This is a genomic window from Sphingomonas sp. PL-96 (assembly GCF_020707215.1).
Taxonomy (GTDB): domain Bacteria; phylum Pseudomonadota; class Alphaproteobacteria; order Sphingomonadales; family Sphingomonadaceae; genus Sphingomonas.
Genome location: NZ_JAJFET010000008.1, coordinates 1 through 115,343, shown reverse-complemented (window position 1 = coordinate 115,343; position 115,343 = coordinate 1). Strand labels below are relative to the sequence as shown.

Genomic DNA, 115,343 nt, shown 5'->3' with positions numbered 1-115,343 from the left:
TCGGGCTTGTCATACAGCGATTTGCGCAGGAACTCGGTTGATGCGTTCATGTCGCGGCCGCTCGCCATCTCGCCGGGGAACATGGCGGCAAACCAGCCCGGCTCGGCGCCGATCAGCGCATAGGCGGCGATGGCGCTCAGGATCGTGAGCAGCGTCGCGACCAGGATCTCGGGCCACAGCGCGCGCACCGCCTGCGGCAGGCCGGACGCAAAGAAGCCCGCGATCTGCCGCCCCCAGGGTGCCCGGCAGCCATAAAGGACGAAGTAGGCGCGGGTGGACAGCCGCTCCAGATAGGCGACCAGCGATGCGTCGAGCGAGGTTTCGCGCGCCACCGACAGCGCCGACAGCGTCGCGCGGTACAGCCGCGGCAGCTCGATCAGATCGTCCTCGGACAGGCGGCGCGGGCTCTTGCTCTCGACCAGGTCGAGCAGCGCTTCCAGCCGCGCCCAGTCCGCCTCGCGCTCGGCACGAAAATGGCGGCTGGCGAACAGCGGCGCGTTCATGCCGCCCGCTCCCGGTGGCGCAGGTAGCGCTCGACCAGGCTGAGCGCCATTGCGTCTGCCGGCGCCTCGATCACGTCCACCCCCATCCTCCGCAGCCGCTCGATCACGATCCGGCGCTCGCGCAGCAGCGTATGCGCGACGGTCGCGCGTACCAGGTCGTCGGCTTGGGCGGGCTCGGCATCCTGGATCCCCTCCAGTTCGGCATCGCGGAACAGCACGAACAGCAGCCGGTGGCGCTTCAACATGCGCTGCGCCGCCGCCAGCATCAGCTCGGCACTGGTCGGGTCGGTGAACTCGGTGAAGATCACCACCAGCGAGCGCCGCTCCAGCCGTCCATCGAGCGTCACCAGCGACAGCGTATAGTTGCTCTCGTCGGTGCCGTAATCGATGTCGGCGGCGGCATGGTGCAGCCGCGCAAAGCCGCGGGTGCCCGACAGCGTGCCGGAATCCACCTGTGGCCGTGCCGCGAACGAGAAGAGCCGCACCCGGTCACCGGACTTGAGGGCCACGAACGCCGCCAGCAGCGCGGCGGACACGGCCCGGTCGACGCGCGGCACGCCGCCGACCGGGTCGCTCATCGCGCGGCCCGCGTCGACCGCGAACACCACCGCATTGTCGCGCTCGGTCTGGTACTCGCGGGCGAGCAGCGAGGCGTGCTTGGCCGAAGCCTTCCAGTCGATCGCGCGCCGTTCCATGCCGGGTTGGAAGTCGGTGAGCACCTGGAATTCCTGGCCGTCGCCGCTGTCCCGGCGCATGCGCAGGCCCGTATGCTGGCTGTTGAGATACTGGCGCATCCCCTCGTCGCGAACCGCGCGGATGTCGGGCAGGACCGCGATCGCTTGCCCGCCCGGCCGCCGGGTCTGGCGCCAGGCGAGCCCCATCGGCCCCGCATGACGCGCCCACAGCGCCTCCACCACCGCACGCCCGCGGCGAACCGCACGAAAGCGCGTGCTGGTGCGCGAACCCACCCGCTCGAACGGTCCCGTGATCTCGGCGGCAAAGGCGGCGGGCAGCACGCGTTCGCCCTGTTCCAGCCGGGGGGCGAGGTCGATCGTCTCGCCGACGTGGACCGCCGCCGGGGTCGCGACCGAAAGCCGCGCAGCGCCCAGCGGTGGTGCCAGCAGCGCGTCGACCGCCACCAGCACCACCATCAACACCACCCAGCCGAGTGCCGCCACCCAGGCGCCGGGCGCGACGATGCCGACGGCAAGCGCCACCGGCGCCGCCGCGGCGACCAGCCACACCGCGCGCTGGGTGGGATAGATCAACGCGGCGCCTCGGTCGCGTCGATCAGCCAGGCGACCACATCGTCGATCCGCCGCCCGTCGATCTCGGCCGCAGGCGACAGGATCAGCCGGTGGCGCAGCAGCGCAGGCGCGAGCAGCTTCACGTCGTCGGGAATGACATAGTCGCGCCCCTCCAGCACCGCCGCCGCGCGCGCCGCCGCCGCCATGGCCGATGCGGCGCGCGGGGAGGCGCCGCTCGCGATATCCGGATGCTCGCGGGTCGCGCGCACCAGCCGCACGATATAGTCGATCACCGGGTCGACCAGCCGCACCTGCGACACCGCGGCGATGGCGGCGGCGATCTCGGCCGCGCCCGCGACTGCTTGTACGCCCGAATCCTCCGGCCGCGGCGTGCCCGTGCGGTTGCCGTATTGCGCCACGATCGCGCGCTCGGCCTCTTCCGAAGGCCAGCCGATCGACAGCTTGAACAGGAAGCGGTCGAGCTGCGCCTCGGGCAGCGGATAGACACCCTGCTGCTCGATCGGGTTCTGGGTCGCGACCACGGTGAAGCGGTCCGACAGCCGCTCGGTGCGCCCGTCGGTGGTGATCGCGCGCTCCTGCATCGCCTCCAGCAGTGCGGCCTGGGTCTTGGGCGGGGTGCGGTTGATCTCGTCCGCCAGCAGCAGCTCGCAGAACACCGGCCCCTTGGTGAGCGCGAAGCTCGACGTCTGGAAGTTGAACAGGTTGGCACCGATGATGTCGCCGGGCATCAGGTCGGGCGTGAACTGGATGCGGCCGAAGTCGAGGCTCAGCGAACGGGCGAAGCTCTGCGCCAGCAGCGTCTTGGCGGTGCCCGGCGGGCCTTCGAGCAGCACATGCCCGGCCGAAAACAGCGCGATCGCCAGGAAGCGCACCACCGGCCCCTGGTCGACCACGGCCTTTGCGATCTCGCGGTCGATCGCCTGTCCGAGCGACCGGACCTCTTCGAGCGTCATGCCAGTGCGTTCCTCATGCGAGTGCTTCCTTCCATGCGTGGAGTTGTCGGGCCGCCGCCACCAGCTCCGCTTCGGTGCGGGCGGTGCGCAGGCGGTGGTCGATCTGCGAATAGCGCGCCGGGCGCTCGCCCAGCCGGTCGAGCCGTTCGAGCAGCGCGGCTTCGTCCAGCCCGCGCGGCAGGTCCAGGCTCCGCACCAGTCCCTCGCGTGCCATGTCGGCATAGCGGGGGCCGGCCGACAGCGTCCGGCCGGACAGGCGGGTGAGGGCTGCGATATTGTCGATCAGCGCCGCCTTGCCCAGCGCCACCGCCCGCCGCTCGCGCAGCACCGGCCCGAACCGCACCGCCGTCGCCAGCCCCGCGAGCACGGCGGCGGCGATCATCGCCAGCGTCGCGGCCAGGAACGGCGGCGTGAACAACAGCTTCACCAGGTTGCGGTCGCCCGGGCCATAATGAAGCGAGGCGTCGAACACCGCCGCACCCGAATACTGCGGGTCGAGCGCCGCGAGCATGGTGATCGCCGCCTGCGCATTTTCGGGATGCTTCAGCGCCGCGTTGTTGATGAGATCCGGGTCGGCGAGCACATAGGTGTTCGTCTCCGGCAGCCGCGCCAGCACCGCCGCGCCATCGACATCGCGCAGGATCGGCACCAGCGAGCCGCCCTCGAGCGCGCGCAATAGCGAGGGTGTGCGGAACGGGCGGAGCCGCCAGCCTGGCGCGCTGCGGATGTGGCGACCGGGGGCATAGCTGATCCGGACTTCCTTGGCGGGCACCAGTGCTGCTGCCTTGTCGTCGCTCACCATGCCGACACGCTCCACCCGATGCGGGCGCAGCGGCAGCGGCGCGACCTGCCACTTCGGCAGCACGATCAACGTCGGAAAGGCGCCGGTCTCGTCGTCGTCGGCCAGGGCGCGGGCCTGCCGTCCTTGGACGATCTTGGCCACCTCCTCGGGCTGCGTCTCCAGCGTCGGCGTCAGCACGGCGAGTTCGGGCATCGCCATCAGGTCGTCGGCATCCACCACCATCGACCCGCCGCCGCTGGTCCGGTCGACCAGCTGGCGCAGCGCATAATAGCCGGCCCCATTCTTCTCGTCCGCCGCCGGGGCCGTTCCCAGCTGCCGCGACAGCACGTCGGAAAAACCGCTCAGCAGGATCGCCGCCAGCGCCAGCAGCGTGCCCGCCACCACCAGCACGATCGCGGTGCGCCGCGCAAAGGGCTGGGCCGCCTCGCTCATGCGGCTTTCAGCGCGAAACGGACATAGTCGGCGCGCGCGGCGTCCCAATCCGCAGGTCCCAGCGCCTGTCCGCCGAACCAGCTGCGCTCGACCGCCGCCACGATCCGGGCGAACACGCCACGCGCCTCGCCGGGCAGGCCTTCGGCGCGGGCGATGTCGCGGCTGGTGGAGGAGGGGCGTACCAGCTCGCCCCGCCAGCCTGCGATGTCGTCGATGCTACGGAACAGGATCAGGTGCACCGCCTCGTCATAGCGCCCGCCGGCCGCCAGCGCGTCCGCCTCTTCCAGCAGCGCGCGGGCCTGAACCTCGGTCGGCGCCCAGGACGCGGCCTCGTCCGTCGTGCCACGACGTCCGCGTTGCAGCAGCGCCTGCGCCCATTCGCGCAAGGACGGCACCAGCGCGAACAGCAGCACCACCACGACGACCGCCACCGCAATCCAGCCGATCACCGTCCAGCCGTCGCCCACCCAACGGACGAAACGCCCGATCGCGTTGCCCAGCGACTTGAGCCACTCGGGTGCATCGCGCGTCTCGACATGACGGGTCGGCAGGTCGAACTGGATGGTCTTGTCGGCCAGGATCGCGCGATGCGCCTCTGCGACCCGCGCGGGGTCGGGCGGCGCTGCTGCCGCCGCAGCCTCCATCGATGCGCGTGCCGTCATGGATCCCCCTGACGGCTGTTGGAGCAAATCGTCGATTTACACGCAACGCTTTTCGCCCCAGGCTTGGAATATCCGGTGGGGCGGATGGGGGATCCATGGCAGTGATATTGATGCTGGTGGCGTTGCTTGCGCTGCCCTTCCTGTTGATCGCGCTGCTGATCTTCGCCGCCCGCCACGAGGCGCGGCGCCATTCCTGGGAGTTTCGCATCAGCGACATCGTCTCGCTGGCGTTCACCACCCTCGGCCGGGCGCGTACGCCCATCCTGCTCACCGGCCTTGTCCTCGCCCTGCCGAGCCTCGCCTTGCAGCTGGTGCTCGGCGTCGATTTGAGCCGGTCGATGTTTCAGATGGAGAGCGAGCAGCTGGTGGCCTTGATCGGCTTTGGGGGGCTGCTCGGGCTGGTGTTCGGCACGCTGGGCGAAGTGATCATGACCGCGCTTGCGCTGGACGCGCTCGCCGGCCGCCCGGCCGACTTCCGCGTGGCGTTTGCCAAGGGGCTGCGCCTGCTGCTGCCGGCCGTCCTGATCCGCATCCTGTGGTGGCTGGGGGTAATCTTCGGCACGATGCTGTTGTTCATCCCTGGCCTCATCCTGATGCTCACCTGGCTGATCGTGCTGCCGGTGCTGGTCGCAGAGGGCACCGGCGTTTTCGCGAGCTTCGGCCGCAGCGGCGCGCTGGTGCGCGGTGCCCGCTGGCGGCTGCTCTTGCTGGTCGCGATCGTGGCGGTGGCGTTCTCGATGGTGAGCGGCATGGGGCAGGGCTTCATGCTGGCAAGCGCGACCGAAGCGGCGCGGATCACCGGCGCCGTGATCCAGTCGCTGCTCACCATGGTGTCGAGCGCGCTCACCGTCACCGGACTTTCGGCCGTCTACCACCAGCTCAAGTCCCAGCGCGAAGGGCTGGTGGGCGAGGATCTGGAAGCGGTCTTCGCATGACCGCACCCCTTGGACTTAAACGGAGAACCAGCTTGCTACGAACGTTGCTGATGCTCGCCGCAGCGGGTGGCCTTGCCGCCTGCGCAGCCGACGGATCCCGGGCGCATGCCGCCGGCGACCGTCCGGCCAAGGACAAGAAGGGCGATCCGGCGCCCGGCGCGGGAAAGGGGTATAACCACGACCCGTACCCCTCCACCTATCACGCCTATCCCGGCCGGCCGACGCTGGTCACCAACGTCACCATCTATGATGGCGAGGGCGGGCGCATCGACGGGGGCGCCGTGCTGTTCCGCGACGGCAAGATCGTCGAGGTCGCCCAGTCGATCGCCCCGGCCGAGGGCGTGACGGTGATCGACGGCACGGGCAAATGGGTGACGCCGGGCGTGATCGACGTCCACAGCCATCTTGGCGACTATCCCTCGCCGAGCGTCGAGGCGCTGTCCGACGGCAACGAGATGAGCTCGCCGGTCACCGCAGAGGTCTGGGCCGAACACAGCGTCTGGCCGCAGGACCCGGGCTTCGGCCGCGCGCTCACCAACGGCGGCGTGACCACGCTGCAGATCCTGCCGGGCTCCGCCAACCTGTTCGGCGGCCGTTCGGTGACGATCAAGAACGTCTATGCCCGTACGATGCAGGGGATGAAGTTCCCCGGCGCGCCCTATGGCCTCAAGATGGCGTGCGGCGAGAACCCCAAGCGCGTCTATGGCAGCAAGGGCCGGATGCCGACGACCCGCATGGGCAATGTCGCGGTCGATCGCGCCACCTGGGCCAAGGCCCGCGCCTACGATCGCAAATGGGACAAGTACGAGGAGGATGGCGGCGACGCGCCTGACCGCGACCTGGCGATGGACACGCTGCGCGGCGTGCTGGACGGCGAGATCCTGGTCCACAACCACTGCTATCGCGCCGACGAGATGGGCGTCGTGCTCGATATGGCCAAGGAGTTCGGCTACAAGGTCACCGCCTTCCACCACGCGACCGAAGCCTACAAGATCGCCGACCTGCTGAAGGCGAACGGCACCTGTGCCGCGGTCTGGGCCGACTGGTGGGGCTTCAAGATGGAGGCCTATGACGCGGTCGGCGAGAATCTCGCCATCCTCGACCGCGCCGGCGCCTGTGCGATGATCCATTCGGACGACGAGAACGGCATTCAGCGGCTGAACCAGGAAGTCGCCAAGGTGATGGCCTCGGCCCGCCGCGCCGGCATCCCCGTCTCCCCCGAGCATGCCTGGACCTGGCTCGCGATCGGTCCGGCGCGCGCGCTCGGCGTCGACAAGGTCACCGGCAGCCTGAAGCCCGGCAAGATGGCGGATGTGGTGCTGTGGAACGGTGATCCGTTCAGCGTCTACACCCGGCCCGAGAAGGTGTGGGTCGACGGCGCACTGCTGTTCGACGCGAACGACCGGCGCCTGCGCCCGGTTTCCGATTTCGAGCTCGGCCAGCCGGGCGAGGGGGATGTGAAGTGAAGCGCCTGATCCTTTCCACGGCCGCCGTGCTGCTCGGCACGGCCGCGGCGCTGCCTGCCACCGCGCAGACGGTCGCGATCACCAATGCGAAGCTCGTCGTCGGCACGGGCGCCGGCCCGGTCGAAGGCGGCACCGTGGTGGTGCGCGACGGCCGCGTCGTCGCCGCCGGCCCCGGCGTCGCGGTGCCCGCCGGCATGCGCACGGTCGATGCCGGCGGGAAATGGGTGACGCCCGGCATCTTCGCCGGCTTCACCCGCATGGGCATCGTCGAGGTCGATGCGGTGAGCGGCAGCAACGACGCGAGTGCCGATGAGTCGGTGTTCCACGCCGCGCTCGACATCGCACCCGCGGTCAATCCGCGCACCACCGCGATCGCGCTCAACCGGGCCGAGGGCGTGACCCGCGCCGTGGTCGCGCCGGAGACCGGCGGCTCGATCTTTGCCGGCCAGGGCGCGGTGATCGACCTTGCCGCCGACATGGATGCGGTCAGCCGCCCGCGCGCCTTCCAGTTCATGGAATGGGGTGAGACGGGCGCGGGCGCCGCTGGCGGCAGCCGCCCCGCCGCTTTCGCCATGCTGCGCAATGCTTTGTTCGAAGCACGCGAATATGCCCGCAACCCGGCGAGCTTTGCCGATCGCGGCAAGGAGGCGCTGCTCACGCGGCTGGATGCACAGGCGCTGGTGCCGGTGGTCGAGGGGCGCATGCCGCTCCTCGCCCATGTCGAACGCGCGTCCGACATCCGCGCGCTGCTCGACCTGAAGCGCGAGCTCGGCACCGTGAAGCTGGTCCTCGTCGGCGCCACCGAGGCGTGGACGGTGGCCGGCGACATTGCGGCGGCTGGCGTGCCGGTGATTGCCAGCGCGCTTGCCGACCTGCCGTCGTCGTTCGAGCAGCTTGCCGCCACCCAGTCGAACATCGGCCGTCTGAAGGCGGCGGGCGTCACCGTCGCGATCGGCATGATCAACAATGACGAGGCGCGGCAGGCGCGGCTGGTGAAGCAGTACGCCGGTAACCTGGTGGCGCTCAGCCGAATCCCGGGGGCCGCCGGGCTGGATTGGGGCAGTGCCTTTGCCACGATCAGCTCAAAGCCGGCGGAGGCGCTCGGGATGGGCGGCGAGTTCGGCTCGCTCCAGCCCGGCCGCCGCGGCGATGTGGTGATCTGGGACGGCGATCCGCTGGAGATCGGCTCCATGCCGACGCAGGTCTTCGTCGACGGCGTCGAACAGCCGCTGGTCACTCGCCAGCAGCGGCTGCGCGACCGCTATCTCGATCCGACCGAGGGCGCGCTGCCCAAGGCCTATCAATATTGACCGGCGCCGGCCCGGCCGCGCGGGGGAACCCTGCGGCCGGGCCGGGCTTTGTTCAGGCGAGCCGCCGTCTGCGGCGCAAGAGGAGGTTGATCTGATGCGCTTTGTGACCCTGACCGTCCCTGCACTCGCGCTGGCGCTCGCCGCATGCGGCGGCAACAAGGCGCCGCAGCCGACCGCGGCCGACAATGCCGCAACGGCCGAGCAGACGCAGCAGCTGGACGCCAAGGTCGCAGCCCTTTCGGAAGGCCAGCGCAACGGCGTGTTCATCCGCGCGATCCGCGATGCGGGTCTCCCGTGCCAGGGCGTCACCGCATCCGAGCGCTCGGGCGATGCCCAGGCGACCTGGACCGCGACCTGCACCGACGGGTCCAAGCACATCATCGCCTTCACCCCCGACGGCATGGCCAAGGTCACCAGCATGACGCGCAAGTAAGCGCGTCGCGTCCTTGGGTGACTTGGGCATGCGGCGCGGCTAGGGGCCGACCCCATGGCCCCGCCGCCGCCCCGCCCCGAAGACTCGCCGAGCCTGGTCGCCCGGGCACTCGCTGCCGCCCGCGCCAGGCGGGGAAGGACGGCAGGAAGCGCTACGCCAGCGACGCCAAACGACGCGCTTGCAGCGCCGGGCAACGAAGCGCAGCGCGTGCGACCCTGGGCTCCTGCCTCCGCAGGAGCACCGGATTTCGGGCAAGCCCCGGAACCCAACCCAAGCGGTACTCCTGCGCAGGCAGGAGTCCAGGGCGGCGGGGCGCAACGCTCGCGGCTCTGGGTTCCTGCTTCCGCAGGAGCGCTCGAGGACGCAGAGGCAGACGTCGCCGCTTTGGACCGCGCCACGCCGTCCCCCTTGCGCTGGTTCGCCGCGCTCGCGCTGTTGCTCGCCGCCGGCCCGGCGCTCACCTGGATCGGCGCGACTCTCCTGGTACAGCGCACCCGGGCCGACATCGCGGCGCTCGCGCCCCGAGCCACGCCGCTGCTCGCGCGTGCCCATGCCGATGCCGCCAGCCGCGCCGCGCTCGCGCCGCTGCTCGATCGCGCGCCGCTCGCCACGACGCTGGACCGGCTGGCCGCGACGTTGCCGGCCGATGACCGGCTCGCAAGCGTCGCCAGCGACCGGGACGGCACGCTGCGCGTGGTCGTCCTCACCGCGGACCCCGACGCACTGCGCGATGCGCTGCGTCGGGAGCCGGTGCTTTCGCAATTGAGGGGAGCGGGGCAGCAGCGCGACGAGGCGAGCCTGCGCGTGACCCTGGTGGGGCGGCCGCAATGACCGCGCGCCTCTGGGCAGCGGCCGTCGTTGCCGGGCTGTTGCTCGCCGCCGCGCTGGCGCTGCCGATGGCCGGCGCCCTCGATCGGCTGGCGGACGCGCGCGAAACACGCGACCGCTACGCGGCTGCGGTCCGCACTCCGCAACGATCCGCGCCGGTCGCCCCCGAATTGGCGCTTGCCGCACCCGATCGCGCAGCCGCCACCCGCCAGCTCGGCGGCCGGCTGCGCGCCGCGGCGACCGCCGACGGCCTGCTGGTCGAGACGATCAAGCCCGCCAACCCCGGCGCACCTGGCCTGGTCGCGCTCGACCTGCGCCTCTCGGGCCCTGAAAAGGCCGTGCTTGCCTTCGCCGATCGCGCCGAACGCGGACGCCCGATCGCCCGCTTCGCGCGCTGGCAGGTGGCGGCCGGGGAGGGCGGCAGCATCCGCCTGGACGCTCGGCTGGTGGCACCATGGCGCGATTGAGCCCGCGCTGGCTGCTGCTGCCGGCGGCCCTGATCGCAGCGGCGACGCCGGCGCTGCTCCTGCGCCCCTCGCCCCGGCGTCCGGCCGCGGCGCCCGCGCAGCCGCCGCTCGCCGCCCCGCCCGAGGCGCCGCCGCTCGCCGCTGCCTTTACCCGTCCGCTGTTCGCGACAAGTGCCGGCGACACCACCGCCGCCCCGGACGCCCCGGCGCTGGCAGGCGTCGTCGGGCGGCTCAACCAGGACGCGGTGGCGCTGGTGCGCACCGCCGACGGCAGCACCCGTACGCTCGCCCCCGGGGAAAGCGTCGACGGCTGGCGCCTGGAGTCGCTCGCCGCCGATGCCGGCTATTTCACCCGCGGCAACCAGCGCGCGCGCGTGCCGATGCCCGGCGAAGAGCCGCCTCAGTAGATCCCGTCGATTTCCACCGACAGCCGCGGCCGCGGCGGGTTGAGCAACAGGCTGCGCTTCTCGCCCAGCTGCGCCTCGTCGCCGCGCAGCCGGTCGTAGCGCGTCTGCGTCTCGGCCGCCGCCGTCGCGCTGTCGCGCAAAATGGTGGGCTTCAGGAAGATGAACAGCGTGCGCTTGGTGCGCGATTCCTGTCGGCTCTTGAACAGCTCGCCCAGCACCGGGATGTCGCCCAGGATCGGCACCTGGCTCTTCAGCCGGTTATAGTCGTCCGCCGTCAGGCCGCCCAGCACGATGGTCTGGCCGTTCTCGGCCAGCACGGTCGTGTTGATGCTGCGCTTGTTGGTGATGATGTCGGCTGCGGCGGCGACCTGCGTCGGCGAAATCGACGAGGCCTCCTGCGCCACCTCCAGCCGGATCGTGTCGCCGGCATTGATCCGCGGCAGCACGCGCAGGGTGATGCCGACGTCGCGCCGCTCGATCGAGGTATAGGGATTGGCGTTGGTCGTGTCGGTCAGGATCGATCCGGTGATGAACGGCACTTCCTGCGCCACCACGATCTCGCCCATCTTGTTGTCGAGCGTGGTGATCTGCGGCGTCGAGAGCAGGTTCGCCTTGGAGGAGGTGCCCAGCGCCTGCACCAGGATCGAGAAGTCGTTGCCGATGCCGATGTTGGCGGTCAGGCCCTCGCCCAGGATCCCGCCAGCCGGAACGCCCAGCGTCTGCAGGATGGTGGAGAGCGGCGTGACGCCGCTGGGCGAACTGAACGAAGTGCCGGCACCCGTCACCGATGTGAGGGCAGCGCCGCTGGTGCCCAGCTGCACCGCCAGCCGCTCGGCATCGTCGCCGACGATCTCTGCGATCGCCGCCTCGATCAGCACCTGCGGACGCCGCACGTCCAGGTCGGGGATCAGCCGCTCGATCTGCGCCACTGCTGCCGGGGTGCCGCGCACCACCAGCGCATTGATGTCCGGCGCGGGCTGCACCGTCACGTCGGGCGTGGCAAAGCCCTGCGGCGTCGGCGTCTGCTCGCCCATGGTGGCTGCACCGCCGCTGCCCGAGAGCCCCTGGGTGGTGCTGCCCGCAGCCGCCGCCTGCGCCGCGGTGTTGCCGCTGATGAGGTTCGACAGGGCGGAGGTCGGGCTGCTGGCACCGCTGCCGGCGCGCCCGCGGGTGGACAGGCTGCGCGCGACCGGATTGGCGGCGCTCGCCTCCTGGCCCAGCACGCCGCGCAGCACCTCGGTCACGGCCTCCGCATCGGCGTGGTTGAGGCGGAAAACGCGCGTGACCGGGGTGGCGCCGCCTGGCGCGTCCAGGGCCTGGGCGATGCGCCGGGCTTCCGCGACCGCCGCCGGGGTGCCGCGCACCACCACCGTGTTGCTGCGCGCGTCTGCCGCGACCCGCGCGCCGGTGCCGCTGGCCGCGTCGCCCAGCACGCCCTGCATCGCCTGCGCCACGTCGTTCGCATTGCCGTGCTGCAACGGGATGGTCGCAAAGCTCGAACCGCCGCCGCCGTCGAGCGACCGGGCCAGCGCCTCGATCCGCGCGACATTGTCGGCATAGTCGGTGACGACGATCGCGTTCGGGCTGGACAGCGGCTCGACGCTGCCGAAGCTTGCGACCAGCGGCCGCACGATCCGTGCCGCATCGGCTGCGGGTACGTTCGACAGCCGCACCATCCGCGTCGTCAGCGCCTGCCCGCCGCCGCGGGCGCCGCCGTCGCGCACTGCATTGGCGGCCGGCACGATCCGCCACGCGCTGCCCGAACGCACCGCGGCGAAGCCGTTGGCACGCAGCACCGACTGGAACAGCTCCCACACGCCCGCCGAGGACAGCGGCTCGGCGGAGGTGACGGTGACCTGGCCTTTGACCGTCGGGTCCAGGATCAGCGTGCGCCCGGTCAGGCGGCTGATCTGCTCCGCCACGTCGGCGATCTCGATGCCGCGCATGTTGACGACGATGTCACCCGCCGGCGCCGTCTGCGCCAGGACCGGCTGGAGCGCGCTCGCCCCGAGGCAGAGCGCAAGAAGGGAGGTGCGTACTGGATGCGGCACGGTGATGAGCCCTAACGGATCGGGATGGTGACGGTCGTCGATTTACCGTCGCGAAGGATAGTGATCTGCGCCGGACCGTTGCCGGCGTTCGCCAGCGCTGCGTTGGCGGCGGCCGGATCGGTGAGAGCGATGCCGTTGATCGACTGGACCACGTCCCCCGCCTGCATGCCGGGCGGTGCGTTGTCGCCGATCGCATAGCCGCCCGGAACCGGTGTGGCGCCAAGCCGGTCGATCAGGGTATTGGCGGATGGCGGCGGCGGGGCTGCGTTCGGGGCCGCCATCGGGCTGGATCCGCCCGTGCTCGGCGCAGCCGTTGCGGTCGTGGTGTTCCGGCCGGTCAGGACATCGGGATCGGGAAAGGCCAGATATTCGATGCGCCCGCCGTTGTTGAGCAGGATGCGGTCGCGCTGGATGCCCTCGATCTTCAGCCCCGCCAGCATCTCGCCGACGTGATAGGCGCGCGCCGGCTCCGTCCCCGTCGCGATAAAGGCGACTGCCTGCTCCACCGGAAGCGCGAAGACCAGCCCCTTGAGCTGGGCCTGGATACCGGTCTTCTGCGTGGCTTCGCCGACCGCTGCCTGCCCGAACGGCTGCCAGCCGAGCAGCGGCGTCAGATCGGTTGCAGCGGCGGCATGGATGCGGCGGTCGCTCGGCACCGTCACGGCACCCGTGCCGGCATGCCCGGCCATGCGCCACACCAGCCCGGCGAGCGCAAAGGCGACCGACACGATCGCCAGCGCAACCGCCAGGTCGAGCGTACGGCGCTTCTGGCGCGGGGTAAGCGCGGACATCCTCATGATCCGCGTCCTTCCAGGAAGCCGTCGAGCTGCGCAAGCGGCGTTTCTTCGCCGGCCGCCGCGACCGCGATCCGCACCCGGTCGAGCGCCGGATCGTCGGTGCCGCGCCGCGTCGTCCGCACCTGCCAGTGGCGGCCCAGCATCTCGACATCGCGCGCGTCTGCCTCCGGCGCGCCGATCTCCAGCTCGGCCAGGCGATTCTCAGCGATCAGCATCGCGACCGTGCGGCGCTCGATGGCGCGGGTCGAATCGATGTGCTGCTCGACCGCGCCGATCAGTCCTACGGTGGCGATCGCCAGCACGGCGAGCGCCACCAGCGCCTCGATCAGCGAAAAGCCCTCTTCGGACGCCCGCCGGGTCATGCCGCGGGTGCCGTCGCGCGGGCAGGGGGGGCGTGCACGGCCTGGGCGGTCATGCCGTCATAGGTGACGACCCAGCGGTCGTCTCCGGACCCGATCTCGGCCGTCAGCGGCTGGCCGGTGCCGTCGACGCCCATCAGCACGGGCGGGCGCGCCGACAGCGTCATGACCATGCCGCCGGGCAGCGTGTGGAACGCCATGCCCGCACTCTCCTGCGGGCTCCAGCCGCCGTTGGCGTTCAGCGTCGCAAAGCCATAGCCGTGCTCACCGGCGGTAAAGGCGACTGCCCGGTCGCCCAGCATCGCGTCGTCGGCGGCCGCCTGCAGCTGCGTCGCGAGTCGCCGTGCCTCCGTCTCGACCGTCGGCGCGCGCGTGGCGGAGCCGATGCCCAGCGTGACGGCACCCGCCGCCACGCCGATGATCGCGAGCACCACCAGCATCTCCACCAGCGTCATGCCGGCTTGTGCGGCACTTGGGCCTCTCGCCCTCTCCCGTTTGTCTCGAGTAGGGATCGAGCTTGTCGAGAGCCCGTATCGAGAGAGCCGCCACCAATCTCTCGACACGCCATCTCGACAAGCTCGATGGCTGCTCGAGACGAACGGCAGAAATACGTGCGCGGGATGTTCGGGACGGCCTGCCGGGCCTGTGTTTCCGCCCGCGAGAGAATCCCCGCGGGATGCCGCCGGCACAATACCCGCAAGGCGAGCGGGTGCCTGCATGTCAGGGGCGCTTGCCGTCGATGTCCGCGTCCAGGTCTTCGCCGCCGGGCTTGCCGTCCTTGCCCAGCGACTTGAGCTCGAAGCTGCCGTTGCCGGTGGAGCTATAGGCGTAGGGATTACCCCAGGGATCGACCGGCATGTCCGACAGATAACCGCCCGACGCCCAGCTGCTCGGCACCGGCGGGGTGCTCGGCCTCTCGACCAGCGCCTTCAGCCCCTGTTGCGTCGTCGGATAGTCACCATTGTCGAGGCGATACATCTTGAGCGCGGCCGAAATGCTCTTGATGTCGGTGCCTGCGGTCGTGACGCGCGCCTGGTCCGGGCGGCTGATGACATTGGGCACGATCAGCGCGGCGACGATGGCGATGATCGCCAGCACCACGATCATCTCGACCAGCGTCAGGCCGGCCTGCGCGGCCGGCACGGCGCGCACGCGCCGCTTGCGGCTTTGGGCCCGGACTGCCACGGTGTCGCTCACGCTGTCATGAAACTGTTGTGAAAAGATGCGCATCCCGGCCCCATGCGTTCGCCTGATGACTCAAATATGACCGTCGCTGCGGCCGACTCCGGCGCTGGCGTCTGGACGCTCGAGCGCGAACGTCGGATCATAGCCGATGCGGACGGGCCCGCAACCTTGCTGGTGCCGTCCGAGCGGCTGCTGCTGCTTGCCGTCGACCTGCCGCTTCCCAGCCGGTCGCAGCGGCTGGCGGCGCTGCCCTTCGCGATCGAGGACCGCATCGCCGATCCGCTCGACTCGGTGCATCTGGCGATCGGCGAGACGCTGGGACCGCAGCAGTATCTCGTCGCCGTCGTGCGCCACAGCGTCATGGCCGAATGGGTGGCGCTGGCAGAGGCGAACGGCCTCGGCAACGCCGCCCTGGTGCCGGACGCGCTCGCGCTGCCGCGTCCGGGGGAGGGCGCATGGAATGTCGCACAGCGCAACGGCCGCGCGGTGGTGCGTGCCGGCGACGGCACCGGCTTTGCCGTGCCCGCAGCACTGCTGCCCGCCGCCTGGGACGCTGCGGGCCGCCCCCTCGTCACCAGCTTCGGCGACGCGCTGCCCGACGCCTTTGCCGCTGAGCCTGCCGTGCCGCAGCCGCTCGGGATGACGCTGGCCGTGCCGGCGCTCGACCTGCGGCAGGGACCCTATGCGCGCCGCAGCGTCGGCTCGACCTTTGCGCGCAAGCTCGCGATGGTGGGGCTCGCCGCATTGGTCGCGCATGGTGTGATCGCTGCTGCCGACACGCTGATGCTGCGCGCCATCGCCGATCGGCGGGAGGCGGAGACGCGCACCCTGCTCGCCACGGCCGCCCCCGATCTCGCCCAGGCCGAGGATCTGCAGACCAGCATCGCCGACCGCCTGCCACGCGCCACCGGCGACAACCGCTTCGTGCCCGCGCTCGGGCGCGTTTCCGCTGCGCTCGCGCCGCTCGCGCCTGCCATCGCTGTCCGCTCGATCCAGTGGAGCGGCAGCCAGCTCGCGATCGACCTGGACGCTGGCGATGCGGGAGCCGCGGAACGGCTGCGCACCGCACTTTCGGGCGCGCGCATCGACGCGACGGTCACCCCCGATCCGGCCGGCGGCATCCGCGTGACGGCAGCCGGCGCATGATCATCCGCATCCCTGGACGCTCCCGCCTGGAAGCGAGCCTCGCCCGGTTCGACCGCTGGTGGAGCGGGCTCAGCCACCGCGAGCGCGTGCTGGTCGGTACGCTCGGCGGGCTGCTGGTGCTGCTGGTCGCGGTCTACGCCGTGGTGAAGCCGATCCAGGCTGCCCGCGCCGATGCGCGCGCCGACATCCGCCAATATGAGACGCTGAACGCCCGTATCCGCGCCGCCGGTACGCTGCGGGCCGCCCAGCCGCCGCTCGCCACCGGCAGCCCCGACGCGGTGATCGCCGCCGCCGCCGGTCGCGCCGGGCTCACCGTCCAGACGGCGCCGCTCGCCGCGGGCGGCTATCGCGCGAGCGTTGCCGACGGAACCTATGACGGCGTGATCCGCTGGGTCGACGAGGTCGCGCGCACCTCCACGCTCGGCATCCGCCAGGTGTCGATCGTACGCGGCGCGACTGCCGGCCGGGTTTCGGCCACCGTGGAGTTCGGCGCATGACCGACACGCTGCTTCTGGTCGAGGACGCACCGGCGGAGCGCCTGCCCTATGGCTATGCCCGCCGCGCCGGCGTGCTGCTGCGCCCGGGCGCCGCTGGCATGGAATGCCTTCACCGCACCAACGCGCCGCTGGACGCGCTGCTCGAAGTGCAGCGCATCGCGCCTGGCATCGCTTTTGTAAGCGTCGCCGACGACGCGTTCGAGACGGCGCTCGCCCAGGCTTATGGCGGCAGCAGCGCCACTACCGCCGCCGGCATCGAGCTGGCCGAACAGGACCTCGCCGCGCTCGCCGACAGTGCCGCCTCGGTGGACGACCTGCTCGACAGCCGCGACGATTCCCCGGTGATCCGCCTCATCAACGCGCTGCTCCTGGAGGCGGTGAAGGAACGCGCGTCGGACGTGCATATCGAGACGCAGGAAAAGCGCCTCGTCGTCCGCTTCCGTGTCGACGGCGTGCTGCGCGATATTGTCGAGCCGCAGCGTGCGCTCGCGCCGCTGCTGGTCAGCCGCATCAAGGTGATGGCGAAGCTCGACATCGCCGAAAAGCGCGTGCCGCAGGACGGCCGCGTGACGCTGCGCATCGGCGGCCATGACGTCGACGCGCGCGTCTCCACCATCCCGACCCAGCATGGCGAACGGGTAGTGCTGCGCCTGCTGGAGCGCGGCGGGCTCCGGCTTGACCTGCCGAGCCTGGGCATGTCGGAGCGCGACGTCAGCGTCTTTGCGCGATTGCTCGAACGCCCGCATGGCATGCTGCTGGTCACCGGCCCCACCGGTTCGGGCAAGACCACCACGCTCTATACCGCGCTCACCCGGCTGAACGATCGCCGCCGCAACATCATGACGGTCGAGGATCCGATCGAATATGAGCTGCCCGGCATCGGCCAGACTCAGGTCAATCCGCGCACCGACCTGACCTTCGCCCGCGGCCTGCGCGCCATCCTGCGCCAGGACCCCGACGTCATCATGGTGGGCGAGATCCGCGACCAGGAAACGGCGCAGGTCGCGGTGCGCTCGTCCATGACCGGCCACTTCGTGCTGTCGACGCTGCACACTAACTCCGCGGTCGGATCGGTTACGCGCCTGATCGACATGGGGGTCGAGCGCTATCTGCTCGCACCGATGGTGGTGGGCCTGGTCGCGCAGCGGCTCGTCCGCCGCCTCTGCCCCGATTGCCGGCGCGAGGACGTGGCGGGAGAGGGCGATGTGACGCTGATGGGCGGCGCGATCCGCGCGGGCGAGCCGCTGTGGCGTGCGAACGGCTGTGACGCCTGCCACGACGACGGCTACACCGGCCGCGCGGGTCTGTACGAAGTGGTCGCGGTCGACGACGCATTCCAGGCGCTGATCCACGACGGCGCGTCGGAGGCCGAGCTCGAACGCGCCGCCCGCCGCGACAACCCCTCGATGCTCGACGACGGCGCCGCCAAGGTCCGCGCCGGCATCACCACCGTCGAGGAAGTCGCTCGCGTGGTACGAGACGAGGGCTGATTTCCCTCGTGCTCCTGCGAAGGCAGGAGCCCAGAGCCAAGCAGCGCATCGTCCGTAACCCTGGGCTCCTGCCGGCGCAGGAGCCCGGTACCTATCGACGTTCCGTCATGCTGACGAAGGTCAACATCCGGACACGCAACGCTCGCGGGGCCAGCCGCAGCGGCAATGGATCCCGACCTTCGTCAGGATGACGCGAGGGCAGTGGTCTCACCGCACCACCGCCTCCCGCTCCAGTCTCGGCAGCGTCGGCGCGCCGCTGGCGTCGAAGCTCACCCGCTGGATGTGCGGCGCGCGCTTGCCCGTGCAGCCCATCCCGGCCGCGGTGTTGGCGTGATAGACCATCCACGTCGCTCCGCTCGCGGCCGTGAAGAACCCGTTGTGCCCCGGTGCGAACACGCCGGCCGAGGGCGTGGTCTTGAGGATCGGCGTCGCCGCCTTCTTCCAAGACGCGGCCTTCATCGGATCGGCATCTGCGCGCGCGCGCAGCAACCCCACCGCATAGCCGTCCGACCAGCAGGCGCTCCCCGAATAGCTCAGGAACAGGGCGCCCTTCGGCCCCTTCAGGAACGCCGGCCCCTCCAGGATCTGCCGCCCGCCCTGGCGCTCCCAGGCGCGGTCCGGCCGGGCGAGGATCGTCTCCGGCCCGGTCACCGTCCAGGGATTGGCCATGGCGACGATCGCCAGGTCGCTCTCGCTCCCGACATAGGGCGAATAGACGAAGTAGCGCTTCCCGCGGTGTTCAAAGGTCGTGCCGTCGATCCCCGGCCGCGCGGTCGCCACTCGGCCGCGGTCGACCCATGCGCCCTTCAGCGGATCGGTGGCGGCATTCTCCAGCACGAACACGCCGCGATGCGCGTCGTCGTCATGGCCCGCGGCGGCCGCGGTATAGTAGATGTACCATTTGCCGTCGATGCGATGCAGCTCGGGCGCCCAGATCGACTGCGCATTGGGGCCGCTCGCCTGCGGCCGCCACACCACCGTCTCCTTTGCCTCCGCCAACCGCGCCAGGTCGCGCGTCGCGCGGATCGCCAGCCGGTCGCCGAGCGTCGCCATATAGTAGAAGGTGTCGCCCTCCCGCACGATCCACGGGTCCGGCCCGCCGGGCAACAATGGGTTGGTCGCCGTTGTCGGCGCCGCCAATGCTGCCGCGCCGGGCGCCACCTTCGCCGCCAGCAACAGGACCGGCAGGATCATCCCGCGCAGCTTGCCCATCGCATCTCTCCTGTGTTTTGTTTTCGCGCAGCGTCATGCCGGAGCGACCGGGGTCCCTCAACCCGTCCCGCCGTCATCCTGACGAAACTACCCTTCGCCAACTGCTTCTCCGTGCTTCGGCGCCGGCAGGAGCACGAGCGAGGGCGAAGCGCCGCCGAAACCGCCCTTCCGAACGAAACCACGACACACCCGTCGCGTGCGCCTCTGTCCTACCGGCCCTGCTTGTGCTTTCGTCGGATCCGCCATGACTCGCCGCCTCGCACCCCTCGTTCATCTCGCCTGTCACAGTGCCGACACGGCTGGCGCTCAAGCGGTTGCGAGCCTCAACTTCCTCAACTTCCGCGCCTCCGAAAGCCTCGCATGACCGCCTATGCCTATCGCGCCGCCGACCGCGCCGGTGCCACCCGCAAGGGGATCATCGAGGCATCGAGCCCCGCCGCCGCCCGCGCGCTGCTGCGCGACCAGGCGCTGCTGCCGCTCTCTGTCGACATCGCGGGGGAGAAGCGCGCCTCGCTCGGATCGCTGCGGCTGCCGTCGCTGCGCAGGCGGGGCATCACCCCGCGCCAACTCGCCACCATCACCCGCCAGATCGCGACCCTGGTCGGCTCGGACGTCGCGATCGAGGAATCGCTGCGGCTCGTGGCGGCCCAGTCGGAACAGGCGGCGGTCAGCGCGCTGCTGCTCGACGTGCGCGCCGCGATCCTCGACGGGCGCAGCTTTGCCGCGGCCCTGTCGCGTCATCCACGCGCCTTTCCCGGCTTCTACACCGCCTCGGTCGCGGCCGGCGAACAGTCCGGCCGGCTGACGGATGTGCTCAACCACTTGGCGGCCTTCGTGGAAAATCGCCACGCCAACGGGCAGAAGCTTCAGCTGGCGCTGCTCTATCCCGCGCTGCTCGCCGCCGTCTCCTTTGGGATGATGGTGCTGCTGATGGTCTATGTCGTGCCCGACATTGTCCGTGTGTTCGTGTCGCGCGGCGCCGAGCTGCCATTCCTCACCCGTGCGCTGATCGCGCTGTCGGCATTCATCCAGAACTACGGTCTCTATGTCGCGGTGGGCGCGCTGGTGCTGGGGCTCATCGCCGGCCGCTGGGCAAAGGTGCCCGCCAACCGGCTGCGCGTCGACCGCTTCCTGTCCGAACGCCGCCCGTTCCGCCGCTTCAGCCGCCAGCACAATGCCGCGCGCTTCGCTGGCAGTCTTGCCACGCTCGTCGGCAGCGCGGTGCCGCTGGTCGAAGCGCTGCAGGCCGCCGCGGCCGTCACCCCCAACCGCTGGGTGCGGGACAAGGCGCTGGGCGTCGCCCACCGCGTGCGCGAGGGGCTAAGTCTCCGCGCCGCCATGGCCGAGTCGGAGGCGTTCCCGTCGATGCTGGTGGCGATCGTCGCCTCGGGCGAGTCGAGCGGCCGCCTGGCCCCCGCGCTAGACCGCGCCGCGACCGAGCTGGAACGCGAGCTCGACGCGCTGGCGGCGACGCTGGTCGCGCTGGTGGAGCCGCTGGTGCTGCTGCTGATGGGCGGCCTCGTGCTGCTGATGGTGCTGGCCATCCTGCTGCCGATCATCAACCTCAACAACCTGGTGACGATCTGAGGGAGGAGGGCACGACACTCCCCGTCATGCTGACGTTAGTCCGCGTCCAGACACGCACCGCTCACCCCTCCGGCCGGAGCGGCAGCGGATCCCTATAATTCACTCTCCACCGTCACCCCGGCGGGCAGGCCCGTGAACGGCAGCTTGGCCGCGCCGTCACGCGTCAGCGTCACCCGGTACCGACCATCCTCCGCCAGCACCGCGTCTACCAGCGTCTGGCGGCGCTGCGCCTGGGGGGCGAGGCGGATGCGCGTCTCGCGTCCGACATGCTCGGCGGTCAGGATCATCGCGGGTACCGCACTGGCGCTACCCGCCGGACGCGCGCTGCAGCTGCCGGAGTCGGACAGGATCGTCGCCTGCGCCTGCTGGCTGCCACCGCCCACTTCCAGCCGCGGCAGTTCGACCTGCATGGTCAGGTCGCAGGTAAAGGGCAGGTCCGGCGCGACCGCTTGCAGCAGCGTCGCATCCGCCGATCCGCTCACCCGGTCGAGCCGCACCGCGCCCGGCCACAGCAGCGCCTGGCCGCCCAGATCGGTATCCGGCCCGGTCGCCTGCCAGTCGACTGCGAACCCCAGGCTGGTCAGCGAGCGCAGCGGCGCCCAGTGCCACTCCACCTTGCTGCCGCCGGCCACGCCCACTTCGCCGTTCCAGATCGTCCCGGCGACACCGCTTCGCCAAGGGCGCTCGGCCAGTACCGCGCTTGCCGGCAGCGTGGCGATCATGGCGATGGCGAACGAGGCTATTCCCAAGCCCGCGAACGCGATAGACCGCCGCCGTGCCTGAGCTCGTGCCCCTTCCGGAAGTATCGCGGCGGCAGACGCTTCGCCTGCTGCGATCGACCCTCGTGCTATCGTCTGCGGCATGGGCCGCTGCTCCCTTGCTGGCGGCGCGGAAGGAAACCCGCCCCGTGGCCTTGCTGGTACCGCTGACCGGTGCCCATGCGGCGCTGGGCCTTAGCATGCAGCAAGCGGCGATGCTTCCGCAATCCGGCGCGGCCGGGGACAAGCCGATGCTGCGCGTGTTCGACACCGCCGGCACGCCCGCGGGTGCTGCCGCGGCGGCACGACAGGCGCTCAAGGCAAAGGCGGGATTGGTGCTAGGCCCCCTTACCGCCGCCGAAGTCCCCGCGGTCGTGCAGGCGGTGGGCGGGCGGGTGCCGGTGCTCTCCTTCTCCAACGACATGGCCCTGCGCAACAGCGGCGCGTTCCTGTTCGGCATCACCGCGTCACAAAGCACCCAGGCGGTGCTGCGCTATGCCCGCTCGCGTGGCGTGCGGAACCTCCTGGTCATCGGCGACGGAGGCGCCTGGTCGGTCGCCTCGATCGACGCGGCAAAGGCGATGGAGGCGGAACTCGGCATCACCGTACGCACCGTAACCGTCGCCCCGGGCACGCCGCTGCCCTCGGTCGGCGATCCGCCGGACGCGGTGCTGGTGCCGGGTGGCGGTGCGGTGCTGCTTGCCGCCGCCCGCGCGTTGCGCGACGCCGGCGTTCAGCTGCTCGCGACCTTTCAGGGTGTCGATTATCGGCCAGAGGCGCTGGCGGCGCTTGAAGGGGCGTGGATCGCCAGCCCGGATCCCGAAAGCTTCGAGAGTTTCGCGGGCGCCTATGCCGCGCGCAATGGCGGGCGGCCCGGTACCATCGCCGCGCTCGCCTATGACGCGGCCGGCATCGCCCGCCAGCTGCGCACGGCCGACCGGCTGAACCGCGAGGGGGTGCTGGGGGAGCAGGGCTTCGAATGCGCCACGGGCGCCGTGCGCTTTCGCACCGATGGCAGCTGTGCGCGCAGCTTCGCAATCCTGCTCGCCGGCCGCGACGGCTACTCCAAGGTGGCGGTGAGCCAGGGCGCGTGACTCAGCCCGTCCGGCACGGGGAGGGCGGCTTTACCCTCATCGAGCTGATGATCTCGCTGGGGCTGTTCGCGCTGATCGCGGTCGCGGGCGTGACGCTGGTGGACAGCATCCTTTCGGTCCAGGGCCGCACAGAGAAGCGGCTCGACCGCATTGCAGAGGTGCAGCGCGCGATGTTCGTGGTGGCCAGCGACTTTGACCAGCTTGCCGACGGACGGGTGCAGGGCAATGGCGGTCAGGTCGCCTTTCAGCGTGCCGCCCCGGGCTTCGGCGGCCCTCCGGTCGGTGTGACCTACAGCCTGGCCGGCGGCGTGCTGGTCCGCACTGTCGATGGCCGGGCACAGCGGGTGCTGGACGGCGTGCAGAACGCGCGCTGGCGCTATTTCGACGGCGGCTGGCTCGACGCCTGGCCGCCGGACGAGCCGCGTACCGATGCCTGGCCGCGCGCCGTCGCGGTCGAGCTCGCCGTATCGGCACCAAGCGGCATGGCTGGCACCGTGCGCCGGGTCGCGACGCTGCCGATCCGCCCGAGCGAACCGAAATGATACGGCGACCGCCGCCCGGCGAAGAGGGCATGATCCTCGTCAACGTGCTGATGTTCGTCGCGATCGCCAGCGGCATCGTGCTGTTGCTCATCAGTCGGGAGGAAATCGCGCTCGATCGCGCGATCCGCTCGCGGGAAGCGGCACGCGCGCTGGCGGTCGTGCGCGGCGGCGAGGCCTCCGCGCTTGTCGCCCTGCGTCGCGATGCTCGCGATGCGCCGGACGCCGACTATGCGACCGAACCCTGGGGCGCGATCGCCGACAGCGACGTGCCGATCGAGGGCGGCCGCTTCGACCTGGCGATCGCCGATGCGGAGGGGCGCTTCAACGTCAATCTGGTGCGCGGCGACGACCTGTCCGCGCAGCTGCTGTTCGCCAAGATCGCGCGCGCCGCAGGACTGGAGGACGCGCAGATCGCGATGGCGGTGGGGTTGATCGACCAATATGGTCCGATCAGCGATCTGCGTCCGCTGCGCTATTCGGGAGTCCCGCCGGAGATGGCGGACCGGCTGGAACGGCTGGCCACGGCGTTGCCGGGAAAGACGACCGTCAATCTGAACGCAGCATCTCCCGAACTCATGGCCGTCCTGTTCGGCGATCAGACGGTGGCCGACCGCCTTGCCGCGACTCGCGCGCGCCAAGGGTTCCTGTCGCTAGAGGATCTTGCCAGCGAGGGTGTGACGATGCCGCCGGGTGCGGCCCTGCGCTCCAACACCTTCTGGGTGCGCACCCGTGCGACGATCGGCGGCACCAGCCAGCAGGGCGCCACGCTGATCCAGCGGCTGCGCGGCGAAGATGGTCCCGTCGTCGTGCCCGTCGCGCGCTGGCGCAACGCGTCGATCCCGCCCGGCGCGCCCGTCTTTCCGCCGCCGAAGCCTGGGCGTTAGAACTTCGCGATCAGCGCGACGCCGCCGATCATCAGCACCGCGCCCGCCATGCGCCCGATCCCGGCCTGGTGGACGTCGAACCCCATCCAGCCGAAATGGTCGAGCACCAGGGCTGCCACTGTCGAGGCGGTGACGATCAGCGCCACGAACAGCCCCGCACCCAGCTTGGGCGAAGCATAGACGGTCGCCAGCACGAACACGATGCCGAGCACGCCGCCGGTCCACGCCCACCACGGGGTCTGCGCGATCGCCTGTCCGCTGGGCAGGCGTTCGCCGGACGCCAGTGACAGCACCAGCGACACGGAAAGGGTTACGACCGAGACGATCGACACCGTCCACAGCTGCGTGCCGAGCGCCTTTTGCAGCGCGTTGTTGGTTCCCGACTGGAGCGCGCTGGTGATCCCGGCACCGGCCGCGAACAGGACGAAGAGCAGGTACATGCCCTTAGCCCCGTACGGATCGGGCGAGGGATGGGGCGGCGCTGGATGCAGACAATCGGCTTCTCCCTCGGATCGTCCGCCAGCAACCACCGGCGCGGGCAAATGATCCGAGGGAGCAGGCGCTTAGTGAATCGCCTCGCCCAGCATCAGCGCGCGGACATAGCGGACCGGCGGCGATCCATGCGCCAGCACCGCATCATTGTAGCGCTTCAGGTCGAACGCCGCGCCTTCGCGCGCCTCCACCGCGGCCCGCAGTTCCTGGTGCTCCGAATAGCCGACGAAATAGCTCAGGAGCTGGGTGGAGGAGAGGCGCGCCCGCGTCCACTTGCCCGCGGCCTCGCGCTCCTGCTGGAACGCGCCCTGCATCATCAGCTGCATCGCCTGCGCCTCGGTCATCCCCTCGGTATGGATGCCGATGTCGAGCAGCGTGTTGGTGATCGAGCGCAGCCGCATCTTGAGGACGGTGAGCTTGAACAGCGGATCGCCATTCAGATAGCCTTGGTCGGCCATCATCCCCTCGGCATACACCGCCCAGCCCTCGATGAACGGCCCGGAGGCGAGCACCGCGCGCAGCATCGAGGGATATTCGTTGGCGTGCGCGATTTGGAGATAGTGACCCGGCATCGCCTCATGCACGCTCAGGTCGTGGATCATATAGTCGTTGTATTCGCGCAGGAACGAGTTCGCCTGTTCCTCGCTCCACCCAGCCGGGATCGGCGACACGGCAAAGAAGGTGCCGAGCTGCTTTTCGAACGGCCCGGGGCTGTCGCAATAGGCGACGGCCACGCCCTGGCGGAACTTGGGCATCTCGATGATCTGCACCGGCGTGTCGGGCACGGAGACCAGGTTCTTCGCGCGTGTGAACTCGGTCGCCTGGCGCAGCGTCTTCGTCGCTTCCGCGATCACCCCGTCACGCGTGGGGTGCCTGGCATAGGTCAGCTCCAGCGCCGCCTCGATCGCCTGTTGCTGCTGGTCCGCGGTGGGCGAGGCGGGAAGCGCCGGCGCGTTCGGCTTGCCGGCCAGCACGGTGCGCGCGATCGCGTACATCTCGCCACGGGCATCCGCCTTTGCCTTCAGCGCCCGGGCCTTGATGTCGGCGCGCGTAAGATCCGTCACCAGCGCGAAGCGGAGCTTCTGGTCGTAGCGTTCCGCGCCCAGGCGGAAGTCGCCCTTGGCCTGCGGCACCAGCACCGTGTCGAGCCATTTCTGCTGGTCGGCCACTGCCGTCTTCAGCGTCGCGAGCGCGGCGTCGAACCGCTGCTGGTCGGCCGCCGGCAATTCGCCCTTGTGCGGCGCCAGCATGGCCTCGGCGATCTGCAGCACGCCCGAATTCTGCTGCGACACCGTCTTTGCGAACACCTCCGGCACGCGTGCGGGCACCAGGCTGGCGCGCATCTGCCGGTAGAGCGCGGGGACCTTCTCCATCCGTGCGGTCGCGGCGCGCAGCCGCTGCGGCCATGGCGCGAAGTCGCGCGCGGCCAGCAGGTAGAGCCCGCCCGAGACGGACTCGTTGGCACCCTGCGGATCCCATTCGTGCGGCTTGAGCGTCTCGATCGTCCAAAGCTGATAGGCGAGTTCGTTGGCGAGCAGCGCCGCATCGACCTGGTTCTCGCGGCTGAGCTTGCTGCGGTCGATCCGGGTCAGGTCTGCCTGGGTGCGCTTGAGCGCCGCCACTTCGCGTGCACGACCTGCGGCGGACAGATCGTCGACTTCCGCATCGAAGCGATGGTCGCCCAGAAAGGTCGCATAGGTCGGACGCAGGCGCGCGATCTCGTCCAGGAACCGCTTGCCCAGTGCCTCGAACGCAGCGTCCTGCGCCGGTGCGGCAGCGGGCGCTGCAGGCGTGGCGACAAGGGCGCTGCCGGGCAGCGTTGCCCCGGCCAGGAGCAACAGGGCAAACAGACCAGAGCGCATCGGCGACCTTCCACAAGCTTGAGACGGCCCGGTCTATGCAGCGGGCGCGGTCGCGGCAAGCGAAGCGGAGGGTCAGGCGGGCCTGGTGCGGCCGCTCAGCTCGTCCCCGGCCTCACGGTCGAAGCGCAGATTGACCAGCAGCGCTGCGAACGAGATCGTGGTAACCGTCCAGAAGGCCGCGGAAAAATCCGCAAAGGCGGGGCTCGCATGGCCAGTCACGCCCATCGACACGTGCAGCGCGACGCTGGCGGTACAGATGCCCAGCGACAGCATCAGCTGCTGAAAGGTCGAATAGAAGCTGGTGGCAGTACTCATCCGCTCCTTGCCGATCTCGTCATAGGCGATGGTGTTGTAGGCAGTGAACTGGAACGACATCAGAAAGCCCGAAAGCACCAGCACCGCAAAGATCGCCGGTAGCGGCCAATCGGGCCGGAACAGCCCGCAGGCCGCATAGGCAGCCGTGCCCAATACCCCCATCACCACCAGGCTGGAGCGGAAGCCGAAGCGGTGCAGCAGCCGCCGCGCCACGCCCTTCATTCCGAACGAGCCAATCGCGGTGGCAACCGTCATCCCGCCGCTCTGCGCGGCGGTCAGGCCGAAGCCAAGCTGCATCATCAGTGGCAGCAGGAACGGCTGCGCGCCTTGCGTGATGCGGGTGAGCGAGCCGCCGAGCACCGACAACCGAAAGGTGGGCACCCGCATCAGCGACAGATCCAGGATCGGGTGCTCGGCTTTCCGCGCGTGCAGCACGTAGAACAGCCCGGATACGGCGCCGATGGCGATCAGCGGCGCCGCGATGTCCGCGCCTTCCGACCGGCTCGTCATCTCGAACCCCAGCAGCAGGCAGCCGAGCGCCGCGGCCGACAGCAGGAAGCCTCTGGTGTCGAACGGCTGCCGTTCTCCCTCCCGAATGTCGGCGATGAACTTGCCGACCAGCAGGAAACCCGTGATCCCGATCGGCAGGTTGAGCCAGAAGATCCAGCGCCAGTCGGCGTAGGTGACGATGAAGCCGCCTACCGGTGGCCCCAGGATCGGACCGATCAGGGCGGGCATGATCAGCCATGACATCGCCGACACCATGTCGCGCTTGGCGACCGATCGCAGCAGCACCAGGCGCCCGACCGGCATCATCATCGCGCCGCCGACGCCCTGGAAGAATCGCGCAATGGCCATGATGGGCAGATTGGGCGCCAGCCCGCAGGCGAGCGAGCCGAGCACGAACACCGCGATGGCGGCGCGAAACACCCGGCGGGCACCGAACCGGTCGGCCACAAAGCCCGAGGCGGGGATGAACATGGCAAGCGCGAGCAGGTACGAGGTGAGGGCGATGCTCATTTCCGGCGCACGCACGCCGAAGTCGCGCGCCATGGTTGGCAGCGCAGTCGCCAGCACGGTCGCATCTAGATTTTCCATGAACATCGCGCAGGCGATGATCAGCGCGACCGTACGGTAGTTGGCACCCGGTGTCTCACCGCCCTGCTGGTCGGTGGTCTGCGCAATCCGGTCGCCGGCAGGCACGATGCCGTCGCGCACTTCGGAGTTGACGGAAGCGATGCCGCGACGCCGCGGACGAAGAAGGTGCCGCGGATCGAGCCCGTGCGGGAGGTGCAAAGACATGAGGCTGCTATCTGGCGTCTCGCACCCGGGATGCAATGCTGCGCATGCGAAAAGGGGCATGCGTTGGAGCCCTTGACCTCGCCCTGGACGGCAGCACTATGCTGCGAGAAGGGCGGGAACCAAGGAAGGGAATTGATGCGTCACGCGATCGTTGCGGTGGCTTGCGGAGCCGGTCTGGTAGCGTCCGGGTTTGCGCAGGGACGACCGGCGGGTCGGGACGCACGGGCTTCGGCTCCCATGGATGCGCTCGCCGAGACTCTTCTGGCGCTGGCGCCGGCGGCAGATGCCAACGCTACGCCGACGATCGAAACGCTCCGTGCGCAAGCCTCTCCGATTCGGTGGAAGGAGGTGCGTTCTTCCGCGGAGGAGCCGCTCCGGAATCTAGGCACGCTGGCGGGCGGCACCGTGCTGGCGCCCACGTCTGCACAACCGCCGGAACTCGTCTTCGACTGGGATGGTCCGCCCGGACATCCGTTCGGCTTCAACCCCGTCGAGGCGCTGCGGAACAAGGGCTTCACGGTGCGGGCGCTATACTGCGCGCCGATGGTATCCGAAGGAACGAATTACTTCCTGGTCGCGGCACCGGGCAAGCGGCCGGGCTTCCTCTCGGTCTACGCGTTCGATGCGCCCATGGCGATCTCGATCGCGAGCTGGTCGATCCGCTACCGGTTTGATGGCCACATTCCCTCACTCGCCGAGGTGCAGGCGGAGGGCGATACCGAGGCGAGCACGGATTGTTCGACGGAGACGTTCGGGCCGGTCGAGCAGATCAGCCATTCTGCCGCGCAAGCGCTCGCGGGGAGCAGGGCGCCCGCGCTCAGATGACATGACGGAAGCCCGGCGCGGTACGCGTCAGGCCGCATGCTCCCCAGAGGGGGATGATCTCATCGATGTCTTGGAAGAAAATGGTCGGGGAAAGAGGATTCGAACCTCCGGCCCCTGCGTCCCGAACACAGTGCTCTACCAGGCTGAGCTATTCCCCGACCGATGCCGTCCCAGTCGCTGACCGGGGGGCAGGCGGCGGCTTATATCAGCGATTTCGCAGGTGGCAAGCGCCTGTTTTGCGCTTTTCTGGCGTTCGCGCGCCGGTGATCGCGCGCGCCCTCTTCGCATCGACCCGGTCGGGTGCTAACCGCGCGCAATCATGGCGACAGAACTCAGCAAGATCCGCAATTTCTCGATCATCGCGCACATCGACCACGGCAAGTCGACGCTTGCGGACCGGCTGATCCAGCGCACCGGGGGCCTCTCCGAGCGGGAGATGTCCGCGCAGGTGCTCGACAACATGGAGATCGAGAAGGAGCGCGGCATCACCATCAAGGCGCAGACCGTGCGCCTGGAGTGGAAGGGCCATGTCCTCAACCTGATGGACACGCCCGGCCACGTCGACTTCGCCTACGAAGTGTCGCGCAGCCTGGCGGCATGCGAAGGCGCGCTGCTGGTGGTGGACGCCGCCCAGGGCGTGGAGGCGCAGACGCTCGCCAACGTCTACCAGTCGATCGAGCACGATCACGAAATCATCCCGGTCATCAACAAGATCGACCTGCCTGCCGCCGAGCCCGAGCGCGTGAAGGTGGAGATCGAGGACCTGATCGGCCTCGACACCTCCCACGCGGTGCTCGCCTCCGCAAAGGCCGGGATCGGTATCGAGGAAATCCTCGACACGGTGGTCGAGCGTATCCCTGCGCCCAAGGGCGATGCGGATGCCCCGCTCAAGGCGATGCTCGTCGACAGCTGGTACGACCCGTATCTGGGCGTGGTCATCCTGGTCCGCGTGATCGACGGGACGCTGAAGAAGGGCCAGCAGATCAAGTTCATGAACGCGGGCACCACCCATCTGGTGGACCGCGTCGGCTGCTTCCGGCCGAAGATCGAGCAGTTGACCGACCTGGGGCCGGGCGAAATCGGCTTCATCACCGCGCAGATCAAGGAAGTCGCGCAGACCGCGGTCGGCGATACCATCACCGATGCCAAGCGCCCTGCCGCCGAAGCCGTCCCGGGGTTCAAGGAAGTGCAGCCGGTGGTGTTCTGCGGGCTGTTCCCGGTCGACGCCAACGACTTCGAGAAGCTGCGCGAATCGATCAGCAAGCTGCGGCTCAACGACGCGAGCTTCAGCTTCGAGATGGAGACCAGCGCGGCACTGGGCTTCGGCTTCCGCTGCGGTTTCCTGGGGCTGCTCCACCTGGAGATCATCCAGGAGCGGCTGACTCGTGAGTACGACCTCGACCTGATCACCACCGCGCCGTCGGTCGTGTACGAGATCGAGCTGACCCATCCCGATCCCGCGGGCGTGACCAAGATCGACCTCCACAACCCGGCCGACATGCCGGATCCCAACAAGATCGCGAGCATCAGCGAGCCGTGGATCGAGGCGACGATCTATGTCCCCGACGAATATCTCGGCTCGATCCTGAAGCTTTGCCAGGATCGGCGCGGCATCCAGAAGAACCTGACTTATGTCAGCGGCCGTGCGCAGGCCACCTACGAGCTGCCGCTCAACGAAGTGGTGTTCGACTTCTACGATCGGCTGAAATCGCTGTCGAAGGGCTATGCGAGCTTCGACTACCAGCAGATCGGCTATCGCGAGGGCGACCTCGTCAAGATGAGCATCCTGGTCAACGAAGAGCCGGTTGATGCACTGAGCATGATCGTTCACCGCGGCACCGCCGAAGTGCGCGGCCGCGGCATGGTCGAGCGGCTGAAGGAGCTTATCCCGCGCCACCTGTTCAAGATCCCGATCCAGGCGGCGATCGGCGGCAAGGTGATCGCGCGTGAGACGATCAGCGCGATGCGCAAGGACGTGACCGCCAAATGCTACGGCGGCGACGCGACCCGCAAGCGCAAGCTTCTGGAGAAGCAGAAGAAGGGCAAGGCGAAGATGCGCGAGTACGGCTCGGTGCAGATTCCGCAGGAAGCCTTCATCGCGGCGCTCCGCATGGGCGACGAGCAATAGCCTCGCCGTCCTGCTGACGGCGACAGGCGCGGCTTAAGCGGCGTGAAGCGTTGGTTCGGCGTGGTGCGCCCGGTCGCGGCCGGCGTGCTTGGCGGCGAACAGCGCCCCGTCCGCTTCATGGTATAGCTGCTGCCAGTCGGTCTCGTCGCCAAGCGGGCCGATGCAGCTGCCGATGCTGGCGGTGACCTCAAGCGCATAGGGCATGGGTGACAATCGCACTGCAGTCAGCAGTGCGTCGGCATCGAGCGCGGCGCGCGCATCGGCCAGGATCACAAATTCCTCGCCTCCCATGCGTGCGATCAGCGTGCCCGGCGGCGTCGCCCGGCGCAGGGTCCGGGCAATCACGCGCAGCACCTCGTCGCCGCCGTCATGGCCAACCGCCTCGTTGACCTGCTTGAAGTGGTCGACGTCGAGCACGAGCAACTGCTGGTCGGTCGCGCGGCCAATCGCCTGGTCGAGGAAGGCGCGGCGATTTAGGAGGCCGGTGAGCGGGTCGGTTTCCGCCAGGCGACGGGTGCTGATTTCCTGATTGACCGCCGTGTCGCGCTCGATGCTGAGCAGGCGGATGCGATAGGCGATCGCCAGGCCGGTGAGCAGCGCTTCCGAGGTCATCGCCGGCACGGTCGAATTGTCGACCCAGAAGTTCCACCGCATCAGCCCGAAATTGGCCGAGATCCGCAGCACCGCCATCGCAAGCGGCGACGCCCAGGTGAGGGCGAACAGCCACAGATAGTTGCTGCGCCGTCGCCATGCTCGCCACAGGAACGGCACCACCACGGCGGTCAGCGAGACGAACATCAGCGAGAACATCGGGTCAAGCGTGCGGATCGCGACCGGCGCCAGCAGCAGGAGCAGCAGGCCCAGCACCAGCATGGCCACCATCGCCACCTCGGTCACGCGGCCGACCCAGCCCTGGAAGATCCTCGCCTCGAAGAAGCTGCGGCTGAACGCCAGCGCCGCCGCTGCGGTCCAGGCAAGCAGCACATAGTTGACGGTGATCCGCTGATTGTTGGCGATGTCGGGCAGCAGCCAGGCAAGTGCACCCGACGACGAAAGGGCATAGCCGGCCAGGCACAGCAGCATCGCGCAATAAGCGAGTTGGAAGCGGTGGCGCAGCACCTTCCACAAGGCCAGATTGTACACGATCAGGGCCAGACACAGCCCCAGGAAGCCGGCGTACACCGCCGTCAGGGTCAGCGTCTCGCGCTCCGCCCGGCTGCGCGTCACGAGCTTGGCGCCGACCACCAGGCCGCGCAGGTTGGCCGCGTCCTCCACCCGCCACAACAGGCGGGTGGCAGCCGCGGCGCGATTGGGAAGGGCGAACTCGACCAGCGCGCCCATCTGGATGCGGCGCGTCAGTCCCTGCTGATCGGCACGGAACGACGCGATGTGACCGTCGGCGTAGAGGATGTGCAGCACCACCGCGCGCTGCCACAGACTGCCCATCCGCAGTCTTAGCGGCTCCTCGGCGCTTCCCTGCAGCGTCAGCGGAGCGGACATCAGCCAGAAGCTGCCGGGCCCCCAGTCGCGCTGGGGCCTGGTGCAGTTGAACCGATCGGGCCGGGCAAACAGCGCGCGCGGGTCAAGGTCGGCCGCCCCTTGCAGGACGCAGGTGGCAAGCGGCTCCTCGGCAAGCGATTCGGCGGATGCTGGCGTGAGCGTGACGCTCGCCAACAGCAGTGCGCACAGCATCCGCGCTATTCGAATCAGGCCCCCGGTCACCGTCAGCGCAATATCGTTACGCCAACGAAAAAACCATTAACCTCGTTTGACAAGAATTGGGGCCGGTCCGGCCCCGGTCGCGGTGACCGGGGCCGGACCGGATCACGCCTTGGCAGGCGCCTTGGCGCGACCGCCCTTCTTGGGCTTGCGCGGTGCGGCCGGGGTGATCTCGAAGGAGAGCGCACCCTCCTTGAGCTTCACCGACACCTCGCCGCCGTGGACGAGCTTGCCGAACAGCAGTTCCTCGGCAAGCGGCTGCTTGATCTTCTCCTGGATCAGGCGACCCATTGGCCGCGCGCCATAGAGCTTGTCGTAGCCGCGCTCGGTGAGCCACGCCTTGGCCGCGTCGTCCAGGTGGATGTGGACGTTGCGGTCGGCGAGCTGGAGTTCGAGCTGGAGGATGAACTTCTCCACCACGCGCTCGACCACCTCGGTCGGCAGGTATCCGAACGGCACGATCGCATCGAGGCGGTTGCGGAATTCCGGGGTGAAGAGCTTCTTCACCGCTTCTTCCTGCACGTCCTCGCGGCTGATCTGGCCGAAGCCGATCGACTCCTTGGCCATGTCCGACGCACCGGCGTTGGTCGTCATGATCAGGATGGTGTTCCTGAAATCGACGGTCTTGCCGTGGTGGTCGGTCAGCTTGCCGTTGTCCATCACCTGCAACAGGATGTTGAACAGGTCCGGATGCGCCTTTTCGATTTCGTCGAGCAGCAGCACCGAATGCGGATTCTGGTCGACCGAGTCGGTCAGGAGCCCGCCCTGGTCATAGCCGACATAGCCCGGAGGGGCGCCGATCAGCCGGCTCACCGAATGGCGCTCCATATATTCGGACATGTCGAACCGCTGGAGCGGGATGCCCAGGATCTCGGCAAGCTGGCGCGCAACCTCGGTCTTGCCGACGCCCGTGGGGCCGGAGAACAGATAGTTGCCGATCGGCTTGTCGGGATCGCGCAGGCCCGCACGGCTGAGCTTGATCGCCGAGGACAGCACCTCGATCGCCGCATCCTGCCCGAACACGACCCGCTTGAGATCGGTGTCCAGGTTGGCGAGCACGCGCGTGTCGTCGGTCGAGACCGACTTCGGCGGAATGCGTGCCATGGTGGCGATCACCGCCTCCACTTCACGGGTGGTGATGGTCTTCTTGCGCTTGTTCGGCGCCACCAGCATCTGCATCGCACCGACCTCGTCGATCACGTCGATCGCCTTGTCGGGCAGCTTGCGGTCGTTGATGTAGCGCGCCGACAGCTCCACCGCCGACTTGATCGCGTCAGGGGTATACTTCACCGAGTGGTGCCCCTCGAACGCGGTGCGCAGGCCCGTCAGGATCTTGATCGTGTCCTCGACCGATGGCTCGTTGACGTCGATCTTCTGGAACCGGCGCAGCAGCGCGCGATCCTTTTCGAAGTGGTTGCGGAACTCCTTGTAGGTCGTCGAGCCGATGCAGCGGATCGCGCCGCCCGACAGCGCCGGCTTCAGGAGGTTGGACGCGTCCATAGCCCCGCCCGACGTCGCGCCGGCGCCGATCACCGTGTGGATCTCGTCGATGAACAGGATCGCGTGCGGCAGCTTCTCGAGCTCGTTGACGACCTGCTTCAGCCGCTCCTCGAAGTCGCCGCGATAGCGGGTGCCGGCCAGCAGCGCACCCATGTCGAGCGAATAGATGACGGCGGGCAGCAGCACCTCCGGCACGTCGCCCTCGACGATCTTGCGCGCGAGACCCTCGGCGATGGCGGTCTTGCCGACGCCGGGATCGCCCACATAGAGCGGGTTGTTCTTGGAGCGGCGGCACAGGATCTGGACCGTGCGATCGACCTCGGCAGCACGGCCGATCAGCGGATCGACCTTGCCGTTCTTGGCCTTTTCGTTGAGGTCGACGCAGAACTGCTTCAGCGCGCTCTCGCCCTTGCCTTTGGGATCGGCCTTGGGCTTCTCCTCCTCGGCGCCCTTCACTTCGCGGGCCTCGGACGGCGCGCCGCCCTTGCCGACACCATGGCTGATAAAGCTGACCGCATCGAGCCTGCTCATGTCCTGCTGCTGGAGGAAGTAGACGGCGTAGCTTTCGCGTTCGGAGAACAGCGCAACGAGCACGTTGGCGCCGGTCACTTCGTCGCGGCCGGAGGACTGGACGTGCAGGATCGCGCGCTGAACGACGCGCTGGAAGCCCGACGTGGGCGAGGGATCCGTGGCCGAGTCGACCTTCAGCGCGTCGAGCTCGGTGTCGAGATACTGAGCGACGGTCGCCTTGAGTTCGCCTAGGTCGACGCCGCAGGCGCCCATGACTTTGGACGCATGCTCATCCTCGACCAGAGCAAAGAGCAGATGTTCGAGCGTGGCATATTCGTGCCGGCGAGTGGACGCAGCCTCGAGCGCCTTGTGCAGCGTGGTTTCGAGGGCGGAGGCAAAAGATGGCATCAGATGGGTACTCCAACCGGGCCGACGAGCATGCATCGGCCGTTTGCATCTATGTCGGAACGCAGGCGGCTCGCATCAAGCGGTGGCGCGCGCCGGCGTTCGAGAAACGTTCCCGTGACCGGCGCTTCGACAGTCACCTTCGGAAAAGCGCGTCGGCGCTGGCCCGGTGGGTGGTCGCACGCTCGGCATGGCTCCGGCACCGGGCGATCTCCGCCTCCAGCCCGGCAATGCGCGCGTGAAGCTCTGCGACGGACAGGGGATCCAGGTCCTCGCGTGCCAGCTGCGCCAGCAGGTCGTCCTTGCGACGCGGCAGAAAATCCTCGGCGTCCATGGGCACAGCGTTGACCCTCCTTTGCACGATGTCAATAACGCCGGGCAACGCGCGGGGGAGCGAAGGGAGCCACATGCCGATGAACCTTCCCGAGACGATGTCAAAGACCATGATCGCGATCGACCCGGAGGCGCCAGGCGGTCCGAACGTGCTGGTGCCGGTCGAACGCCCGATGCCGCAGCCGGGCGCGGGCGAGGTGTTGATCCATGTCCAGGCAGCGGGGGTGAACCGGCCGGACCTGCTCCAGCGCGCCGGAAATTACCCGCCGCCGCCCGGCGCGCCGTCGATCCCGGGGCTGGAAGTGGCGGGCACCGTCGCGGCCCTGGGCGAAGGCGTAGATTCGGCGCTGCTCGGCGCGCCTGTCTGTGCGCTGCTGGCCGGCGGCGGCTATGCCGAATATGCGGTGGCGCCCGCAGGCCAGTGCCTCCCGGTGCCCGAGGGTCTTTCGATGGCAGAGGCGGCGGCATTGCCGGAGACGCTGTTCACCGTGTGGACCAACTTGTTCGAGCGCGCCTATGTCCAGGCCGGCGATACGGTGCTGGTCCATGGCGGCACCAGCGGCATCGGCACCATGGCGATCAGCCTGTGCCGGCTGTTCGACATCGACGTGATCGTAACCGTCGGCTCGAACGACAAGGCGCAGGCCGCACTTGCGCACGGCGCCACCCACGCGATCAACTACAAGACCGAGGATTTCGTCGAGCGGGTGAAGGCGATCACCGGCGGCGCCGGGGTTGCGGCGGTGCTCGACATGGTGGGTGGCGACTATGTGCCGCGGAACCTTCAGTGCCTGGCCGAGGACGGGCGCCACGTCTCCATCGCGGTGCAGCGCGGGGCGGAGGCGACGATCCCGATCTGGCAGGTGATGCGCCGCCGGTTGACGCTCACCGGATCGACGCTGCGCCCGCGCGATGCCGAGTTCAAGTCGCTGGTCGCGCAGGAGATCGCGCGGCTGGTGTGGCCGCACGTCGCCGAAGGGAGGCTGCGCCCGCTGATGGACCGCAGCTTCCCCCTCGCCGAGGCAGCCGAGGCACACCGCCGGATGGAAGCGGGTGACCATGTCGGCAAGATCGTGCTGACGATGGGAGAGTAGGCTGGCGGCCCCTTCGACCGCTCTCACTCCAACGGCATCTGACCGTTCGTCCTGAGTAGCCACTGAGCCTGTCGAAGACCCGTATCGAAGGACCGGCGGCGGTGCTTCGATACGGCTCCTCGACAGGCTCAGCCCCTACTCAGCACGAACGGGACCATGGGGTGTCGGCCCCTTACAGCCGCGTCACCGCATAATGTTCCTGCAACGCGGCCACCACCGCATCGCTGTGGGTGGCGTCGCGCGCCTCGAACATCACCTCCAGCCGCGCCGCCTGGACGCTGGGCGAGGTGAAGAGCCGGTGGTGCGACACCTCGATGATGTTCGCACCGGCAGCGCCGATCCGCGTCGAGATCTCGCCCAGCACGCCCGGCCGGTCCGGAATGTCGAGGATCAGTCGCATCAGCCGCCCGTCGCGGACCATCACCCGCTGGAGCACGTTGGCGAGCGCGCGATTGTCGATGTTGGCGCCGCACACCGGCACGCCGACCTTCTTGCCCCGGAACAGCTCGGGATAGGTGAGCAGTGCCGCGACGGCAGTCGCACCTGCACCCTCGGCGACGATCTTGGCTTCCTCGGCCAGCAGCGCGATCGCGCTTTCGATCGCCCGCTCGGGTACGGTGAGCACCTGCTTGACCAGCTGCCGTACGATCTCGAGCGGCTTGCGGCCGACATCGCGCACCGCAATGCCCTCCGCCACCGTCGCACCGCCCACGCTGACCGGCGTCCCGGCAAGTTCCTGCGCCATGGCCGCATAGCTCTCGACCTCGACGCCATAGGTCTCGATCGGGTGCGCGGCGCCTTGCGCCGCCAGCGCCGCGCCGGCGACCAGTCCGCCGCCGCCGACCGGCACGACCAGGGTGTCGAGCCCTGCCACGTCCTCGATCAGCTCGAGCGCAAGCGTGCCCTGGCCCGCGATCACCGCATCGTCGTCATAGGGGTGGACGAACACCAGGCCCTCGCTGGTCGCCAGATGCTGCGCATGCGCTGCTGCCTCGGCCAGCGTCGTGCCGTGCAGCACCACCTCCGCCCCCCAACGTGCGGTGCGGGTGACCTTGGTGGAAGGGGTAAAGGCGGGCATCACGATCACCGCGCGAATGCCGAGGAGCGATGCGTGGCGCGCGACCGCCTGGGCATGGTTGCCGGCAGACATGGCGACGACCCCGGCCAGGCGCTCCTCCGGCGACAGCAGCGCCAGGCGGTTGGCGGCGCCGCGCTCCTTGAACGCGCCGGTGACCTGCAGCGTGTCCAGCTTCAGCCAGACGTCCGCGCCGGTAATCCGGCTAATCGCATCGCTGTGCACCACGGGGGTGCGGATGACCTTGCCGGTGATCCGGGTAGCGGCTGCGTGGACGTCTTGGGAAGTAAGCACGTTGGCCCTCTTGGTTGGTGCCTCGTCGACGGCGCGGTGCGCCGCGCGTGCCTACAACCATCAAAGGCGTCCCGGGACAAGGAAAAGCGCCCGGTGCTCGACTCCCGTACTATCAGGCGGACACCGCACCAGAATCGGGAGGAGGACTGGCTCGGGTTCCTGGGCTTGCGGCAGAACATCGCCTTTGGTGCTGCGCTGGTTCTGACGGTGGTGATTGGCCGGGTGTCCGCCAAGCTCACACTCGGCCGCTAAATGAAAAGATGCTTCGTGCGTGGCAAGAACGATGCGAATCAAAGAGAAGCTGTTTCGGGCTGCGGAAAACGGGATGTTCTTATCTGCCTGTTAACGCCCCGGTGATGTGATCGCGGCATGGGAGGGACCGACGAGACCGCGCGCCTTGACGCGCTGCGACAGCTCAGGTTGCTCGATACGTCGCCCAGCGAAAGTTTTGATCGGATCACTCGCATGGCGAGTCAGATCTTTGGCTTGCCGATCGCGGCGGTGTCGCTCACCGATCAGGATCGGCAATGGTTCAAGTCTCGGGTCGGCGTAGAGCACCAGTCGATCCCGCGCGACGGGGCGCCATGCGCGCACGTCGCTGTGGAACAGGGATTGTTGGTGATCGAAGATCTTCACGCTGATTCCTGTTACGCAGACAGCGTGCTTGCGAGCACCGGCGCCCGTTTCTACGCGGGTGCCCCGCTGATTACGCGTGAGGGACATGGGCTGGGTGCATTGTGCGTGATCGGCGTCGAACCGCGGACCGTCACGGATGCGGAGAAGGCAGCGCTGCGCGACCTGGCCGCAATGGTCATGGTGCAGATCGAGTTGCAGCACGCCATCGGCCGGGTCGATCCGGTGAGCGACATGGCCAATCGCAACCAGTTCCTGGACGACCTCGCCGATCTCGGGCGGGACGTTCGCGGTCAACAGCGTTTTGCCGTCCTGATCGACCTCGCGCGCCCTGATCAGGTCGAAAGCATTGTGCGGGTGCTCGGGTTCGACCATCTCGACAGGCTGGTGCGGGCCGCCGGCCGGCTGGTGCGCAAACAGCTGAAGCGCAGCCAGCTTTATCATGTCGCGACCACGCAGTTCGCCTTCATCCTGCCGGACGGCTTCAGCGAGCAGCAATGTGTCGCCCTGCTTACCGGGCGGTTACACGAACTTCGTGCCACCAGCACGGAACGCTTCGTGACGACCTCCGTCATAGGGGTGACGCCGTTCACCACGGGGGAGACCGCGCCGCTGGACGTGCTGCGCACCTTGCAGGGTGCGGCCCAGGATGCGCGCCTTCTGGAGGGCGGCGTAAGCGTGTACTCCTGTTGTGCCGACGATGCGCACCAGCGCCGCTTTCGCCTGCTGCGTGATTTCGCCGCGGCTCTGGACTGCCCCGATGGCCAGCTTCGCATCGTCGTCCAGCCGCGCGTCGCGCTGGCGGACGACCGGTGCATCGCCGCCGAAGCACTGCTGCGGTGGCACCACCCGGAACTGGGCGAGATCTCGCCCGGTGAGTTCGTGCCGATCATCGAGCAGTCGGCGGCGGCACGCGGGCTCACCGAGTGGGTGTTGGAGGAAGCGCTTCGCCAACTTGCCGAGTGGCAGCGCCTTGGCATCGCCGTGCCGCTGTCGATCAACGTGTCCGCGAGCAATCTGGAGGAAGGTGGCTTTGCCGACCGCGTGGTCGCGGCGTTGCACCGCCACGACGTCGCGCCGGCGATGATCGAATTGGAAGTGACGGAAAGCGCCGCGATGAAGCACGCCGGGCGTGCGCTGGAGCAGCTGCGCAAGCTCCAGGCGGCCGGAATCCAGCTTGCCATTGACGACTTCGGCACGGGCTACAGCAGCCTTGCCTATCTCCAGATGCTGCCGGTGGCCGTCATCAAGATCGACCGCAGCTTCATCAGCGGCATGGAGGCAGGGGAGCGGGGCCTTGCACTGGTCCAGTCGATGGTCGTGCTCAGCCATGCGTTCAACTGCCGCGTCGTGGCCGAAGGGATCGAAACCGGGGGTGCTGCGGCGCTGCTGCGGGCGATGGGGTGCGACGAGGCCCAGGGCTATTACTTCAGTCCCCCGCTGCCCGTCGGCGACTTCCCCGGCTGGCTTGCGCTCAGCGCGCAGCCGGCAGCGGCCTGATCGAAGTTCTTCCTGGGGAAAGCAGCGCCTGCATAGCGCTTTACAGGCAGGGCCGCTTGCCTCCCCCGGCTTCGCGCACTAAGTCTGTTCCGGATACGGCCACCCCGCGAGGGGTGGCCCTTGTTGTTTCTGGAGAACTGCCGTGGCCCAGCCGTTGATGCCGCATGCGACCGCTTCCTGGCTGGTCGACAACACCTCGCTGTCGTTCGAGCAGATCGCCGACTTCTGCGGGCTGCATATTCTCGAAGTGCAGGCGATCGCCGATGATACCGCCGCGACCAAGCTTACCGGCCGCGACCCCGTCCGCGCGCATGAGCTGACGCAGGACGAGATCGACAAGGGCCAGGCCGATCCGAACTATCGCCTGAAGATCCAGAAGGGGCCTGAGCAGGTCCGCCGCACCAAGGGCCCGCGCTACACCCCGGTGTCGAAGCGCCAGGACAAGCCGGACGGCATCGCCTGGATCATCCGCAACCATCCGGAAATCTCGGACGGTGCAATCGGCAAGCTGATCGGCACCACCCGCACCACGATCGCCGCGATCCGTGACCGCAGCCACTGGAACATCGGCAACATCACGCCCAAGGATCCGGTGACGCTGGGCCTGTGCTCGCAGCGGGAGCTCGACGCACTGGTGACCAAAGCTGCCAAGGCGGCCGGCATGGAAGCGCCGACCGACACGCGTCTGGAGGGCGACCGCGAAGCGCTGCTCGAGCAGCTGCGCAACGAGCGCCAGCAGGCCGCGCGCGACGCCGAGGCACTGGCGAACGGCGAAACCGCGCAGCCAACCCCGGCGTTCATCGATCCCTTCAAGCGCTGATTGCTGGAGCGTCCGTCCCGGAAGCGGGGCGGGCGCTCGCAGGGCGGCGCGGTCGTCGCTTCTGCAAACCCGCAAAGCCGGTTAGCCTCTCCCCGTCCGTAATCCGGGAGAGCTGGCATGACTGACCTTCGCGAGCGCGCCGTCGCGCTCTACGACGCCTTCACCCACGAACACCGCGACCGCCGCGCCTTTATGCGCGAGATGGTGGCGCTGACCGGTTCCGCCGTCGCGGCCGAGGCGCTGGTGGCGGCGATCGCCGCCTCGCCCGCTGCCGCACAGCAGGTGAAGGCCGACGACCCTCGGCTGCGCACCGGAACGGCAAAGGGCGTGGAGGCGGGCAAGCCTGCCTCCGCCTATTTCGCCGCGCCGCGGGACGCCGGTGGGCGCAAGCTCGGCACCGTGCTGGTGATCCACGAAAACCGCGGACTGACGGAGCACATCCGTGACGTTGCGCGGCGCGTGGCGCTTGCCGGCTTTCGCGCGGTCGTCCCCGATCTGCTGGCGCCGCAGGGCGGCACGCCTGCCGACGAGGATCGCGCCCGGGACATGATCGCGGCAATCGACATGGACCTGGCGCTCGCCCAGGCGCAGGCGGCACTTGCGCGAGCGGCGCGCCAGCGCAGCGGCTCGGGCAAGGTGGGCGTTGTCGGCTTCTGCTGGGGCGGGGCGTTCGTGAACCGGCTGGCGGTTGCGGCCGGGCCAGCATTGAACGCCGGCGTCGCCTATTACGGCCCCGCGCCGGATCCGTCGGAAGCGTCGCGAGTGCAGGCGCCGCTGCTGCTGCACTATGCTGGCAGGGACGCTCGTGTGAACGCGACCGGGCTGCCGTGGGCAAAGGCGCTGCAGGCCGCGGGCAAGCAGGTCGAGGCGCATGTCTATCCGGACGTCGATCACGCCTTCAACAACGACACCTCGAAAGAGCGCTATAATCCCACCGCCGCCAAGCTGGCGTGGGACCGCACCATCGCCTTTCTGCACGCGCGGCTTGACGCCTAAGCCAGCATTGCTCCCACTCTGTTCTTCGACGGCGCGAAACGATCGATGGCGGAAGACCTGAGCTTACACCAACCCCTGTCGCGTGGCCGGATCGCCCGCCGGATGCTGGAGGAGGCGCTGGCGCAGCGCCCCTTCATCGCCGGCGACCGGTTCACCGCGGCCGATCTCCATGTGGGTTCGCGGGTGATGTGGGGCGTGCAGTTCGGGACCCTGCCCGGCGGGACGCCTTCCACCACTATGCCGAACCGCCGGTACAGTGGCGCGCCTAGGCTCGCGCGTCCCAGGCGGATGACGCGCTGATCGCAGAAGCGGCTTCCGTCTGACGCAGCGGGTCAGCGGGGTGCTGCGGTGCTCCGCTGGTCCAGCAACGTGCAACGCTGGGGAAGGACGGCGAGCACGGCATCGCGCCCCTCCGCCGTCATGGCCGTCCAGCCCGCGATCTCCTCGCGCGTGCGGCCGCAGCCGAAGCACCAGCCCGTGTCGAGGTCGAGCGTGCAGACCAGCACGCACGGGCTCTCGATCCCGACCGGCGGGACATAGTCGATGGCGTCGTCCACGAAAGGCCGGGTCAGACGGTCAGCCGCACGTCCAGGAACGCGGGGATGGGGCCGTTCCAGCCGCCATCGTCCTGCGTGGTTTCCGGCTCGCGACGGCGGCGCGGTTCCTCCTGCCGCGGGGCGCGCTCTTCGCGAGCACGGCGGGGCTCCTCGGCACGCGGCGCGCGTTCCTCGCCGCGCGGTGCACGCTCCTCCGACCGTGCCGTACGCTCCTCGCCACGCGGGGCACGCTCGCCGCGGACGCGACGATCGCGCGAGCGTTCCGGCCGCGGTGCCTGCTCCTCGGCCGCCGGCTCCGACTCGGCAGCGGGGGCGGCGCCGCCCAGGTCGAACACTTCGATCTTCTGCCCGGTCAGCTTTTCGATGTTGGCGATGTTTTCGGCATCATCGGCGGTGACAAAGGTATAGGCCGTGCCGGTGGCGCCGCCGCGGCCGGTGCGGCCGATGCGGTGGACATAATCGTCCGGATGCCAGGGCGCGTCATAGTTGAAGACGTGACTCACGCCCTTCACGTCCAACCCACGTGCGGCGACGTCGGATGCGACCAGGATGTTGACGTCACCGTTCTTGAACCGGTCCAGCTCGGCGATGCGTGCGGACTGGTCCATGTCGCCATGGATCTCGGCCGAGCGGAAGCCGGCGCGCTGCAGGCTCTTGTTGAGCTCACGCACCGTCGTCTTGCGGTTCGAGAAGACGATCGCGGTGCGAACCTCGTCGCCCGACAGCAGGCGGCGCAACACGTCGCGCTTCTTGGCCGAGGTGACATGCACCACGCGCTGCGTGATGTTGAGGTTGGTGGACGCCGGCCGCGAGACTTCGATCGTCTTGGGGTTCTCGAGGAACTTGTCCGCGAGCTTCTTGATCGGCGGCGGCATGGTGGCCGAAAACAGCAGCGTCTGGCGCTGCTTGGGCAGCTTGGTGCAGATTTCCTCGATGTCGGGGATGAACCCCATGTCGAGCATGCGATCCGCTTCGTCAATCACCAGCAAGTTGCAGCCGGTGAGCAGGATCTTGCCACGCCCGAACAGGTCCATCAGCCGGCCCGGCGTCGCGATCAGCACGTCGACCCCTTTTTCGAGCGCCGCAAGCTGGTCGCCCATCGACACGCCGCCGATCAGCAACGCCATCGACAGCTTGTGCCCGGCGCCGTATTTTTCGAAATTCTCGGCGACCTGGGCAGCAAGTTCGCGGGTCGGCTCCAGGATCAGCGAGCGCGGCATGCGCGCGCGGCTGCGACCCTGGGCGAGAATGTCGATCATCGGCAGCACGAACGCGGCCGTCTTGCCGGTCCCCGTCTGGGCGATGCCGATCAGGTCGCGCATCATCAGCACGGAGGGGATTGCACTCGCCTGGATCGGAGTCGGCTCCGTATAGCCAGCCTCTGTTACGGCGTGCAGCAGTTCATCGGAAAGACCGAGATCGGCAAAGTTCATGAGGTTTCCGGAAAGCGATGCCGATATGGCACCGGAATACCCTATCGCGCCTTGCGGATTTCGGCCGAAATGTCAAGCAAAACGCGGGTTAGCGGCTCGGCACCAGCATCCGGAACGAAGAGATGCGGCATCGACCGCCCGAACGCGACCGGATCGAGTCGCGGGATGCGCACACCATCCCGTCGGGTGTGCGTTTCATGTAGAAGCCCGAGTAGAAGTCGAGCGTCGGGCAATCGTCCTCCAGCCGGGCACGCAGCCGCTTGCCGCCGGCGAGCATCAGGTCGACGCTGTCGGGCCGGGTGATCGACACCGCCGCCAAGCTTGCGACCGGCACGCAGCGTTCGGTGCGCTTCTCCACCCAGGTGATCGCCGGCAGGGCACGCGAACTGGCAACCGGGTTCACGTCCATCCGCGGCACGCGCACGATGATACGCTGGATCCGCACTTCGCTGTGCACCATTTCCCCCTGGGGGGGGGACACGCGCTGCTGCGCCCCGGCCATGGGGGCGCAAAGGGTCAGCAGCAGAAGCGCGGATACAGGCTTCGGTACGGGCATCGGCTCCCTTCTCGACTCCGGGGTTTTAACCGGTGATGAACTGGCGGCAAGCCTCCCGACGCTGTAGCGCGAGCCGATGACCTCCCCGACCCATCTGATCGACGCCGTCCGCGCGACGCTGGGCGAGCGCAGCCTGACGACGGACCCGGATCGGATCGCGCCGTTCCTCACCGACTGGCGCGGACGGTTCCATGGCGCGGCGCTTGCGATGCTGCTGCCTTCGTCCACCCAGGAAGTTTCGACCATGGTCCGGCTGGCGGCCGAGCACCGCGTGCCGCTGGTGCCGCAGGGTGGGAACACGTCCATGGTCGGCGGGGCCACGCCGCCCCGCGACGGCACGGCGCTGATCCTTTCGACTCGCCGGCTGGACCGGGTCCGCAGCCTGGACCCGGCAGCGGGACTGGCCGTGGCCGAGGCCGGGGTGATCCTGCAGGCGCTGCACGAGCGGGCGGGGGAGGCGGGCTGCCGTTTCCCGCTGACGCTGGGTTCGCGCGGCAGTGCCACGATCGGTGGGCTGGTCTCCACCAACGCCGGGGGGACGCAGGTGCTGCGCTGGGGCACGATGCGGCGGCTGGTGGCGGGCGTCGAGGCGGTGCTGCCCGACGGCAGCATCCATGACGGACTGACCCCGCTGCCCAAGGACAACCGCGGCTATGACCTCGACCAGCTGCTGATCGGTGCGGAGGGGACGCTGGGCATCGTCACGGCGGCGACGCTGCGACTGGCGCCCGCAATCCACAGCCGCGCGGTGGCCTGGGCCGGCATTGCCGATCCGGAAGCGGGGCTCAGCCTCCTGCGCCGCATGCAAGGGGCATCCGATGCGATCGAGAGCTTTGAGATCATCCCGGGCGACACGCTGGAGCGCGTGCTGCAGTATTTGCCGGACGCGCGTGCACCGCTGGGCGGCGTGCACCCGTGGCACCTGTTGATCGAAGCCGTGGCCGCCGGCCCGGAGGTGGAAGCACCCGACGCCCTGCTGGCGGCACTGCTCGGCGATGCGCTGGACGCAGGGCTGGTCGAGGATGCGGTGATCACTGCCTCCGAGGCGCAGGCGGAGGCATTCTGGCGGTTGCGCGACTCGCTGTCCGCGGCCGAGCGTGCGGCAGGCCCGGCCGTGCAGCACGACATCTCCGTGCCCGTCGATCGCATGCCGCGCTTCATGGTGGAGGCGGCGGCGGCAGCGCAGGCGCGGTTCCCCGGCACCCATGCGCTGGCCTTTGGCCACCTGGGCGACGGCAACGTCCACTTCCACGTTCGTGCGCCTACTGGCGCAGATCCGTCGCGCTGGATCGCGGAGGAGGCACCTGGGGTCACAGCGTTCGTCCACGACCTGGTGGTTGCCGCCGGCGGGTCGATCTCTGCCGAGCATGGCATTGGCCAGATGAAGCGTGATGAACTGGCGCGACTGGGGCCGCCGGCACGACTGGCGGCGCTCGCCGCGATCAAGCGGGGGCTCGATCCCATGAACCTGTTCAATCCCGGCAAGCTGGTGACGCTTGCGCGCGTCGACGGGGCGAAATAGACGCGCAAGCTGGGTTCCAGGAGATCAAGAATGGCCACGGCGCCGAAGAACAACGGGCTTCCTCTGTTTTACAACCAGCTCGAGCCGCTTTCGAGCCAGCAGCACGCCAACTACAAGATCCGCGTTGCGGATCGCGCGCCGTTCCTGGTCAACGAGCATGCCGTGCCGGTCACGGTGGAAGAATTCCCGCTGGTGCAGCGTCGCATGCCGATCGTCTTCTCGGTGGGCGAAGATCCCGTGCCGCTCGCGCTGATGGGCCTGAACGAAGGCGTGAACACCTTTATCGACGCCGACGGCCGCCTGATCGATCCGGAAGTGTACGTCCCGGCCTATGTGCGCCGCTATCCGTACATGCTCGCGCGCCTGCGTCCGGACAGCGAAGACCTGTCGCTCTGCTTCGACCCGACTGCCGACACCATCGGTGCGTTCGAGGATGGCGAGCCGCTGTTCGATGGCACCGAGCCGAGCGAAACGACCAAGCAGATCCTGCAGTTCAACGAGCAGTTCGAGCAGGCCGGCCAGCGCACCGCGATGTTCGTGAAGGAGGTCAAGGATCTCGGCCTGCTGATCGACGGCGAAGTCTCGATCCAGCCGGATGGCGCGGCCCAGCCCTTCATCTACCGCGGCTTCCAGATGGTCGACGAAAAGAAGCTCAACGAGCTTCGCGGCGACCAACTGCGCAAGATCCAGCAGAACGGCATGCTGCCGCTGCTCTATGCGCACATCTTCTCGCTCTCGCTGATGCGCGACCTGTTCGCGCGTCAGGTGCGGGCCGGGATCACTCTGGCGCAGCCGACCGCCTGATCCGGTGCCAGCGGGGGTGACTGGCTCCCGCTGACCGTTCCAGACTCAGCGTGAAACGCCGTCCGCCCATTACCGGCGGGCGGCGTTTCGTCGTGCGCGACGTGCAAGTTGCCGCAAGTCTCGGGAAAACCTTGAACCTTTGCCCCCGCCGTCTATATTTCCGGTACGCGGTCTCGTGTTCCCCCCTTTCGCGGGATCGTGTGACACGCTTTCAGCGTGTCTCCTCCCTGAACCTAGGCCACCTCGTGCTTTGCGCACGGGGTGGTTTTTTTATGGGCTATTCGGCGGCGAGCGCCGTGGGGGTGACCGTTTCGACGACAGCCGCGATCATGCGCGACAGCATGGCTGCAAGCGGCGCCAGTCCGGGACCGATCCCGGTCAGGGTGGGGTCCAGGTACAGGCTGCGATCGAACTCGATCTGGATGGCGTGGACGTTGCGGTTTGGGGCGCCATGGGTGGCCACGACATGCCCGCCAGCATAGGGCTGGTTGCGCACCACGCGCAGCCCGGACTCGCGTGCGGCATTCTCCAGCGCCGTCACCAGCGGGCGTGCGGCCGAGTGGCCGTGACGGTCGCCCAGCACAAGCTGCGCGGGGGCAACACCCGGCAGGGTCGGCATCGAATGGATGTCGAGCAGGATCGCGATTCCGAACCGTGCGCGAGCGGCCGCCAGCGCAGCCGCAACTGCCGCGTGGTAGGGCCGGTGATGGGCGACGATCCGCGCGGACACCTCCTCAGCGGTCAGCTTCCGCTTCCAGACGTCTCCTGCGGCGCCTGCGCGGCGCGGCACCAGCCCAAGGCCGCTGCGCAGCCGCAGCGACGCCTGGGGCTGCGCCATCGGATCGGCGCCCGCGTCGATGCGAGGATCGCGCTCATGCTCGCCGCGATTGAGGTCAATCCAGGCGCGCGCGAGCGTGGCGACGAACAGCGTGTGCGGTCCGCGCGCTGCGATCGCAAGCTGGTCCACCAGCCGATCCTCCAGCGGCATCAGCGCTGCGACCGGCAGCCGGAGCAGCTCCTGCATCGCCTCCGGGTAGATGCGCCCGGCGTGTGGCGCGGAAAGCACGACCGGAGTCACCGGCGCTTCCAGGCCATGGCGGTCAAAGGGTTGGGGCAGGGGCGTCACCCGCGCGATGCTAGGACGTGCGACGAACAGCCGCAACGTGCTGGAAAAGCGGCAGGGGTTCGCCCATAGACGCGAGCGCTCGCATTAGGGGTAAGCATGTACAGGATTCTGTTGGCTGAGGACGACCAGGTGATGCGCGAATATCTTGCGCGCGCGCTGGAGCGCTCGGGCTATCGGGTGGTCGCGGTCGACAGGGGTACGGCAGCGCTACCGCTGCTGGAGAACGACCAGTTCGACCTGCTCCTCACCGACGTGGTCATGCCGGAAATGGACGGCATCGAACTGGCCCAGCACGCCCAGGAGATCGCACCCGACATGCGGGTGATGTTCATCACCGGCTTTGCGGCGGTGACGCTGAAGGCAGGCAAGGCGGTGCCCCAGGCGCGCGTGCTGTCCAAGCCGTTCCACCTGCGCGACCTGGTCCGCGAAGTCGATCAGCTGTTTGCAGAGGAGAGCGTCCCCTCGCACAGCTGACGAAACTTTTTTCGGAAAGGTCGCTTTCGGTGCTTGCGCTCCCAGGCGCTCCCCGTTAGAGGCCGCACTCCCGGAGGGCGTGTAGCTCAGTGGTAGAGCACTGTGTTGACATCGCAGGGGTCGCAAGTTCAATCCTTGCCACGCCCACCACTCGAAAGCCTCGGAAATCTACGGATTTCCGGGGCTTTTGTCATTCTGTGACCGGTCCTTGAAAAGTCGCTTTCGCCGCTCCTGACACAAACTTGTCACAGGAGACGATGGTGGCGACTATAAGGAAGCGGGCGGCCGGCTGGTCCGTCCAGGTCCGTCGGAAGGGGTACGAGCCGGAGTACCGTACCTTTACATCAAGGGACGCGGCGGAGCGTTGGGCCCGCGAACGAGAATCGCTGATCGACCAGGGTCAACAGCCGGTAAGCCATCGCGCTTTGCGGCGTCAGACGATGGGAGACCTGATACGCCGCTACCTAGCCGAGATAACCCCATCCAAGCTTAGCGCGGAAACTGAGCGGTTCAGGCTGACCAAGATACTGAGGGCGGGGATTTGCGATCTCGCTCTTGCTGACCTGAGTTCCGCCCCATTTGCGGCTTATAGAGATAAGCGGGCAAAGGAGGCGAGGCCCGGCACCGTAGCTCGCGAGCTATCGCTGCTCCATAACGTCATAGAAATCGCCCGGCTGGAATGGGGCGTTGGCCTGGCAGGCAATCCCGTGGCTCAGGTACGGCGTCTCCCTGTCAAGAACGCGCGCAACCGGCGACTCCAGCATGGAGAGTTGGAGCGGCTTGTAGAGGCGGTTGCCAAGAGCCGTAACGAGCTTATCCGCCCTGCCGTTATGCTGGCGATTGAGACCGGTCTGCGACGGGGTGAACTGCTGAACCTTACGTGGGCTGAAATCGACCTCGAAAGACGGGTAGCTCACATCCCGCGCACGAAGACAGGGTACGCCCGGACCGTACCTCTCACCGACTCGGCGGTGGCATTGTTAAGGTCGCTTCGGCGATCCGACGCGAAGGTACTGCCCATGTCCGCTATGTCGTTGAAGCTGGCTTGGAACCGTCTCCGTGTTAGAGCCGGTATGCCAGACCTCCATTTTCACGATCTGCGCCATGAAGCCATTTCTCGCTTTGCTGAGCTGGGGCTTAGCACCGTCGAGCTTGCCGCCATATCGGGTCATCGGGACCTGCGGATGCTTGCCCGCTACACGCATATCCAGCCATCCACGCTTGCTCGGAAACTGGCCGGGCGATCATGGGAGCAGGAGGTGGGGCAACCGTGAGCTTCGTGGCGGAAGAAAGGGAATTCAGTTCCATCATCCTTTCCAACCAACGCTGCGCCACGGAAATCCGCGAGGTTGAATAGGTAGAAGGGATAAGCTTAAGTTTAAAAGAGTACTGAATTAACAATTCAGGCTTCAGAAGTTAACCCTAAAACAGTACGCGATTAAACATATACCAAATATAGATTAACTTTCTCTGTATCCGCGTGTTGACAATGCCTGCGGTGCGCGCCATTTGGCGCGTATCGCTGGCTTACTGAAAAGTAGGCACTCCGTTCTATAGATGGATTGATGAAATGCATACTTTAATATTTCACCTGAGAAATCCAGTTAACTCTCTCAAGGTGAATGTATGTCTGCATCTGAAAAGGAATCCTTTGTAGAGGTATCCTTTAACCTGCTTCTTAATGACCTAACCTCATTTGGAAATCAGGTATCTGACTCTGAGAAGGCTTCTCTAAAGAGCCTTCAAGAGGTGTTTTTTGATGGACTCTCTGGAATCCTTCCTCCCTCATTTTATCTGAATTCTCTTCCTCCGGGGTCGGGTAAAACCCAAGCTATCTCTTCCTTCGTAAGGGTTTGGAAGGAGAGGGGTTTCCAACCTTCTGGTGGAATCCTCATTGGTTTGAAGACCAAGGATGAGATTGAGGGGATGGTAGCGCGGCTAGGGCTTGCCCGCGAGGATTTCGCCTGTCTGACCCGCGACGATGCGGTAAATGCTTTCGGTCGCGTCGACTTGGACAACGCGCCGGTCCTGCTGACGACGCAGCAAATGCTGATCCGACGAACAGCCGATCGGCGCTTTGCTGTGGCTAGCGATTTCTACTTCGAAGGGCGGCCTAGGGGGCTCCGGATTTGGGATGAGGCATTTTCCCTTGCCGAAGCCATCTCCTTCAATCTGTATATGATGCAAAAGCTTCCGGGAGCATTGTATCTCGGCTTTGATACCGTTGCCGACGATATCGCGGCGCTAGCGCGCAAGATGGACGCCGCAGAACCTGGCAGCGCGATGCTCGTACCTGCATCTCTGCGGAGTGGCCTGGGGCAGGTCCTTGCTGCCATGCAGACCGGGAGTATCGATCTTGCAGGTGAGGATGCGGCTATCGTCCAAGCGTTGCGTGCAGCCGCAGGCAGGGAGCTTGTTGTGCGAGCTGTTGGCGGAAAACAAAACCGCGCGCTTGTAGGGTCTACGCGGCCACTGCCAGCCGATTTTGCGCCACTGGTTATCACGGATGCGTCCGCGCGTGTACGTGCAACCTACGGCATCATGGAGAAGGTGCAGAAGAACGTCGTGCGCCTACCTTCTAGTGAAACCAACTATCAAAATCTGCACATCCATCTTTGGCTGCAATCATGCGGAAAAGACGTTTTGAGGGACACCAACCAGAGTCGGGCGATCTACCGACAGGTTGCAAAGCAAATGGCGGAAGGCGAGGGACCCTGGCTCGTTGTGTCTAGTAAGGCATCGAGAAAGGTCGACGTAGAAGCGGCCGTAAAGGATGCCACCGGAGACCGCATTCCATTTAACTTCGTGCATTGGGGGCGGCATCACGGCATCAACGACTACAAGCACGTCAAGAACATGATTGTGATTGGATCATTCTTCTACCCTGATGAGTCCTACGGTGCGATCGGTATGGCAGCCGCTGGGGTGCCAGTCGCAGAAGTTCCGGCGCTCGACACAAGGGCAATTCGGGAGGGTGAATTCAAGCATAACATGCTGCAAGCGATCCTCCGTGGTAATGCGCGGAACAGCGTCAATGGCGTTGCGGGAGAGTGCAACGTATACATCGTAGCTAGCCCAAAGAATAATGCGGAGCGCCTTCTTGCTGAAACCTTCCCAGGTGCGCAAATCAGCAAATGGGGTCCAGACAAGGAAAAGGTGCCGGCTGGGCATGCGGGTGCGGTTATCGCTGCGCTAAAGAAGCTGTTTCTAGCGGGCGTAGAAGAAGTGCGTAAGAAGCAAGTCTATGAAGCTGCCGGTATGGACGGCAATGAATTCCGAAGGCAGCTGACAAAACCTACGGTACAATCGTATATGTTGTCAGCTCAGCTAGTATCTGAGGGGCAGCGCATTAGGCGACGTAGCAATTCGTAAGAACGCCTATGGCTAAAGCGAACAGGTCGTGTGAGCTTTCCCGAATATTGGGTGTTTGGCTAAGAAGGCATGCCTTAGCAGCTTCGGCTATAACTCTAAGACATCGATGTTCCTGCAATCGGCGTGGAGGCTGCGAACCGGCGGGCGCGGGGTTATGGAAAAGGGCGGGGCGTGCCTTGCTATTGATGATGACACGGGCGCTGCCCGCGCGCATACGAAAACGGCGAGCTTGCACGGCATCCAACGACACCGGCGCCCGCGCCGCTCTAATGCATCAATAAATGCCCGCTGGATCACTCCATGCGGCAACAGAGCCCAGCACCACCACCAGGGCTAACGGGCCTGTAGCGGCCTAATATAGGCGGAATTTCGCACCTTGGATCACCGGTACCGCCTGCTGACACCCTGTAGGGGATTGTGCGATCCGAACCCGGTGCCGCCGTCGCCCGGCCTCGAAGGTATTTAAGCCGCCCAGTACCACCGCATAAAAATACAAACTAAGAGACTGCCAGCATCCTAAGTCTCAATCACCGCTCTGATACGGCTGTACCACTCTTGAGCCTGCAATCGGGCAGCCTTGTATGTCTCTGACGTGGCCATAGCGCCCGACGGATCATTCAAGAATGACAGTTTCAGAGTAGGGTTGGTGGTATCGCGGGTGAATATGTTGAGGGTTACAGCCCGCACCCGGTTTTCGGTTCTCCTTGTGCCGCTTAGACCACCCACAATGAGGCCAGCAGGGCCAGCGATCAAACCTCCGACCAGCGCTCCACCAAGCTGACTACCGCGATCGGTCTTCTGTATAGTCGCCCCGTCCTCTTCAATTTCGACGCCTACTAGCGTATCGAAGTCGCGAAGCATCAGCGCTCCCGATGCCTGAATCGCCAGCCGCCGGCTACTCTTGTCGATCGCAATCAGCGTGCCGGCACCACACCATTCAAGCGCATCCGGCTGGAAGTTCAAGGAGGCCAGCTTCTTGCGGAATGCCTTTGTCGCATCGGACTGCATCCACGTTAACAGCGCGCCAGCCGTCGCCAGCGCTACGACAATTCCTATAGCGATAGCGGCAACGCCAGGTCCGAGAAGGCGACCAACTACATAGACTGCGCCAATCAGGGGCAGGGCTGCGGCTGCAATGAGCATCGCTAAGCAACCGAACGTCCAGCCGCCTGGCTTAACCGGCACTGGTCGGTGCCGTATCTCCGCGCCCTCTGGTGATGAACATTTGAACCCTTTTCGGTCTAGGAGGTCCTGGAAAGTGGCTGCGGACGCAGTGTCGCGTTCAGCAACAAGCGCGCCGTCTTCATTGACCGCGCCCTTCCCGGATGCCGCCAACCACGACCTACCCCTCTCGGAAGTGGGGACGAAAGTTTGTACGCCACCGGTAAGAGACACAACAAAGTCGGTATCCGGCAGACCAGCCACCCCGCGCCCGCCTACTGCGCGCAACTCAGTTTGCCGCTAAGCTTACCATCGAGCCAAAAGTCATCCACAATCGCGCAGTGCGTAGTCGCCTCGACGGCCCGGCGCATCTTGTCGCGCAATTGGATGCTGACGCCTGGGCCGAACACGCCCCCAAGCGCCACCTTCACCGTGTCGTCCTTGTAAACGAGCACCCGGTACTTCCGTCCTTCCACTTCTGTTTTGTACCGCCCCACGATTGGCGGGCCGGCATCGGATGGGCTCGCCAGCATCAACAGCGCTCCACCGACCCATATGCCTGCACCGAACCGCTTCATTCCATTCCCCCCTTAATAGACCGGGAGCACTTCACACGGTTTTTGTGTAGACGGCAAGCGGTCGCACAGCCTCCCGGATGACGAGCAAGGAGTCACCGGCTGGTAAAGGGATCGCCAACCCTCGGTATCGGGACTTGGTGGGGCAACTAGTCGCCGCTCGGAAAAGTATGGGCTTGTCGCAGGCCGCATTGGCAGCCTTGCTCAATCGGCATCAGCAGTTTGTCTCCCGATACGAAACGGGAGAGAGGCGGCTGGACGTGGTCGAGTTCGTAGACGTTGCACGCGCCTTAGGCTGCGACCCCGCACAGATGATAGAGCCGCTCGTATCGTAGGTTTGTGCCCGAGGCGGGTGTCTGAGTTTGCGATGCGTCGCCCGCATTCTCCGCACCGCTGAACGGTGTGTCACTGATCCGGCGTGCGCTCCCGTCCCGTCTGCCGTGTCGTCCTAGTTATTCTCCTGTGGCCAGACTGGGCGTTTGAGTTCCTTCCCGGAAAACATGTCGCGAAAGAGAGCAAGCCGCTCAGCTAGGAACGTTCGCATCGCATCCCTGTCTTCGGCAGAAATTGTTGTGTCTCCCGTGCCGGGGTCCAAGGCGTCTAGGTACAGTTCTAGACCCCTTAGCGTCCCCGCAACGGCGACTAGATGACGGGCTAGGGAGCGAGGTCCTTGGTCGTCCAGCTCGTATACCGGGAAGCGATCAATTTCGTTAGCGACACTTTTCATAGTCGATATCGCAAACCTGAGAGAAAGCGATGTCGGAAGAAAGTTTTCGGATGTGTAGTGGTAGCTTTCAACAACCTCAAACCCATTAGACAGCAACCTTGCTGCTGCCATTCTTAGCTGCTTTTTACGTCTCCACATTGGTGCAAAAGCCGTAAAATAGGTTAGTAGCAGCGCAAGCATGGCGCCTAAAAACTGCGCCCAGCCTGACAGGCTCTCATGCGTTTCTAGCCATCGAACGATTTCGGGCACTTGGTCAATCCTAAGGAGGTCGCCTCCTTTATGTATGGTTTACATCGGCGGGCCAGCAAAGAGGGACTTAGCTCATAACTTGTACCTGTTGAGCTATGTGCGCTTACAAGCCTCTTCCTGGCTCAAAAGATACGTTGACTCATTGTCATCCTGGCTCATTATGAAGTGGCACCTTCTGAGCGAGTCGAACTGATATGAGCCGTATCTGCTATTTACGTTGCTCCACCAGTGATCAAAGCGTGGAAGCGCAGCGGAAGGCTCTCAGTGGAAGCTTCGAAAAGGAATTCGCCGATGAGGGCGTCTCAGGTGCAACGCTGGCGCTTGACCGTCCCGGTTTCGCTGCCTTGCTCTCCTATGTCCGCGAAGGGGATGTCGTGTGCGTCGCCGCTATCGATCGATTGGGCAGGGATGCCCTCGATGTTCAGTCCACCGTCCGCAAGCTGATCGGCAAGGGAGTTACGGTGGATGTGCTTGGCCTAGGCCCTATCGGGAAGGGTGTGGGCGAGCTTATCGTCGCCGTTCTGGCGCAGATGGCGGATATGGAGCGAAACAGGATTAAGGAGCGCTGCGAAGCTGGCAGGGACGCTGCTCGCGCTGCGATAGCTGCTACAGGTCGGACCCATCGGGGCAAGACGAGCCTCGGTAGGCCCTATGCTGCCGATGCGGAAATGGTCGCTAAATGGCGAAGCAATTATAGCGCTAGCATTGCAGCCACCGCGACCGAGTTTGGCTTATCCGCTGCCACAGTGAAGCGGTATTGCGCCGCTAAGGTTCGATAGCTCCAGCTATGCCGATGGCTCTAGGCCTGCGGTGAAGGCCTTCTAGCACTGGCTCTGCTAACATCCGCTTTGACGGGCTGAGCTGGCTCGCGACGGTCTGCCGGTTGGAGCAATGTGGGGCTAGGTCGCGAGCTATCGGGAGCCGCTGTGTCGCTGGCCACTGCCGAGGAAGGGCGCCGCTTGATATTGGCCCATCGCTAATCTCATAAGGGAGCAACGACTTAATGGGCGAGGGGGCTATGTCTGACATTCCGCTAACGGCTATCGAGGAGCGCGCGCGCGAAGCTACGCGCCTAGCTGCGTTCCCGGTGAATCTTGACCATGTGAGAGACCAAGTCGAGGTCCTGCTAAACGATGTACGAAGCGCCGGCTTCTTCTACGAGTACACAGACCACAGCTTTAGTCACGTCATAGACATGCTCAAGATGGCGGAGTGGCTAATTCCCGATGAAACACAAGACGCGATGTCTAAGGCGGACTGGATACTACTGGTCTTGTCTATCTACTTCCACGACATAGGCCTGCTCATCAGCCGGGATGAGTACAAGGCCCGGCATGACAACCCAGAGTTCCGACAATTCAACGCGCACAGTATCATACCTGAACAAAAGGCGGCGGAGTTTGCAGCGCACCTGTCGGCGATGGATGCGGACGACGCGGAGCGGGTTAGATACCAAGAGTACGTGCGCTACAATCACGGTAGCCGAGTGAAGTCGTGGTTAGATGGAACTTATTCCGAGGCGTCGGCGGGTGGAACATCTGTCCGTCAACAAATCAAGAAGATGCTTGAGCCGCTCGACCAGACCATACGCTCCGATCTCGCGGCGCTTTGTGAAAGCCATGTTCTCGGAGACATAGAAGACACTTCGAAATATCGGCTGTCCCAGCCTTATGGCATGGAAGAAGATGAGACCGCAAACCTTCAATACGTCGCCATTGTGCTACGTTCATTGGACCTGCTTCAGATCAGCAGGAAGAGGGTACCATCGGCTCTTTACCAATTGGTAAGCCCAAGTGATCCGAGGAGCCAGGTTGAGTGGCAGAAGCAGCGGGCCGTCCGTAACATAAGAAAGCAAGATGGGCGTGAGAAAGATGGAAGCGTAAATTCAAGTGCGCCTAGCAATACAGTTGAGGTGCATGCGACATTTACTGAGCCAGACGGGTTCTTTGGACTCACGACCTATCTCTCCTACGCCGAGAAGGAGCTTGGTTCCTCGTATGCCGCTGTTCAGAAGTCCAGCAAGCTCATTTCGAAACCGTACCGATTTCCTTGGCGGTTCATTGACCAAGAGAATGTTAAGGCGAGTGGCTTTCTAGCGGAGTCTTTTGGATTCGAACTGGATCAAAGCAAGATCCTGGACTTGCTTACCGGTCATACGCTCTACAATGACACGAACGTTGTGCTCAGAGAGCTTACCCAAAACAGTCTTGATGCTATTCGACTTCAGGCGGCGCTTTCCGAAGGCTCGTCCGAGTTGGACGGGCACATGAAAATATATTGGAACACCGCAGAGCGAAGTTTGACCGTGACCGACAACGGAACGGGCATGACCCAGGAAGTTATCGAGAATCACCTTCTGAAGGTCGGCTCATCGAGATACCAAGATCCGAAGTTTATAGAACAGAACCCGAACTTTCATTCTATCTCCCGGTTCGGGATCGGTGTTCTGTCCGCCTTCATGATTTCCGATGATGTCGAAATAACGACATGCACGGAGGATAAAGAGGACGCCAGGAGAATCGCGCTTAGATCAGTTCATGGAAAGTACCTCATCAAGCTCCTTAACAAAGACTCCGACAGGAGGGAGCTTGACGTTTATCCTCACGGAACCTCCGTCAAGCTGACGATCCGACCCACAGCCAAAATAGAAGACGTTCTTCGTATCTCGAAATCCTGGCTCATGTTCCCAAGATGTCGTGTCACCGTCTTTGTTGACGATAACGAGCCAGTGGACATCGGTTATGACACGCCAGCGGCTGCGCTGAAAGCTTACCTCGATTCACATCAGGCCCGGCAGCTAGGCTTGAAGGGGAACATAGAGGTGAGGGAGAGGGACTCGGAAGGACTCCAGCTTGCGTTCGCTGTTCGTAAAGACGAATTCTACCATGACTGGAGTTTCGTGCAGGTGCCGCCCCATCGGCGCACCCGCGGTTCGGATCTAGACGAGTTGCCGCCGATTGCTACGTGCGTAGAGGGAGTCGCTGTCGAGTATGCCACTCCTGGGTACGAAGGGATGGGTATCCTGGCGGTTGCAAACGCGACTGGCGTCAATGCGCCTAAGACGAACGTTGCTCGATCAGCGTTGGAGGATACTTCCGAATATCGCGACATGCTCCGCAAAATTTACGGAATGTATGCTAGTCACATAGGCGCGGAGGTTAGCCGCCTTGCTAGTTCGGAAGCGTGTTCCCTTTCCAGGGCGGTGGGCACAGCGCCGTTCATCGCGAGTCCGTTGATTGGCGACCAGCCTCCTAAGAAGTCGGACTTGTTGCGGGATCAGATGGCGGCTGTGCCGATGATTCTGATTGAAAAAGGGGACGAGCGTCTAAATGTATCTTTAGAAGACTTGCGGCAGGAGAGTGAATTCTGGACGCTTGAGTCACCTCTCCAACGCTCAATCGAATACTTCGTCAAGGAGGCGCCCGGGAATGTGACAACGCAGCGCCTCCTGGCAACCATCGGAAACCGAGCTGCCTCCATGCCGGCAGGGGCGATGCTATGCAATCTCACATCTGCCTCGTACCTCGAAAAGACCATCAAGAGGGAGTTCGAAATTGTTGAGGTAGAGGCGAGTGAAGCTAATCGCCAGATCCGCCTACGCTGGGCTCCGTCGGGAGCAGATCCAGGCTGGATGTCGTTTGCAGACGCATACACAACGTTAGCGAAGCGCGATCTGAAAACTTACCAGATGTTTTCAGAGACGAGGCAAAGAATCAGGGGATCGAGCCATTTCGATCAAATCAATGTGCCTTCTGATAAGGTGCGGGCACATGGGCTTTCTGAGTTTGGAGCATTCCACGCTGGCAGGGAAATATTCTTAGTTCCAAGCACCCCACTGGCGGAATATCTAAACACGAAGTTTGAACTGTCCGACATGAACGGGCTTCTAGAGACGTGTGCGATTGGATTGTTCATCGAGTTTGTACGGGCGCTGAATATAACCTGGGATCTCGTAACTAACGAGATGGTGGAGCGAGTTGCTTCGCAGACTGGCTTCTCCTCTGCGGCGCCGTATCTGAACGACCGAGAGAACCTCTCAGTCGCATTGACAGGCACGAAGCCGCGACTGTTCGACACGTTTGTATGGGATCGTAGGTCGCAGAATCTCGAAGAGTAGGCGGGGTGGGTATGGCAAGTGAGTTCGCTGTTGAACGGTATAGGTACGTTCTTGAACAGAAGCGGCGCCTAAATGAGGCGACGTTCAAGATCGCTTCTGTATACCAGGTATTCATTGTGGCGGTGGGCGCCGGGTATTATACTCTCGTCAAAGACGTTACCGCTCAGGACATTAGTGAGGCGTCCTACCGGGCAGGTGTCCTGGCGCTGCTATTGGCAAACGTGTTTGTTTCGGCGATCACTGTAAGTCTGCTAGTGGGAGGCATAGCCTCTTGGCTGTCATACAAACAGGAAGAAGCGGAGACGCTCGGGAAGGACTTAGGCATCGACGACAGGCCGCATCTGATTAGACGGCTACTATCATGGTACGAGACGTACATCATTCTCGCTGTGTTATGTGGGCTTATAGGTCACAGCGTCATCATCTGGCAGGGTATACCTCGGTGAAGCTCTAGAACGTTGTGCGGCAAAGATGCGTGGGGCGACTGGAGGGTGAAGCCATGCCTTAGACTGCAGGTTCACGCAGGTTAGGTTGGCACGGTTAAATCGACCAAGAACGTCTGGCACAATTTTGACGCAGTCAGGTGTTTGATAAGCTGCCGAGCGCGTCTATAACCATCAACTAGCAGCGGAGAAGCGCGGCTTTTTGAAGGCTTTCGAATGTGGGGCGGTGTTAGCACTGTGTTGACATCGCAGGGGTCGCAAGTTCAATCCTTGCCACGCCCACCATCAAAAGCCCTGCTAGGCGAGCAGCTTAGCAGGGCTTTTTTGCTTTCCAGCATCAGCGTTGCGCGGGCCAGTTTGCGTGCGTTTTGCGTGTCACCCGGTTTCGTCGCCTGTTCCAGCCGCCGCTTGCCCGTCAGGCGGGGGTTGCTTCGGAGAAGCGAACAACAGGCTCCCCCAACTCGGGAACTCGTCCGACCACGATCTCCGGGTATCGCCCCGACTATTCTATGTCGGGTTCACTCGCGCGCGCTCAAGAATGTTATCTCAAACGTCGTCGGCATCGTCGGCAGCAGACGCAGGTCGCCGTCGTGCGCACGGGCGATGCGGCGGGCCAGGCTGAGACCTATGCCCGATCCGTGCGGCTTGGTGGTGAAGAAGGGGCGGAAGATGCGGGAGCGGTCGGGGGCGGCGATGCCGGAGCCGGTATCGGCGACACGGATCGCAAGCTCGGGAGCGGCCGCGATCGTGAGAGCTACCCGCCGCGGGGGCGATCCGGCCAGCGCGGCCTCCGCGCCGTTCTGGAGCAGCGCCCAGAGCGCCTGGGTGAACTGGTCACGATCGACCTGGACGATCCGGCCGGGTGGGACGCCGATATCGAGAGCAACCATTTCCCCGAAGCGGCTCGCGAACAGACGCGCGAGATCGTCGAACAGCTGGTCCAGCGGCACTGGCCGCACGACGGGATCGGGCAGCCGCGACAGGGTACGGTAGGCGCGAGTGAAGCCCTCCAGCCCCTCGACGCGCCGGGCAAGGGTGGCCAGAATATCGGGCAGGGCGGTGTCCCCCTGCGCCGCAGCGGTGACCGCGCTGTCGGCGAGCGACACGACCGGTGACAGGCCGTTCAGCAGTTCGTGGCCGAGAATATCGATCATCTCGTCGCCTGCGCGGCTCTCGGCGGCGCGTTCCTCCGCCCCAACGTCGATGAGCACCGCGAGGCGCTCACCCGGCGCAGTGTCGACGGCATCGACGCGCCAACTGCGTCCCTCGTGCCGTAGCCGCCGGCTTGACCCTCGGAGCAGCGCCGACGGGGGTGACAGGATGCGGTCGTCGGTCCCGAACAGCGTGCGGGCTGCCCGATTGATGGCGTGTGCGCTGCCCTCGTTGGTGCGGACCAGCGGGACCGGTACCTGATCTAGCAGCGAACGCAGCGGCAGCGGGCGGGCGTCAGCGCGCGGGGCCGCAATGGCGGTGTTCGCAGCGACGCCGTGCAGCGCCGACCAACCGCCGACCGCGGCGATCCATGCCGCACAGAGTGCCGCCCCGAGCAGCGTCGCCCACCAGCCATTCTGCCAGGCCACGACCAGCACGGCGCCGGTGACCACCAGCGCACTACCGGATGCCAGTCGCCCGACCGCGCGGCGCCAGCGCAACGGGGTGTCAGAGGCCATGGCGCTCCATGCGGCGGTACAGCGCTCCCCGGCTGAGCCCCAGTGCGGCAGCGGCATGGGTGACGTTGTGGTGGTGCTCGCGCAGCGCCGCCTCGATCACGGCGCGCTCATTCTCCTCCAGGTCGAAGCGCGATGATCCGAGGGCACTCTCGGGTGCGGAGGGCAAGGCGGGCGGCAGAAGGAGCGCAGCGTCGATCGCCTCGCCCTCGCCGAGCAGCACTGCGCGCTCGACCGCGGCGGCGAGCCCGCGCACCTGGTCAGGCCAGTCGTTCCGCAGCACCGCCGCCTCCGCTGCCGGGGTGAGGTGCGGCGCGGCCCGGCCGTGGCGTTCCGCCGCGATCCGCGCGAAGTGGCGGGCAAGCAGCAGCGCGTCGTCGCCGCGGGCGGACAGCGGCGGCAGCGCGATCTCGACCGTCGCCACGCGCCGCGCGAGGGCGGGGCCGATCGCGGTGACGTCGTCGGCGACAGCGATGATCCGGGCGTCCTCCGGCAACCGGTCGAGTAGCCGCGCCTGTTCGACCTCGTCCAGCCGGTCGGGGTGGCGCAGCAGCAACGTCGCGCCGCTATTCTCGAGGCGGGGCCAGGTCGTCGTGTCGCGCAGGTCGACCCGGATCAGCGGCTCGGCCGCGCGAGCCGAGGCGGCGTGGATCGCCGCGGCGACCAATGTGCGGCCGCTGCCGGGCGGCCCGGTGACGACGACCCCCGCCAGCGTCGGCGCGATGCGGCGCACGAGGTCTCGGACGTGCCCTATCGCGGCGCTGTCGCCGATCAGCCGCGCCGGATCGGCCCGAGACTGCGGGCCGGCGATCCGGGGTGGCGCGGCTTCCGTCGCCGCGGCACGCTCCAGCTTGGCGAGGAGGTCGGCGTTGCGCCACGGCTTCATCACGAAGTCGCATGCGCCCGCCCGCATCGCTTCCACCGCGATGCGGATACCGCTGTGTGCGGTGATGACCACCACGCGCGCGCGCCGGTCATCGGCGAGGATGCGGCGCAGCAGCGCCAGACCTTCCTCGCCGTCGGTGCGGCCGGCTTCGTAATTCATGTCGAGCAGGATCGCGTCATAACGGCGGGTGGCGAGACAGGACAGCGCCTGCTCCGGCCCGTCCGCCCGATCGAGCGCGTGGCCGGCGAGCCGCACGGCGACCTCGATCGATCCGGCAACGTGGCGGTTGTCGTCGACAAGCAACAACGACAGCGCACTTGACGCCGCATCCTGGCGTCCATTCTTGGACAATGCGTCCGGCGCTGGACGGTGCGGATCGTCCGCCGGGGATGAAAGTTTCGCGTTCATAGCGGTTTAGGCTTTTCGGAACGGTTGAGCGACATTGCGCTCATGATGACCGAACAGCATCAGGGCGCAAGCACCCCGTCCAGCATCGGGCAGGGCACGAGCATGGATCGGCGCATTGCTCGATCCGCGCGCCCGTGGTGGCGCGGCCGCGCCGTGCTGACTGCCGCGGTCATCCTCTTGGGTGCACTGACGCTGTGGCGGTGGTTGCCGGCGAGCGGGTCCACCAACATCGCCGCGGCAGACATTGAGACGGCTGCCGTGGCGCGCAACGCCTTCGATGACTATCTGCCGGTCCGCGCAACCGTCGCGCCGCGGGTGACCACCCTGGTCGGCGTGCTGGCGGGCGGGCAGGTCGAACGGCTGCTGGTGCAGGACGGCGCGATGGTAGCGATGGGGCAGCCTCTCGCGACGCTGGCGAATCCCGAACTACGGCTCGACGTGCTGACCCGCGAGGCGCAGATCGCCAGCCAGCTGGGCAGCGTCGCGGGCGAGGGGCTGGGGATCGAGCGCAGCAGCCTCGACCGGGCGGCGCAGGTGTCGCAGGCCGAGTACGATCTCATCAAGGCACGCCGCGACCTCAGCGTACGCCAGCAGCTGCACGACAAGGGTTTCCTTTCCGACGCAGGGGTCAGAAGCTTTCAAGAGGAGGCGGACTACCAGCAACGCCGCCTCGCGCAGCTGCGCGCCGGCCGGGCGGCAGAGGCACGGATCACCGCCACGCAGAGCGCACGGCTTGCCGATACGCGAGAGCGGTTGTCCGGCAATCTGGCGGCGGTGCGCGGCGGGCTGGAGGCGCTGACGGTCCGCGCGCCGGCGGGCGGGCGCCTGACCAATTTCACGCTCCAGCCCGGCCAAACGCTCAGAGCCGGCGATCCGGCGGGCCAGGTCGACAGCGAGGGGTCGTGGAAGCTGGAGGCGGACGTGGACGAATATTATCTCGGCCGCGTCGCCGTCGGGCAAAGGGCACGCACCGGCGACCGCACCGCCCTCACCGTATCCAAGGTGCTTCCGGCGGTGAAGGACGGGCGCTTCCGCGTCGAACTCACCTTTGCTCGCGCCGCCCCCGCCGGCCTCAACCGTGGGCAGACGCTCGACATCCGCATCACGCTCGGCAGCACAGCGATTGCAACGGTCGCGCCGGTCGGCGGCTGGTTGGAGTCGGGCGGCGGATCGTCCGCTTTTGTCCTCGACGCAGACGGTGACCACGCCCGGCGCCGTCGGATCCGCACCGGTCGCCGCAACCCCGAGCAGGTCGAGATCCTGTCCGGCCTGCGGGCAGGCGAGCGCATCGTCACCACCAACACCGCGTCTGTGAAGGGCGACATCCTCAACATCGACTGAAAGGCCCGCGCATGATCCGCCTAGAGAACATTCAGCGTCGCTACCTCTCCGACGAGGTGGAGACGACCGCGCTTGCCGACATCGACCTTCACGTCGCGGAGGGTGAGTTCCTGGCCATCATGGGGCCGTCGGGCTGCGGCAAGTCGACGCTGCTCAACACGCTGGGCACCGTCGACCGCCCTACCGCCGGCCGCTACCTGTTCGGCGACCGCGACCTCGCTGCGCTCGACGAAAAGGCGCTGGCGCAATTCCGCGGGCAGACTCTGGGCTTCGTGTTCCAAAGCTTCAACCTGATCGACGAGTTGACGATCGAGGAGAACGTCGCCCTCGGCCTCGCCTATCGCAAGGATGCCCGAGACCGCCGCAGCCGGGTGGCGGCGGCGATGGACAAGGTCGGGATCGCCCACCGCGCCCGCCACTTCCCGCACCAGCTGTCGGGCGGCCAGCAGCAGCGCGCCGCCATCGCTCGCGCGATCGTCGGCGATCCCAAGCTCATTCTCGCCGACGAGCCGACCGGCAACCTCGACACGGCCAATGGCGAACAGGTGATGAACATCTTGTCAGGCCTCAACGACGAGGGCGCGACGGTCGTCATGGTCACACACTCGCCGAGCCACGCCGACATGGCGAAGCGGCGGATCGACATGCTCGACGGCCGCATCGTCGCCAGCGCCATGCGCGCGATCTGAGGCGGAGACCGTGAACCGCTTCGCCCTGCTGTCGCTTTACCGCTCGCTCAGCCGCCACAAGCTCCATGCCGCGCTCAACATCGGAGGCTTGTCGGTCGGGATCGCCGTCTTCCTGGTGCTTGGCCTCTACGTCCGTTTCGAGACGAGTTTCGAACGGTGGCTGCCCCACCACGATGAGATCTATCTCGTACAGACGGGGCTGCACCTGCCGGGCAGTCCGTTCAACGGCGCCTATCCGGGCACCATGGGAGGGATGCTGGAGCAGATGCAGCAGGACTATCCTGCGCTTGTCGGCACCCGGATACGCGGCGGCGAGGACGGGGGCAGCGTGCTCAGTGGTGGGGAGACAGTCCGGGCCGACGTGGCGCAGGTCGATCCCTCGTTCTTCGACGTGCTGGACATCCCGATGGTGCGGGGTGACGGCCGCCGCGCGCTGGCTGATCCGTCCGCTGCTTTGGTCAGCCGTTCGGCTGCCCGGCGGTTCTTCGGCGCCGCCGATCCCGTTGGGCAGACGATCACGGTCGCGGTGGATGCGCCCGAAACCTACCGTGTCGCGGGCATATTCGAGGACCTACCTGCCAACACGGACTTCCAAATGTCGATTCTGTTGCCCATCCCGCGAAAGCCGCCGCCGGCGGCCTGGACGTGGTACAAATGGGGCACAGCGGATGTATCGACGCTGCTGCGCTTTTCCACGGCCGGTGCCGCGCGGCGTTTCGAGCAGCAGATGCCTGGTTTCATCCGGCGGCACGCCGGGCAGGACCTGGGCCCGGCGCCCGACAAGGTGATCTCGCTGCCGCTGCTGCCGATCAGGCGCCGCCACCTGCAACCGCCGGGCGCCGAAAGCGCCGGGCTCGCGCTGGCCGTAACCACGCTGGGCGTCGTGGGTGTGCTGACGCTGCTGATCGCAGCGGTCAATTACGTGAACCTCGCCACGGCGCGCGCGGGCCTGCGCGCGCGCGAAGTGGCGATGCGAAAGGTGCTGGGCGCAGACAGGGGCGCCCTGGTTCGCCAGTTCCTGGGCGAGGCGATCCTGACCGTGGCGCTTGCAGCGGTCGCCGGGCTGATCCTGTCAGAGGTCGGGCTGCCGCTGGTCAACGCGGCCGGCGGGCTGTCGCTCGCGGTCCCGTACATGCTGGTGGTGCCACTGCTGGCGGCGCTGGTGCTGCTGCTGGGCCTCGTGGCGGGGTTTTACCCAGCGCTGCTCCTGTCCCGCTTCCCGGCTGCGGCCGTGCTCGCCTCTGCCCGCGCGCCGGGCGGCGGGCGGGCGGGAACGCGCACGCGTGAGGCCCTAGTGGTGGTGCAGTTCGGCGTGGCGATCGCCTTCATCATCGGCACGATCGTGCTGGTCGCGCAGACGGCGCATGTCCGCCGGTCCGATCTGGGCTTCCGGCGCGAGGGACTGATCGTGGTGCCGTCGCTGGCCGACAAGCGGATCTTCCCGGACCAGTCGCGCCCGATCCTGGCGGCCTTTCGCCGGCTGCCTGGCGTCGTGTCGGCGGGGGCCGGCAGCGCCGGCGCAGGCAACGGCGACGGCGGCGTCGATGCCATCGATGTGCCCGGTCGGCCCAGTCCGGGGCTGCCGATCAAGGCAATCCAGGTCGGGCCGGACTTCTTCCGTACCTATGCCCCGCGCCTGCTGGCGGGCCGGCTGTTCGATGACGCGCACGGTGCCGATGATGCCAGCGACTGGACCAAGTGGGCGCAAGGGCGCAACATCGTCATCAACCGCACGGCAGTGACCGGGCTAGGCTTCCGCTCGCCCCAGGAGGCGGTAGGCAAGACCGTGGGTCGACAATATCCGCGGACGATCATCGGCGTGATCGACCGACTGCGCTTCTTTTCGCCGCGGACGCCCGATCAGGCGATCTACTATCAGTATCACCGCGATATGCCGGGAACCCCGGTCGCGGCGATCCGCTTCACCGGCGATCCTCGCGCAATGCTGGGCGGGATCCGTGCCGTTTGGCAGCGCCTCTCGCCGCAGGTGCCCCTCGTCGCCGACACCGCGGAAGGGCAACTGGCCCAGTTCTACAAGGCCGACGACCGGGCGGCGCGGCTGTTCGGCATGGGCGCGGGGCTGGCCGTGCTGATCGCCTGCGTGGGGCTGTGGGGACTGGCGTCGTTCAACACTGCCCGGCGGACCAGGGAGATCGGGATCCGCAAGACGCTGGGTGCGTCCTCGACCGACATTGCCAAGCTGCTCGTGGTCGAGTTCCTGCGACCGGTGCTGCTGGCAAATCTGATCGCCTGGCCGCTGGCCTATGCTGCCATGCGGACCTGGCTCGCGGGGTTCGGCGACCGGGTGGCGCTGACGCCGCTGCCTTTCGCCGCCGCCAGCCTGCTCGCGACCGCCATCGCGGTGCTGACGGTGCTCGGCCAGTCACTGCGCGCCGGCCGCATCGCCCCCGCTCAGGCGCTCCGCCATGATTGAGCGGCTACCGCGCTTCCGCATCGCCGCTCGCGCTCGTGATTTCCATCCAATGAACCGCTTCGGCCTTTTGTCGCTCTCTGACCCGCCACAGATTGTATGCCGGGCTTAACACCGGCGGATTGGCGGTCGGGATCGTGGTGCTGGGCCTCTTCATCCGGGTCGAGACGCGTTCGAGACGTGGTAGGCCGTGACGGCCGGAGCAGGCTGCGCAGCCGACCGGCGTACTCATCAGCGAAGGCATGGCGGCTTCGAGCAGGGCACCTTCTGACGGGGTGGGCGTCAGAGGATGTCATCTCGCCTTGGCAGCGCTTCGCACGGCCAGCGCGACGCTTGCCCAGTCCACATCGTCTCCTTCTTGAGAGATCGCCGAGCGCAGGTGATCGCGGACGATGCCGAGCACCGGCATCGGCACACCGTATGTCGTTGCCGCCGCGTCCGCGAGCGTCATGTCCTTGAGGCCGAGCGGCGCGGCAAAGCCAGCCGGGCGAAACCGATCCTCGACCAGTATCTCGCCATAGGTTCGGTAGACGGGCGCGCCGAACAGCGTGGCGGTCAGCACCTCCAGCAGCGTGGCGCGATCGACGCCACCCTTTTCGGCCAGCGTCATCGCTTCGGCCATCGCCTCGACCGCCGCCAAGATCATGAAATTGCCGCTGAGCTTTACGAGGTTGGCGGCCGACGGCGTGTCGCCGATGCGGAAGGTGCGCTGTCCAATCGCGTCGAACAGCGGCTCGCACCGGTCGAGGTGGGCGGCCGCGCCGGCAGCGATCACGAACAGCTTGGCCGCTTGGGCTGCCTGTGGTCGGCCGAACACGGGAGCGGAGACATAGCCGCGTTCGCCGGCCTCGGTCGTCAGGCGATCGGCCAGCGCGATGCTGATGGTGCTGTGCGACACATGAAGCGCCGGTGCGCCGGCAATGCCGTCTTTGCCGAAGACGACTGCTTCGACGGCCCTGTCGTCTGCGAGCATGCTCATCACAACCTCGCCCTGCGCAGCGTCGGCGGGGCGGTCGGTCCATCGGGCGCCAGCCTCAACCAGCGCATTGGCCTTGTCAGACGACCGATTCCATATCGTCACCTCGTGACCGGCCTTGAGCAAGTTGGCGGCCATCGCGCTTCCCATCTGCCCCAGGCCGATGAACCCTATCTTCATGCCTTGGTACCTCCCGACCTTCCAATTCCGTTACGCTGCCATGTCCGCCCGCAGCAGTTCTAGACCCTTGCTCGCAATGGCCATGGTGGTCGCGTTGGTGTTGCCGCTGACGATGTTGGGCATGATCGAGGCATCGATGACGCGCAGCCCGCGTACGCCGCGGACACGCAAGCATGCGTCCACCACCGCCCCCTCGTCGGCACCCATCCGGCATGTGCCGACCGGATGCCACATGCAGGTCAGCGTGTTCCTCGCGTGCTCCGCCAGCCCCTCGTCGCTTTGCACGTCGAGACCCGGCAGCATCTCCGGCTCCAGCACGTCGCGCAATGCCGGGCTTTTCAGCACTTCGCGAGCAAAGCGAAGCCCACCGATCATCCGGCGCATATCCTCTGGATCGCCAAAGTAATTGGGGTCGATCAGCGGGTCGGACCGCGGATCGGCGTCGGCCAGCGTGACCTGTCCCCGGCTCTTGGGCTGGAGCACCACGTTCTCCAGCGTGAGCCCCGGATGGCGGTCGGGCGCGCCAAGCGCCGCATTCGCGATCACCGGCGCGTGGAAACACTGGATGGTGGGCTCACCTTCGGGGTCGTCGGGGTTGAAGTAGCTGACCGACTCCACGCCGTTGCTGGCGGCCGGGCCGCTACGGGTCGTTATATAGCGGATGCCCGCCTCGAGCATGCCGAGGCCGTACGCATTCTTCGCATAGCCGAGTTCGGTGTGGGAGCGTGCGATCACGGGCACCTGCGGATGATCCTGCAGATGACGTCCGACATCGGGCGCGCTGACCTCGACGGAGATGCCGTGCCGGGCAAGCTCGTCCTCCGGGCCAATGCCCGACAGCATCAACAGCCGCGGCGTGTTCAATGCGCCTGCCGACAGGACGATCTCGGCACCGAGCGCGCGGCGCGGCGTCCCGTCATGGACGAACTCGACGCCGACCGCGCGGTCACCTTCCAGGATCACTCGCGTCACCAGGGCGTCCGTCATCACGGTCAGGTTGGGTCGGTTCTTGGCCGGGTGCAGGAACGCCACCGCCGAACTGCACCGGCGGGCGTTGCCGATGGTGAGCTGGCACGGGCCGACGCCGCGCTGCTCGACCCCGTTATAGTCGGCATTGTAGGGGAGCCCGGCTTCCTGGAAGGCCTTGATGACCGCCTGGTTCATCGGGCTCAGCCGCTGTGGCTGCGACACTTTCAAAGGGCCGCTGGTGCCATGGAGAGGCTCGGCGAAGATGTCGTTGCCCTCCATGCCGACGAAGTGTGGGAGAAGGTCGTCGAACGACCACTGGCCAGTGTCGCCGACCGCCGCTTGCCAGCTGTCATAGTCGCGCGGCTGACCGCGGACATAGGCCATGGCATTGATCGAACTGCCGCCGCCCAGGCCCCATCCTTGCTGGAGAGCGACCTGGCGCCCACCCAACTGCTGCTGCGGGACAGTCTTGTAGGGGTACAGAAAGCGACTGTATTGCAGCAGTTTGGAAAAGCCGCTGGGGATGTGGATCAGCGGCGTGATGTCCCGGCCGCCGTATTCGAGCAGCAGCACCTTCGCGTCGGTCTCACTGGCAAGCCGCCCGGCCACCAAGCATCCGGCCGACCCTCCTCCGACGACGATGACGTCGTAGGTTTGTGACGTGGCATCTGTTGACCTGGCCATGATCGACTCCGGGAGAGCTGAGGTGAACGGCGATGCCGCTGCTGGCACACCGGTCATCGTTAACGCGCCGCAAACCCGATCGGGGCCGCCCCCATGACGGGAAAGCCATCGATCCGTGACCTTTCAGCGACGAACCCCCGATTTCCCATTCAACTTCTTGGCGGCGCGGGCGTTCGTCGCGTGAACCCCATGCCCAAGGAGCCGCCATGACAGCCGCGCCCGAGTATCAGGATTTCGAAAAGCTGTTCATAGGCGGTCGCTGGACGGCGGGTGGCGCCCGCCCCAAGCCCAACCTCAGCCCCTGGACCGAGCAGGCGATCTGCGACGCACCCCAGGCCAATCTGGCCGACCTCGAAGCCGCGTATGAAGCGGCGCGCAAGGCACAGCCCGAATGGGCGGCCAAGCTGCCGTCGGAGCGCGCGCAGATCTTCGCCAAGGTCGCCCAGATCATGGACAGACGCCGCGACGAGATTATCGGCTGGATCGTCCGGGAAGCCGGCGGCACGCTGCTGAAGGGCGCGCTGGAATGGAAGTCGGTTCAGGGCGTGATGCTGGAAGCAGCGTCGCTTCCGCACATGGTGGAGGGCAGGATCCTGCCCAACGACACGCCCGGCAAGGAAAGCCGCGTTTACCGCAAGCCGGTCGGTGTCGTCGGCGTGATCTCGCCATGGAACTGGCCGTTTCAGCTGTCGGCACGTTCGCTCGCGCCAGCGATGGCGGTGGGCAACGCGGTGGTGCTGAAGCCGGCGTCCGACACGCCGATCACCGGCGGGCTGCTGTTTGCCAAGATGTTCGAGGAGGCCGGGCTGCCGCCGGGCATCCTCAACGTCATTCCGGGGCCGGGCAGCGAGATCGGCGATGCCTTCGTCAAGCACCCGGTGCCCCGCGTCATCTCCTTCACCGGGTCGACGCCGGTCGGCCGCGGCATCGGCCGCATCGCCTATGAAGCGGACATCATCAAACGGCTTGAGCTGGAGCTTGGTGGCGACAGCCCGCTGGTGGTGCTGGCCGACGCCGATCTCGACCTTGCGGTCGATGCTGCGGTGTTCGGCAAGTTCCTCCACCAGGGGCAGATCTGCATGATCGCCAATCGGCTGATCGTCGAGGGGCCGGTCTACGACGAGTTCGTCGACCGCTTCGCTGCCCGTGTAAAGGCACTCAAGAGGAATGGCCCGGACGATCCCGAGACCTTCATCGGTCCGATCATCAACCGCTCACAGCTGGAAAGCGTGCAGGAGGCGATCAGCAAGGCGCGCGACGCCGGCTACGCTCAAGTCGCGGGCGGCGATGCGCAGGGACTGGTTCTGCCGCCACACGTCTTCGCCGGCGTGGAGCCGGAGGGGGCGCTGTACCGGCACGAGATCTTCGGCCCGATGGCCCCGGTGATCCGCGCCGCGGACGAGACGCAGGCGCTACGCATCGCCAACGACACCGATTACGGCCTGTCCTCCGCGGTGTTTACCAGGGACCTGGAAAAGGGGGTGCGCTTCGCCCGCTCGATCGAGGCGGGCATGGCGCACGTCAATGACCAGCCGGTCAACGACCTGCCGTTCAGCCCGTTCGGCGGCGAGAAGAACAGCGGCATCGGCCGGTTCAACGGCCGTTGGGCCGTGGACGCGTTCACCACCGACCAGTGGGTCACGCTGCAGCACACGCCGCGGCCATACCCAAGCGATGCGCGGGCGCTCAGCCCAGGATCGTCGGAAAGCGTAGGCGGGTAGCCTCCGCCATCCGCAACGGACGAGCGGATCATCGGGCGGGTTCGCGTCGAGCTCTCAGGCCTTGCTGCCGCACAACCGGCGGCAGGGCCCCCAAGAGCGATCGAGGCGAAGGCGAAGTCCGGATGTGCGCTGCTTCTACGGGCAGTTGAAGAGACCGGGAACGCGGCGTTGGCAACGTAGATATCGCCAGACGCGGCTTCCCCTGCGTTCCACGTGGCTGCCGCGTGCGTGCCGGCCTGCTCGTCGTTCCGGAAGGGTGCTTGAACCATGGATCGCCAGGGCGACCGCACGAGCAATCCTGTGCGCCAACGGGCGGGCGCGTGGCCCTCCCGCGGAGACGGTATGTGATCAGGGGTCGAGCGGGTCGAGCGGGTCGACGCGTGCGGACACAGGCGAGGGGCGGAAGGTCAGTTCGGTCGGCGACAGGCGCTTGCCGATCGCTCCGGGCTGGTAGCCGAGTTCCTTCTGGTTGCGCGCGGCGAACGCAGGTCCCTCGATGTAGCTGCTCTGGGCGGCGTTGGAGACGATCACGGCGTCACGGTCGAGCGGCGCGCCCAGCGCCATCAGGCGGCGCGTGGTGTTGCGCAGGTTGGTGGTCGTGTGGCGGGCATAGGGCTCGATCACGATCGCGTCGGCCGGCACGTCATAGCGGTCGATCAGCGCACGGCGCATTTCGACGGCTTCGGTAAAGCCGGTGCTGTGGGGGTGGGCACGACCGCCGCTGACGATGATGAACGGCGCGTCCCCCGCGGCAAAGCGGTTGGCGGCGAGCCGGACGTGATATTTGCCGCCGGGGCTGAGCGGCATCTCCCGCACTTCCGGGCCGATGCCGGTCAGCACGATCGCGCTGTAGCGATAGCGGGCCCAGTCGAGCCCGCGCGCGCGGGCCGTAGCCGCCGCATTGTCCCCGCCGTCGATCGGCTCGAACCCGGCGGCATCGGTGCGATCGTTCACGTCGAGCAGCGCGAGGCCGAGCTCGACGCTGGGATCCAGCGCCTGGGCCGAGCCCTGACGCGGCGTGTCGCGCAGGTGCACCGCCGCCGCGAGCCGCGTCTGCGCCTCGCTGCTGCCGAACGCGACCGATGGGCCGTCGATGCCGGGGTAGCGGGCCGGCATGCCCAACGCATAGACACGAAGGATGGCGTTCAGCCCGCGGACTTCGCGCGCGATGCCGGCCGCGACGCCGTCATCGGGGACCAGCCGACGCTCGCGCAGCATCGGTGTGGCGGCGCGATCCAGCGCGCCTGCCAATGCCACCTGTTCCTGCTCGCTCCACAACGCTGCCTCGGCAACGCACGGCGCCTCCTCTGCACAGGCGGCGGTACGCTGCGTGCGGGCAGCGAGCATCGGCGCAAGCGCACGGTCCGCGCGCAGCCGCGCCACCGTCTCCGGCGATCCGCCCACCGCGTCGAGGATCGGGAACAGCCGCTGCGACAGGGCTTCGGCTGCGCGGTCGCGTACGGGGGCGGCAAGCGCGGGCTGGACCGCCGCCGCGAAGATCGCGGCGGCGCAGGTGATGCGGAGCATGGCGCTCCTTACCACGACTTGGAAACAACCAGTCGGAAGTTCCGGCCGAAGATCGGGCGGCCGTAGATTGCCTCGCTGCTGCCCTGGCCGCTCAGCGAGTCGGTACGAGTGTTGCCCTCGGTCAGGCCGTGGGCGTTGAACAGATTGTCGCCGACCAGCTGCACCTGCCAGCTGTCGCGACGCAGCGTCACGCCCGCGCCGGTCGTGCCGTAGGAGGGCAGCGCCGTGTTGTTGTAGAGATCGACGTAGCGCTTGCCCATGTAGGTGTAGCGGCCATAGATCGAGATGTCGGTGCCGCCCGTGGTGAAGTCGAAGCTCGGCCGGATGTTGCCGTAGATCTTGGGCTGGCGGACGATCTGGTTGCCTTCCACCTGCTCCGGATCGGCGCCGGTCGTGCTCTGGAAGTTCTTGTACTTCGGGTCGCTGACGGTGAGTGCGCCGTTGAGCGTGAACCAGGGCGTCACTGCCCAGGCTCCGTCGAACTCCACGCCCTTCACCTGCGCTTCGCCGACAAAGGGGACGTTGACGTCGTTGCGACCGGTCGTCGGGTCATAGGCCAGGAACGAGGCGTTGAGCGGATCGAAGTTGGTGTAGAAGCCGGTGACGTAGAGGTACGACCGACCTGCCGCCAGCTTGAGCCCTGCCTCGAACTGGTCCGCAACCGTCGTCAGGATCGTCGGGTTGATGCTCATCACCGTCTGGACGTTGGGCGGCGTCTCCAGGTGCGACGCGCGGCCGTAGACCCCGACATGGTCGCTGAAGTCGTAGTTCGCGCCCACCGTCCAGTTGGTGGCGTGGGTCTTGAGCTTCTGGTTCAAGATCACGCCGGTAAAGGCGCGGGTCGCGTCATCCGCCAGCGTGGTGGTGTCGCCCAGGTCCGCCTGCTCGGTCAGCGCCGCCCAGCCCTTGTAGCGGTAGCGCTCGTGGCGGATGCCGGCGTCGATGCGCAGGCCCGGCACGATCTCCCAGGTGTCGTTGGCGAACAGCGCGAACATCTTGGCGTCGGAGTCGCCCTGGTTGAGCGTGGCGGCATAGTTGAGCACGCCATTGTCGGTCACACGCCCGAGCTCCGCGCCGGTTGCCGAATAGGCGACCAGGTCCAGCGTGCGGGGCTCGCCCGCCACCTCGATGAGGTAGTTCTGGTAGAGGGTGCGGCTGTCCTCCCCATAAAGGCTGCCATAGACGCCGAGCTTGATGTCGTGGCTGCCAAAGCCCGTGTCGAACTTCTTGGCGACCGTGAGGTTCGCCTGGCTCGAATAGAATTTCGAGTGGATGTCGCGATACTGGCCCTGCATCACCAGGCCGGAGGCGGCATCAGCGTCATAGGCGGTGGTGGTGCCCGCCAGCACGTAGCCGAAATGGTCGACCGCTCCGAATGCGGCGGTTGCGCGCGCGAGATAGCCGTCGGCGAAGGTGTCCGCATCGGCCGGGTTGGTGGTCGAATAGAAGGCGGTGAAATCGAGCTTGCCCTGAGTGTACCCGGCCTTGGCCGAGACCAGCCAGCCGTCGAAGTCCGCTTCATATTGCGCGCCGAAGTTCACCATCTGCATGTGGCGTCCGTCCGACAGGTCGCTGGTGCGGCTTTGCAGGGCGCCCGTGCCGTCGCGGTATTTCAGGTTGACGTTGCGCAGCGCCGGCGAGTTCATCGTGCCGTTGAAATAGTCAATGTACGGATCGAGCGAGACGCTGGGGTCGCGCGGATCGGCGATCGGGATCGGCAGATAGAAGACGTTGTGATCGTTGACGTAGTTGACGTTGAACTTGATCGAACCGTTTTCGAGATCGTGCTTCAGGTTCGCGCGGATCTGGCCGCCCTTGTCGTTGGCAAAGCCGTTGTCCCGATAGCCGTCGTGATAGCGCAGGAAGCCGCCCACGGCGTAGTAGGTGTCCTCCGACACCGGGCCGGCCTGATAAGCGTCCAGACGATAGAGGCCAGTGTCGCCCAGCGTCAGCTGCGCCTTGCCGCGGGGGGTCTCGTCACCGGTGACCGTGATCGCGTTGATGATGGCGCCCGAGTAGCTGGCATAGACCGGAGCCGGACCGCCGCGCACCACCTCGACATGGTCCGTCATCAGATCCTGCTTGAGGATCGCATCGCCGCGGAAGAACACGCCGTCGTTCTCGTGGAACAGCGGCAGTCCGTCCTGCTGGAAGCTCACAAAGCCGCCGTCGTTCGGCAGGCCGCGGATGCGGTAGATGTTCTGGACCTCGCCGCCGGTGATCTCTGTCTGGAAACCGGGCAACTGGCCGATCAGATCGGCGAAGTTGACCGGCGCGATCTTCTCGACATCGGCCTGGGAGATGGTGTTGATCGCGTAGGAAACATCGAAGCGGCGCTGCGCGCGGGTCGAGCCGGTGACGATGATGTCCTGGGGGGCGGGCTCGTCCGCAGCGGGTGCTTCAGCAGTCGTCGACGACGCAGTCGGCGCGGTCAGCTCCTGTGCCCAGCCCGGTGCGGCGACGAAGCACAGCGCGGGAAGCGCGGCATAGGCAAACTGCTTGATGTTCGGCATGGAAACCCCGGTTTTACAATGCCTCCGTCGAGGGAGGCGTTACCGGGATGCCGCTAGGACCAATCCATGACGTATCTGTTACGCGTGGCGAAGCAGCGGATGCGCGGCGGGATCGGCTTGCCCGATCCCGCCGTCCTGCTGTTTACGGACCGACGTCGGCGCCGTTTGGCTTGATGCGATAGTTGGTGGTGGTTCCAAGGCCGAGCGCCTGGGCGACGCGGTCGTTCCAGCCATAGGGATCGTTGCGGATCACCGGCTCGCCGGCCTCGTCGAACAACACCGTCTGGTAGAGCATCCGCACCGGGATCTCGTGCGGCAGCTTGACGAACGTCTCCTTGCCGGTGGCGCGGGCCTTGTGCCACTCGTCGGTCACGCCCTCGTCCTTGGCGAGCATTTCGGCAAAGCCCAACGCATCCTCGACGCGCACACAGCCATGGCTACGCTGGCGCTGCACTTCCTGGAACAGCGGCTTGGCCGGGGTGTCGTGCAGGTAGATGGCGTGGTCGTTCTGCATGTCGAACTTCACCAGGCCGAGCGAGTTCTTCGGCCCCGGCTGCTGGACGATCCAGCCGTCCTTCCACGCCATGTTGTTGCGGCGCAGATAGTCCGAGCCCTTGCCTGCCAGTTCCTTCTCCTGGATCGAGCGCGGGATGGTCCAGGTCGGATTGGCGACCAGCCGGAAGATCGGCGATCCCAGCTGCGGCGTTTCCTTGTCCGGCTCGCCGACCACGACCTTGCGGCTGTTGACCAGCTTTCCGTCGCGCCAGTAGCTCAGGCGCGCCGCTGCCAGATTGACGTCGATGCGGGTGCCCGGCGGAGCCCGCTCGATCCAGCGCAGCCGTTCCATGTTGACCGCGATCGCGCGGGCACGATCGGCGTCGGAGAGGTTGAGGATGGCGAGCGCGTCGCTGCCGATGACGCCGTCCGGCTTGATGCCATAGTCGGCCTGCATCTGCTTGACCGCGGCGGCCATCGCCGGCGTGTAGCGGTTGCCGCCCGCAGCGGCGCGGTCGAGATAGTCCGACGCGACCAGCTGGCTCGCGATCATCGGGATACGGGCGTCGGTCGAGCCGGGGTTGAGCGGTTCGCCCTTGTCCGGGATTGCCGGCGTGGCGCCCTCACCCTGTTTGCGGAGCGCCACATAGGCCGCCGACAGCTTGCGGTAGTTCGCGTCCTGCGGCGCCAGGCTTTCGAGCCATTCTCCCACCTTCTCCTGCTGCAGGGCTTGCGCAAGCCCCTGCTTCAGGTCGGGCTTTGGACGGGGCACGTTATAGACGTCGTAGAGCTTGGTGGGATCGGTGGCGCCGCGGGCGAGCGCACCGGCATAGGCGAGCGCGGCCTTGGTCAGCGCAGCATCGTCTTCCCCCGACACGTCGAAGGTCATCTTGTCGAGGCCATGGGCCGCGCGCTTGCTGATCGCCTCGCGCAGCTGATCGGCCGTAGACTTGGACCATGCCGCGGGCTTGCTGCTGTCGGCTGTCGCCTCGGTCTGGTTGGAAGGGGCGGTGTTGACGTTGCACGCCGACAGGGCGAGCGACATTGCCAGCAACGATGAACCGATAAGACCGACGCGCACCCGCTTCTCCTCGTTATTTTGCAGCGACATAACGCCGCAACGGTCGTTTCGCTCCGCCAAGGATCACGCAACCTGCGTGCGCCCCAGCGGTTGAAGTCGGAGAAGGAGATCCGTCATGGCTGCGCGCGACATGGGTACGCCCGACCACAATCTGTCCACCGAGCATCAGAAGCAGGGCGACGCCACCCGCCCCAGCGACACGCTCGACAAGCCGGCTGGCGACGTTCCCCCGGCCAAGGACTATGATCCGGCCGGCGATGTCGGCAAGGCACAGCCGGGCGGCCGCTGACCCCGCTCAGAGATGGTCGGCGAGCGCCAGCCATGCCTGCTGCTTGGCTGCGGCGCCGACGGTGTGGAGCGGACTGCTCGAGGGAAGTGGCACGATCGCATAGGTGCTGGCGAGCGCGCCCAGCTGGGCCTTGCCATGCCGAAGCGCGGTGGCGCCGTTGAAGCCGATCGCGCGCAACTGCGGCAGCGTCGTCACCAGCGCGGCGAGGTCGTTGGCGGCGAGATCCCGGATTGCCGCGTCGCTGCTCCCCGTGCGCCGCGCATGCGCGACGACGTCCCACAGGCCGATGCCGGCTGCACGCAGCGTCTCCAGCCGCGTTTCGTAGCCGAGCGGCACCAGGTCCGCGCCCGCGACCGGCGACATCAGGCGCCAGAACTGGTTCTGCGGATGCGCGTAATAGCGTTGCTCGGCCAATGATCGTTCGCCGGGCAAGCTGCCCAGGACGAGCACGCGCGTGGCCGAGTCCACCACCGGCGGGAAGCTGCGCTTGACGGGGTCGCTCACAGCGCCTGGCCCGCCGCCCAGCCGCTCGCCCAGGCCCATTGGAAGTTATAGCCGCCCAGCCAGCCGGTCACGTCCATGGCCTCGCCCACGACATAGAGGCCGGGCAGGTGGCGCGCCGCCATCGTACGGGACGACAGCCCGTCGGTCGCGATCCCGCCGACGGTCACCTCGGCCTTGGCGAAGCCCTCGCTGCCATTGGGGAGGAAGCGCCAGTCGCCGAGCCGCTGTTCGACCTCACGGAGAACGGCGTCGCGCTGGTTACCCATCTCGCCTGCGACCGCCAGCCGCTCCGCCAGCGCCTCGGCAAGGCGGTCCGGAAGGGCCGCCCCAAGCACCGACCGCAGCCCGGCACGCGGGCGCGTACGCTTGGCCTCCAGCAGCCAGCCCGCTGGCTGGTCGGGCACGAAATCGATGCCGACCGTGTCGCGATGCCGCCAGTAGGAGGAGACCTGCAGGATCGCCGGACCCGATAGGCCGCGATGGGTGAACAGCGCCGCTTCCCGAAACGCCGCCTTGCCGCAGCGCGCGACGACCTCGGTCGCGACCCCGGACAGCGAGCGGAACAAGGCATCTTCCGGCGGCAGCGTTAGCGGCACAAGCGCGGGCCGCGGTTCGACCACCTTGAGCCCGAACTTGCGGGCAAGGTCATAGGCAAAGCCGGTGGCGCCGAGCTTGGGGATCGACGGACCGCCGGTCGCGATCACCAGCGCGGGCGCGGTGAGCGTCGCGTCACCATGCACCACGGTGAATTGCCCGTCTGCGTGGGACACGTCGCGGATCGGCGCACCCAGTCGGATCGCGACGCTGCCCGCAGCACACTCGTCCAGCAGCATCGCCACGATCTGGCGTGCGGATCCGTCGCAGAACAGCTGCCCCAGCGTCTTTTCGTGCCAGGCGATGCCGTGCCGCTCGACCAATTCCAGGAAGTCGGCGGCGGTGTAGCGGCCGAGCGCCGACTTGGCGAAATGCGGGTTGGCCGAGACATAGCGGTCGGGCGCGGTGCCGGTGTTGGTGAAATTGCATCGACCGCCGCCGGAGATCAGGATCTTGGCACCGGGCTCGCGCGCATGGTCCACGACCGCTACCCGCCGGCCACGCTGTCCGGCGACCGCTGCCGCCATCAGCCCGGCGCCACCGGCGCCGAGCACGATTGCATCGAACTCCTGCATCGATCAGTGGGCGAGGGAGGCGAAGGAGAGCACGGCCTCTTCGCGCTTCTCGGGGCGGATGTAGATGGAGGAGAGCGTGGGGTGTTCCGCCTTCAGCGCCGCCTCGATCTCCTCGACCAAAGTCTCGCCCGCGCCCATGGTCAGCGCATCGTCGAAATCGGCGCTGATCGCGACGAACACCGAATCCGGCGCGGTGTGGATCGTGCGGACGTGGTTCACCGAGACGACGCCGGGCTTGGCGGCGACGACGCTGCGCACCCGCTCGATCAGGTCCGGGTCGGCACGCTCGCCGATCAGCAGCCCCTTGGCTTCGCGCGCCAGCAGCGCCGACACCGCAGCCAGGATCAGGCCGATCAGGATGGAGGCGACGCCGTCGATGCGCGGATCGGCAAAGAAGTGGCTGGCCCACACCCCCACGCCCGCCACCACCAGGCCGATCAGCGCGGCCGAGTCCTCGAACAGCACGATGAAGCCGGCGGGGTCCTTGGATTCGTGGATCGCCTTCCACCAGCCGGTACCCTGCCGCTTGGCGTTGAACTCCCGCACTGCGATAGTCCAGGATGAGCCCTCCAGCGCGACCGCGATCGCAAGGACGATGTAGTTGATCATAGGATCGCTGAGCGGTTCGGGCTCCTGGATGTGGAGATAGCCCTCATAGATCGACACGCCGGCGCCGACCGCAAAGATCAGCAGCGCGACAACGAACGCCCAGAAATACAGCTCGCGGCCATAGCCGAAGGGGTGCTTGGCGTCCGCGGGGCGGGCAGCGCGCTTCTGGCCATAAAGCAGCAGCACCTGGTTGCCGCTGTCCACCACCGAGTGGACGCCCTCCGTCAACATCGACGACGAACCGGTGATTCCGGCCGCCACGAATTTCGCGATGCCGATCCCCAGGTTCGCCGCCAGCGCGCCATAGAGAACGATGTTGTCCTTGATGTGCGCGCCCGCGCCCTTGTTCGCCATGACCGTTCCTGCTTGTGCGGATACTGAGTGCCTAAGCGGCACAAGTGGTTCCCGCCACCCCTCGCGCCATGGCGTCAGGGCTGCTAGGCGGCGCCGATGCTGAATCTTAATGGAATCACGGTGCGCCTTGGCGGGCGGCTCATCCTCGACGGCGTGAGTGCGGCGCTGCCGCCCGGCAGCCGCGTCGGCCTGATCGGGCGCAATGGTGCGGGCAAGTCAACGCTGGTGCGCGTGATCGCGGGCGAGCTGGAGCCCGACGGCGGCGCCGCTGAGATGCCGCGCGGTAGTCGGCTGGGCTATGTCGCGCAGGAAGCGCCCGCCGGCAGCGCCACGCCCTTTGAGACGGTGCTCGCCGCCGATCTCGAACGCGCGGCGCTGATGGCCGAGGCGGAGACCTCGCACGACCCGGACCGGCTGGCCGAGGTGCATGAGCGGCTGCTCGCGATCGATGCGCATGCCGCGCCGGCGCGGGCAGCGCGCATCCTCGTCGGCCTCGGCTTCGACGAGGCGATGCAGCAGTCGCCGCTCGACGGCTTCTCGGGCGGCTGGCGGATGCGCGTGGCGCTTGCCGCGCTGTTGTTCAGCCAGCCCGACGTGCTGCTGCTCGACGAGCCTTCGAACCACCTCGACCTCGAAGCGGTGCTGTGGCTGGAGGACTTCCTCAAGAGCTATCGCGCGACCATCGTGATCGTCAGCCACGAGCGCGACTTCCTCAACAACGTCGTCGACCACATCCTTCACCTACAGGGCGGCAAGGTGACGCTGTACCCGGGCGGCTATGACGCGTTCGAGCGCCAGCGCGCCGAACGCATGGCGCAGCTGGAGGCGGCGCGTGCCAACCAGGTCGCGCAGCGTGCGAAGCTGCAGGACTATATCGCCCGCAATTCGGCGCGCGCATCGACCGCCAAGCAGGCGCAGTCGCGCATCAAGGCGCTGGCCAAGATGTCCCCGATTGCGGCGCTGGCGGAGGATCCGTCGCTGAGCTTCGACTTCCCCGATCCCGATGAACTGCGCCCGCCGCTGGTGACGCTCGACATGGCGAGCGTGGGCTATGGCGACACGCCGATCCTGAAGCGGCTGAACCTGCGGCTCGATCCCGACGATCGCATCGGTCTGCTGGGGCGCAACGGCAACGGCAAGACCACGCTTGCCCGGCTGCTGGCGGCGCAGCTGACACCGATGGAGGGCGACATGGCCTCCTCGTCCAAGATGCGGGTCGGCTATTTCACCCAGTATCAGGTCGAGGAACTCGACGCCCGGGACACCCCGCTCGAGCATATGAGCCGGCTGATGAAGGGCAAGACCCCAGCCGCAGTTCGCGGCCAGCTCGGCCGCTTCGGCTTTTCGGGCGACAAGGCGACGACGCTGGTCGGCAAGCTGTCGGGTGGCGAACGCGCGCGGCTGGCGCTGGCGCTGATCACCCGCGACGCGCCGCACATGCTGATCCTCGACGAGCCGACCAACCACCTGGACGTCGATGCGCGCGAGGCGCTGATCCAGGCGCTCAACGCCTATAGCGGCTGCGTGGTGGTGGTCAGCCACGATCGCCACATGCTGGAGACGACGGCGGACCGGCTCGTTCTGGTCGACGGCGGCACCGCGCGCGACTTCGACGGCAGCCTCGACGATTATATCGCGCTGGTGCTGGGCGGCGGCAGCAAGGCCGACAAGGCGGAGCGCAAGGCCAACAAGAAGGAGGACCGCCGCGCCGCAGCCGAGGCGCGCGAACGCGCGCAGGGGCTGCGCAAGGAAGCGCAGGCGGCTGAGCGGGAACTGGCCAAGCTTACTGCCGAGCGCACGGTGCTCGACCAGGCGATGTTCGCACCGGCCGAAGCGCCCGCGACACTCGCGAAGCTCACCATGACCGAATTGATGAAGCGGCGCGCGGAATTGGCCGACCGGATCGAGGCGGCGGAAGCGCGCTGGATGGAGGCGTCGGAGGCGCTGGAGACCGCCGCCGCCTGATTCAGGCGGCGGCGCCGCCGCCATTGCCTCGCCGTCGCGGTGCTGCAACATTCCTCCCCTTGCGAAGGGGAGCCCAACACTTGCGATCGATTCTGCGCCTATCCGCCGCCGCCCTGCTGCTCGCCTGCACCAGCGGTGTTGCGCATGCCCAATCGGCGGAAACCACCACCACCGTCGAGAAGAAGCAGGCGGAGGATGAGGGCAAGCCGCCGGCGCTTCCGGCCGACCGGACGATCAACCAGTCGGCGCGGATCGGCGGCCGCAGCCTTGCCTATAAGGCGACGGTCGGCACGATCCCGGTGCGCGATGCCAAGGGCAAGGAGATCGGCCAGGTCACCTACACCGCCTATACGGTGCCGGGTCGCGATCCGCAGCGTCCGGTCACCTTCGCGTTCAACGGCGGGCCGGGTGCCGCCTCGGTCTATCTGAATCTGGGCGCGATCGGGCCCAAGCGCGTGCAGTTCGGGGCGCAAGGCGACGCGCCATCGGACGCGCCGATTGCGACCGACAATCCCAACAGCTGGCTCGACTTCACCGACCTGGTGTTCATCGATCCGGTCGGCACCGGCTTCAGCCGCAGCCTGGTGGACGAGGCGGAGACCAAGAAGGCGTTCTACGCCAATGACCCCGACATCAAGTATCTGTCGAAGGTGGTGTACGACTGGCTGGTCAAGGAAGGCCGGCTGCGCTCGCCCAAATATGTGATGGGCGAAAGCTACGGCGGCTATCGCGCGCCCCGCATCGCCTATGAGCTCCAGTCGCAGATCGGGGTCGGAATCAACGGGCTGATCATGGTGTCGCCGTACCTCGATCCTGCGTCGGGCGATGGTGCCACGGCACTGTCGCCGCTGCCCTGGATGATCGACCTGCCGTCGATGGCGGCGGCGAACCTGGAGCGTCAGGGGCGTCTCACGCCGCCGGCGATGGCGGAAGTAGAGGCCTATGTGCGCGGCGACTATGCCCGCGACCTGCTGCGCGGGCGGTCGGATCCCGAGGCGACCGCCCGCATCGTGCAGCGGGTGACGGAGCTGACCGGCCTCGACCCGGCGCTGGTGCAGCGGCTGGGCGGGCGCGTCGACAGCCGCACCTATCTGCGCGAAGTGCATCGCAGCCAGGGGCTGATCGGGAGCGTCTATGACTCCAACGTCACCGCCTTCGATCCCTTCCCCTGGTCCGCGCAGCAGCAGTCGAACGACCCGATCCTGGATGCGCTGATCGCCCCCACCACCAGCGCGATGGTCGATTTCGTCACCCGCGAAGTGGGGTGGAAGACGGATGCCCGCTACCATGCCCTGTCGTACGAGGTGAACGCCGCCTGGGACCGCGGCAAGCCCGACGACACGCCGGTCTCAGACCTGCGCAAGGCGATCGCCAACGACCCGAAGATGCGCGTGATGATCGTGCACGGCTGGGACGACCTGTCCTGCCCGTTCTTCGCCTCACGCCTGATCGTCGACCAGATGCCGGCGTTCGGCCAGACGGAGCGGGTGCAGCTGCGGGTCTATCCGGGCGGGCACATGTTCTACAGCCGGAACGACAGCGGCGCTGCCTTCAAGCAGGATGCGGAGGCGCTGTACCGCCGCTGAAAGCCGCGACGGCGGAGCTGCTTGCGCGCTCCGCCGTCGCCAGAACGTCAGAAGTTGAGGCCGACCCGTGCCGAGAGTCGGCTGTCGGCGTTCCGGCCATCGGCATAGGGAGAGGCGACGATCGCCCGGTCCGAGATGTCAGTGTCGGTATAGTCGATGCCGAGCACCAGCGGGCCGGTCACGTGCTCCACGCCGAGCCGCCAGTCCATATAGTTGCCGCCAGGGCGCAGCCGGGCAGCGCGTGCTGCATTGTCGATGTTGCCCGAGCTGTGGCCGATGCCGGCGATCAGCGTGAAGGGCGTGACGGGGATGCCCAGCCGGCCTTCGGCACCTAGGTAAAGATTGTCGCCGCCGATCGCCGACTGCTTGGGCGCATAACGCGCGAAGCCGTCGACCTGCACGGGCCCAAGCGCGAAGCCGGCACCACCGCCAAGCTCCAGATAGTTGAGGGCGCGGTCGCTGCCGGGGAAGAAATGGCCGGTCACACCGCCGTCGAGCCGCACCGGACCGACGTAGCGCGCATAGCTTGCGCCGACGTCGATCCCGACCGGGGCGCTGCCGTGCCGCGGAGTGTCGTTGAGGGTCGCGACGGACGCAAAGGCGGAGAAGCCCTGGTCCCCGATCGGGAACGAGGCGGTGCCGCGGAAGCTCACGTCGCCGTCGCTCCAGCTGATCCCGCGTTCGCGGTCATCGGTCGTGAGCTGGAGCGCGAGCGCCGGCCGCTGGGTCTCGCTCTGGGCATGTGCCGGCAGCGTGACTACGGCGGGGATCAGGGCAGCGCCGGCCAGGAGCGGAAGGCGGAGCTTAGCTCCCGGGGCGGAACAGCGCGTGCGCATCGTGGATCTCCGAAGCTACTTGGGGGCGGTCGCGCTCGGCAAACGCGACCAACTCGGCGCGAAGCCTGGGGAGGCCGGCTTCGACCGAGGCTGCGATAGCGTTCCGATTGGCCTCGCACCAGCCGGGTCGATGGCCCTTCATCGGCTGCAGCGCACCTGTGGACGCCAGCGGCACCGCCTGCTGGGCCTGTGCGCCGCCGACCAGGGTCCGGCGCACATCGGCCCGGGTAGCCCAGTGACAGCGCAGCGTGTCCGCGCGTCCGCCGGGTGCGACGGTACCGTGCTGACGATGCTCGACGGTTACCTCGGCGTCGTAGCGCAGCGTCAGCGGCACTGGCCCGCCTCCGACGCGAACCTCGTGGGTGAGGGGAGTGGCGCCGGTGGCAAGGGCAAGCGCGGCGACAAGGCTGTAAAGCATGGCAATCCTCTCCGGCGGTTTCTTGTTATCCGTCGGAGCTAGGACGCGGGACCGAAGCCCGCAATCAGAAGGCCGGGCGTCGCCGTGGCAGCCACAAAACATAACAAAGCCGCCGCCCGGTCTCCCGGACGGCGGCTTCGTTGGCTCACGCTGATCGCAAGGATCAGTCGTTCAGATACTCACCGGCATCCTCGTCGGTGCCGTGGCCGCTCGGGGTCACCGATGCGAGCGCATCGCTGGTTCCCTGGTCGTCACGAACCGAGCGGGCCTGCTCGGCGGCATGCTCTTCCTCGGCGCTGTTCGGCGCGATGAGAGCTGCTTGAAGCGCACGCTGCTGCGCCCGAAGCGCCACGTCGCGGCTGGTGGCCGCCACGCGCAGGCGGTTCATGCCTGCACCGGTGCCTGCCGGGATGAGCCGGCCGACGATCACGTTCTCCTTCAGCCCGTTCAGCGAGTCGATCTTGCCCTGCACCGAAGCCTCGGTGAGCACACGGGTCGTCTCCTGGAACGAAGCGGCCGAGATGAAGCTGCGGGTCTGCAGCGACGCCTTGGTGATGCCCAAGAGGATCGGCTTGCCCTGTGCGGGAGCCTGGCCCTTTTCGAGCTTCGCGTTGGCCTCGTCCATCTCGTCGCGGTCGAGCTGTTCGCCCGCGAGCAGGGTGGTGTCGCCACCGTCGGTGATCTCGACCTTCTGCAGCATCTGGCGAACGATCACCTCGATGTGCTTGTCGTTGATCTTCACGCCCTGCAGTCGATAGACTTCCTGGATTTCCGACACGAGATATTCCGCAAGCGGCTCGATGCCGAGCACTTCCAGAATGTCGTGCGGATCCGGGCTGCCGCCGATCAGGTTGTCGCCACGCTTGACGTAGTCGCCTTCCTGAACGTCGATCACCTTCGACTTCGGCACCAGATACTCGACGACCTCGCCGCCGTCCTCCGGCTGGATGCCGATCTTGCGCTTCGCCTTATAGTCCTTGCCGAACACGACGCGGCCGGAGACCTTTGCGATGATCGCATTCTCCTTCGGCTTGCGCGCCTCGAACAGCTCGGCGACGCGCGGCAGACCGCCGGTGATGTCGCGGGTCTTGGCAGCCTCGCGGCTGACACGGGCCAGAACGTCACCGCCCTGAACCTGCGCACCATCCTCGACCGACAGGGTCGCACCTGCCGCCAGCATGTAGCGGCCGGCCTCGCCCGAATTCTCGTCGAGCAGGGTCAGGCGAGGACGCAGATCCTCCTTCGACTTGCCGCGATATTCGGTGACGACGCGCTGGGTGATGCCCGTCGCTTCGTCAGCCTGTTCGGTCAGCGTCTTGCCGTCGATCAGGTCCTGGTACTTCACAGTACCCGGATTTTCCGTGATCACCGGCATGGTGAACGGATCCCACTCCGCCATGCGGTCGCCCGCGCTGATGATGTGGCCATCGTCGCACAGCACATAGGCACCGTACGGGATGCGATCCACGGAGAGCTCGCGGCCGTCCATGTCGACGATCGCCATCTCGCCCGAGCGGCTGAGCACCACGCGGCGGCCGCGCTGATCGACGATCACGCGCAGATCGCGATACTCGATCTTGCCGTCCACCGGCGCTTCCAGGTTCGACTGCTCGTTGAGCTGCGCCGCGCCGCCGATGTGGAAGGTACGCATCGTCAGCTGCGTGCCCGGCTCACCGATCGACTGCGCCGCAATGACGCCGACCGCCTCACCGATGTTCACCGGCGTACCGCGGGCGAGGTCGCGCCCATAGCACTTGCCGCACACGCCGATCTTGGCCTCGCAGACGAGCGGGCTGCGGATCTTCATGCCCGGCACGTTGAGCGCCTCGATCTGCGTGATCATCGCCTCGTCGAGCAGCGTGCCCGACGGGATGACGACGGTGCCGTCCTTGTCGACCACGTCCTCGGCCGTGGTACGGCCCAGGATGCGCTCGCCAAGCGACGCGATGGTCGAACCGCCCTGGACGATCGCCTTCATCTCCAGCGCACGCTCGGTGCCGCAATCCTCTTCCATGATGACGCAATCCTGCGACACATCGACAAGGCGGCGGGTGAGGTAGCCCGAGTTGGCGGTCTTCAGCGCCGTATCAGCGAGGCCCTTGCGGGCGCCGTGGGTCGAGTTGAAGTACTCAAGGACGGTCAGGCCTTCCTTGAAGTTCGAGATGATCGGCGTCTCGATGATCTCGCCCGAAGGCTTGGCCATCAGGCCGCGCATGCCCGCCAGCTGCTTGATCTGCGCTGCCGAACCACGAGCACCCGAGTGCGCCATCATGTAGATGGCGTTGACCGGCTTCTCGCGACCATTCTCGTCGTGCTTCACCGCACGGATCTCGTCCATCATGGCTGCCGCCACCTGGTCGCCGCAACGGCTCCAGGCGTCGATGACCTTGTTGTACTTCTCCTGCTGCGTGATCAGGCCGTCCTGATACTGCTGCTCGTAATCCTTCACGAGCGCGCGGGTCTCGTCGACCATGCCTTCCTTGGCGGCCGGGATGATCATGTCATCCTTGCCGAAGGAGATGCCGGCCTTGAACGCGTTGCGGAAGCCCAGCGCCATGATGGCGTCGGCGAACAGCACCGTCTCCTTCTGACCGGTGTGACGATAGACCTCGTCGATCACGTCGCCCACGTCCTTCTTGGTGAGGAGGCGGTTGACGGTCTCGAATGGGACCTTCGACGACTTCGGCAGCGTCTCGCCCAGCAGCATGCGGCCAGGCGTCGTCTCGACGCGCTTCATATACTGCACGCCGTTCTCATCGGTCTGCGGAACGCGGCTGATGATCTTGGTGTGCAGCGTGACGGCGCCGGCGTTCAGTGCCTGGTGCACCTCGGCCATGTCCGACAGCATCATGCCTTCGCCAGGCTCGTTCTGCTTCTCCATGGAGATGTAGTAGAGACCCAGCACCATGTCCTGCGACGGCACGATGATCGGCTTGCCGTTCGCGGGCGACAGGATGTTGTTGGTCGACATCATCAGGACGCGCGCTTCCAGCTGCGCTTCCAGCGACAGCGGGACGTGCACGGCCATCTGGTCGCCGTCGAAGTCGGCGTTGAACGCCGAGCAGACCAGCGGGTGAAGCTGGATCGCCTTGCCCTCGATCAGCACCGGCTCGAACGCCTGGATGCCCAGACGGTGGAGCGTCGGCGCGCGGTTGAGCATGACCGGGTGCTCGCGGATCACCTCGTCCAGGATGTCCCAGACTTCCTTGCGCTCCTTTTCGACCCACTTCTTGGCCTGCTTCAGGGTCATCGACAGACCCTTGGCGTCGAGGCGCGCGTAGATGAACGGCTTGAACAGCTCGAGCGCCATCTTCTTGGGCAGACCGCACTGGTGCAGCTTGAGCTCCGGACCGGTCACGATGACCGAGCGGCCCGAATAGTCTACGCGCTTGCCGAGCAGGTTCTGACGGAAGCGGCCCTGCTTGCCCTTGAGCATGTCGGACAGCGACTTGAGCGGACGCTTGTTGGCGCCCGTGATCGTGCGGCCGCGGCGACCGTTGTCGAACAGCGCGTCGACTGCCTCCTGCAGCATGCGCTTTTCGTTGCGGACGATGATGTCCGGCGCGCGCAGCTCCATCAGGCGCTTCAGGCGGTTGTTGCGGTTGATCACGCGGCGATACAGATCGTTCAGATCCGAGGTCGCGAAGCGGCCACCGTCCAGCGGCACCAGCGGGCGCAGCTCGGGCGGGATGACCGGAACGACGTCCAGGATCATCCACTCCGGACGGTTGCCGGAATCGATGAAGCTCTCGACGACCTTCAGGCGCTTGATGATCTTCTTGGGCTTCAGCTCGGACTTGGTGACCGCGAGCTCTTCGAGAAGCTCCTTGCGCTCGCCTTCGAGATCAAGCTCCATCAGCATGATCTTGACGGCTTCCGCGCCGATGCCGGCGGAGAAGGCGTCCTCGCCGAACTGGTCCTGCGCGTCGAGCAGCTCATCCTCGGTGAGGAGCTGGTACTTCTCCAGGCTGGTGAGGCCCGGCTCGATCACGATGTAGCTCTCGAAGTAGAGCACGCGCTCGAGCTGCTTGAGCTGCATGTCGAGCAGCAGGCCGATGCGCGACGGCAGCGACTTCAGGAACCAGATGTGCGCGACCGGGGCGGCCAGCTCGATGTGGCCCATGCGCTCGCGGCGGACCTTCGAGACGGTAACCTCGACGCCGCACTTCTCGCAGACGATGCCCTTGTACTTCATGCGCTTGTACTTGCCGCACAGGCACTCATAGTCCTTGATCGGACCGAAGATGCGCGCGCAGAACAGGCCGTCACGCTCGGGCTTGAACGTGCGATAGTTGATCGTCTCGGGCTTCTTGATCTCGCCGAACGACCAGGAACGGATGCGCTCGGGAGAGGCAATGCCGATCTGGATCTGGTCGAAAGTCTCCGGCTTCTGAACCGGATTCGCGAAGTTGGTCAGTTCGTTCATGTCGTATTCCCTCTAGGGGCAAAACTCCGGGCGGAACGGGGAGGGGCACCGCGGCTGCGGCGCCCCAGGTCCGTTATTCCGCCGCCTCGGCGAGACCGTCGTCTTCCTCGAGTGCCTTGAGCTCGACGTTCAGGCCCAGCGAACGCATTTCCTTGACGAGCACGTTGAAGCTCTCGGGGATGCCAGCCTCGAAGGTGTCGTCGCCCTTGACGATCGCTTCGTAGACCTTGGTGCGGCCGACCACGTCGTCCGACTTCACCGTCAGCATCTCCTGCAGGGTATAGGCTGCGCCATACGCCTGCAGTGCCCAGACCTCCATTTCGCCGAAGCGCTGGCCGCCGAACTGCGCCTTACCGCCCAGCGGCTGCTGGGTGACGAGGCTGTACGGCCCGATCGAACGCGCGTGGATCTTGTCGTCGACCAGGTGGTGGAGCTTCAGCATGTAGATGTAGCCCACAGTCACCTTGCGGTCGAACGCGTCGCCGGTGCGCCCGTCATAGAGCGTCACCTGACCCGACGGATCCAGCCCTGCCAGCTCCAGCATCCGCGACACGTCCGCTTCGCGGGCGCCGTCGAACACCGGCGTCGCCATCGGCACGCCGTTCTTCAGGTTCTGCGCCAGCTCGACGATCTCCTCGCCGTCGCGGGCGTCGATCTCGGCATGGTACTGCTCGCCATAGATGGTCTTGAGGCGATCCTTCACCGCGTCCGGCATCGCGCCGATCGACGGGTTCGGATTGGCCTCACGCCACTGCTCCAGCGCCTCGGTGACCTGCCGGCCAAGACCGCGTGCGGCCATGCCCAGGTGGGTCTCGAAGATCTGCCCGACGTTCATGCGCGACGGCACGCCCAACGGGTTGAGCACCAGGTCGACGGGGGTACCGTCTTCCAGGAACGGCATGTCCTCCTGCGGCAGGATGCGCGAAATGACGCCCTTGTTGCCGTGACGGCCCGCCATCTTGTCGCCCGGCTGCAGCTTGCGCTTCACCGCGACGAAGACCTTGACCATCTTGAGCACGCCCGGCGGCAGCTCGTCGCCACGCTCCAGCTTCTCGCGGCGATCCTCGAACTTCTCGCGGATCTTGCGGGCAGCCTCGTCATACTGGGCCTTCACGGCTTCCAGGTTCGACTGGACGGTGTCGTCCGCAACCGCGAACTTCCACCACTCGTGACGGTCGACGCTGTCGAGCACGTCGCTGTCGATCACCACACCCTTCTTCACGCCCTTGGGCGCTGCGGTGGCGGTCTGGTCGAGCAGCATCTCGCGCAGGCGGCTCCAGGTCGCCCGGTTGAGGATCGTGCGTTCGTCGTCCGAGTCCTTCTTCAGGCGCTCGATCTCTTCGCGCTCGATCGCCATCGCGCGCTCGTCCTTGTCGATGCCGTGACGATTGAAGACGCGGACGTCGACGATCGTGCCGGCAACGCCCGGCGGCAGACGCAGCGAGGTGTCGCGGACGTCGGAGGCCTTTTCACCGAAGATGGCGCGCAGGAGCTTTTCCTCCGGCGTCATCGGGCTCTCGCCCTTCGGCGTGATCTTGCCGACCAGAATGTCGCCCGGCTCGACCTCGGCGCCCACGTACACGATGCCCGCCTCGTCGAGGTTGCGCAGCGCTTCCTCGCCGACGTTCGGGATATCGCGGGTGATGTCCTCGGGCCCGAGCTTGGTGTCGCGGGCCATCACCTCGAACTCGTCGATGTGGATCGACGTGAACACGTCGTCCTTCACGATCCGCTCGGAGATGAGGATCGAGTCCTCGTAGTTGTAGCCGTTCCAGGGCATGAACGCGACGAGCGCGTTGCGGCCCAGCGCCAGCTCACCGAACTCGGTCGAAGGACCGTCAGCCAGCACGTCGCCCGCCTTCACCACGTCGCCCACCTTCACCAGCGGACGCTGGTTGATGCAGGTCGACTGGTTCGAACGCTGGAACTTCATCAGCGTGTAGATGTCCACGCCGCTTTCGTTCGCATCGACGTCGCCGGTCGCACGGATGACGATACGGGTCGCATCGACCTGGTCAACGACGCCTGCACGCTTGGCCGAGATCGCTGCGCCGGAGTCGCGGGCAACGGTCTCTTCCATGCCGGTGCCCACGAACGGAGCCTCGGCCTGGACCAGCGGCACGGCCTGACGCTGCATGTTCGAGCCCATCAGTGCGCGGTTCGCGTCATCGTTCTCCAGGAACGGAATGAGCGAGGCGGCGACCGACACCAGCTGCTTGGGGCTGACGTCCATCAGGGTGATCTGATCGCGCATCGCCATCAGGAACTCGCCTGCCTGACGTGCCGAGATCAGCTCCTCGACGAAGCCGCCCTCTGCGTTCAGCTCGGCGTTCGCCTGTGCGACCGTGTGCTTCTGCTCTTCCATCGCCGACAGGTAGACGACTTCGTCGCTCACCCGTCCGTCGATGACCTTGCGGTACGGGGTCTCGATGAAGCCGTACTTGTTGACGCGCGAGAACGACGCCAGCGAGTTGATCAGACCGATGTTCGGGCCTTCCGGCGTTTCGATCGGGCAGATACGGCCATAGTGCGTCGGGTGAACGTCGCGGACTTCGAAGCCCGCACGCTCACGCGTCAGACCGCCCGGCCCGAGTGCCGAGACGCGACGCTTGTGCGTCACTTCGGACAGCGGGTTGGTCTGGTCCATGAACTGCGACAGCTGCGACGAACCGAAGAACTCGCGCACTGCGGCAACCGCGGGCTTGGCGTTGATCAGGTCGTTCGGCATCACGGTCGAGACGTCGACCGAGGACATGCGCTCCTTCACGGCGCGCTCCATGCGGAGCAGGCCGACGCGATACTGGTTCTCCAGCAGCTCGCCCACCGAACGCACGCGACGGTTGCCCAGGTTGTCGATGTCGTCGACTTCGCCCTTGCCGTCCTTCAGGTCGACCAGCGTCTTGACGACCGCGAGGATGTCCTCGGTGCGCAGCGTGGTGACCGTGTCCTCGGCGTCGAGGTCGAGGCGCATGTTGAGCTTCACGCGGCCAACGGCCGAGAGGTCATAGCGCTCCGGATCGAAGAACAGGCCGCCGAACAGCGACTCCGCGGTCTCCAGCGTCGGCGGCTCGCCGGGGCGCATGACGCGATAGATGTCCGACAGCGCCTGCTCGCGCTCTTCGGCCTTGTCGACCTTGAGCGTGTTGCGGATCCAGGGACCGGTGGTGACATGGTCGATGTCGAGCAGCTCGAGGCGGTCGATGCCGGCCTTGTCGAGCAGTTCGAGGTTTTCGGCCGAAACCTCGTCACCCGCCTCGATGTAGATACGGCCGGTCGACTCGTCGATCAGGTCGAACGCGCTGTAGCGGCCGAAGATTTCTTCGGTCGGGATCAGCAGGTCGGTCAGGCCGTCCTTGCCGGCCTTGTTGGCGGCACGCGGGCTGATCTTCTGGCCAGCCGGGAAGATGACCTCGCCCGACTTGGCGTCGACGATGTCGAACGCCGGCTTCTGGCCGCGCCAGTTCTCTGCCGCATACGGGATCTGCCAGCCACCCTGGCCGCGCACAAAGGTGACGCGGTTGTAGAAGTGGTTGAGGATCTCTTCCGAGTTCAGGCCCAGGGCGTATAGCAGCGACGTCACCGGCAGCTTGCGCTTGCGGTCGATGCGGACGTTCACGATGTCCTTGGCGTCGAACTCGAAGTCGAGCCACGAGCCGCGGTACGGGATGACGCGCGCCGCGAAGAGGTACTTGCCCGACGCGTGGGTCTTGCCACGATCATGGTCGAACAGCACGCCCGGCGAGCGGTGCATCTGCGAGACGATGACGCGCTCGGTGCCGTTGATGAAGAAGGTGCCGTTCTCGGTCATGAGCGGCATGTCGCCCATGTAGACGTCCTGCTCCTTGATATCGAGGACCGAACGGGCTTCGGTATCGGGATCGACCTCGAACACGATCAGCCGCAGCGTGACGCGCATCGGCGCCGCATAGGTGATGCCGCGCTGGCGGCACTCTTCGACGTCGAACTTCGGATCCTCGAGCTCGTAGGTCACGAAGTCGAGTTCGGCGGTGCCGGCGAAGTCGCGGATCGGGAATACGCTGCGCAGCGTCTTCTCAAGACCCGAGACATAGCCCGTCGACGGATCGCTCCGCAGGAACTGCTCGTAGGATTCGCGCTGAACCTCGATCAGGTTCGGCATCTGCACCACTTCGTGGATGTCGCCGAACACCTTGCGAATACGGCGCTTCGCGGTGCCGTTCTCGATTGCCTTGGTCGCCATGGGAGTAGGTCGCCTCGCTTGGTCAAATTTCGCGCCCGGGAAGCCCCGGGCAGATGCGCAAACGAGACGCGAAAAGCTGCGTCATCCCAGACGGGATCGCAGCTTTGGGGCGTCTCGAAAGACCTCGGCCGATCCATTCGTCCAATGCGTTGCGCGACGACGCATCATTTCCCGATCGTGAGGCAGAGCCGGGATATAGGGCAGGGGTCGGAAACTGTCAATGAAACGCGGACGTTGGCCCGCAGCAGCAGCATCGAGGGAAAACCATCGCCCCCTCGGCTCGCCGCGCCATGAGCACGATCCGGCGCAGTGCACGGCGTCGGGTGCTGGCGGCGGCGCCGCGGATCGGCGTTGGCGGAACGCATGACCATTCGCGCCATTGCTGCAACCGCCGCTCTTCTCGTGCCCCTGGCCGCAATCGCCCAGGGTGCGACGCCCGGCCCAGTGCCACTCCCCTGGACGCTGCCGCCCGGCAACAGCGTGACACCGCCGGCAGTCGAGCCGCCGGTGGTGCCCGCGCCGGACGCCACGCCTGCGCCCACCCCGACGCCGCGCCGCACCGCCCGCCCGCAGCCGACGGCGACACCCACGTCGACCGCGACGCCGCGGCCGCGGCCCGCGCCTTCGCCGACGCCTGAGGCAGTGCCAACGGCCGAGCCCACAGCTGTCACCGCGGCACCAACCGCAGAGCCGGAGCCTGCAGAGGTGGCGCCCGTTGACGAACCCACGCCGGAGCCAAGTGTTGCGGCTACCGGCCTTCCGCCGGCTGCTCCGGAGGCGGAAGGGGAGTCGCGCAGTTCGCTGCTGTGGGTTCTGCTCGCAGCGTTGTTGATTGCAGCGCTGGCCGCGCTGCTGTTCTGGCGCCGTGGCAAGGCGGAGGGTGCAGTCGACGGAATCGAGGCAGCGCCGGAGCCTGTCGTGGCGCCGGTGCCGGTGGTCCAGCCGGAACCGGTTGCCCCCGTCGCCGCTGCCGCCAACCCGGAACAGCCCCGCTTCCTGAACCGTCCAGTCTCACCGCCCGAACCGGCGAGCACGTCCGAGCCCGAAGCACCCAGCTTCCTCACTCGTCCGACCCCGGCACCCGAAGGCCTGGTCGTCTCGACCGCCTTCCGCCGCCCGCCCGCCGTCCCGGAGGCGCCCGCCGCGGACCGTGCGCCGCTCGACTTCACCTTCCTGCCCTTGGTTATGGGTACCGAAGGCGACAAGGCCGTAGTCCGCTTCGAGCTCGGTGCCGCCAATCCGACTGACGTGCCGGTGCCGGAACTGCGCTTTGCCGCCGGCCTGTTCGGCGCCAGCCCGCAACAGGATGCCGATCTCGAGCGCTTCTTTGCCGAGATGCCGCCCCATGCGCAGCTTCAGCCGTTCCCGATCGCGGCGGGCGAGCCGCGCAAGCTTGAGGCGACGGTTTCGCTGCCGCTCGACAACCTGCCCGCGCTGACCGCGGGCGAGCGCCGTTTCTTTGTGCCGGTCATGGCGATCGACGCCCGCTACCGCTGGGCCGACGGGCGGGAGGCGCGCACGCGCGTTGCCTTTGTCGTGGGGCGTCAGATCCAGGGCAGCGACAAGCTCGCCCCGGTGTTCCTCGATCGCGGCGACCGCATGGTCGACCGCCTCGAGGCGCGGGTGCATGGCGAGGTGCGCCGCGACTGAGCGCTGTTGCGCGGCTCTGGATGCGCTACCGGCGCGACTATGCGCCCGTCCGCTCCCAGAGCCCGTCGTATCCCTGCGGAGGCAGGGATCCAGAGCCAAGCGAAACAGCAGGTGCGGCGTATGACGCCCCTGGGCTCCTGCCTCCGCAGGAGCACGGCAAAGGTGTCGCCGTAGCGGCAGTCGTTCCTGGCATCCGTCAGAATGACGAACAAGAAGAAGGAAGGACGCCGCAGCGTCTTCCACCCGCACGAAAAAAGGGGCGGCTCCTCGCGGAGCCGCCCCTCTTCTTTGTCGGCAAGAGCCGCCCGGCCGAAGCCGGACAGAGCTTACTTGACTTCGACGGTGCCGCCGGCGCCTTCGATCTGAGCCTTGATCTTCTCGGCTTCGTCCTTCGACACGCCTTCCTTGACCGGCTTCGGCGCGCCCTCGACGAGAGCCTTCGCTTCGGTCAGGCCCAGGCCGGTGATCGCGCGGACTTCCTTGATGACGTTGATCTTCTTGCCACCGTCGCCGGTGAGGATCACGTCGAACTCGGTCTTCTCTTCAGCAGCAGCCGCGCCGCCAGCAGCGCCGCCAGCAGCCGGAGCAGCCGCAACCGCAGCAGCGGCCGAAACGCCCCACTTCTCTTCGAGCAGCTTCGAGAGCTCAGCGGCCTCGAGGACAGTCAGTTCGCTCAGCTGGTCGACGATCGCGTTCAGGTCAGCCATGTGTAGTCTCCAAAATCAGATAGTTCGGTTTGATAGTCAGGGCAGGGGCGCCGATCAGGCGGCCTCCTGTTCCTTGTCCGCATGCGCCGCAAGCACGCGGGCGATCTGCGCCGCCGGTGCCTGGGTGATGGTCGCGAGCTTGGTCGCAGGTGCCACGATGAGCCCCACGATCTTTGCACGCAGCTCGTCGAGCGACGGCAGCCCGGCCAGAGCCTTGATGCCTTCCGCGTCGAGAAGCTGGCTGCCCATGGCCCCGCCGACGATCTCGAGCTTGTCCGTGGTCTTGGCGAAGTCGTTGACGACCCGGGCAGCAGCCACGGGATCGGCAGACGTCGCAAGCGCGGTCGGCCCGGTCAGCAGGTCGGCGATGACCGAATAATCGGTGCCTTCCGCTGCGATCTTGGCGAGGCGGTTCTTCGCGACCTTGTAGCTGGCGCCGGCTTCGCGCATCTTCGTACGGAGTGCCGTCGACTGGGCGACGGTCATCCCGAGGTTGCGGGTGATGACCACCACGCCGACCTCGTTGAAGGTGCGGTTCAGCTCGGATACCAGCTCACTCTTTTGAGCGCGATCCATGCCGTTCTCCTCACAAATGGGCTGAGCGCGAGGCGCAGCCCGGTACATGTCCCGGTGGCGAACCACTGGGGGCGACGTGTCCGAGGGGCATGGGCTCTGGTGCCAGCGGATCAACCCGATGGCGGCCCGGCACTGCGTTCGCAGACCTGGCAAGAATCACCTTCCCCGTCTAGGCAGGACATTAAGCCGGAAGCCGGCACCTGCTGTCTCGGACGGCGAGCCGGACGCACGAGGCGCCGGATCAGGTGGCGCCCTTAGCAGGTCGGCGCGACGAAGCAAGCGAAAGCTGCGCGCGTCCCGGAAAGAAACAGCCGCAGCCCAACAACTTGGCCGGGGAAGGTGCAGCGTGGAACCACATAAGGTAAACGGAGCGTTAAGGAATGCGCGACGCGAGGTCGTGTGGTTCGAAAGGTGCATTCATGCGAGGTGGGTTGTTGCGCTGCGTCGCGCCGGTGCTGCTCTCGGCGATCGTGGCGGCTCCTGCACTGGCTGCACCCGTTCCCGCCGTCCACAGCGTGATGGAGACCGGCGAGGCGCTTCAGCCTGGCGAATATCTATGGGCCGCGGACGGCGTGGCGCCGGGCAGGCTGTCGATCGTCGTCGATCTGCGTCGCGAGCGGCTCTATGTCTATCGGGGTGGCGTGGAGATCGGGCGGACGCTGATCATCTATGGTGCGGACCACAAGCCGACCCCGACCGGGAGCTTCCCCATCCTGGAAAAGGATCGTGATCACGTCTCGAACCTCTACAACGCACCCATGCCGTACATGCTGCGGCTGACCTGGGGCGGCGTTGCGATTCACGGGTCCGGCGAGGACGTCGACAGTCGCTACGCCACCCACGGCTGCATCGGGGTTCCCGACGAATTCGCAGCCCTCCTCTATGCCCAGGCGAAGAAGGGTGACTCGGTCTTGGTGACCCGCGACTGGATGCCGGAAGTATATGGCAGGGAGGGTGTGCAGACCGCCTCGAATAACTGACGCGCAATTAGGGCAGCGTGGTTTTGGGCGGCGACGCCGACCTGTTGCGCATCTGCAACTGGGTCAGTAAATCATGCCTAATGCGGAACAGCCGAGTGCGGCGCTTCAACCTACGCGCTCGATCCGCGTTCATTCCCCACAGGTTTGAAGGGGATCGAACATGACCATGCCGTCGCTGCGCCGTCAGGCGCTTTTGAGTGCCAGCGCGCTCGTTGTTCTGGGCGCCGCTGCACCGGCTCTTGCCCAGGGCGCCGACCAGGCGGGCACGCAGTCGGCCTCGCCGACTACGGAGTCGCAGGCCACCGACGCCGTCACGCAGGACGTGCCCGAAGCCGCCAATGAGGTGGTGGTCACCGGCTCGCGCATCGCGCGCCCGGAGTTCGATACCCTTCAGCCGACCCAGGTGATCGGCGCCGCGCAGATCGAGAACCGCGGCTATACCAATGTCGGCCAGGCGCTGACCGAAATTCCGGCCTTTGGTCCTCCCGGCAACAGCGGCGTGGGCGCGCAGTCGTCCTTTGGCCCGGCGCAGACCTTCGTCGACTTCTTTGGCCTCGGTACGCAGCGCACGCTGGTGCTTGTCAACGGCCGGCGCTTCGTCTCGTCGAACACGGCCAGCATCTTTGGTCCCGTCGCCGCCGGTACGCAGGTCGATCTCAACAACATCCCGACGACGCTGGTCCAGCGCGTGGAGACGGTCGCAATCGGCGGTGCGCCGATCTACGGCTCCGACGCGATCGCCGGTACCGTGAACATCATTTTGAAGCGCGACTATGAAGGCCTGAGCATTGAGGGTCAGACCGGCATCTCGCAGCGCGGCGACGCGCCGGACAACCGCATCAGCGTGCTGGCCGGCAAGAACTTCGCCGGCGGGCGCGGCAACATCGTCGTGTCGGGCGAGTACAACCGCGTGACCGGCTTGGTGGCGAGCCAGCGCAGCCGCACCGCGCAGGGGCTCTTCTTCGGCTCTCCGACCGGCGATTCCGACTTCCAGCGCGTGCTGTTTCCGGACCAGCGCTACACCGCCTTCACCTCGGGTGGCGTTCCGTTCAGCGCCGACGACGGGCTCGTCTCCCGCTCCGGCATCCGCGATGCCGCCGGCCAGCTGCTCCAGTTCGGCAGCGACGGTACGCTGGTTCCGCTCGATGTCGGAACCCAGATGCGCCAGGGCTATATCAGCAGCGGCGGCAACGGCTTCGACCTGCCGGCCTATACTAATCTGCTGACCAATTCGGAGCGGTACCTCGCCAATGCGCAGCTGAGCTACGAGCTGACCGACGACGTCCGCTTCTTCGGCGAAGCCTGGTACTCGCACAGCAAGGGCGTGAATCTGATTGACCAGCCAAACTACAACACCTGGCTGTTCGACGATGCAGGTACCGCCGACGGCAACATCATCCTCGGCCTGGACAATCCGTATCTGAGCGCGGCCGACCGGGCGACCATCGCGGCCAATCTGGAGCCGGGACAGGAGGAATTCTACCTCGGGCGTGCGCTGACCGACCTCACCACCGGCCGGTCGCAGGCGACAGTGGAGACCTACCGCTTCGTAGGTGGGTTCGACGGCGGCTTCAACATTGGAAGCCGCCGCTTCAACTGGGAAGCGTCCGCCGTCTATGGGCGCTCGGTGACCGAAGGGCGCAACTACGAGCTCGTCCAGCAGAACTTCGCAAACGCGCTTGATGCGGTGGTCGATGCCAGCGGCAACATCGTCTGCCGTCCGGGCTATACCAGCGCCACGGTCGCGACGATCAGCTCGACCTGCGCGCCGCTCAACATCCTTGGTGAAGGCCAGGCCAGCCAGGCCGCGCGCGACTATATCTTTGCGATCGCGCGCCCGCGTTCGGTCAACGAGCAGCTGGTCTTTAACGCCAACGTCACCGGCCCGATCGCCACGCTGTTCGGCAACGACGTCAGCATTTCGGCCGGCTATGAGCATCGCCGGGAAAAAACGTCGTTCGATCCGGGCGAGTTCTATTACGGCGAGGAGCAGGACGACGGCTCACGCATCCAATACGGGCGTTCGATTCCGATCGACCCGATCCGCGGCAAGTTCCACACCAACGAGGTGTTCGGCGAGCTGGTGATCCCGTTCGTATCCAGCAGGAATGCGCTCAGCTGGCTCCAAACGCTCGAGTTCGATGGGGCTGCGCGCTATGTCGACAACTCGCTGTCAGGTGGCGATCTGACCTGGACCGCGGGCGGTCGCATCGGGTTCATTCGCGACTTCACCATCCGCGGCAACTTCACCCGGTCGATCCGTTCGCCCGCGATCACCGAGGTCTTCAACCCCACTTCGCGCGCGTTCGACAGCGGCAACGACCCCTGCGATCAGAACTACTATCAGAGCGGCCCGAACCCGGCCACGCGTGAGGCGAACTGCCGCGCGGCCGGGATCAACCCGACCACGTTCGTGTCCAACTTTAGCAATTTTACGGTCCCGGTGACGATTTCGGGCAACCCGAACCTGGATAACGAAAAGGCCGACAGCTGGACGCTCGGTGCGATCCTTCAACCGCGGTTCGCGCGCAGCCTGACGCTTGCCGTCGACTGGATCGACATCAAGTTGAAGGGCGCGATCACCTCCCTCGACGGCACGGACATCTTGAATGCCTGCTACGATGCCACCGACTTCCCGAGCAGCTTCTGCGGCTTGATCACGCGCGACGACGACGGTCAGATCACCAACATCGCCGAAGGCTATTACAACGCCGCCAGCTACGAGACGGCAGGCCTTCAGGCCACCGCTGCATACCGGCTTCCGCTGGACCGGGTCGGCGTCGACAGCAGCGGCGTGCTCGGCCTGTCGGTGAACTATTTCTACCGCGACAAGCTGGAGACACAGGTCGGCACCGGCGACATCGACCACCTCGCTGGCGAGGTGGGTTATCCGCGACACTCGGGCACCGCGAACCTCACCTATGAAGGCGATGCCTTCAACCTGCTGTTCCAGGCCCGCTACACCGGCAAGGGTCGGTTCGACATCGACGAGGCGGACAACGCCCGCGACATCCTGGGGGTGGGTGACTGGTGGCTGTTCAACACCACGGTCGGCGTGAAGGTGAACGAGCAGTTCGGCTTGAAGCTGATCGTCGACAACGTATTCGACAAGTCGGCGCCCTATCCGGTGCCTGCCGGCGGCTTTGGAACCCAGACCTACTTTTCGGGTCTGTTGGGCCGTTATTTCCGTGTGTCGGCGACCGCGAGATTCTGATCCGAACCATCGGAACGACGTAGAATTGAGCCGCCCAGGATGTCCTGGGCGGCTTTTTCATGCCTAGGCCAATCGCCTGCGCCTTTGAGCCGCACAAACAAAAAGGGCCGGGATTGCTCCCGGCCCTCTTCGGTTTCGCTGGTGGCGAAGATCAGGCGGTGGCGACTTCGGCCACGTCCACCTTCACGCCCGGGCCCATCGACGACGAGAGCGCGACCTTCTTGAGGTACTTGCCCTTGGCGCCAGCCGGCTTGGCCTTGACCACGGCGTCGACCAGCGCGTCGAAGTTCGCGCGCAGGTCCTCGGCCGGGAACGATGCCTTGCCGATGCCGGAGTGGATGATGCCGGCCTTTTCGACGCGGTACTCGACCTGACCGCCCTTGGCGGCTTCGACGGCGGCTGCGACGTTCATGGTCACGGTGCCGAGCTTCGGGTTCGGCATCAGGCCCTTGGGACCCAGCACCTTGCCGAGACGGCCGACCAGACCCATCATGTCCGGGGTGGCGATGCAGCGATCGAAGTCGATCTTGCCGCCCTGGATGGCTTCCATCAGGTCCTCGGCGCCGACGACGTCCGCACCGGCTGCCGTGGCTTCCTCAGCCTTGGCGCCGCGAGCGAACACGCCCACGCGAACGGTCTTGCCGGTGCCCTTGGGCAGGGTCACCACGCCGCGGACCATCTGGTCGGCGTGACGCGGGTCGACGCCCAGGTTCAGCGCGACTTCGACGGTCTCGTCGAACTTGCTGGTCGCGTTGGTCTTCACCAGCGCGATCGCCTCATCGACGCCGTGCAGCTTCTCGCTGTCGATGGTCCAGCTCTTCTGCTTCTTGGTCAGCTTGGCCATGATCTCAGCCCTCCACCACTTCGAGGCCCATCGCGCGGGCGGAGCCTTCGATGATCTTGGTCGCTGCCTCGATGTCGTTGGCGTTCAGGTCCTTCATCTTCGCGGTGGCGATGTCGGCCAGCTGCGAACGCTTGATCTGTCCGGCGGAAACCTTGCCCGGCTCCTTCGAGCCCGACTTCAGGTTCGCGGCCTTCTTGATGAGATAGGTCGCCGGCGGCGTCTTGGTCTCGAACGAGAAGGAACGGTCGGCATAGACGGTGATGACGGTGGGAAGGGGGGTGCCCTTTTCCTGGTCGCCGGTCTGCGCGTTGAACGCCTTGCAGAATTCCATGATGTTGACGCCGCGCTGACCCAGCGCCGGGCCGATCGGCGGCGACGGGTTGGCGGCACCAGCTGCAACCTGCAGCTTGATATAGCCGGTGATCTTCTTTGCCATGTTTCTCACTCTGTAACGGGGCAGGGCCATGCGGCCGCGCCCCTTTCAAGTTTAGCGGTTCGATCGGCAGCCCAAAGGGCAGTCGCCTCCCGCACAAGGTTCCACGCATGACGTTGGAAGGCGCGCGCCTAGCCGAAAAAGCGCGCGCTGGCAATGCAGTGCGTGAGACTTGGCAGTCAGACGCGCGCGAACCAGATGACGTGCATCGGCCCCTTGCCGTTCTCTCGCGCGCGCACCCGCACCTCGTCCACCGCAAAGCCCGCCTGCGCGAGCCGCTTGGCAAAGGCCGGGTCGGTACCAGCGGACCACACTGCCAGCACGCCGCCGGGCCGCAGCGCCGCACGCGCCCGCGCCAGGCCGCGTGCCGAATAGAGCCCATCATTCTCCTGCCGGGTAAGCCCGTCCGGACCATTGTCCACGTCAAGCAGGATCGCGTCATAGCGTGTCGCGGCGGGACCCACCGCAGCGTCGCCGATCGCGGCACCCACGTCACCCATGCGGATCGTCACGCGTGGATCGTCCAGGCAGCCGTCGGCAAGCGCCGCCATCGGCCCACGCGCCCACTCGATGATGCCTGACACCAACTCGGCGACGACCACCTCGGCCTTGGAGCCCACGACCCCCAGCACGGCCCGCAGCGTGAAGCCCATGCCATAGCCGCCGATCAGCAGCCGCGGCGCAGGCCGTCCGCCCAGCCGCTCGCACGTCATCGTGCCCAGCGCGATTTCCGAACCGCGCATCCGGCTGCTCATCAGTTCGTTGCGTTCGAGCATGATGATGAAGTCGCCGCCGTGGCGGACCAGCCGGAGCGGCGGTCCCCCCGGCACCTCGGCGACGTCGATCAGCTCGCGCGGGGTCACCGCTTGCGGGCTTTGCGCGCCGCGTAGCGGGCGTCGCGCGCCGCCTTCAGTTCCTCTGCCGTCTTGGCGGGCTTGGGCGCCTTGGCGGCTTCCGCCTCGCGTGCGGCTTCGGCCGCTGCGACCTTGGCGGCCTTTTCCGCTTCGGCTGCGGCCAGCCGCTCGGCGCGGCGTTCGGCAGCCGCGGCCTTGCGCGCAACCTCCTTGGCGTCGCGGGCCGCGATCGCGGCCGGGTCTGCGACCGGCTTGTTGCGCAGCTTCTCAAGGGCCGCGAGCTTGGCGGCCTTCGACGCAGCGGCGCGTTCGGAGAAATCGGGAGTCTTATATCCTGCCATGTGAAATCCGTTTAGGGCCGCGATTGCCGCAGCCTCGGTGACGCGCCCTTAGCCGCAAATGGCGCCCGAGTCTCCACTGCGCGCCACATCGGCGACAAAACCCGATCCAACTACTTGAAATGTTGGATTTCGAGGCAGACGCTCGGCCGCTCCCCGACCCAGGAGACCCCCGCCATGCCGCGTCCGTTCACCCGCGCCCAGGCCCTCCAGAACCTCGCCTTTCTCGCCGCGCTTCGCCGCACCGGCAACGTCCGCCTCGCCGCGCGCGAGCTCGACGTCCACCGCAGCACCTTTACCAAGCGCCGCACCAAAGATGCCGCCTTCGCCGCCGATTGGGACGCAGCCCTCGCCTTAGCCCATGCCGCGTTGAGCCAGCAGCCCCGCGCACCCGAGGCACCCGCCGACGCACCCTCGCACGGCCAACGCACCCGGGGCGGCGAGGCCCATGTCGTGCGCGGCCGCAGCACCGGTCGGCTCCAGCTGCGCCGGGCGCTCCCCGGCCGCATCACCCGCGAGGCGGAGCAGGCGTTCTTCGCGGCGCTTTCGGCCACCGCAAACGTCCGGCTGTCGGCGGCGGCAGCCGGGTTCAGCCACGCCAGCTTCTATGCCCGCGCCCGCGTCGACCCGTGCTTCGCGCGGGAGATGCGGCTCGCGCTGAAGCTGGGACACGAGCGGCTGGAGCTCGCGCTGCTCTCCAACATGGACCCGGAAAGCTGCGCGCATGACGGCTGGCGCCACAACAACCCGCCGCCGATCCCGCCGATGACCGCGGCCGAGGCGCTCCAGCTGCTCAGCCTCCACTGGAAGAGCGCACGTCTGGAGCGCGAGGACCCCGATCGCCGCTATCGCCGGGGGGAGGGCAGCGACAGCTTCAGCAAGCGGCTCGCCACCTTCTGGTACCGCGACCGCGGGCTGGAGGCGGAGAACCGCGCCCTCGCCCGCCTCTGGGAGAAGGAGGGCGCCCCGGCACAGCCCTTGCCCCACGAGCACACCGCGCCCCAGCCCCCCGCGCTGGCGGCAGTCAAGGCGCGCGAGGGCGCCAAGCGCGCCCGCCGCAAGCCCGCGCTGCCGGACCTACCGCCGCCGGTCGAGCCGGAGGCGGCGGGGGTGCCGGTGCTGCCCCCGCACGACGACAGCGACCTGAAGCAGCCGAAGAACCGTCGCGTGCAGGACCCCGATGTCGCGATGTTCGGCGGGTGGCGGTTCGGGACGATTGCGGAGCGGGCGGCGTGGCGGAATAGGAAGGGGTAGGGGAGTTGGTTGGAGGTGCTGGCGCCGGCGAAAATTGGGCCGTCAGCGGAACGACAGCTTATTAGCCGTCAATCTCGACAAATGGACATTCGCCCCCTCTCTCAAATGACGATCCTTTGAACTTGCAGTCTTGAAACGGGGAAGATGCGCAACGGCTAACTATGGAGCAGACGTCCTCTCCATCAGCCGACATGCAAGATATGACTCACCCCAACGGGCCGCAAATGTCTCTGAGACCTCGAACCAACCGGCACCCGGACCGCCGGCACCATGATTAGCGCCCATGCATGAGCATTGGCATTCATGCCCTTGAGCGTTCATGCATCTCGAAGCGCACTTCTCCTGCTCACGATAGGGCTGGATAATGTAGAGCTTGGGGTGCTGGCTGAGGATGTGATCAACAAGATCGCTGAACCAGTCTTGGGTGACTTCCCAGCCTTTATAGCGATCAAGCCACTCGGGCTGACGGCCCTGAGGCCGCACCGCTTGTAAAAAAGAGCAGGCTGCACGTCGTTCTTCGAATCCATCACTGGGCTGAGGTAGCTTGACCCTGAGTTTGTGCCCCTTTCCCTTGCGGACAATGACGGGGATCTCGTCCTGCTTCCATATGCGTCGGAGGTCGTCAGGTGCGCTCTGGTCCATATGATGTTGATCTTCCACGCTGTTGGTGGTGCCGCTATGCTGCCTTGAAGGGGGCAGGATGACAATCGAGCGACTTCAACTTCTGCGGAACATTGGACAGTTCGGTTCCGTCACCGCCGGCGCGCAGGCTCCGCTCGCCAAGCTATCGCTGATCTATGCTGAGAACGGTCGTGGCAAGACGACACTCGCCACTATCCTGCGCTCGCTTGGCACAGGCGACACGGCGCTGATCGAGGAGCGGCGACGGCTTGGTTCCGCTCATGCGCCGCATATCGTCCTGGCTTCGGCCGGGGCGCCATTTACCTATCAGAACGGCGCGTGGTCGGTGCTTCATCCCGACATAGCCGTGTTCGACGACGGGTTCGTCGCCGCCAATGTTTGCTCCGGCATCTCGATCGAGACGGCGCACAAGCAGAACCTGCATGAACTGATCCTAGGAGCCCGCGGTGTCGCGCTGAACAGCGCCCTTCAAGGCCATGTCGAACGGATCGAGGAGCATAACCGCGCGCTGCGCCTGAAGGCTGATGCCATACCCGCCGCGGCTCGCGGCACGCTGACCGTCGATGCTTTCTGCAAGCTCGCGGTCAATCCGGTGATCGACGCGAGAATCGCTAGGGCAGAGCAAAGCCTATCCGCGGCTCAGGCCGCCGGGGCGGTCCGGGTGCGGCCGGTCTTTACGGAGCTATCTCTACCAACTTTCGATCGCGATGGTCTGAATGCCTTGCTTGGGCGCGGCTTACCGGCGTTGGAAGCGGACGCCGCGGCGCGTGTAAAGGCTCACCTCCGCCGCCTCGGTCGAGAAGGGGAGGCATGGGTAGGGGAAGGCATGACGCAGATCGCCGGCGCGTCGGAAGGCCAACCCGGCGAAATATGCCCCTTCTGTGCGCAGGATCTCGCGGCTTCCCCGCTGATCCGGCATTACCAAGCCTATTTCAGCGATGCCTATGCCGAGCTCCGCAACACGATCAACCAGACCGGAAAGGGGATCAACACGACGCATGGAGGCGACGTGCCGGCGGCATTCGAGCGAGCGGTGCGCGTTGCGGCGGAAAATCGGGAGTTCTGGCGGCCCTTCACCGACGTTCCCGATATCGACATGGACACGGCCGCGATCGTCCGCGCCTGGAGCGTGGCTCGCGACGCGGTGCTCACAATTCTACGCGCGAAAGCCGCTGCGCCCCTCGATGCGGTAGAGCTGCCGCCAGATCGCATAACCGCGATCGACGCCTATGACGTTCATCGCGTGATGGTTGCCGAACTCTCAGACACGCTCCTCGCCCGCAACCTGTCGATCGTCGTCGTCAAGGAGCAGGTCGCGGTCGCCGACATGGCTACGCTGTCCGACGAGCTCGCCAAGCTCACCGCTGTCAGGACGCGGCACCAGGCACCCACCGCCGCCCTTTGCGATGCATACCTCGCGGAAAAGGCGGCCAAAAAGGCGACGGAAAAATTCCGCGACGAGGCGCGCGCCGCGCTCGACCAATATCGGGCAGGTGTATTCCCCGCCTACGAGGCCGCGATTAACGAATATTTGGGCCGCTTCAATGCCGGCTTTCGGCTTGGCTCCGTCACGTCGGTGAACAACCGGGGCGGGTCGTCTGCCAGCTACAGCGTCCTCATCAACAACGTCGCAGTTGCGTTGAGCGCCGATCGTGTCCCTTCGTTCAAGAACACGCTCAGCGCCGGCGATCGAAACGCCCTCGCCCTAGCCTTCTTCTTCGCCTCGCTCGATCAGGACGCTCGCTTGGCCGAAAAGGTCGTGGTCATCGATGATCCCATGACGAGCCTGGATGAACATCGGCGGCTCACGACTGTCCAAGAAATGCGCCTGCTGTATGGCCGAGTGCGTCAGATGATCGTGCTGTCCCACTCCAAGGCGTTCCTCTGCGCCGTGTGGGAAGGCGCGGATCGGACTGCTCGCTGCGCCCTCCAGATTGTGCGGAGCGCCGGAGGATCCACGCTCGCCCCTTGGGACGTGCGTCAGGACACGCTCACGCCGCACGATCGACGGCACGAGCTGGTACGGGAGTATCTCCGGACCAGCGATCCCGCGCGAGAGCGCGAGGTCGCCGCGGCGCTCCGCCCAATCCTGGAAGCGTTCATGCGGGTGGCTCACCCCGAAACCTTTCCGCCAGGCACGCTGCTTGGCCCATTCATCGCCATCTGTCAGCAACGGCACGGTGGGCCCAGCGAGATAATGTCAACGGCCGCAACAACCGAGCTGCGCGCGCTCCTCGATTACGCAAACGCCTTTCACCATGACACCAACCCGGCTTGGGAAACTGCGCTCATCAATGACCAAGAACTGCTTGGCTTCGCCACCCGGACGATCGCCTTCGCCTCACGTTAACTACCGGCAGCCCGGAATTATCCTGGGGTAATACCAGACCGAGAGATGTAGATAATGGCTTTCTCAGCGCGCGCACCGCTGGCCACAATGACGCTGAGTTTCCGCTTCGCAAATGGCGGCTTTCAACGACGGTTTTCGATAGCTTGAACAACCGTGGCGGGGCGGCATAGCTGCCGCTCTCTGCAAGTAGCGGATCGACCGTCAACCAACAAAAAAGCCGGAGCTTTCGCCCCGGCCTTCAATGTCTCTCGTGCGTCCCGACGCGGGAGTGAATCCCGCGTCGTCGGTCGGGTTCGGCTGGGCCGACCCGCCCGCCGGTCGGCGCCGTCTCCGGAATAGCGGGGCTATTCCGGAGCGGTCGCGCGTTCGGCTTCGCCTTACTTGCTTCGCTCGACCTGTTCGAAGTCCAGCTCGACCGGGGTGGCGCGGCCGAAGATCGACACCGACACCTTGACCTTCGACTTGTCGAAGTCGAGCTCCTCGACCAGGCCGTTGAAGCTGGCGAACGGACCGTCGAGCACCTTGACCGAATCGCCGATCTCGAAATCGACTTTGATCTTCTGCTTGGGGGCAGCGGCGGCTTCCTGCTTGGTGTTCAGGATGCGTGCGGCCTCGGCCTCGCTGATCGGCTGCGGCTTGCCTGAGCTGCCCAGGAAGCCCGTCACCTTCGGCGTGTTCTTCACCAGGTGATACACGTCGTCGTTCATGTCGAGCTTGGCGAGGACGTAGCCGGGGAAGAACTTGCGCTCCGACTGGACCTTCTTGCCGCGACGCACTTCGGTCACGGTCTCGACCGGCACCTCGACGGATTCGACCAGCCGGTCGAGACCCAGGCGGGTGGCGTCCGACAGGATCTGGTCGCGGACCTTGTTCTCGAACCCGGAATAGGCGTGGATGATGTACCAGCGCGACATGCAGTATCCTTTACGCGGCCAGGCTGAGCAGCAGCTTCACGATCGCGTCGAACCCGGAGTCGACCGTGAAGAAGAAGACACCCAGCAGCGTCGCCATGATGACCACCATCACCGCCGTCATGACCGTTTCGCGGCGGGTCGGCCACGTGACCTTCTTGGTCTCGGTCTGAACCTGGCGGATGAACTCTGCCGGAGATGTCTTCGCCACTGTTTCACCTGAAAATCTTGTGCGTCACCGACCGCGGGGCAAGGGTCCGCTGCCCGGTCCCTCTCAGGACCGGTGCAGGCCATCCACGCTGTCGGATTGGGTTTGGTATCTAGCGACGAAGCCCGCAGCGCGCAAGCGGTGCTTGGGGAGCGGGCGGGGGAGGGCCGCGGGGCCTCCCAGGTCGGCCTCAGAGCAGGCCGACCAGCAGGAACCCGCCGACCAGCGCCACCAGCACGGCGATGCCGATCAGGTTCAGCCGCCGCTCGATGAACGCCTGCACCGGTGCGCCGTAGCGCTTGAGCAGGAAGGCGATGAGGAAGAAGCGGAAGGCGCGGGTCACTGCGGCCGCGGCCAGGAAGGCCGCGAAGTTGAACTTGGCTAGACCGCTCGCGATCGTCACCAGCTTGAACGGGATCGGCGTCAGACCCTTGATCAGGATGATCGCCGCGCCCCACTTGGCATACCACGCCTGGAACTCGTCGGCCTTGTCCTGCAGGCCATAGAGGTGGATCAGCCACTGGCCCAGACTGTCCCACAGGAAATAGCCGATCGCATAGCCGAGCGCCCCGCCCAGAACCGACGCGATCGTGCAGATGGCGGCGATGCGGTAGGCGCGCTCGCGATGCTGCAGAACCACCGGCACCAGCACGACGTCGGGCGGGATGGGGAAGAAGGAGCTCTCGCAGAACGACACGACCGCAAGGCTGCGGACGGCGTGGCGATGGTTGGCGAGGCGAAGCGTCCAGTCGTAGAGCGCGCGAAACATCCACAGGTCCCGAAAAGCGCGGGCGACATGCTGCTAAGGCGCGCCCGAGGAAACCCTGCCGCAACTGCGCCAGGCGGCGACTTCCTAGGCGGCGCAAGGAGGCCAGGCAAGCGGCGCTACGGGAAGATGGGAGAGCGCAGCAGCGATCCTGGAACGTCCACAGATCAGAGCGCTGGTGGCGGAGGATCTTGCCGCCGCCTCAGGCGAGGCGGCGGCAGATGCTGGCAGGAGTGGAGGGACTCGAACCCACGGCCCTCGGTTTTGGAGACCGATGCTCTACCAACTGAGCTACACTCCTATCGCCCCGCCCTCTATCCCCCGTTTCCGCCGGGGGCAAGAGCCGTGCGCGTGCAAATCGACCGGAAACGCGCGATCAGGCCGCGATGTCGTAGGGCTTGATCTCACCGTTGAGGTAGAGGTTGCGCGCCTTGGCACGGCTGAGCTTGCCCGAGCTGGTGCGCGGCAGCGTACGCGGCGGCACCAGTTCGATGACGCAGTTCATGCCCGTGACGGCACGGACGCGCTCACGAATCTCCTCGCGCAGCCGCTGGCGCTCGGCGTCGTCCGAGGCGCGGCACTGTACCAGCACGGCGGGCGTCTCCTCGCCACCCGGCGTGGTGATCGCGAAGGCGGCGATGTCACCGGCCTTGAAGCCTGGGAGCTGCTCGACCGCCCATTCAATGTCCTGCGGCCAGTGGTTGCGGCCGTTGACGATGATCATGTCCTTGGCGCGGCCGACGATGTAGACATAGCCTTCGGACATGTAGCCCATGTCGCCGGTATCGAGCCAACCGTCGGCCATGCAGGCCTCGGTCGCCGCCTCGTCGCGGAAATAGCCGACCATCACCGACGGCCCCTTGCACCAGACCTTGCCGATCGCGCGCTCAGGCAGCGGGGTGCCATCCTCCTCGCGGATTTCGACCACCATGTCGCGTACGGGCTTGCCGCAGTTGACGATGGCGCGGAAGCGCTGCGGACGGTCGCCGTGGCGATCGCCGCCCGACAGCTCGGTCTCCTCGACCAGCTCGACCTGGATGCCTTCGCCCGGCGGCATGATCGATACCGCCAGCGTCGCCTCGGCCAGGCCATAGCTCGGAAGAAAGGCGGAGGCCTGGAAGCCGGCGTCCCCGAACGCGTCGACGAAGCTCTGCATCACGTCCGGGCGGATCATGTCGGCGCCATTGCCCGCCACGCGCCAGCGCGACAGGTCAAACCGGTCCGACGCCTTGGTCTGCGACGACATGCGGCGCGCGCAGATATCATAGCCGAATGTCGGCGAGTAGGACAGGGTGGTGCCCGTGTTGCGGCTGATGAGGTCGAGCCAGGCGAGCGGGCGTCGCGCGAAATCCTCGGTTTTGAGATAGTCGGTCGAAACCTGGTTCGCGACTGGAGACAGGAAGCAGCCGACCAGCCCCATGTCGTGATACCAGGGTAGCCAGGAGACACAGCGGTCGGTGTCGACCAGCGCCATCCCATGGCTGTGCGCTGCCAGATTGTTGAGCAGCGCGTGGTGCGTGATCGCGACGCCGTGCGGAAAGCGCGTCGAGCCGCTGGAATATTGCAGATAGGCGATGTCGTCGCCGTTCGCCTGGGGCAGCGCCGTTTCGGGCGCGGGGCGCTCGGCGAACTCGGCCCAGTCGATGCCCTCGACTCCCGCAACCCGCGCGGCTTCGCCCGCCATCTGCGCCAGCTCCGGGGGGAAGATCAGCATGCGCGGGTCGCAGCTCGAAAGCTGGACGCGCAGCTGCTCGACATAGGCTTCGCGCCCGCCGAACGAGGTGGGCAGCGGCAGCGGCACCGGCCAGGCGCCGGCATAGATGACGCCGAAAAACAGGCTGGCGAACTCCGGGCCGGTTTCGGCGACCAGCGCGATGCGCTCTTGCGGATGCACACCCGCTGCGATCAGGCGCCGTGCCTGGGCCAGCGCATCCTCGCGCACTTCGGCGTAGGAATAGGCGCGCACCAAGGTTCCGCGCGCGTCATGGAAGTTCAGCCCGCGAACGCCCGAGGCGGCATAGTCCAGCGCCTCGCCCAGCGTCTGGAAATCCGCGAAACGGCGCGGCAGCGTGTCGGTCGTGGGCGTGCCGGCGGGGGCCGTGGCTTCCATATCGGTCTTCATTGTCAAAAAAGCGTCCTTCCTGTCGCGACGGCCCGCATCCAGCGCGCGAACGCGCGACAGCCTGGCGCCCCGGCAATCCCGTTCAAAATCACTGGCCAGTGTGGCACAAACATGGCGCATGTCCTACGCCCGCCGTCCCGACCGCTCGCCCAAGCCCCTCGACAAAGCGGCGCTCGAGCGGTTGGCGCTCCGCTATGTCGAGCGATATGCCACCACCCGGGCACGGCTGCGCCAGTATCTCGCCCGTAAGCTGCGCGAGCGCGGGTGGGAAGGTGCAGATGCGCCCGAGATCGATTCGCTGGCGGAACGCATGGCAGAGCTACGCTATGTCGACGACCGTGCTTTTGCCGAGAACAAGGCTGCGTCGATGGGCCGCAAGGGGCTGGGTATCCGTCGGGTGGAGCAGGCGCTCCGCCATGCTGGTGTAGAGGCGCAGGACGTAGAGGCCGCAACTGCCGCCGACGAAAACGACGCCGCTGAAAGCGCAATCCGCTTTGCTAAGCGACGAAGAATTGGCCCCTTTTCTCAGGAGGCGAGTGCGCCGGAGACGATCCGCAAGCATGTTGCGGCGATGATGCGGGCCGGGCATTCGCCATCGCTCGCATGGCAGGTGGTGCGCCTGAAGCCCGGGGAGGAACATGGATTTGTGTCGGGACAGCAATCCCGAAACAAAACGTCGCCAATCGACTGGGAGCTATGATAGGTCTTTTGGCCGGGGGAAATTGAAAGATGCGTGCGGAATCGCAGCGCGCACCGCTCGACCACGAAGGCGAGGCGCGCGAAGATCAGGAAACATCAGCGCGGCTCGCGGATGCGGCCGTGGCCGTCTCTGGCGTGGTCAAGTGGTTCGACGTGACTCGAGGCTTTGGCTTCATTGTTGCCGACGATCCGGAACACGGGGACGTTCTGGTCCATTTTTCGGTGTTGCAGCCGCACGGGCGGCGAACCTTGCCGGAGGGTGCGCGCGTCGAATGCGTGGCAAGCTGGCGGCAGCGTGGCCTGCAAGCGCGCGAAATCCTGTCCATCGACCTTTCAGAGGCGGTGGAGGAGCGGCGACCCCGCGCGCCGCTGCGGGCGGATCGCGCAGAACTCATTGCCTCCGCGGGTGCGTTTGAGGCCGTCTCGGTCAAATGGTTCAATCGCCTGAAGGGCTATGGCTTCCTGCTGCGCGAAAGCGACGGAGCCGATGTGTTCGTCCATATGGAAACACTGCGCCGTGGCGGTATCGAGGAAGTAGAGCCCGACGAGCCGATGCAGGCCCGGGTGATAACGGGCGAGCGCGGGTTGCTCGCCGTGGTGGTTGAGAGGGTACAGGCGTGATCAAGAAGAGCGTGCAGGCGGCGCTGGTCGCAGCGGCGGTGGCGCTGTGTGGGGCGTGCACGGGGAACGGCACGGGGGCCAGCGAGGCGGCAACTGCGTTACCGCGCACGGAAGTGACCGTCGAGAGCGCGGGCGGCCCGCACCGCTTCGACGTCGAGGTCGCGCGCACGACCAAGGAGCAGGAAGACGGCCTGATGTATCGCACCAGCATCCCGCAGGACGGCGGGATGTTGTTCGCGCCGTATCCGGCAGGCGGCGGGGCCCCGCGTGCCGCGAGCTTCTGGATGAAGAACACGCCGTCGCCGCTCGACATCCTGTTCATCCGTCCCGACGGCACGGTCGCGACGCTGGCGGAGAACACCATCCCCTTTTCAGAGTCGCCCGTGTCCTCGCGGGAGCCGGTCAGCGCCGTGCTTGAGATCCGCGGCGGGCGCGCTGCCGAACTCGGCATTGCCGAGGGCGACAAGGTCCGCTGGAAGGACGTCGCCGCCAAGTAACCGACACTGGACGCGCGGCTTTCGCGGTGCGGAACGTGCGAAGCCGGTTGCTGGCGGACGCAGGCAGGGGTAAGCGGCAGCGCATGGGCATGCTCAAATCGATCTTCACCTGGTGGGAAGGCGCCACCATCGGCACCACGCTTGCACTGCGCGGCAGGACGAAGGTGGGCACCGACTCGCTTGGCAACGTCTATTACCAGGGCGGCAGCGACACCAACGGCCAGCCGCGTCGCTGGGTGATCTACGCCGGCAACAACGATGCGAGCCTGGTGCCGCCCGACTGGTTCAGTTGGCTCCACCACCAGATCGACGGCCTGCCGAGCGAGGCGCTGCCGCCGGTTCGTGCCTGGGAGAAGCCGGCCGAGGGCAATCACACCGGCACGCCGCTTGCGTGGCGGCCGCCGGGTGCGCTCGACCAGGGCGGCCACCGTGTCCGTGCGACTGGCGATTATGAGGCGTGGAGCCCCGACGCGTGAACCGCCGCCTGGCCCTGATCGGGCTGGTACTGGCGGTACTGGTCGCGGCGGGAGCCTGGTTCTGGTTGCGCCCGAGCGGCCCGCGTCCTGCAGGGGCGCCGGACCCGGAAGCTGTGGCCTTCGACGCGGGCGATGGCGGGGCGCCTTCCGCTGACGTGGTGACGGTGGATGCGAGCAGCGAGGCGGTCGCCGTCCCCGGCGCCACGCCGATGGCCGAGCGGGTCGCGGTGCTAGGGTTCCTCAACAAGCGCAACGGCGAGACTCGCGACATCACGATGAAGCCGGGCGAGGCGCGGCGGATCGGGGATGCGGTTATCCGCCTGCGCGCCTGCGAGCACACGGCGCCGTGGGAGCAGGAGCAATATACCGGCGCGTTCGTGCAGCTGGACGTGCGCGGTGCAGATCGTCGCTGGCGGCGGACCTTCTCGGGCTGGCTGTTCAAGGAGCGGCCGGCGCTGAACGTGGTGCAGCACCCGATCTACGACGTCTGGCCCAAGAGCTGCACGATGCGCTTTCCGGAGACGGGGCCGGACACGGTGGCGGCGCCGAGCGGCGGGGCGAGCCGGTCGAGCGCGAAGAAGTCGGCGGGCGGTGCGTCTTCCGCCCCTGTACCCGCGGGGTCGGAAGCACCGGCGCCGAGCGCTGCGGCCAACAGCACCGAGTAATCCATCCGGTCGATCTCCACCACGCCGAGCGTGGCGAGGTGATCGGTCTGGAACTGGCAGTCGAGCAGCGTGAAGCCGCCGGTGCGCAGCCGGGCGACGAGCCACGCGAGCGCGACCTTGGACGCGTCGGTCGCGCGGCTGACCATGCTTTCCCCGAAAAAGGCCCGGCCGAGCGCCAGGCCGTAGAGGCCGCCGACGAGGCGATCCCCGTCCCAGCATTCGATCGAATGGGCGTAGCCCAGGGCGTGCAGGCGGAGGAACACCTGTTCGATCGGGTCGCTGATCCAGGTTTCCGGGCGGTCTTCGGCCGACTCGGCGCAGAGCTGCAGGATCTGCGAAAAGGCCTGGTCGGCGGTGACGCGGAAGCGGTCGGCGGCGATCGTCTTTTTCAGCGAGCGCGAGCAGTGGAAGCCGTCGAGGGGCAGGATGCCGCGACGCTTGGGCTCTACCCAGAAGACCGAGTCGGCGTCGCGGGAGTCGGCCATCGGGAAGACGCCCATCGCATAGGCGCGCAGCACCGTCTGTGGATCGAGAAGGACGGGGCCGGTCATGCCCGACACCTAGCCGTTAGGAAAGCCCAAAGAAAAGGGCCGGCGGCGCGTGCCACCGGCCCTTTCGGGTCAGGTCGGAAAAGGAAGATCAGGCCTTGCAGCTCTGCGCCGGCTTGCCCGGGCGGGTGAGGGTGATCGTCTTGGGCGTGCCGGTCAGGCTGTAGCCCTCAGCCGTGAGCGGATCGCCCGCCTTTTCGGCCTTGAGCGCGGTCGCGGTGCCGCCCTTTTCGGTGCGCAGGTTCGCCAGCTTGTCGCCCGCGAAGAAGTCCACGTACACAAGGGTGTTGTCCTTGCAGCGGAAGGTGCTGGTCGCCTTCACCGCCGGGGGCAGTTCCACCGGAGCAGCGTTGGCGAGCTGGGAGGCCATCGGGTCCGGCGCGCGGGAATCGACGGTCTCGGTCTTCTGGTCACAGCCCGCGAGAAGGGTCAGCGCGAGGGCGGCGGCGGCGGTGGGGAGAAGGGAGCGTTTCATAGCGGTTTCCGGCTTTGCGCATGCAGTACGCCCCGTCAAGCATGGGGATATTACAAAGGCATGCCAATGCTGTGCCGCAACATGACAGCGCCCCGCCGCCGGCGACGCCGCAAGGGCGCCGCCGATGGGAGCGATACCGCCCGCAGGGGGCGGCACCGGTCAGGCGTTGCTGCTGCCGGTCTGGCTGCGCATGGCGCCGCGATCCTGGACCAGGCTGGGCGCAGGGCCGGTAGCGGGGCGCAGCGCGTCGCGCTCGCCGGCCGGCACGGGTGCGGTGGGATCGGGGCGGAAAGCCTCTGGCGCGCGGTCGTTGGGGCCGGGGTGCGGCTTGTCGAGGGCGAGGTCGACCGGGACATGCTCCCCGGTGCCGACGTCGCCTGCGCGAGTCTCGCGCTGCTGGCGGGCGATCAGCCAGCCGCCGAGGCCCAGCGCGACGCCGACCAGGCCGATGCCGGCAGTGACCAGCCGCGAGCGGGTGGGGGCGGTGGAGGCAGTGCGGCGACGCGAAGCGGGGGCCTTGGCCATGGGGTTCCTTCCTGATTCTGGTTCGTCCGCTCCAACCTCTGGAGCGGACGAACCAGAA

General features: G+C 66.7%; 99 protein-coding genes, 3 tRNA genes and 2 pseudogenes (1 of these 104 running past the window's edge). 49 read left to right on the top strand and 55 right to left on the bottom strand.

What is annotated here, in order from left to right:
- The 5 genes in view from LK533_RS14375 to LK533_RS14355 are tightly spaced (at most 13 nt apart) and all read right to left on the bottom strand, a layout consistent with a single transcriptional unit that may run on beyond the window.
- Positions 1-503, bottom strand: partial view of a stage II sporulation protein M gene (locus tag LK533_RS14375; protein ID WP_229363765.1) — the 5' portion only. It extends 493 nt beyond the left edge of the window; only the first 503 of its 996 coding nucleotides appear in the window; its start codon is at positions 501-503; its stop codon lies beyond the left edge, outside the window.
- Positions 500-1,771, bottom strand: a complete 1,272-nt coding sequence (locus tag LK533_RS14370; RefSeq protein ID WP_229363764.1) for a DUF58 domain-containing protein — start codon at positions 1,769-1,771, stop codon at positions 500-502. Before LK533_RS14370 ends, LK533_RS14375 begins: the two co-directional genes overlap by 4 nt.
- Positions 1,768-2,724: an AAA family ATPase gene (locus LK533_RS14365; protein ID WP_229363763.1), complete on the bottom strand. Its 957-nt coding sequence runs from the start codon at positions 2,722-2,724 to the stop codon at positions 1,768-1,770. Before LK533_RS14365 ends, LK533_RS14370 begins: the two co-directional genes overlap by 4 nt.
- 13 nt (positions 2,725-2,737) lie before the next feature.
- On the bottom strand, positions 2,738-3,958 hold the full coding sequence (locus LK533_RS14360; protein ID WP_229363762.1) for a hypothetical protein: 1,221 nt from the start codon (positions 3,956-3,958) through the stop codon (positions 2,738-2,740).
- Positions 3,955-4,620 (bottom strand): DUF4129 domain-containing protein, encoded by a 666-nt coding sequence (locus LK533_RS14355; RefSeq protein ID WP_229363761.1) that lies wholly within the window; start codon positions 4,618-4,620, stop codon positions 3,955-3,957. The genes LK533_RS14360 and LK533_RS14355 overlap by 4 nt, the downstream gene beginning before the upstream one ends.
- Positions 4,621-4,715: 95 nt before the next feature.
- Between LK533_RS14355 and LK533_RS14350 the strand changes: the two genes are divergently transcribed.
- The 7 genes from LK533_RS14350 (at position 4,716) to LK533_RS14320 (ending at position 10,466) form a co-directional block, all read left to right on the top strand.
- Positions 4,716-5,555 carry a hypothetical protein gene (locus tag LK533_RS14350; protein ID WP_229363760.1) on the top strand — a complete coding sequence of 280 codons (840 nt, stop codon included), beginning with the start codon at positions 4,716-4,718 and terminating at the stop codon, positions 5,553-5,555.
- A gap of 50 nt (positions 5,556-5,605) precedes the next feature.
- Positions 5,606-7,021 (top strand): amidohydrolase, encoded by a 1,416-nt coding sequence (locus LK533_RS14345; RefSeq protein ID WP_229363805.1) that lies wholly within the window; start codon positions 5,606-5,608, stop codon positions 7,019-7,021.
- The gene (locus LK533_RS14340; RefSeq protein WP_229363759.1) at positions 7,018-8,331 is read left to right on the top strand and encodes an amidohydrolase family protein; all 1,314 of its coding nucleotides are present in this window, start codon (positions 7,018-7,020) and stop codon (positions 8,329-8,331) included. Before LK533_RS14345 ends, LK533_RS14340 begins: the two co-directional genes overlap by 4 nt.
- A 94-nt stretch (positions 8,332-8,425) precedes the next feature.
- Positions 8,426-8,764 (top strand): hypothetical protein, encoded by a 339-nt coding sequence (locus LK533_RS14335; protein WP_229363758.1) that lies wholly within the window; start codon positions 8,426-8,428, stop codon positions 8,762-8,764.
- Positions 8,765-9,172: 408 nt separating this feature from the next.
- Positions 9,173-9,595: a hypothetical protein gene (locus LK533_RS14330; protein WP_229363757.1), complete on the top strand. Its 423-nt coding sequence runs from the start codon at positions 9,173-9,175 to the stop codon at positions 9,593-9,595.
- Positions 9,592-10,059, top strand: coding sequence for a hypothetical protein (locus tag LK533_RS14325; RefSeq protein WP_229363756.1), 468 nt, complete (start codon positions 9,592-9,594; stop codon positions 10,057-10,059). Before LK533_RS14330 ends, LK533_RS14325 begins: the two co-directional genes overlap by 4 nt.
- Positions 10,047-10,466, top strand: coding sequence for a hypothetical protein (locus LK533_RS14320; protein WP_229363755.1), 420 nt, complete (start codon positions 10,047-10,049; stop codon positions 10,464-10,466). Before LK533_RS14325 ends, LK533_RS14320 begins: the two co-directional genes overlap by 13 nt.
- On the opposite strand, the gene gspD is transcribed toward LK533_RS14320, so the two are convergent.
- From gspD to gspG, 5 genes are all read right to left on the bottom strand, one after another.
- Positions 10,460-12,517 carry a type II secretion system secretin GspD gene (gspD, locus tag LK533_RS14315; RefSeq protein WP_229363754.1) on the bottom strand — a complete coding sequence of 686 codons (2,058 nt, stop codon included), beginning with the start codon at positions 12,515-12,517 and terminating at the stop codon, positions 10,460-10,462. The two genes, LK533_RS14320 and gspD, sit on opposite strands and share 7 nt — an antisense overlap.
- An 11-nt stretch (positions 12,518-12,528) precedes the next feature.
- Complete coding sequence (locus tag LK533_RS14310) at positions 12,529-13,314, bottom strand: type II secretion system protein N (RefSeq protein ID WP_229363753.1); 786 nt, start codon at positions 13,312-13,314, stop codon at positions 12,529-12,531.
- Positions 13,311-13,676 carry a type II secretion system minor pseudopilin GspI gene (gspI, locus tag LK533_RS14305; RefSeq protein ID WP_229363752.1) on the bottom strand — a complete coding sequence of 122 codons (366 nt, stop codon included), beginning with the start codon at positions 13,674-13,676 and terminating at the stop codon, positions 13,311-13,313. The genes LK533_RS14310 and gspI overlap by 4 nt, the downstream gene beginning before the upstream one ends.
- Positions 13,673-14,185, bottom strand: coding sequence for a GspH/FimT family pseudopilin (locus LK533_RS17865; protein ID WP_324255310.1), 513 nt, complete (start codon positions 14,183-14,185; stop codon positions 13,673-13,675). Before LK533_RS17865 ends, gspI begins: the two co-directional genes overlap by 4 nt.
- 208 nt (positions 14,186-14,393) lie before the next feature.
- A complete protein-coding gene (gene gspG, locus LK533_RS14295) occupies positions 14,394-14,858 on the bottom strand; it encodes a type II secretion system major pseudopilin GspG (protein WP_324255307.1) in 465 nt (154 codons plus the stop codon).
- Between the two features lie 78 nt (positions 14,859-14,936).
- Here gspG and gspL point away from each other — a divergent pair, with 78 nt between their 5' ends.
- From gspL to gspE, 3 genes are read left to right on the top strand one after another with little or no spacing between them, the layout of a single operon-like run.
- Positions 14,937-16,004, top strand: coding sequence for a type II secretion system protein GspL (gspL, locus tag LK533_RS14290; RefSeq protein WP_229363750.1), 1,068 nt, complete (start codon positions 14,937-14,939; stop codon positions 16,002-16,004).
- Positions 16,001-16,501, top strand: a complete 501-nt coding sequence (gspM, locus tag LK533_RS14285; protein WP_229363749.1) for a type II secretion system protein GspM — start codon at positions 16,001-16,003, stop codon at positions 16,499-16,501. Before gspL ends, gspM begins: the two co-directional genes overlap by 4 nt.
- Positions 16,498-17,991, top strand: coding sequence for a type II secretion system ATPase GspE (gene gspE / locus LK533_RS14280; protein WP_229363748.1), 1,494 nt, complete (start codon positions 16,498-16,500; stop codon positions 17,989-17,991). The genes gspM and gspE overlap by 4 nt, the downstream gene beginning before the upstream one ends.
- Positions 17,992-18,198: 207 nt before the next feature.
- Here gspE and LK533_RS14275 read toward each other — a convergent pair whose 3' ends face one another.
- Positions 18,199-19,203, bottom strand: a complete 1,005-nt coding sequence (locus tag LK533_RS14275) for a family 43 glycosylhydrolase (RefSeq protein ID WP_229363747.1) — start codon at positions 19,201-19,203, stop codon at positions 18,199-18,201.
- Between the two features lie 360 nt (positions 19,204-19,563).
- Between LK533_RS14275 and LK533_RS14270 the strand changes: the two genes are divergently transcribed.
- Positions 19,564-20,790: a type II secretion system F family protein gene (locus LK533_RS14270; protein WP_229363746.1), complete on the top strand. Its 1,227-nt coding sequence runs from the start codon at positions 19,564-19,566 to the stop codon at positions 20,788-20,790.
- 92 nt (positions 20,791-20,882) lie between these two features.
- On the opposite strand, the gene gspN is transcribed toward LK533_RS14270, so the two are convergent.
- Entirely contained in the window at positions 20,883-21,512 is a 630-nt protein-coding gene (gene gspN, locus LK533_RS14265) for a type II secretion system protein N (RefSeq protein ID WP_229363745.1), read from the bottom strand.
- 185 nt (positions 21,513-21,697) lie between these two features.
- Between gspN and LK533_RS14260 the strand changes: the two genes are divergently transcribed.
- The 3 genes from LK533_RS14260 to LK533_RS14250 are packed head-to-tail and all read left to right on the top strand — an operon-like array spanning position 21,698 to position 24,068.
- On the top strand, positions 21,698-22,642 hold the full coding sequence (locus tag LK533_RS14260) for an ABC transporter substrate-binding protein (RefSeq protein ID WP_229363744.1): 945 nt from the start codon (positions 21,698-21,700) through the stop codon (positions 22,640-22,642).
- The gene (locus LK533_RS14255) at positions 22,639-23,184 is read left to right on the top strand and encodes a type II secretion system protein GspJ (RefSeq protein ID WP_229363743.1); all 546 of its coding nucleotides are present in this window, start codon (positions 22,639-22,641) and stop codon (positions 23,182-23,184) included. Before LK533_RS14260 ends, LK533_RS14255 begins: the two co-directional genes overlap by 4 nt.
- On the top strand, positions 23,181-24,068 hold the full coding sequence (locus tag LK533_RS14250; protein WP_229363742.1) for a general secretion pathway protein GspK: 888 nt from the start codon (positions 23,181-23,183) through the stop codon (positions 24,066-24,068). The genes LK533_RS14255 and LK533_RS14250 overlap by 4 nt, the downstream gene beginning before the upstream one ends.
- On the opposite strand, the gene LK533_RS14245 is transcribed toward LK533_RS14250, so the two are convergent.
- The 3 genes from LK533_RS14245 to LK533_RS14235 form a co-directional block, all read right to left on the bottom strand.
- Positions 24,065-24,508, bottom strand: coding sequence for a DMT family transporter (locus LK533_RS14245; RefSeq protein ID WP_229363741.1), 444 nt, complete (start codon positions 24,506-24,508; stop codon positions 24,065-24,067). The genes LK533_RS14250 and LK533_RS14245 overlap by 4 nt on opposite strands.
- Positions 24,509-24,631: 123 nt before the next feature.
- Complete coding sequence (locus LK533_RS14240; protein WP_229363740.1) at positions 24,632-26,422, bottom strand: DUF885 domain-containing protein; 1,791 nt, start codon at positions 26,420-26,422, stop codon at positions 24,632-24,634.
- A 72-nt stretch (positions 26,423-26,494) separates the two neighbouring features.
- On the bottom strand, positions 26,495-28,039 hold the full coding sequence (locus LK533_RS14235; RefSeq protein WP_229363739.1) for a DHA2 family efflux MFS transporter permease subunit: 1,545 nt from the start codon (positions 28,037-28,039) through the stop codon (positions 26,495-26,497).
- A 237-nt stretch (positions 28,040-28,276) separates the two neighbouring features.
- Here LK533_RS14235 and LK533_RS14230 point away from each other — a divergent pair, with 237 nt between their 5' ends.
- A complete protein-coding gene (locus LK533_RS14230; protein ID WP_229363738.1) occupies positions 28,277-28,864 on the top strand; it encodes a hypothetical protein in 588 nt (195 codons plus the stop codon).
- Positions 28,865-28,945: 81 nt separating this feature from the next.
- Here LK533_RS14230 and LK533_RS14225 read toward each other — a convergent pair.
- Positions 28,946-29,022, bottom strand: a tRNA-Pro gene (locus LK533_RS14225).
- A 161-nt stretch (positions 29,023-29,183) separates the two neighbouring features.
- On the opposite strand from LK533_RS14225, the gene lepA reads away from it, so the two are divergent.
- A complete protein-coding gene (lepA, locus tag LK533_RS14220) occupies positions 29,184-30,992 on the top strand; it encodes a translation elongation factor 4 (RefSeq protein ID WP_229363737.1) in 1,809 nt (602 codons plus the stop codon).
- A 33-nt stretch (positions 30,993-31,025) separates the two neighbouring features.
- Here the strand turns inward: lepA and LK533_RS14215 are convergent, their stop codons facing one another.
- From LK533_RS14215 to LK533_RS14205, 3 genes are all read right to left on the bottom strand, one after another.
- Positions 31,026-32,714 (bottom strand): diguanylate cyclase domain-containing protein, encoded by a 1,689-nt coding sequence (locus LK533_RS14215; RefSeq protein WP_229363736.1) that lies wholly within the window; start codon positions 32,712-32,714, stop codon positions 31,026-31,028.
- Between the two features lie 102 nt (positions 32,715-32,816).
- Positions 32,817-35,129 (bottom strand): ATP-dependent Clp protease ATP-binding subunit ClpA, encoded by a 2,313-nt coding sequence (clpA, locus tag LK533_RS14210; protein WP_229363735.1) that lies wholly within the window; start codon positions 35,127-35,129, stop codon positions 32,817-32,819.
- Between the two features lie 133 nt (positions 35,130-35,262).
- Positions 35,263-35,460: a DUF1192 domain-containing protein gene (locus tag LK533_RS14205; protein WP_229363734.1), complete on the bottom strand. Its 198-nt coding sequence runs from the start codon at positions 35,458-35,460 to the stop codon at positions 35,263-35,265.
- A gap of 73 nt (positions 35,461-35,533) precedes the next feature.
- Here LK533_RS14205 and LK533_RS14200 point away from each other — a divergent pair, with 73 nt between their 5' ends.
- Entirely contained in the window at positions 35,534-36,553 is a 1,020-nt protein-coding gene (locus LK533_RS14200; protein ID WP_229363733.1) for an NAD(P)H-quinone oxidoreductase, read from the top strand.
- A 172-nt stretch (positions 36,554-36,725) separates the two neighbouring features.
- On the opposite strand, the gene LK533_RS14195 is transcribed toward LK533_RS14200, so the two are convergent.
- On the bottom strand, positions 36,726-37,922 hold the full coding sequence (locus tag LK533_RS14195) for a threonine ammonia-lyase (RefSeq protein ID WP_229363732.1): 1,197 nt from the start codon (positions 37,920-37,922) through the stop codon (positions 36,726-36,728).
- Positions 37,923-38,015: 93 nt separating this feature from the next.
- Between LK533_RS14195 and LK533_RS14190 the strand changes: the two genes are divergently transcribed.
- The 5 genes from LK533_RS14190 (at position 38,016) to LK533_RS14170 (ending at position 42,171) form a co-directional block, all read left to right on the top strand.
- The gene (locus LK533_RS14190; RefSeq protein WP_229363731.1) at positions 38,016-38,174 is read left to right on the top strand and encodes a hypothetical protein; all 159 of its coding nucleotides are present in this window, start codon (positions 38,016-38,018) and stop codon (positions 38,172-38,174) included.
- Positions 38,175-38,291: 117 nt separating this feature from the next.
- Complete coding sequence (locus tag LK533_RS14185; protein WP_229363730.1) at positions 38,292-40,055, top strand: putative bifunctional diguanylate cyclase/phosphodiesterase; 1,764 nt, start codon at positions 38,292-38,294, stop codon at positions 40,053-40,055.
- 142 nt (positions 40,056-40,197) lie between these two features.
- Positions 40,198-40,875, top strand: a complete 678-nt coding sequence (locus tag LK533_RS14180; protein WP_229363729.1) for a DUF1013 domain-containing protein — start codon at positions 40,198-40,200, stop codon at positions 40,873-40,875.
- Positions 40,876-40,992: 117 nt separating this feature from the next.
- Positions 40,993-41,871 carry a dienelactone hydrolase family protein gene (locus tag LK533_RS14175; protein ID WP_229363728.1) on the top strand — a complete coding sequence of 293 codons (879 nt, stop codon included), beginning with the start codon at positions 40,993-40,995 and terminating at the stop codon, positions 41,869-41,871.
- A 45-nt stretch (positions 41,872-41,916) separates the two neighbouring features.
- Positions 41,917-42,171: a hypothetical protein gene (locus LK533_RS14170; protein WP_229363727.1), complete on the top strand. Its 255-nt coding sequence runs from the start codon at positions 41,917-41,919 to the stop codon at positions 42,169-42,171.
- A gap of 32 nt (positions 42,172-42,203) precedes the next feature.
- Here the strand turns inward: LK533_RS14170 and LK533_RS14165 are convergent, their stop codons facing one another.
- From LK533_RS14165 to LK533_RS14155, 3 genes are all read right to left on the bottom strand, one after another.
- Entirely contained in the window at positions 42,204-42,428 is a 225-nt protein-coding gene (locus LK533_RS14165; protein ID WP_229363726.1) for a DUF1289 domain-containing protein, read from the bottom strand.
- Between the two features lie 11 nt (positions 42,429-42,439).
- Complete coding sequence (locus tag LK533_RS14160) at positions 42,440-43,861, bottom strand: DEAD/DEAH box helicase (protein ID WP_229363725.1); 1,422 nt, start codon at positions 43,859-43,861, stop codon at positions 42,440-42,442.
- 88 nt (positions 43,862-43,949) lie between these two features.
- Entirely contained in the window at positions 43,950-44,363 is a 414-nt protein-coding gene (locus LK533_RS14155; protein ID WP_229363724.1) for a hypothetical protein, read from the bottom strand.
- A gap of 130 nt (positions 44,364-44,493) precedes the next feature.
- Between LK533_RS14155 and LK533_RS14150 the strand changes: the two genes are divergently transcribed.
- Positions 44,494-45,939 (top strand): FAD-binding oxidoreductase, encoded by a 1,446-nt coding sequence (locus LK533_RS14150; protein WP_229363723.1) that lies wholly within the window; start codon positions 44,494-44,496, stop codon positions 45,937-45,939.
- Between the two features lie 30 nt (positions 45,940-45,969).
- On the top strand, positions 45,970-46,743 hold the full coding sequence (locus LK533_RS14145) for a SapC family protein (RefSeq protein ID WP_229363722.1): 774 nt from the start codon (positions 45,970-45,972) through the stop codon (positions 46,741-46,743).
- Between the two features lie 277 nt (positions 46,744-47,020).
- Here LK533_RS14145 and LK533_RS14140 read toward each other — a convergent pair whose 3' ends face one another.
- The gene (locus LK533_RS14140) at positions 47,021-47,869 is read right to left on the bottom strand and encodes an N-formylglutamate amidohydrolase (protein ID WP_229363721.1); all 849 of its coding nucleotides are present in this window, start codon (positions 47,867-47,869) and stop codon (positions 47,021-47,023) included.
- 96 nt (positions 47,870-47,965) lie between these two features.
- Between LK533_RS14140 and cpdR the strand changes: the two genes are divergently transcribed.
- From cpdR to LK533_RS14120, 4 genes are all read left to right on the top strand, one after another.
- A complete protein-coding gene (gene cpdR, locus LK533_RS14135; RefSeq protein ID WP_229363720.1) occupies positions 47,966-48,343 on the top strand; it encodes a cell cycle two-component system response regulator CpdR in 378 nt (125 codons plus the stop codon).
- Between the two features lie 75 nt (positions 48,344-48,418).
- Positions 48,419-48,493 (top strand) — tRNA-Val (locus LK533_RS14130).
- Between the two features lie 92 nt (positions 48,494-48,585).
- Positions 48,586-49,617 carry an integrase gene (locus tag LK533_RS14125; protein WP_229363719.1) on the top strand — a complete coding sequence of 344 codons (1,032 nt, stop codon included), beginning with the start codon at positions 48,586-48,588 and terminating at the stop codon, positions 49,615-49,617.
- Positions 49,618-49,969: 352 nt separating this feature from the next.
- A complete protein-coding gene (locus tag LK533_RS14120) occupies positions 49,970-51,715 on the top strand; it encodes a hypothetical protein (protein ID WP_229363718.1) in 1,746 nt (581 codons plus the stop codon).
- 516 nt (positions 51,716-52,231) lie between these two features.
- On the opposite strand, the gene LK533_RS14115 is transcribed toward LK533_RS14120, so the two are convergent.
- Positions 52,232-52,858, bottom strand: a complete 627-nt coding sequence (locus tag LK533_RS14115; protein WP_229363717.1) for a hypothetical protein — start codon at positions 52,856-52,858, stop codon at positions 52,232-52,234.
- Between the two features lie 293 nt (positions 52,859-53,151).
- Complete coding sequence (locus tag LK533_RS14110) at positions 53,152-53,454, bottom strand: hypothetical protein (RefSeq protein WP_229363716.1); 303 nt, start codon at positions 53,452-53,454, stop codon at positions 53,152-53,154.
- Between the two features lie 77 nt (positions 53,455-53,531).
- On the opposite strand from LK533_RS14110, the gene LK533_RS17860 reads away from it, so the two are divergent.
- Entirely contained in the window at positions 53,532-53,786 is a 255-nt protein-coding gene (locus tag LK533_RS17860) for a helix-turn-helix domain-containing protein (RefSeq protein ID WP_267495419.1), read from the top strand.
- 113 nt (positions 53,787-53,899) lie between these two features.
- On the opposite strand, the gene LK533_RS14100 is transcribed toward LK533_RS17860, so the two are convergent.
- A complete protein-coding gene (locus LK533_RS14100; RefSeq protein ID WP_229363715.1) occupies positions 53,900-54,427 on the bottom strand; it encodes a hypothetical protein in 528 nt (175 codons plus the stop codon).
- Between the two features lie 194 nt (positions 54,428-54,621).
- Between LK533_RS14100 and LK533_RS14095 the strand changes: the two genes are divergently transcribed.
- The 3 genes from LK533_RS14095 (at position 54,622) to LK533_RS14085 (ending at position 58,990) form a co-directional block, all read left to right on the top strand.
- On the top strand, positions 54,622-55,206 hold the full coding sequence (locus LK533_RS14095; protein ID WP_229363714.1) for a recombinase family protein: 585 nt from the start codon (positions 54,622-54,624) through the stop codon (positions 55,204-55,206).
- Between the two features lie 239 nt (positions 55,207-55,445).
- Positions 55,446-58,544: an ATP-binding protein gene (locus LK533_RS14090; RefSeq protein WP_229363713.1), complete on the top strand. Its 3,099-nt coding sequence runs from the start codon at positions 55,446-55,448 to the stop codon at positions 58,542-58,544.
- An 11-nt stretch (positions 58,545-58,555) separates the two neighbouring features.
- Positions 58,556-58,990, top strand: a complete 435-nt coding sequence (locus LK533_RS14085) for a hypothetical protein (RefSeq protein WP_229363712.1) — start codon at positions 58,556-58,558, stop codon at positions 58,988-58,990.
- Between the two features lie 515 nt (positions 58,991-59,505).
- On the opposite strand, the gene LK533_RS14080 is transcribed toward LK533_RS14085, so the two are convergent.
- Entirely contained in the window at positions 59,506-60,657 is a 1,152-nt protein-coding gene (locus LK533_RS14080; protein WP_229363711.1) for a sensor histidine kinase, read from the bottom strand.
- The gene (locus LK533_RS14075) at positions 60,647-61,843 is read right to left on the bottom strand and encodes a sigma-54-dependent transcriptional regulator (RefSeq protein WP_229363710.1); all 1,197 of its coding nucleotides are present in this window, start codon (positions 61,841-61,843) and stop codon (positions 60,647-60,649) included. The genes LK533_RS14080 and LK533_RS14075 overlap by 11 nt, the downstream gene beginning before the upstream one ends.
- Positions 61,844-61,993: 150 nt before the next feature.
- Here LK533_RS14075 and LK533_RS14070 point away from each other — a divergent pair, with 150 nt between their 5' ends.
- The 3 genes from LK533_RS14070 to LK533_RS14060 are packed head-to-tail and all read left to right on the top strand — an operon-like array spanning position 61,994 to position 66,412.
- Entirely contained in the window at positions 61,994-63,289 is a 1,296-nt protein-coding gene (locus tag LK533_RS14070) for an efflux RND transporter periplasmic adaptor subunit (protein WP_229363709.1), read from the top strand.
- Between the two features lie 11 nt (positions 63,290-63,300).
- Positions 63,301-63,978 carry an ABC transporter ATP-binding protein gene (locus LK533_RS14065; protein ID WP_229363708.1) on the top strand — a complete coding sequence of 226 codons (678 nt, stop codon included), beginning with the start codon at positions 63,301-63,303 and terminating at the stop codon, positions 63,976-63,978.
- A 10-nt stretch (positions 63,979-63,988) separates the two neighbouring features.
- On the top strand, positions 63,989-66,412 hold the full coding sequence (locus LK533_RS14060) for an FtsX-like permease family protein (protein ID WP_229363707.1): 2,424 nt from the start codon (positions 63,989-63,991) through the stop codon (positions 66,410-66,412).
- A gap of 289 nt (positions 66,413-66,701) precedes the next feature.
- Here LK533_RS14060 and LK533_RS18065 read toward each other — a convergent pair.
- Both LK533_RS18065 and LK533_RS14050 read right to left on the bottom strand, forming a co-directional pair.
- A pseudogene (locus LK533_RS18065) lies at positions 66,702-67,571 on the bottom strand (NAD(P)-dependent oxidoreductase); the annotation flags it as partial.
- Positions 67,572-67,595: 24 nt separating this feature from the next.
- Positions 67,596-69,275, bottom strand: coding sequence for a GMC family oxidoreductase (locus tag LK533_RS14050; protein WP_229363705.1), 1,680 nt, complete (start codon positions 69,273-69,275; stop codon positions 67,596-67,598).
- 149 nt (positions 69,276-69,424) lie between these two features.
- Between LK533_RS14050 and LK533_RS14045 the strand changes: the two genes are divergently transcribed.
- Entirely contained in the window at positions 69,425-70,939 is a 1,515-nt protein-coding gene (locus tag LK533_RS14045) for an aldehyde dehydrogenase family protein (RefSeq protein WP_229363704.1), read from the top strand.
- 348 nt (positions 70,940-71,287) lie between these two features.
- Here LK533_RS14045 and LK533_RS14040 read toward each other — a convergent pair whose 3' ends face one another.
- From LK533_RS14040 to LK533_RS14030, 3 genes are all read right to left on the bottom strand, one after another.
- Positions 71,288-72,466, bottom strand: a complete 1,179-nt coding sequence (locus LK533_RS14040) for an ElyC/SanA/YdcF family protein (RefSeq protein WP_229363703.1) — start codon at positions 72,464-72,466, stop codon at positions 71,288-71,290.
- An 8-nt stretch (positions 72,467-72,474) separates the two neighbouring features.
- On the bottom strand, positions 72,475-74,979 hold the full coding sequence (locus LK533_RS14035; protein WP_229363702.1) for a TonB-dependent receptor: 2,505 nt from the start codon (positions 74,977-74,979) through the stop codon (positions 72,475-72,477).
- 142 nt (positions 74,980-75,121) lie between these two features.
- Entirely contained in the window at positions 75,122-76,585 is a 1,464-nt protein-coding gene (locus LK533_RS14030) for a L,D-transpeptidase family protein (protein WP_229363701.1), read from the bottom strand.
- A gap of 85 nt (positions 76,586-76,670) precedes the next feature.
- Between LK533_RS14030 and LK533_RS14025 the strand changes: the two genes are divergently transcribed.
- On the top strand, positions 76,671-76,844 hold the full coding sequence (locus LK533_RS14025) for a hypothetical protein (RefSeq protein WP_229363700.1): 174 nt from the start codon (positions 76,671-76,673) through the stop codon (positions 76,842-76,844).
- Between the two features lie 6 nt (positions 76,845-76,850).
- Here LK533_RS14025 and LK533_RS14020 read toward each other — a convergent pair whose 3' ends face one another.
- The 3 genes from LK533_RS14020 to LK533_RS14010 are packed head-to-tail and all read right to left on the bottom strand — an operon-like array spanning position 76,851 to position 79,480.
- Positions 76,851-77,348 carry a DNA-deoxyinosine glycosylase gene (locus tag LK533_RS14020; RefSeq protein WP_229363699.1) on the bottom strand — a complete coding sequence of 166 codons (498 nt, stop codon included), beginning with the start codon at positions 77,346-77,348 and terminating at the stop codon, positions 76,851-76,853.
- Complete coding sequence (locus tag LK533_RS14015; RefSeq protein WP_229363698.1) at positions 77,345-78,517, bottom strand: NAD(P)/FAD-dependent oxidoreductase; 1,173 nt, start codon at positions 78,515-78,517, stop codon at positions 77,345-77,347. The genes LK533_RS14020 and LK533_RS14015 overlap by 4 nt, the downstream gene beginning before the upstream one ends.
- A gap of 3 nt (positions 78,518-78,520) precedes the next feature.
- Positions 78,521-79,480 (bottom strand): cation diffusion facilitator family transporter, encoded by a 960-nt coding sequence (locus LK533_RS14010; protein WP_229363697.1) that lies wholly within the window; start codon positions 79,478-79,480, stop codon positions 78,521-78,523.
- Between the two features lie 96 nt (positions 79,481-79,576).
- On the opposite strand from LK533_RS14010, the gene LK533_RS14005 reads away from it, so the two are divergent.
- Together LK533_RS14005 and LK533_RS14000 are read left to right on the top strand one after the other, a co-directional pair.
- A complete protein-coding gene (locus LK533_RS14005; protein ID WP_229363696.1) occupies positions 79,577-81,445 on the top strand; it encodes an ABC-F family ATP-binding cassette domain-containing protein in 1,869 nt (622 codons plus the stop codon).
- Positions 81,446-81,525: 80 nt separating this feature from the next.
- Complete coding sequence (locus tag LK533_RS14000) at positions 81,526-83,031, top strand: S10 family peptidase (RefSeq protein WP_229363695.1); 1,506 nt, start codon at positions 81,526-81,528, stop codon at positions 83,029-83,031.
- 47 nt (positions 83,032-83,078) lie between these two features.
- On the opposite strand, the gene LK533_RS13995 is transcribed toward LK533_RS14000, so the two are convergent.
- From LK533_RS13995 to rpoB, 4 genes are all read right to left on the bottom strand, one after another.
- Entirely contained in the window at positions 83,079-83,867 is a 789-nt protein-coding gene (locus LK533_RS13995; protein WP_229363694.1) for a TorF family putative porin, read from the bottom strand.
- Complete coding sequence (locus LK533_RS13990) at positions 83,836-84,285, bottom strand: hypothetical protein (RefSeq protein ID WP_229363693.1); 450 nt, start codon at positions 84,283-84,285, stop codon at positions 83,836-83,838. The genes LK533_RS13995 and LK533_RS13990 overlap by 32 nt, the downstream gene beginning before the upstream one ends.
- A gap of 163 nt (positions 84,286-84,448) precedes the next feature.
- Entirely contained in the window at positions 84,449-88,711 is a 4,263-nt protein-coding gene (rpoC, locus tag LK533_RS13985) for a DNA-directed RNA polymerase subunit beta' (RefSeq protein WP_229363692.1), read from the bottom strand.
- Between the two features lie 73 nt (positions 88,712-88,784).
- Entirely contained in the window at positions 88,785-92,930 is a 4,146-nt protein-coding gene (gene rpoB / locus LK533_RS13980; RefSeq protein ID WP_229363691.1) for a DNA-directed RNA polymerase subunit beta, read from the bottom strand.
- Between the two features lie 363 nt (positions 92,931-93,293).
- On the opposite strand from rpoB, the gene LK533_RS13975 reads away from it, so the two are divergent.
- The gene (locus LK533_RS13975; protein ID WP_229363810.1) at positions 93,294-94,580 is read left to right on the top strand and encodes a hypothetical protein; all 1,287 of its coding nucleotides are present in this window, start codon (positions 93,294-93,296) and stop codon (positions 94,578-94,580) included.
- Between the two features lie 326 nt (positions 94,581-94,906).
- On the opposite strand, the gene rplL is transcribed toward LK533_RS13975, so the two are convergent.
- Together rplL and rplJ are read right to left on the bottom strand one after the other, a co-directional pair.
- A complete protein-coding gene (gene rplL, locus LK533_RS13970) occupies positions 94,907-95,287 on the bottom strand; it encodes a 50S ribosomal protein L7/L12 (RefSeq protein WP_229363690.1) in 381 nt (126 codons plus the stop codon).
- A 54-nt stretch (positions 95,288-95,341) separates the two neighbouring features.
- The gene (rplJ, locus tag LK533_RS13965) at positions 95,342-95,863 is read right to left on the bottom strand and encodes a 50S ribosomal protein L10 (protein WP_229363689.1); all 522 of its coding nucleotides are present in this window, start codon (positions 95,861-95,863) and stop codon (positions 95,342-95,344) included.
- Positions 95,864-96,282: 419 nt separating this feature from the next.
- Here rplJ and LK533_RS13960 point away from each other — a divergent pair, with 419 nt between their 5' ends.
- On the top strand, positions 96,283-96,843 hold the full coding sequence (locus LK533_RS13960) for a L,D-transpeptidase family protein (RefSeq protein ID WP_229363688.1): 561 nt from the start codon (positions 96,283-96,285) through the stop codon (positions 96,841-96,843).
- A 160-nt stretch (positions 96,844-97,003) separates the two neighbouring features.
- Positions 97,004-100,057, top strand: a complete 3,054-nt coding sequence (locus LK533_RS13955; protein WP_229363687.1) for a TonB-dependent receptor domain-containing protein — start codon at positions 97,004-97,006, stop codon at positions 100,055-100,057.
- Between the two features lie 151 nt (positions 100,058-100,208).
- Here the strand turns inward: LK533_RS13955 and rplA are convergent, their stop codons facing one another.
- From rplA to LK533_RS13935, 4 genes are all read right to left on the bottom strand, one after another.
- The gene (gene rplA / locus LK533_RS13950; protein WP_229363686.1) at positions 100,209-100,901 is read right to left on the bottom strand and encodes a 50S ribosomal protein L1; all 693 of its coding nucleotides are present in this window, start codon (positions 100,899-100,901) and stop codon (positions 100,209-100,211) included.
- Positions 100,902-100,905: 4 nt separating this feature from the next.
- On the bottom strand, positions 100,906-101,337 hold the full coding sequence (gene rplK / locus LK533_RS13945) for a 50S ribosomal protein L11 (protein WP_229363685.1): 432 nt from the start codon (positions 101,335-101,337) through the stop codon (positions 100,906-100,908).
- Positions 101,338-101,513: 176 nt separating this feature from the next.
- Complete coding sequence (locus tag LK533_RS13940; protein ID WP_229363684.1) at positions 101,514-102,197, bottom strand: spermidine synthase; 684 nt, start codon at positions 102,195-102,197, stop codon at positions 101,514-101,516.
- A complete protein-coding gene (locus LK533_RS13935) occupies positions 102,194-102,529 on the bottom strand; it encodes a DUF6481 family protein (RefSeq protein ID WP_229363683.1) in 336 nt (111 codons plus the stop codon). The genes LK533_RS13940 and LK533_RS13935 overlap by 4 nt, the downstream gene beginning before the upstream one ends.
- Before the next feature lie 174 nt (positions 102,530-102,703).
- Here LK533_RS13935 and LK533_RS13930 point away from each other — a divergent pair, with 174 nt between their 5' ends.
- Together LK533_RS13930 and LK533_RS13925 are read left to right on the top strand one after the other, a co-directional pair.
- On the top strand, positions 102,704-103,780 hold the full coding sequence (locus LK533_RS13930; RefSeq protein WP_229363682.1) for a hypothetical protein: 1,077 nt from the start codon (positions 102,704-102,706) through the stop codon (positions 103,778-103,780).
- 700 nt (positions 103,781-104,480) lie between these two features.
- On the top strand, positions 104,481-106,772 hold the full coding sequence (locus LK533_RS13925) for an AAA family ATPase (protein WP_229363681.1): 2,292 nt from the start codon (positions 104,481-104,483) through the stop codon (positions 106,770-106,772).
- 377 nt (positions 106,773-107,149) lie between these two features.
- On the opposite strand, the gene nusG is transcribed toward LK533_RS13925, so the two are convergent.
- From nusG to LK533_RS13900, 5 genes are all read right to left on the bottom strand, one after another.
- Entirely contained in the window at positions 107,150-107,686 is a 537-nt protein-coding gene (gene nusG, locus LK533_RS13920) for a transcription termination/antitermination protein NusG (protein WP_229363680.1), read from the bottom strand.
- A gap of 10 nt (positions 107,687-107,696) precedes the next feature.
- Positions 107,697-107,894: a preprotein translocase subunit SecE gene (gene secE, locus LK533_RS13915; protein WP_229363679.1), complete on the bottom strand. Its 198-nt coding sequence runs from the start codon at positions 107,892-107,894 to the stop codon at positions 107,697-107,699.
- Between the two features lie 187 nt (positions 107,895-108,081).
- Positions 108,082-108,660 carry a YqaA family protein gene (locus LK533_RS13910; protein WP_229363678.1) on the bottom strand — a complete coding sequence of 193 codons (579 nt, stop codon included), beginning with the start codon at positions 108,658-108,660 and terminating at the stop codon, positions 108,082-108,084.
- 222 nt (positions 108,661-108,882) lie between these two features.
- Positions 108,883-108,958, bottom strand: a tRNA-Trp gene (locus tag LK533_RS13905).
- Positions 108,959-109,033: 75 nt separating this feature from the next.
- On the bottom strand, positions 109,034-110,767 hold the full coding sequence (locus LK533_RS13900; protein WP_229363677.1) for a fatty acyl-AMP ligase: 1,734 nt from the start codon (positions 110,765-110,767) through the stop codon (positions 109,034-109,036).
- On the opposite strand from LK533_RS13900, the gene LK533_RS13895 reads away from it, so the two are divergent.
- The 5 genes and pseudogenes from LK533_RS13895 to LK533_RS18000 all read left to right on the top strand — a co-directional run.
- Complete coding sequence (locus LK533_RS13895; protein ID WP_324255306.1) at positions 110,736-111,479, top strand: regulatory protein RecX; 744 nt, start codon at positions 110,736-110,738, stop codon at positions 111,477-111,479. The genes LK533_RS13900 and LK533_RS13895 overlap by 32 nt on opposite strands.
- A 29-nt stretch (positions 111,480-111,508) precedes the next feature.
- On the top strand, positions 111,509-112,099 hold the full coding sequence (locus LK533_RS13890) for a cold-shock protein (RefSeq protein ID WP_229363676.1): 591 nt from the start codon (positions 111,509-111,511) through the stop codon (positions 112,097-112,099).
- A complete protein-coding gene (locus tag LK533_RS13885) occupies positions 112,096-112,596 on the top strand; it encodes a DUF192 domain-containing protein (RefSeq protein WP_229363675.1) in 501 nt (166 codons plus the stop codon). Before LK533_RS13890 ends, LK533_RS13885 begins: the two co-directional genes overlap by 4 nt.
- Before the next feature lie 83 nt (positions 112,597-112,679).
- Entirely contained in the window at positions 112,680-113,072 is a 393-nt protein-coding gene (locus LK533_RS13880; RefSeq protein ID WP_229363674.1) for an NADH:ubiquinone oxidoreductase subunit NDUFA12, read from the top strand.
- A gap of 209 nt (positions 113,073-113,281) precedes the next feature.
- Positions 113,282-113,515, top strand: a pseudogene (locus LK533_RS18000) (DUF2155 domain-containing protein); the annotation flags it as partial.
- A gap of 35 nt (positions 113,516-113,550) precedes the next feature.
- Here LK533_RS18000 and aat read toward each other — a convergent pair.
- From aat to LK533_RS13860, 3 genes are all read right to left on the bottom strand, one after another.
- Complete coding sequence (gene aat / locus LK533_RS13870) at positions 113,551-114,288, bottom strand: leucyl/phenylalanyl-tRNA--protein transferase (protein WP_229363673.1); 738 nt, start codon at positions 114,286-114,288, stop codon at positions 113,551-113,553.
- An 88-nt stretch (positions 114,289-114,376) separates the two neighbouring features.
- Positions 114,377-114,760, bottom strand: coding sequence for a hypothetical protein (locus tag LK533_RS13865; RefSeq protein ID WP_229363672.1), 384 nt, complete (start codon positions 114,758-114,760; stop codon positions 114,377-114,379).
- A gap of 159 nt (positions 114,761-114,919) precedes the next feature.
- Entirely contained in the window at positions 114,920-115,285 is a 366-nt protein-coding gene (locus LK533_RS13860) for a hypothetical protein (RefSeq protein ID WP_229363671.1), read from the bottom strand.
- Between the last annotated feature and the right edge of the window lie 58 nt (positions 115,286-115,343).

Bases quoted from the DNA above. Each gene is read 5' to 3' on its own strand.
- LK533_RS14170 (WP_229363727.1), top strand. From the start codon at position 41,917: ATGGCGGAAGACCTGAGCTTACACCAACCCCTGTCGCGTGGCCGGATC.
- LK533_RS14275 (WP_229363747.1), bottom strand. From the start codon at position 19,203: ATGGGCAAGCTGCGCGGGATGATCCTGCCGGTCCTGTTGCTGGCGGCG.
- gspL (WP_229363750.1), top strand. From the start codon at position 14,937: ATGACCGTCGCTGCGGCCGACTCCGGCGCTGGCGTCTGGACGCTCGAG.
- LK533_RS13900 (WP_229363677.1), bottom strand. From the start codon at position 110,767: ATGGAAGCCACGGCCCCCGCCGGCACGCCCACGACCGACACGCTGCCG.
- LK533_RS14090 (WP_229363713.1), top strand. From the start codon at position 55,446: ATGTCTGACATTCCGCTAACGGCTATCGAGGAGCGCGCGCGCGAAGCT.
- LK533_RS14095 (WP_229363714.1), top strand. From the start codon at position 54,622: ATGAGCCGTATCTGCTATTTACGTTGCTCCACCAGTGATCAAAGCGTG.
- nusG (WP_229363680.1), bottom strand. From the start codon at position 107,686: ATGTCGCGCTGGTACATCATCCACGCCTATTCCGGGTTCGAGAACAAG.
- LK533_RS14360 (WP_229363762.1), bottom strand. From the start codon at position 3,958: ATGAGCGAGGCGGCCCAGCCCTTTGCGCGGCGCACCGCGATCGTGCTG.
- cpdR (WP_229363720.1), top strand. From the start codon at position 47,966: ATGTACAGGATTCTGTTGGCTGAGGACGACCAGGTGATGCGCGAATAT.
- LK533_RS14245 (WP_229363741.1), bottom strand. From the start codon at position 24,508: ATGTACCTGCTCTTCGTCCTGTTCGCGGCCGGTGCCGGGATCACCAGC.
- LK533_RS14080 (WP_229363711.1), bottom strand. From the start codon at position 60,657: ATGGCCTCTGACACCCCGTTGCGCTGGCGCCGCGCGGTCGGGCGACTG.
- LK533_RS14040 (WP_229363703.1), bottom strand. From the start codon at position 72,466: ATGCTCCGCATCACCTGCGCCGCCGCGATCTTCGCGGCGGCGGTCCAG.
- LK533_RS14005 (WP_229363696.1), top strand. From the start codon at position 79,577: ATGCTGAATCTTAATGGAATCACGGTGCGCCTTGGCGGGCGGCTCATC.
- LK533_RS14175 (WP_229363728.1), top strand. From the start codon at position 40,993: ATGACTGACCTTCGCGAGCGCGCCGTCGCGCTCTACGACGCCTTCACC.
- LK533_RS14365 (WP_229363763.1), bottom strand. From the start codon at position 2,724: ATGACGCTCGAAGAGGTCCGGTCGCTCGGACAGGCGATCGACCGCGAG.
- LK533_RS14015 (WP_229363698.1), bottom strand. From the start codon at position 78,517: ATGCAGGAGTTCGATGCAATCGTGCTCGGCGCCGGTGGCGCCGGGCTG.
- LK533_RS13955 (WP_229363687.1), top strand. From the start codon at position 97,004: ATGACCATGCCGTCGCTGCGCCGTCAGGCGCTTTTGAGTGCCAGCGCG.
- LK533_RS14120 (WP_229363718.1), top strand. From the start codon at position 49,970: ATGTCTGCATCTGAAAAGGAATCCTTTGTAGAGGTATCCTTTAACCTG.
- clpA (WP_229363735.1), bottom strand. From the start codon at position 35,129: ATGCCATCTTTTGCCTCCGCCCTCGAAACCACGCTGCACAAGGCGCTC.
- LK533_RS14310 (WP_229363753.1), bottom strand. From the start codon at position 13,314: ATGAGGATGTCCGCGCTTACCCCGCGCCAGAAGCGCCGTACGCTCGAC.
- LK533_RS14250 (WP_229363742.1), top strand. From the start codon at position 23,181: ATGATACGGCGACCGCCGCCCGGCGAAGAGGGCATGATCCTCGTCAAC.
- lepA (WP_229363737.1), top strand. From the start codon at position 29,184: ATGGCGACAGAACTCAGCAAGATCCGCAATTTCTCGATCATCGCGCAC.
- rplK (WP_229363685.1), bottom strand. From the start codon at position 101,337: ATGGCAAAGAAGATCACCGGCTATATCAAGCTGCAGGTTGCAGCTGGT.
- LK533_RS13925 (WP_229363681.1), top strand. From the start codon at position 104,481: ATGACAATCGAGCGACTTCAACTTCTGCGGAACATTGGACAGTTCGGT.
- rplA (WP_229363686.1), bottom strand. From the start codon at position 100,901: ATGGCCAAGCTGACCAAGAAGCAGAAGAGCTGGACCATCGACAGCGAG.
- LK533_RS14150 (WP_229363723.1), top strand. From the start codon at position 44,494: ATGACCTCCCCGACCCATCTGATCGACGCCGTCCGCGCGACGCTGGGC.
- LK533_RS14010 (WP_229363697.1), bottom strand. From the start codon at position 79,480: ATGGCGAACAAGGGCGCGGGCGCGCACATCAAGGACAACATCGTTCTC.
- LK533_RS14115 (WP_229363717.1), bottom strand. From the start codon at position 52,858: ATGCTCATTGCAGCCGCAGCCCTGCCCCTGATTGGCGCAGTCTATGTA.
- gspN (WP_229363745.1), bottom strand. From the start codon at position 21,512: ATGATCGCCACGCTGCCGGCAAGCGCGGTACTGGCCGAGCGCCCTTGG.
- gspE (WP_229363748.1), top strand. From the start codon at position 16,498: ATGACCGACACGCTGCTTCTGGTCGAGGACGCACCGGCGGAGCGCCTG.
- LK533_RS14160 (WP_229363725.1), bottom strand. From the start codon at position 43,861: ATGAACTTTGCCGATCTCGGTCTTTCCGATGAACTGCTGCACGCCGTA.
- LK533_RS14085 (WP_229363712.1), top strand. From the start codon at position 58,556: ATGGCAAGTGAGTTCGCTGTTGAACGGTATAGGTACGTTCTTGAACAG.
- LK533_RS13935 (WP_229363683.1), bottom strand. From the start codon at position 102,529: ATGGCAGGATATAAGACTCCCGATTTCTCCGAACGCGCCGCTGCGTCG.
- LK533_RS14230 (WP_229363738.1), top strand. From the start codon at position 28,277: ATGGATGCGCTCGCCGAGACTCTTCTGGCGCTGGCGCCGGCGGCAGAT.
- LK533_RS14065 (WP_229363708.1), top strand. From the start codon at position 63,301: ATGATCCGCCTAGAGAACATTCAGCGTCGCTACCTCTCCGACGAGGTG.
- LK533_RS14050 (WP_229363705.1), bottom strand. From the start codon at position 69,275: ATGACCGGTGTGCCAGCAGCGGCATCGCCGTTCACCTCAGCTCTCCCG.
- LK533_RS14030 (WP_229363701.1), bottom strand. From the start codon at position 76,585: ATGTCGCTGCAAAATAACGAGGAGAAGCGGGTGCGCGTCGGTCTTATC.
- LK533_RS14145 (WP_229363722.1), top strand. From the start codon at position 45,970: ATGGCCACGGCGCCGAAGAACAACGGGCTTCCTCTGTTTTACAACCAG.
- LK533_RS14320 (WP_229363755.1), top strand. From the start codon at position 10,047: ATGGCGCGATTGAGCCCGCGCTGGCTGCTGCTGCCGGCGGCCCTGATC.
- LK533_RS14110 (WP_229363716.1), bottom strand. From the start codon at position 53,454: ATGAAGCGGTTCGGTGCAGGCATATGGGTCGGTGGAGCGCTGTTGATG.
- LK533_RS13990 (WP_229363693.1), bottom strand. From the start codon at position 84,285: ATGCTTTACAGCCTTGTCGCCGCGCTTGCCCTTGCCACCGGCGCCACT.
- LK533_RS14185 (WP_229363730.1), top strand. From the start codon at position 38,292: ATGGGAGGGACCGACGAGACCGCGCGCCTTGACGCGCTGCGACAGCTC.
- LK533_RS13890 (WP_229363676.1), top strand. From the start codon at position 111,509: ATGCGTGCGGAATCGCAGCGCGCACCGCTCGACCACGAAGGCGAGGCG.
- gspM (WP_229363749.1), top strand. From the start codon at position 16,001: ATGATCATCCGCATCCCTGGACGCTCCCGCCTGGAAGCGAGCCTCGCC.
- LK533_RS14355 (WP_229363761.1), bottom strand. From the start codon at position 4,620: ATGACGGCACGCGCATCGATGGAGGCTGCGGCGGCAGCAGCGCCGCCC.
- LK533_RS13960 (WP_229363688.1), top strand. From the start codon at position 96,283: ATGCGAGGTGGGTTGTTGCGCTGCGTCGCGCCGGTGCTGCTCTCGGCG.
- rpoB (WP_229363691.1), bottom strand. From the start codon at position 92,930: ATGGCGACCAAGGCAATCGAGAACGGCACCGCGAAGCGCCGTATTCGC.
- LK533_RS14205 (WP_229363734.1), bottom strand. From the start codon at position 35,460: ATGGACGCCGAGGATTTTCTGCCGCGTCGCAAGGACGACCTGCTGGCG.
- LK533_RS14240 (WP_229363740.1), bottom strand. From the start codon at position 26,422: ATGCGCTCTGGTCTGTTTGCCCTGTTGCTCCTGGCCGGGGCAACGCTG.
- LK533_RS17860 (WP_267495419.1), top strand. From the start codon at position 53,532: ATGACGAGCAAGGAGTCACCGGCTGGTAAAGGGATCGCCAACCCTCGG.
- LK533_RS13910 (WP_229363678.1), bottom strand. From the start codon at position 108,660: ATGTTTCGCGCGCTCTACGACTGGACGCTTCGCCTCGCCAACCATCGC.
- LK533_RS14345 (WP_229363805.1), top strand. From the start codon at position 5,606: ATGCTCGCCGCAGCGGGTGGCCTTGCCGCCTGCGCAGCCGACGGATCC.
- rplL (WP_229363690.1), bottom strand. From the start codon at position 95,287: ATGGCTGACCTGAACGCGATCGTCGACCAGCTGAGCGAACTGACTGTC.
- LK533_RS13880 (WP_229363674.1), top strand. From the start codon at position 112,680: ATGGGCATGCTCAAATCGATCTTCACCTGGTGGGAAGGCGCCACCATC.
- LK533_RS14270 (WP_229363746.1), top strand. From the start codon at position 19,564: ATGACCGCCTATGCCTATCGCGCCGCCGACCGCGCCGGTGCCACCCGC.
- LK533_RS13860 (WP_229363671.1), bottom strand. From the start codon at position 115,285: ATGGCCAAGGCCCCCGCTTCGCGTCGCCGCACTGCCTCCACCGCCCCC.
- LK533_RS14155 (WP_229363724.1), bottom strand. From the start codon at position 44,363: ATGGCCGGGGCGCAGCAGCGCGTGTCCCCCCCCCAGGGGGAAATGGTG.
- LK533_RS14045 (WP_229363704.1), top strand. From the start codon at position 69,425: ATGACAGCCGCGCCCGAGTATCAGGATTTCGAAAAGCTGTTCATAGGC.
- aat (WP_229363673.1), bottom strand. From the start codon at position 114,288: ATGACCGGCCCCGTCCTTCTCGATCCACAGACGGTGCTGCGCGCCTAT.
- LK533_RS14200 (WP_229363733.1), top strand. From the start codon at position 35,534: ATGCCGATGAACCTTCCCGAGACGATGTCAAAGACCATGATCGCGATC.
- LK533_RS14025 (WP_229363700.1), top strand. From the start codon at position 76,671: ATGGCTGCGCGCGACATGGGTACGCCCGACCACAATCTGTCCACCGAG.
- LK533_RS14235 (WP_229363739.1), bottom strand. From the start codon at position 28,039: ATGTCTTTGCACCTCCCGCACGGGCTCGATCCGCGGCACCTTCTTCGT.
- LK533_RS14070 (WP_229363709.1), top strand. From the start codon at position 61,994: ATGACCGAACAGCATCAGGGCGCAAGCACCCCGTCCAGCATCGGGCAG.
- LK533_RS14325 (WP_229363756.1), top strand. From the start codon at position 9,592: ATGACCGCGCGCCTCTGGGCAGCGGCCGTCGTTGCCGGGCTGTTGCTC.
- LK533_RS14035 (WP_229363702.1), bottom strand. From the start codon at position 74,979: ATGCCGAACATCAAGCAGTTTGCCTATGCCGCGCTTCCCGCGCTGTGC.
- LK533_RS13930 (WP_229363682.1), top strand. From the start codon at position 102,704: ATGCCGCGTCCGTTCACCCGCGCCCAGGCCCTCCAGAACCTCGCCTTT.
- rplJ (WP_229363689.1), bottom strand. From the start codon at position 95,863: ATGGATCGCGCTCAAAAGAGTGAGCTGGTATCCGAGCTGAACCGCACC.
- LK533_RS13865 (WP_229363672.1), bottom strand. From the start codon at position 114,760: ATGAAACGCTCCCTTCTCCCCACCGCCGCCGCCGCCCTCGCGCTGACC.
- LK533_RS14335 (WP_229363758.1), top strand. From the start codon at position 8,426: ATGCGCTTTGTGACCCTGACCGTCCCTGCACTCGCGCTGGCGCTCGCC.
- LK533_RS13995 (WP_229363694.1), bottom strand. From the start codon at position 83,867: ATGCGCACGCGCTGTTCCGCCCCGGGAGCTAAGCTCCGCCTTCCGCTC.
- LK533_RS13975 (WP_229363810.1), top strand. From the start codon at position 93,294: ATGACCATTCGCGCCATTGCTGCAACCGCCGCTCTTCTCGTGCCCCTG.
- LK533_RS14350 (WP_229363760.1), top strand. From the start codon at position 4,716: ATGGCAGTGATATTGATGCTGGTGGCGTTGCTTGCGCTGCCCTTCCTG.
- gspI (WP_229363752.1), bottom strand. From the start codon at position 13,676: ATGACCCGGCGGGCGTCCGAAGAGGGCTTTTCGCTGATCGAGGCGCTG.
- rpoC (WP_229363692.1), bottom strand. From the start codon at position 88,711: ATGAACGAACTGACCAACTTCGCGAATCCGGTTCAGAAGCCGGAGACT.